The organism is Paenibacillus sp. 01T424 (assembly GCF_056398745.1).
Genome location: NZ_JBFTPZ010000011.1, coordinates 1 through 115,343, shown reverse-complemented (window position 1 = coordinate 115,343; position 115,343 = coordinate 1). Strand labels below are relative to the sequence as shown.

General features: G+C 44.8%; 95 protein-coding genes (1 of these 95 running past the window's edge). 19 read left to right on the top strand and 76 right to left on the bottom strand.

Annotation, left to right across the window (positions count from 1 at the left end; genetic code table 11):
• On the top strand, window positions 1–805 hold the 3' portion of the coding sequence (locus AC1DPK_RS11520) for a bifunctional 5,10-methylenetetrahydrofolate dehydrogenase/5,10-methenyltetrahydrofolate cyclohydrolase (RefSeq protein ID WP_477510398.1). The gene continues 41 nt to the left of window position 1, outside the view; only the last 805 of its 846 coding nucleotides appear in the window; its start codon lies beyond the left edge, outside the window; the stop codon is at window positions 803–805.
• Window positions 806–882: 77 nt separating this feature from the next.
• On the opposite strand, the gene AC1DPK_RS11515 is transcribed toward AC1DPK_RS11520, so the two are convergent.
• Together AC1DPK_RS11515 and AC1DPK_RS11510 are read right to left on the bottom strand one after the other, a co-directional pair.
• Window positions 883–1,839 carry a sugar-binding transcriptional regulator gene (locus tag AC1DPK_RS11515; protein WP_477510397.1) on the bottom strand — a complete coding sequence of 319 codons (957 nt, stop codon included), beginning with the start codon at window positions 1,837–1,839 and terminating at the stop codon, window positions 883–885.
• Between the two features lie 170 nt (window positions 1,840–2,009).
• On the bottom strand, window positions 2,010–9,254 hold the full coding sequence (locus AC1DPK_RS11510; protein WP_477510396.1) for a 5'-nucleotidase C-terminal domain-containing protein: 7,245 nt from the start codon (window positions 9,252–9,254) through the stop codon (window positions 2,010–2,012).
• A gap of 1,133 nt (window positions 9,255–10,387) precedes the next feature.
• On the opposite strand from AC1DPK_RS11510, the gene AC1DPK_RS11505 reads away from it, so the two are divergent.
• Window positions 10,388–11,323 carry a helix-turn-helix transcriptional regulator gene (locus AC1DPK_RS11505; protein ID WP_477510395.1) on the top strand — a complete coding sequence of 312 codons (936 nt, stop codon included), beginning with the start codon at window positions 10,388–10,390 and terminating at the stop codon, window positions 11,321–11,323.
• An 80-nt stretch (window positions 11,324–11,403) separates the two neighbouring features.
• On the top strand, window positions 11,404–11,907 hold the full coding sequence (locus tag AC1DPK_RS11500; RefSeq protein ID WP_477510394.1) for a DinB family protein: 504 nt from the start codon (window positions 11,404–11,406) through the stop codon (window positions 11,905–11,907).
• A 142-nt stretch (window positions 11,908–12,049) separates the two neighbouring features.
• On the opposite strand, the gene AC1DPK_RS11495 is transcribed toward AC1DPK_RS11500, so the two are convergent.
• Genes AC1DPK_RS11495 through AC1DPK_RS11480 form a run of 4 tightly spaced genes read right to left on the bottom strand, consistent with a single transcriptional unit; the run spans window position 12,050 to window position 16,995 of the window.
• Window positions 12,050–13,831, bottom strand: a complete 1,782-nt coding sequence (locus AC1DPK_RS11495; protein ID WP_477510393.1) for an ABC transporter ATP-binding protein — start codon at window positions 13,829–13,831, stop codon at window positions 12,050–12,052.
• 10 nt (window positions 13,832–13,841) lie between these two features.
• Window positions 13,842–15,584, bottom strand: coding sequence for an ABC transporter ATP-binding protein (locus AC1DPK_RS11490; protein WP_477510392.1), 1,743 nt, complete (start codon window positions 15,582–15,584; stop codon window positions 13,842–13,844).
• Window positions 15,585–15,601: 17 nt separating this feature from the next.
• Window positions 15,602–16,177 (bottom strand): hypothetical protein, encoded by a 576-nt coding sequence (locus AC1DPK_RS11485; RefSeq protein WP_477510391.1) that lies wholly within the window; start codon window positions 16,175–16,177, stop codon window positions 15,602–15,604.
• Entirely contained in the window at window positions 16,174–16,995 is an 822-nt protein-coding gene (locus tag AC1DPK_RS11480) for a hypothetical protein (protein ID WP_477510390.1), read from the bottom strand. Before AC1DPK_RS11480 ends, AC1DPK_RS11485 begins: the two co-directional genes overlap by 4 nt.
• Before the next feature lie 154 nt (window positions 16,996–17,149).
• On the opposite strand from AC1DPK_RS11480, the gene AC1DPK_RS11475 reads away from it, so the two are divergent.
• Both AC1DPK_RS11475 and AC1DPK_RS11470 read left to right on the top strand, forming a co-directional pair.
• Window positions 17,150–18,238, top strand: coding sequence for a glycosyltransferase (locus AC1DPK_RS11475; protein WP_477510389.1), 1,089 nt, complete (start codon window positions 17,150–17,152; stop codon window positions 18,236–18,238).
• Between the two features lie 86 nt (window positions 18,239–18,324).
• Window positions 18,325–19,272, top strand: coding sequence for a TRM11 family SAM-dependent methyltransferase (locus tag AC1DPK_RS11470; RefSeq protein WP_477510388.1), 948 nt, complete (start codon window positions 18,325–18,327; stop codon window positions 19,270–19,272).
• Between the two features lie 13 nt (window positions 19,273–19,285).
• Here AC1DPK_RS11470 and AC1DPK_RS11465 read toward each other — a convergent pair whose 3' ends face one another.
• From AC1DPK_RS11465 to AC1DPK_RS11390, 16 genes are all read right to left on the bottom strand, one after another.
• Complete coding sequence (locus AC1DPK_RS11465) at window positions 19,286–20,059, bottom strand: alpha/beta hydrolase (protein WP_477510421.1); 774 nt, start codon at window positions 20,057–20,059, stop codon at window positions 19,286–19,288.
• Window positions 20,060–20,238: 179 nt separating this feature from the next.
• Window positions 20,239–20,703, bottom strand: coding sequence for a divergent PAP2 family protein (locus tag AC1DPK_RS11460; RefSeq protein ID WP_477510387.1), 465 nt, complete (start codon window positions 20,701–20,703; stop codon window positions 20,239–20,241).
• A gap of 54 nt (window positions 20,704–20,757) precedes the next feature.
• On the bottom strand, window positions 20,758–21,609 hold the full coding sequence (locus tag AC1DPK_RS11455) for an MBL fold metallo-hydrolase (RefSeq protein WP_477510420.1): 852 nt from the start codon (window positions 21,607–21,609) through the stop codon (window positions 20,758–20,760).
• Entirely contained in the window at window positions 21,609–22,370 is a 762-nt protein-coding gene (locus AC1DPK_RS11450; protein WP_477510386.1) for an ABC transporter permease, read from the bottom strand. The genes AC1DPK_RS11455 and AC1DPK_RS11450 overlap by 1 nt, the downstream gene beginning before the upstream one ends.
• Window positions 22,358–23,110, bottom strand: coding sequence for an ABC transporter ATP-binding protein (locus tag AC1DPK_RS11445; RefSeq protein ID WP_477510385.1), 753 nt, complete (start codon window positions 23,108–23,110; stop codon window positions 22,358–22,360). The genes AC1DPK_RS11450 and AC1DPK_RS11445 overlap by 13 nt, the downstream gene beginning before the upstream one ends.
• Before the next feature lie 168 nt (window positions 23,111–23,278).
• Entirely contained in the window at window positions 23,279–24,259 is a 981-nt protein-coding gene (locus AC1DPK_RS11440) for a siderophore ABC transporter substrate-binding protein (RefSeq protein WP_477510384.1), read from the bottom strand.
• A 70-nt stretch (window positions 24,260–24,329) separates the two neighbouring features.
• Window positions 24,330–25,088: an iron ABC transporter ATP-binding protein gene (locus AC1DPK_RS11435; RefSeq protein ID WP_076267195.1), complete on the bottom strand. Its 759-nt coding sequence runs from the start codon at window positions 25,086–25,088 to the stop codon at window positions 24,330–24,332.
• Window positions 25,085–26,026, bottom strand: a complete 942-nt coding sequence (locus AC1DPK_RS11430) for an iron chelate uptake ABC transporter family permease subunit (protein WP_477510383.1) — start codon at window positions 26,024–26,026, stop codon at window positions 25,085–25,087. The genes AC1DPK_RS11435 and AC1DPK_RS11430 overlap by 4 nt, the downstream gene beginning before the upstream one ends.
• Window positions 26,016–26,969, bottom strand: coding sequence for an ABC transporter permease (locus tag AC1DPK_RS11425; RefSeq protein WP_076267197.1), 954 nt, complete (start codon window positions 26,967–26,969; stop codon window positions 26,016–26,018). The genes AC1DPK_RS11430 and AC1DPK_RS11425 overlap by 11 nt, the downstream gene beginning before the upstream one ends.
• A 441-nt stretch (window positions 26,970–27,410) precedes the next feature.
• Window positions 27,411–29,120 (bottom strand): ABC transporter ATP-binding protein, encoded by a 1,710-nt coding sequence (locus tag AC1DPK_RS11420; protein ID WP_477510382.1) that lies wholly within the window; start codon window positions 29,118–29,120, stop codon window positions 27,411–27,413.
• The gene (locus AC1DPK_RS11415; protein ID WP_477510381.1) at window positions 29,107–30,969 is read right to left on the bottom strand and encodes an ABC transporter ATP-binding protein; all 1,863 of its coding nucleotides are present in this window, start codon (window positions 30,967–30,969) and stop codon (window positions 29,107–29,109) included. Before AC1DPK_RS11415 ends, AC1DPK_RS11420 begins: the two co-directional genes overlap by 14 nt.
• A gap of 224 nt (window positions 30,970–31,193) precedes the next feature.
• Entirely contained in the window at window positions 31,194–32,207 is a 1,014-nt protein-coding gene (locus AC1DPK_RS11410) for a zinc-binding alcohol dehydrogenase family protein (RefSeq protein WP_477510380.1), read from the bottom strand.
• Between the two features lie 14 nt (window positions 32,208–32,221).
• Window positions 32,222–33,166, bottom strand: a complete 945-nt coding sequence (locus AC1DPK_RS11405; protein WP_477510379.1) for an aldo/keto reductase — start codon at window positions 33,164–33,166, stop codon at window positions 32,222–32,224.
• A gap of 65 nt (window positions 33,167–33,231) precedes the next feature.
• A complete protein-coding gene (locus AC1DPK_RS11400) occupies window positions 33,232–34,734 on the bottom strand; it encodes a UxaA family hydrolase (RefSeq protein WP_477510378.1) in 1,503 nt (500 codons plus the stop codon).
• Window positions 34,727–36,223 (bottom strand): tagaturonate reductase, encoded by a 1,497-nt coding sequence (locus AC1DPK_RS11395; protein ID WP_477510377.1) that lies wholly within the window; start codon window positions 36,221–36,223, stop codon window positions 34,727–34,729. Before AC1DPK_RS11395 ends, AC1DPK_RS11400 begins: the two co-directional genes overlap by 8 nt.
• Window positions 36,220–37,050 carry an amidohydrolase family protein gene (locus AC1DPK_RS11390; protein ID WP_441882743.1) on the bottom strand — a complete coding sequence of 277 codons (831 nt, stop codon included), beginning with the start codon at window positions 37,048–37,050 and terminating at the stop codon, window positions 36,220–36,222. The genes AC1DPK_RS11395 and AC1DPK_RS11390 overlap by 4 nt, the downstream gene beginning before the upstream one ends.
• A gap of 177 nt (window positions 37,051–37,227) precedes the next feature.
• On the opposite strand from AC1DPK_RS11390, the gene AC1DPK_RS11385 reads away from it, so the two are divergent.
• The 4 genes from AC1DPK_RS11385 to AC1DPK_RS11370 all read left to right on the top strand — a co-directional run bounded on the left by AC1DPK_RS11385 (window position 37,228) and on the right by AC1DPK_RS11370 (window position 39,074).
• Complete coding sequence (locus AC1DPK_RS11385; protein WP_477510376.1) at window positions 37,228–37,707, top strand: GNAT family N-acetyltransferase; 480 nt, start codon at window positions 37,228–37,230, stop codon at window positions 37,705–37,707.
• Between the two features lie 10 nt (window positions 37,708–37,717).
• The gene (locus AC1DPK_RS11380; protein ID WP_477510375.1) at window positions 37,718–38,578 is read left to right on the top strand and encodes a helix-turn-helix domain-containing protein; all 861 of its coding nucleotides are present in this window, start codon (window positions 37,718–37,720) and stop codon (window positions 38,576–38,578) included.
• A 98-nt stretch (window positions 38,579–38,676) separates the two neighbouring features.
• Complete coding sequence (locus tag AC1DPK_RS11375) at window positions 38,677–38,838, top strand: hypothetical protein (protein ID WP_339204908.1); 162 nt, start codon at window positions 38,677–38,679, stop codon at window positions 38,836–38,838.
• Between the two features lie 68 nt (window positions 38,839–38,906).
• Complete coding sequence (locus AC1DPK_RS11370) at window positions 38,907–39,074, top strand: hypothetical protein (RefSeq protein ID WP_339204909.1); 168 nt, start codon at window positions 38,907–38,909, stop codon at window positions 39,072–39,074.
• Between the two features lie 75 nt (window positions 39,075–39,149).
• Here the strand turns inward: AC1DPK_RS11370 and AC1DPK_RS11365 are convergent, their stop codons facing one another.
• The 18 genes from AC1DPK_RS11365 to lpdA form a co-directional block, all read right to left on the bottom strand.
• Window positions 39,150–39,944: an ABC transporter permease gene (locus tag AC1DPK_RS11365; protein WP_475444118.1), complete on the bottom strand. Its 795-nt coding sequence runs from the start codon at window positions 39,942–39,944 to the stop codon at window positions 39,150–39,152.
• Window positions 39,941–40,900 (bottom strand): ABC transporter ATP-binding protein, encoded by a 960-nt coding sequence (locus AC1DPK_RS11360; protein WP_477510374.1) that lies wholly within the window; start codon window positions 40,898–40,900, stop codon window positions 39,941–39,943. The genes AC1DPK_RS11365 and AC1DPK_RS11360 overlap by 4 nt, the downstream gene beginning before the upstream one ends.
• 21 nt (window positions 40,901–40,921) lie before the next feature.
• A complete protein-coding gene (locus AC1DPK_RS11355; RefSeq protein WP_477510373.1) occupies window positions 40,922–41,986 on the bottom strand; it encodes an ArsR/SmtB family transcription factor in 1,065 nt (354 codons plus the stop codon).
• Between the two features lie 216 nt (window positions 41,987–42,202).
• Window positions 42,203–43,147, bottom strand: a complete 945-nt coding sequence (locus tag AC1DPK_RS11350; RefSeq protein WP_477510372.1) for an EamA family transporter — start codon at window positions 43,145–43,147, stop codon at window positions 42,203–42,205.
• A 216-nt stretch (window positions 43,148–43,363) separates the two neighbouring features.
• Complete coding sequence (locus AC1DPK_RS11345) at window positions 43,364–44,191, bottom strand: carbohydrate ABC transporter permease (protein ID WP_477510371.1); 828 nt, start codon at window positions 44,189–44,191, stop codon at window positions 43,364–43,366.
• A complete protein-coding gene (locus AC1DPK_RS11340; RefSeq protein WP_430063207.1) occupies window positions 44,188–45,072 on the bottom strand; it encodes a carbohydrate ABC transporter permease in 885 nt (294 codons plus the stop codon). Before AC1DPK_RS11340 ends, AC1DPK_RS11345 begins: the two co-directional genes overlap by 4 nt.
• Before the next feature lie 146 nt (window positions 45,073–45,218).
• Window positions 45,219–46,529, bottom strand: a complete 1,311-nt coding sequence (locus AC1DPK_RS11335) for an ABC transporter substrate-binding protein (protein WP_477510370.1) — start codon at window positions 46,527–46,529, stop codon at window positions 45,219–45,221.
• Window positions 46,530–46,675: 146 nt separating this feature from the next.
• The gene (locus tag AC1DPK_RS11330) at window positions 46,676–47,821 is read right to left on the bottom strand and encodes a response regulator transcription factor (protein ID WP_477510369.1); all 1,146 of its coding nucleotides are present in this window, start codon (window positions 47,819–47,821) and stop codon (window positions 46,676–46,678) included.
• A gap of 22 nt (window positions 47,822–47,843) precedes the next feature.
• Window positions 47,844–49,652 (bottom strand): sensor histidine kinase, encoded by a 1,809-nt coding sequence (locus tag AC1DPK_RS11325; RefSeq protein ID WP_477510368.1) that lies wholly within the window; start codon window positions 49,650–49,652, stop codon window positions 47,844–47,846.
• 305 nt (window positions 49,653–49,957) lie between these two features.
• Window positions 49,958–51,544, bottom strand: coding sequence for a glycoside hydrolase family 43 protein (locus tag AC1DPK_RS11320; protein WP_477510367.1), 1,587 nt, complete (start codon window positions 51,542–51,544; stop codon window positions 49,958–49,960).
• Window positions 51,545–51,571: 27 nt separating this feature from the next.
• Complete coding sequence (locus AC1DPK_RS11315) at window positions 51,572–53,563, bottom strand: YjhG/YagF family D-xylonate dehydratase (RefSeq protein WP_477510366.1); 1,992 nt, start codon at window positions 53,561–53,563, stop codon at window positions 51,572–51,574.
• A gap of 28 nt (window positions 53,564–53,591) precedes the next feature.
• Complete coding sequence (gucD, locus tag AC1DPK_RS11310; RefSeq protein WP_477510365.1) at window positions 53,592–55,055, bottom strand: alpha-ketoglutaric semialdehyde dehydrogenase GucD; 1,464 nt, start codon at window positions 55,053–55,055, stop codon at window positions 53,592–53,594.
• Window positions 55,056–55,086: 31 nt separating this feature from the next.
• Complete coding sequence (locus tag AC1DPK_RS11305; protein ID WP_477510364.1) at window positions 55,087–55,962, bottom strand: fumarylacetoacetate hydrolase family protein; 876 nt, start codon at window positions 55,960–55,962, stop codon at window positions 55,087–55,089.
• Window positions 55,963–56,082: 120 nt separating this feature from the next.
• A complete protein-coding gene (locus tag AC1DPK_RS11300; protein WP_477510363.1) occupies window positions 56,083–56,844 on the bottom strand; it encodes an IclR family transcriptional regulator in 762 nt (253 codons plus the stop codon).
• 148 nt (window positions 56,845–56,992) lie between these two features.
• Window positions 56,993–57,211, bottom strand: coding sequence for an inositol monophosphatase family protein (locus AC1DPK_RS11295; RefSeq protein WP_477510419.1), 219 nt, complete (start codon window positions 57,209–57,211; stop codon window positions 56,993–56,995).
• Window positions 57,212–57,472: 261 nt separating this feature from the next.
• Window positions 57,473–58,657 (bottom strand): ABC transporter permease, encoded by a 1,185-nt coding sequence (locus AC1DPK_RS11290; RefSeq protein WP_441880642.1) that lies wholly within the window; start codon window positions 58,655–58,657, stop codon window positions 57,473–57,475.
• On the bottom strand, window positions 58,641–59,273 hold the full coding sequence (locus tag AC1DPK_RS11285) for a biotin/lipoyl-containing protein (RefSeq protein WP_477510362.1): 633 nt from the start codon (window positions 59,271–59,273) through the stop codon (window positions 58,641–58,643). Before AC1DPK_RS11285 ends, AC1DPK_RS11290 begins: the two co-directional genes overlap by 17 nt.
• A 30-nt stretch (window positions 59,274–59,303) precedes the next feature.
• Window positions 59,304–60,704 carry a dihydrolipoyl dehydrogenase gene (gene lpdA / locus AC1DPK_RS11280; protein WP_477510361.1) on the bottom strand — a complete coding sequence of 467 codons (1,401 nt, stop codon included), beginning with the start codon at window positions 60,702–60,704 and terminating at the stop codon, window positions 59,304–59,306.
• Between the two features lie 196 nt (window positions 60,705–60,900).
• On the opposite strand from lpdA, the gene AC1DPK_RS11275 reads away from it, so the two are divergent.
• Window positions 60,901–61,467, top strand: a complete 567-nt coding sequence (locus tag AC1DPK_RS11275) for a TetR/AcrR family transcriptional regulator (RefSeq protein WP_477510418.1) — start codon at window positions 60,901–60,903, stop codon at window positions 61,465–61,467.
• A 142-nt stretch (window positions 61,468–61,609) separates the two neighbouring features.
• Here AC1DPK_RS11275 and AC1DPK_RS11270 read toward each other — a convergent pair whose 3' ends face one another.
• From AC1DPK_RS11270 to AC1DPK_RS11260, 3 genes are all read right to left on the bottom strand, one after another.
• Complete coding sequence (locus tag AC1DPK_RS11270) at window positions 61,610–61,951, bottom strand: hypothetical protein (RefSeq protein ID WP_441880648.1); 342 nt, start codon at window positions 61,949–61,951, stop codon at window positions 61,610–61,612.
• 21 nt (window positions 61,952–61,972) lie between these two features.
• Window positions 61,973–66,358 carry a helix-turn-helix transcriptional regulator gene (locus AC1DPK_RS11265; protein WP_477510360.1) on the bottom strand — a complete coding sequence of 1,462 codons (4,386 nt, stop codon included), beginning with the start codon at window positions 66,356–66,358 and terminating at the stop codon, window positions 61,973–61,975.
• Window positions 66,359–66,535: 177 nt separating this feature from the next.
• Complete coding sequence (locus AC1DPK_RS11260; protein WP_477510359.1) at window positions 66,536–70,285, bottom strand: alpha-L-arabinofuranosidase C-terminal domain-containing protein; 3,750 nt, start codon at window positions 70,283–70,285, stop codon at window positions 66,536–66,538.
• A gap of 362 nt (window positions 70,286–70,647) precedes the next feature.
• Between AC1DPK_RS11260 and AC1DPK_RS11255 the strand changes: the two genes are divergently transcribed.
• Window positions 70,648–71,832, top strand: coding sequence for an acyltransferase (locus AC1DPK_RS11255; RefSeq protein ID WP_477510358.1), 1,185 nt, complete (start codon window positions 70,648–70,650; stop codon window positions 71,830–71,832).
• A 53-nt stretch (window positions 71,833–71,885) separates the two neighbouring features.
• On the opposite strand, the gene AC1DPK_RS11250 is transcribed toward AC1DPK_RS11255, so the two are convergent.
• Window positions 71,886–72,521, bottom strand: coding sequence for a hypothetical protein (locus AC1DPK_RS11250; RefSeq protein WP_477510357.1), 636 nt, complete (start codon window positions 72,519–72,521; stop codon window positions 71,886–71,888).
• Window positions 72,521–72,988, bottom strand: a complete 468-nt coding sequence (locus tag AC1DPK_RS11245) for a hypothetical protein (protein WP_477510356.1) — start codon at window positions 72,986–72,988, stop codon at window positions 72,521–72,523. Before AC1DPK_RS11245 ends, AC1DPK_RS11250 begins: the two co-directional genes overlap by 1 nt.
• A gap of 242 nt (window positions 72,989–73,230) precedes the next feature.
• Here AC1DPK_RS11245 and AC1DPK_RS11240 point away from each other — a divergent pair, with 242 nt between their 5' ends.
• Window positions 73,231–74,103 carry a VOC family protein gene (locus tag AC1DPK_RS11240; RefSeq protein WP_477510355.1) on the top strand — a complete coding sequence of 291 codons (873 nt, stop codon included), beginning with the start codon at window positions 73,231–73,233 and terminating at the stop codon, window positions 74,101–74,103.
• A gap of 96 nt (window positions 74,104–74,199) precedes the next feature.
• Here AC1DPK_RS11240 and AC1DPK_RS11235 read toward each other — a convergent pair whose 3' ends face one another.
• From AC1DPK_RS11235 to AC1DPK_RS11215, 5 genes are all read right to left on the bottom strand, one after another.
• Complete coding sequence (locus tag AC1DPK_RS11235; protein ID WP_477510354.1) at window positions 74,200–74,607, bottom strand: GNAT family N-acetyltransferase; 408 nt, start codon at window positions 74,605–74,607, stop codon at window positions 74,200–74,202.
• A gap of 184 nt (window positions 74,608–74,791) precedes the next feature.
• Complete coding sequence (locus AC1DPK_RS11230; protein WP_477510353.1) at window positions 74,792–75,838, bottom strand: hypothetical protein; 1,047 nt, start codon at window positions 75,836–75,838, stop codon at window positions 74,792–74,794.
• Window positions 75,804–76,331 carry an RNA polymerase sigma factor gene (locus tag AC1DPK_RS11225; RefSeq protein WP_477510352.1) on the bottom strand — a complete coding sequence of 176 codons (528 nt, stop codon included), beginning with the start codon at window positions 76,329–76,331 and terminating at the stop codon, window positions 75,804–75,806. The genes AC1DPK_RS11230 and AC1DPK_RS11225 overlap by 35 nt, the downstream gene beginning before the upstream one ends.
• 126 nt (window positions 76,332–76,457) lie before the next feature.
• Window positions 76,458–76,790 carry a hypothetical protein gene (locus AC1DPK_RS11220; RefSeq protein WP_477510351.1) on the bottom strand — a complete coding sequence of 111 codons (333 nt, stop codon included), beginning with the start codon at window positions 76,788–76,790 and terminating at the stop codon, window positions 76,458–76,460.
• Between the two features lie 98 nt (window positions 76,791–76,888).
• Window positions 76,889–77,398: an N-acetyltransferase family protein gene (locus AC1DPK_RS11215; RefSeq protein WP_477510350.1), complete on the bottom strand. Its 510-nt coding sequence runs from the start codon at window positions 77,396–77,398 to the stop codon at window positions 76,889–76,891.
• A 114-nt stretch (window positions 77,399–77,512) separates the two neighbouring features.
• Here AC1DPK_RS11215 and AC1DPK_RS11210 point away from each other — a divergent pair, with 114 nt between their 5' ends.
• From AC1DPK_RS11210 to AC1DPK_RS11200, 3 genes are all read left to right on the top strand, one after another.
• A complete protein-coding gene (locus AC1DPK_RS11210) occupies window positions 77,513–78,394 on the top strand; it encodes a LysR family transcriptional regulator (RefSeq protein ID WP_477510349.1) in 882 nt (293 codons plus the stop codon).
• A 319-nt stretch (window positions 78,395–78,713) separates the two neighbouring features.
• Window positions 78,714–79,643: an ABC transporter ATP-binding protein gene (locus AC1DPK_RS11205; protein ID WP_441911393.1), complete on the top strand. Its 930-nt coding sequence runs from the start codon at window positions 78,714–78,716 to the stop codon at window positions 79,641–79,643.
• 5 nt (window positions 79,644–79,648) lie between these two features.
• Window positions 79,649–80,770: an ABC transporter permease gene (locus AC1DPK_RS11200; protein WP_477510348.1), complete on the top strand. Its 1,122-nt coding sequence runs from the start codon at window positions 79,649–79,651 to the stop codon at window positions 80,768–80,770.
• An 84-nt stretch (window positions 80,771–80,854) separates the two neighbouring features.
• Here the strand turns inward: AC1DPK_RS11200 and AC1DPK_RS11195 are convergent, their stop codons facing one another.
• From AC1DPK_RS11195 to AC1DPK_RS11165, 7 genes are all read right to left on the bottom strand, one after another.
• Window positions 80,855–81,931: a cation diffusion facilitator family transporter gene (locus AC1DPK_RS11195; protein WP_477510347.1), complete on the bottom strand. Its 1,077-nt coding sequence runs from the start codon at window positions 81,929–81,931 to the stop codon at window positions 80,855–80,857.
• Between the two features lie 231 nt (window positions 81,932–82,162).
• Window positions 82,163–83,845 carry a glycerol-3-phosphate dehydrogenase/oxidase gene (locus AC1DPK_RS11190; protein ID WP_477510417.1) on the bottom strand — a complete coding sequence of 561 codons (1,683 nt, stop codon included), beginning with the start codon at window positions 83,843–83,845 and terminating at the stop codon, window positions 82,163–82,165.
• Window positions 83,846–84,031: 186 nt separating this feature from the next.
• The gene (glpK, locus tag AC1DPK_RS11185) at window positions 84,032–85,522 is read right to left on the bottom strand and encodes a glycerol kinase GlpK (RefSeq protein ID WP_477510346.1); all 1,491 of its coding nucleotides are present in this window, start codon (window positions 85,520–85,522) and stop codon (window positions 84,032–84,034) included.
• A 31-nt stretch (window positions 85,523–85,553) separates the two neighbouring features.
• Window positions 85,554–86,108, bottom strand: coding sequence for a glycerol-3-phosphate responsive antiterminator (locus AC1DPK_RS11180; protein WP_430063306.1), 555 nt, complete (start codon window positions 86,106–86,108; stop codon window positions 85,554–85,556).
• 59 nt (window positions 86,109–86,167) lie between these two features.
• Window positions 86,168–87,187 carry a LacI family DNA-binding transcriptional regulator gene (locus tag AC1DPK_RS11175; protein ID WP_477510345.1) on the bottom strand — a complete coding sequence of 340 codons (1,020 nt, stop codon included), beginning with the start codon at window positions 87,185–87,187 and terminating at the stop codon, window positions 86,168–86,170.
• Window positions 87,188–87,327: 140 nt separating this feature from the next.
• Window positions 87,328–87,696 carry an ArsR/SmtB family transcription factor gene (locus AC1DPK_RS11170; RefSeq protein ID WP_372238973.1) on the bottom strand — a complete coding sequence of 123 codons (369 nt, stop codon included), beginning with the start codon at window positions 87,694–87,696 and terminating at the stop codon, window positions 87,328–87,330.
• Window positions 87,697–87,788: 92 nt separating this feature from the next.
• Entirely contained in the window at window positions 87,789–90,455 is a 2,667-nt protein-coding gene (locus AC1DPK_RS11165; RefSeq protein ID WP_477510344.1) for a family 78 glycoside hydrolase catalytic domain, read from the bottom strand.
• A gap of 220 nt (window positions 90,456–90,675) precedes the next feature.
• On the opposite strand from AC1DPK_RS11165, the gene AC1DPK_RS11160 reads away from it, so the two are divergent.
• From AC1DPK_RS11160 to AC1DPK_RS11150, 3 genes are read left to right on the top strand one after another with little or no spacing between them, the layout of a single operon-like run.
• On the top strand, window positions 90,676–91,542 hold the full coding sequence (locus AC1DPK_RS11160) for a helix-turn-helix domain-containing protein (RefSeq protein WP_477510343.1): 867 nt from the start codon (window positions 90,676–90,678) through the stop codon (window positions 91,540–91,542).
• A 49-nt stretch (window positions 91,543–91,591) separates the two neighbouring features.
• On the top strand, window positions 91,592–91,753 hold the full coding sequence (locus AC1DPK_RS11155) for a hypothetical protein (protein ID WP_477510342.1): 162 nt from the start codon (window positions 91,592–91,594) through the stop codon (window positions 91,751–91,753).
• A gap of 47 nt (window positions 91,754–91,800) precedes the next feature.
• Window positions 91,801–92,445 carry a metal-dependent hydrolase gene (locus AC1DPK_RS11150; protein WP_076267236.1) on the top strand — a complete coding sequence of 215 codons (645 nt, stop codon included), beginning with the start codon at window positions 91,801–91,803 and terminating at the stop codon, window positions 92,443–92,445.
• Window positions 92,446–92,546: 101 nt separating this feature from the next.
• Here AC1DPK_RS11150 and AC1DPK_RS11145 read toward each other — a convergent pair whose 3' ends face one another.
• From AC1DPK_RS11145 to AC1DPK_RS11090, 12 genes are all read right to left on the bottom strand, one after another.
• Window positions 92,547–93,530, bottom strand: a complete 984-nt coding sequence (locus tag AC1DPK_RS11145) for an alpha/beta hydrolase (RefSeq protein ID WP_477510416.1) — start codon at window positions 93,528–93,530, stop codon at window positions 92,547–92,549.
• A 234-nt stretch (window positions 93,531–93,764) separates the two neighbouring features.
• Entirely contained in the window at window positions 93,765–95,132 is a 1,368-nt protein-coding gene (locus AC1DPK_RS11140) for a sensor histidine kinase (RefSeq protein WP_477510341.1), read from the bottom strand.
• Entirely contained in the window at window positions 95,129–95,803 is a 675-nt protein-coding gene (locus AC1DPK_RS11135) for a response regulator transcription factor (protein ID WP_339204952.1), read from the bottom strand. Before AC1DPK_RS11135 ends, AC1DPK_RS11140 begins: the two co-directional genes overlap by 4 nt.
• Window positions 95,804–95,934: 131 nt before the next feature.
• Window positions 95,935–97,410 carry a protein adenylyltransferase SelO gene (locus AC1DPK_RS11130; RefSeq protein WP_477510340.1) on the bottom strand — a complete coding sequence of 492 codons (1,476 nt, stop codon included), beginning with the start codon at window positions 97,408–97,410 and terminating at the stop codon, window positions 95,935–95,937.
• 272 nt (window positions 97,411–97,682) lie between these two features.
• Window positions 97,683–99,890 carry an S-layer homology domain-containing protein gene (locus AC1DPK_RS11125; protein WP_477510339.1) on the bottom strand — a complete coding sequence of 736 codons (2,208 nt, stop codon included), beginning with the start codon at window positions 99,888–99,890 and terminating at the stop codon, window positions 97,683–97,685.
• 184 nt (window positions 99,891–100,074) lie between these two features.
• Complete coding sequence (locus AC1DPK_RS11120) at window positions 100,075–100,557, bottom strand: tetratricopeptide repeat protein (protein WP_477510338.1); 483 nt, start codon at window positions 100,555–100,557, stop codon at window positions 100,075–100,077.
• A gap of 163 nt (window positions 100,558–100,720) precedes the next feature.
• Window positions 100,721–103,009, bottom strand: a complete 2,289-nt coding sequence (gene metE, locus AC1DPK_RS11115; protein ID WP_441880698.1) for a 5-methyltetrahydropteroyltriglutamate--homocysteine S-methyltransferase — start codon at window positions 103,007–103,009, stop codon at window positions 100,721–100,723.
• Between the two features lie 110 nt (window positions 103,010–103,119).
• Window positions 103,120–104,022 (bottom strand): LysR family transcriptional regulator, encoded by a 903-nt coding sequence (locus AC1DPK_RS11110; protein ID WP_076267414.1) that lies wholly within the window; start codon window positions 104,020–104,022, stop codon window positions 103,120–103,122.
• A 170-nt stretch (window positions 104,023–104,192) separates the two neighbouring features.
• Window positions 104,193–105,053 (bottom strand): helix-turn-helix domain-containing protein, encoded by an 861-nt coding sequence (locus tag AC1DPK_RS11105; protein ID WP_441880699.1) that lies wholly within the window; start codon window positions 105,051–105,053, stop codon window positions 104,193–104,195.
• Between the two features lie 95 nt (window positions 105,054–105,148).
• Window positions 105,149–106,150, bottom strand: a complete 1,002-nt coding sequence (locus AC1DPK_RS11100) for a phosphotransferase (RefSeq protein ID WP_477510337.1) — start codon at window positions 106,148–106,150, stop codon at window positions 105,149–105,151.
• A 33-nt stretch (window positions 106,151–106,183) separates the two neighbouring features.
• Window positions 106,184–106,909, bottom strand: a complete 726-nt coding sequence (locus AC1DPK_RS11095; protein WP_477510336.1) for a class I SAM-dependent methyltransferase — start codon at window positions 106,907–106,909, stop codon at window positions 106,184–106,186.
• Window positions 106,910–107,404: 495 nt separating this feature from the next.
• A complete protein-coding gene (locus tag AC1DPK_RS11090; protein WP_477510335.1) occupies window positions 107,405–107,875 on the bottom strand; it encodes an SRPBCC family protein in 471 nt (156 codons plus the stop codon).
• Window positions 107,876–108,168: 293 nt separating this feature from the next.
• Here AC1DPK_RS11090 and AC1DPK_RS11085 point away from each other — a divergent pair, with 293 nt between their 5' ends.
• Window positions 108,169–108,573 carry a VOC family protein gene (locus tag AC1DPK_RS11085; protein ID WP_477510334.1) on the top strand — a complete coding sequence of 135 codons (405 nt, stop codon included), beginning with the start codon at window positions 108,169–108,171 and terminating at the stop codon, window positions 108,571–108,573.
• A 94-nt stretch (window positions 108,574–108,667) separates the two neighbouring features.
• Here the strand turns inward: AC1DPK_RS11085 and AC1DPK_RS11080 are convergent, their stop codons facing one another.
• From AC1DPK_RS11080 to AC1DPK_RS11050, 7 genes are all read right to left on the bottom strand, one after another.
• Entirely contained in the window at window positions 108,668–108,991 is a 324-nt protein-coding gene (locus tag AC1DPK_RS11080; protein WP_477510333.1) for a hypothetical protein, read from the bottom strand.
• A 114-nt stretch (window positions 108,992–109,105) separates the two neighbouring features.
• On the bottom strand, window positions 109,106–109,984 hold the full coding sequence (locus AC1DPK_RS11075) for a cation diffusion facilitator family transporter (RefSeq protein ID WP_477510332.1): 879 nt from the start codon (window positions 109,982–109,984) through the stop codon (window positions 109,106–109,108).
• 236 nt (window positions 109,985–110,220) lie between these two features.
• On the bottom strand, window positions 110,221–111,714 hold the full coding sequence (gene abc-f, locus AC1DPK_RS11070) for a ribosomal protection-like ABC-F family protein (protein WP_477510331.1): 1,494 nt from the start codon (window positions 111,712–111,714) through the stop codon (window positions 110,221–110,223).
• Window positions 111,715–112,037: 323 nt separating this feature from the next.
• Complete coding sequence (locus tag AC1DPK_RS11065) at window positions 112,038–112,397, bottom strand: MmcQ/YjbR family DNA-binding protein (protein ID WP_076267250.1); 360 nt, start codon at window positions 112,395–112,397, stop codon at window positions 112,038–112,040.
• Window positions 112,398–112,454: 57 nt separating this feature from the next.
• A complete protein-coding gene (locus AC1DPK_RS11060) occupies window positions 112,455–113,579 on the bottom strand; it encodes an NAD(P)/FAD-dependent oxidoreductase (RefSeq protein WP_477510415.1) in 1,125 nt (374 codons plus the stop codon).
• A 121-nt stretch (window positions 113,580–113,700) separates the two neighbouring features.
• A complete protein-coding gene (locus AC1DPK_RS11055; RefSeq protein WP_477510330.1) occupies window positions 113,701–114,327 on the bottom strand; it encodes a hypothetical protein in 627 nt (208 codons plus the stop codon).
• Between the two features lie 288 nt (window positions 114,328–114,615).
• Complete coding sequence (locus AC1DPK_RS11050; protein ID WP_477510329.1) at window positions 114,616–115,059, bottom strand: family 4 glycosyl hydrolase; 444 nt, start codon at window positions 115,057–115,059, stop codon at window positions 114,616–114,618.
• Between the last annotated feature and the right edge of the window lie 284 nt (window positions 115,060–115,343).

The following is a 115,343-nucleotide window of genomic DNA, read 5'->3' as shown; positions in this document are numbered from 1 at the left end:
TGCGATTAAAGAGCAGCTGAAAGAAAGAGTTGAGATTCTTAGCAAGCGGGGAATCATTCCATGCTTAGCGACGATACTGGTGGGCGATGACCCTGCGTCTGAAACCTACGTTCGAATGAAGGGCAATGCATGCAAGCGGCTTGGCATTGATTCCAAACGTATTCATTTGAACAAAAACATTTCAACGGATGATTTAATTGACGTTATTTTGCAGCTTAATGAAGACCCGCTTATTCACGGCATCCTCTTGCAGCACCCTGTACCGCATCAAATTGATGAGCGTGCTGCCTTTGAAGCGATTAGTATCCATAAGGATGTTGATGGTGTAACCGCGTTAGGTTTTGCTCAAAATGCATTTGGTTATGCCMAGTATCCGTCATGTACCCCTGCTGCTATTATGGCTATTCTTGATTACTATGAAATCAAGGTCGAAGGCAAACATGCCGTCGTCGTTGGACGAAGCCCGATTCTAGGCAAACCCGTTTCTCAGATGCTGCTGAACCGCAATGCAACCGTAACAACCTGTCATTCCAAAACAGAAAATTTAGCGGAGCTATTGCGTCTTGCCGATATCGTCGTTGCTGCAGTCGGCAAACCAAGCTTTATTCAAGGCGAATGGATTCGCGATGGCGCTGTAGTACTTGATGCAGGGTACAACAAAGGGAATATTGGGGACGTTGACTACGAGGCATGCCTAGCAAAAGCAAGTGCGATCACCCCTGTGCCTGCAGGCGTAGGTCCTGTTACGATCGCCACGCTTCTGAAGCATACGGTTGACTCCGCTGAGCGATTTGCACTTCAATAAGAGATATAGGAAGAAAAACGAGGGGATCTTATTTGCCGCTTTGCAGCTAAGATCCCCTCGTTTGTTCTATGGGATGTCTACACATCCCGTTCTAATAAATACCTCGCTGTAAACTGATCGGTAATGAGTACATTCGTGTAGCCGCCGCGCAGCGCGCCATAAATGCCATCTACCTTCTTCGCTCCGCCTGCCACAAGTATCGACTGGTCCTTGCGTTTCAGTTCATCGAGACTGATTCCAATCGTGCGCTGGTTCATGAGTGTTGAACAAATATTGCCTGTAATATCGATATAGCGTGAGCATATATCGCCAGCTGCTTTCTCGCGAATAATTTCCAGATCTGAATCTGTGAAATAATTGGCTCTAATTAATACAGAATCATCCGTAGGTGCTCCTACGGTTACAACGGCAATATTAGAAAGCTTCCCTAGCTCCAAAATATTGCGGATATGGCGATCCGATTCAATCGTCCGCTTCACAACCTCATGGTCAACAAGCGCCGGCAGCGGAATAAAGTAAGGTATCGTATGGAAAGCCTTGCCGAATAAATGAACAATTTCATAAGCGTATGTATTGGTTTCCGAATGGCTAACCCCGCCGTTGAGCTGCACGACCTTTACGTCGCGAACCGGCTTATCCTTAAGCTGAGAAGCCATTTGAAAGAGCGTCGTTCCCCACGTTGTCGCAATGATATCGCCATCTTTTACCGTATCGTATAAATAGTTCGCTGCCGCTTCGCCAATATACTTTTTTACGATGCTGTCCTCATACTGAGGCACAGAAACGATAACCGCTTTTTTCAGCCCAAACTTCGCTTCCAATCGATTCGCCAGAACAAAATTGTTTTCGTTCGGGTGTACGATTTTTATTTGAACATACCCCTCATCCTTCGCCTGCTGTAAAAATCTTGATATCGTAGGGCGCGATACCCCCAGCTTCTGAGCGATTTCTTCCTGATTATAATCCAGTTCATAATACAGCCTTGCTACATCAATCATTTTGCTAAGCTTATCATCCAGTCGATCATCAGCCATCCAAGTTTCACTCTTTCTATTTATGTCTAGAAATGCAAACGGTATCTACTCCCTCTAATTTAACATAGGTTTCAAATGAAGTGTCGCCTTCTTTGTATGAAAACAACAAATCTTACTAAAAAAAACGTCCCCCCCACTCATAACAAGTGGAATGGGACGCTTTTGCTTAATTAAATTCCGTTTCTTCCTTCATACTCTAGTGCGGACAAAATCAGTGTAACCACATCTGCTCTTGTTGCATTTTTCTTAGGTGCAAATTTATTGCCGCCCATGCCTGCTACTAGTCCTTCGGCTTGTGCCGCAGCGATATAAGGACGAGCCCATACAGGAATGTCACTCAAATCAGCAAACGTCGGCTTCGCCTTCGGATCAACTTTAATGCCTAGTGCGCGAACAAGAATTACGGTCATTTCCGTTCTTGTTAATTCACTTGATGGTCGAAGCGTATTATCCTCGTAGCCCGCAATGACCTTATCCTCGATAAGCTGTGCAAAGAAGGAGCGTGCCCATGCAGGAACTTGACCCGCATCTGCAAAGTCCAGCTTGCTTGTCGACGATTCAAGCTTCAGCGCTCTGCCAACCATTGTAATAAATTGTGCTCTTGTTGCTGTGTCTCCAGGGTGGAACGTACCGTCTCCATACCCATTAACAAACCCAATTTCCACTGCCTTCGATATAGCATCTGCAGCCCAGTGGCCGCGTACATCACTAAATGTGATGGTTGGCGTCGGTGTTGGTGTCGTCACCGGCGGTGTCGTCGGTGTTGGCGTTGGTGTCGGCGTCGGTGTTGTCACCGGCGGTGTTGTTGGTGTTGGAGTAGGTGTTGGAACTACAACATTCACATCAACAATACGTCCTTCTGTCGTTGCATTAATCGTACCTAATTGATTGATATACTCCAAGAATACCTCGTAGTCAACAATATTCATTTCGTGCTGGCGTCCAGCATCTTTGGCTTGCTTCATCGAACGATAGAAATCGCCGCCATTAGCCATAAATGAGTTTGTTGCTACAAAATAATAAGCATTCAAATCAATTGCACTGTAGCTGCCGTCTGCGTTTTTGATTTCAACCTTCGTAATGCGTTCGCCAGCCTGCTTAAGAATTCCGTCTGCATCCAAAATTTCTGGTTTCTTACTAGAATCGTAGTAGAAGCGCATTCCTGATACTTGCGGGAAGCGGCCTTGTCCTGTTTCGATTCCACTCACACCGTTCTCAAGCGCAGCAATAATTTCTTGGCCCGTCATACGAAGCGCTGTAAGGTTGTTTCCGAAAGGCATCACCGTTAGCAACTCACCCATCATGATGTCTCCATCTACTTTACCTTCAGCTGTCTTCTTAATCGAAGCGCGAATGCCGCCGCCATTCTGAATACCTACATAACCTTTTACATCTAATTCCTTTAATGCCTCATTGCTGTTTACAAAGCTTTTTACTTTGGAGACCATTCCGTCTGTCATTAGGTTTCCGAGATTGGTTTCCTTTGCTCGTGCAGAAGCACGTTCACCATCTAGGAACACATTTGTTTTGCCGATCACTTGTTTCTGAATACTCTCAACACCCGCACTGTATGGCTTCAGCATTTCAACAGCTTCCGGGTCTGCTGCATAACCGCTAACTGTAAGCAGCTTGCCATTCCATGCGGTCAATACCCCTTTGTTATTGAACTCGAGGTCCAAACGGCCCAAATAATTGCCATACTCTTCTGCCTGTACAACGAGAGTTGGTTCTCCCGCAGCATGATATACAAGCGGTGCGTCAACCTTCGTGTGGCTATGTCCACCGACGATAACGTCAATGCCTGTAACCTTCTCAGCCAATACCTTATCAAATTCATTTCCTAGATGCGTCAATGCCACAATCTTATTGATGCCTTCTTTTTGGAGCATTTTGACCGTTTCTTCAGCTTTCTTAATATAATCCTCGAACACAATATTATCTCCTGGCGAAGCAAGGAATTTTGTGTCCTCCGTTGTTAAGCCGAATACGCCGATCTTTTGCCCGCCTTCATCCAATATGATCGCGTCATAAATTTTACCTTTCGCAGCTGGTTTACCGATTGCCTGCTCAGACACAAGTCCGTTCATTGCAGGTTCCTTGCTGAAGTCGATATTTGAGCTTACAAACGGGAACTCCGCTTTTTTGATAAAATCAGCAAGTACGGATGGACCTTTATCGAATTCGTGGTTTCCGAATACCATCGCGTCATAACCGATCTTATTCATAAACTCCAAGTCCGCTTGACCAAGATATTTGTTGAAGAACAGCGTTCCTGAGAACACATCACCTGCATCAAGCAAAATAGAGTCTTTTACTTCTGCACGAATTTCTTTAATCGCYGTAAAACGTTTTGCAATCGAATCAAGGTGAGCATGCGTGTCGTTCACATGCATAATCGTTAGCTTGAATGGATCGTTCTCACCTGGAAGAGGCTCGCCTTTTAGATCAACAATCCGCCCTTCAACAGCTGAAGTTGCCGCCGTAATAGTTCCAAGCTTCTGAATGTAGCTCGTAAATACTTCATAGTCCGGCAAATACAATAAGTTTACGCGTCCTTCTTTATAGGCCTTCTCAAGTGAAGCATAGAAATCTCCGCCTTTGGCCGTAAAAGCATTTGTTGCAACTTCATATTTTGCTTTCAAATCAATCGGAACGTAGCTATCTCCGTTTTTCACTTGAATGCGCACTACACGCTCGTTCACTGGTTTAGTCGAGTCATAGTCAAAACGCATTCCAGCGATATGCGGGAAGCGACCGTCCTTAGTCGTTGTAATCGTAGACACACCGTTTTCCATTGCATCCTTGATTTCTTGTCCCGTTAATGTGATCGTAACCAAATCGTTATTGAATGGAAGAACAGTTAATACTTCCCCCTGAGTGATCGGCCCTTCGCTAATCGTTTCACGTATGCCACCGCCATTTTGCAGCGCAATGACCGCATTTGTTCCTGCCGCTTTCGCTGCTGCCAGCATACCGTCAGCGATTAAATTTCCAAGGTTTGTTTCTTTTGAGCGCACATCAGCACGAAGGCCATTCAAAATAACATCCGTATTCCCTACTACCGTTTTTGACATCTCAAGAACGCCAGGCTTGTATTTCGATTCTAAAATTTGTTTAGCGTCGGCATCCTCAGCAATGTTAAACTCCTTACCCGTCATCGCATCGATGGATATCAGTTGATCATGCCATTTGGTTAGAATACCTTCATCGTTAAAGCTCACTTCAAGCTTGCCAAGGAACTGGCCTTTTTCACCTGTTTGAACGATAAGCTTTGGTGCGCTCGGATCCGAATTGTCGACAACTGCTGCATCTAATTTCGTATGACTGTGTCCTCCGACAATGATATCGATACCTTGCACCGCTTTAGCAAGCTCCACATCTGCCTCATAACCAATGTGAGATAAAACAATGATTTTGTTAATGCCTTTTCCTTGAAGCATAGCAACTGTCTCTTTGGCTTTCTCTACTGCATTTTCGAAAGTTACATCGCCCGGTGAAGCGATATTAGCCGTATCTTCTGTGGTAAGACCAATGATTCCGACTTTCGCACCATTTATATCTTTAATAAGTGCCGGATATATGGTTGCACCAACGGTTCCATTGCCTATTTCGTTTTTGAACAATTCGTTCAAAACAACATCTTTCGAAAAATTCACATTAGACGAAACGAAAGGAAACGATGCATTTTTAATAAAATCAGCAAGTACATTCGAATTTTTGTCAAATTCATGATTACCGAAGGTCATAACATCATATTGAACTAAATTCATAAATGCAAGGTCCGCTTGTCCCAAGTATTTGTTGAAATACAGCGAGCCTGAGAACACATCTCCAGCATCGACCAGAATCGGATTCTTCGAGCTTGCTTTTGCTTCCTTAATCGCCGTTACACGGCGTAGGATGTTGTTCGGTACGCTCGTCGTATCTAAATCCAAATTCGCATGCGTATCATTTGTATGCAATACCGTCATTGCAAATTCTGATTTTTTCTTAGCTGACAGATCCAGCTGCGCAAGAAGCGGATCATGATCGCTCACTCTGCCCTGTTCTGTAGAGAAATCAGCATTGACATGTACTACGTCGATTTCTGCTTTTGTCCCATTTGCTTTATCAACGAGAATGTGATCAAGCGTTTGAGAGTTACCGTCATAGATATACGAGTAACGTTCTGAAACCGGCAGCGTATCTACAAGGTTTGTCAATTCATTGCCTTTAATTTTGTTCAATGTGCCAGAGAATTGGAAATCGTTAAAGTCGCCTAGCACGACTACACTTGCTTCAGGGTCTTTCGTTGTCAAATCCTTCACGAAGCTGTTAACAGCTTCCGCTTGCTTCGCGCGCTGCACTTCGCTGCTGCGAACAACCGGCTGAACATCACCCCAAGGCTTGCCGTCTCCACCTTTTGAATTCAGATGGTTCGCAATCGCAACAACTCGTTTTCCTTGGAACATAAATTCTGCTACAAGCGGTTTACGAGATGAAGCAAATGTTGAAGCGTCATCAGAGCCAATACGGCCAGGATTTTGCGTTAAGCCGCCAATTCCGTTTACTTTAATTGTTGATTTGTAATCGCCTTTCGTTCCTTGAGCAAGTGTTACACGGTCGGCTTGATATAAGAAGCCTACACGGATATTACCGCCAGGAGCGCCGCCATCTTTATTTCTCTCAGGAGCGATGTCTGTATAAGAATACGTAGGTCCGCCTTTTGCTTTAATCGCATCAATCAGCGTTTTGAAGCTTTGGGCAGCATCCGTATTTTCCGTATCCTTTTCGCCATCGTTGTCTTGTACTTCCATTAAACCGATAATGTCTGGCTGCTTCATATTCGTTACAATAATTGAAGCAATTTTTGCAGCTTTAGCTGTTTGATCTGCGCTGAAGTTTTCCACATTAAATGTAGCAATCGTCAGCTTGTCCGGGTTCGGTACAATACTCGTTACCTTCTGGACGTTTGTACTGCGTACGATAGTTGGCAAAGCTTGTGTAGGCAACAGTTTATACAGATCACCAGCGTATTGAATTACGCCAACGATATTGCCGTTAAAAGCATCGCCAGTTTTAATTTCTGCACCAGCTGGCTTTGATCCGCCTACATACAGCTTCTGCGGGTTCAAGCTGCTATCAATAGCAGACAAACCATTTCCTTGCAATACAATTCCGCCTACAGCGGTTTTCACTGGATTGTTAGCACCATTATCAAACGTAATTGGAGTTACCGCATTCGCGTAAGGTCCAGTAATCGTTGGATTTTTCACTTCAACGAGCATGCTCTCCAAACTCTCGAAGAAATCAATTGCATCGTTCTCTGGGTTGAACTTGCTAAAGCTGTCGGTATCGATCAGGTTAGGAATGATTCGACCGCCTGTTCCTACCAATGTAGCTTTAGGAAGCTGGTTATCGCTCGATACTTTAGTAATTGTTGCTGCATTAATTTGCGTTACAGTCAAAGATGGACTGTTTCCAAATTCCTCTACAGTACCTGTGACTGATACCTCATCCTTAACAGCTAGACCATGTGCAGGCTTGTACACCTGAATAGCCTCGGACGTATTCGGATTCTCATCCTGATCCTCATCAGGTGCCTGCATGTAGAAGGAATTCGCGCTGACCGAAGTAATAATACCAGTAACATTCGAAACCTTTACATTGGTATAGATCGATTTATGCGTCTCACCTTGAATTGTATGAATGGCAATACCATTGGTATTTTCTAATACTTTATACGAAAATGTCGATACATCGCTTGTCACTCCACCAGCTGTCACAACCGCTTTAATGACCATATCCGCATTTACGACAATAGCTTTCGTATAAAGCGTTCCTGTAGTAGCTGTCGGAACAGTTCCGTCTGTCGTGTAACGAATCACACCGCCCGGAACTAGTGAGCTTAGCGATACAGCTCCTCCTGCGTTAATGCCGCCTGACGGAATGCTCGCTTGAACAGCCAACCGTTTCTCAACAATGTCGAGTGTATTACGCGGCAATAATTCCAATCCTACACTGGAATGGAACGTCATAACGCCAGTAACCTGCTCGAAGGTCTTACCTGCCACGAACGAAGCATCGGAAGAATAAATAATAACTTTGCCGCCATTCACAGCATCCGTAGCTGTAACAACGCCGCTGGCAACACTTTCAACTTTAATATTTTTGACTTGAACCAAACGTGCTTCGAATTTGTTGCGATTTTCAGTCGTTTTGCCAAAGCTCGAAGAATCAACAACGATCTGATCTGGAACAGGAGCAGAACCCGTTACTTTTGCATTTTCAGCAGATGCCTCCAATTGAAGCAACCCCGAAAATTCAGTCAGCTTGCCGAAAGCCTCAATGACGTCCCCCGGCTGTGCCGAGACGCTGCTTGGAACTCTAACAATAATGCCTCCGTTTTGATCCTGTACAAAAAGATTTACAAAAGCGCCTGAATCCGCTCGGTGTGTTACAACACCACTAAGCGTTACGCTTGTACCAAGTGCAGCCGCACGTGCTTGTGCGATAGTCACTAGTGTAGAAATCGTATAAGAATATTCACGCAAAGCACTATTTGGAAAACCTTCTTTTTTGGCATAAGTATGAACCGTTGTAGGCGCATTAATTTTGATTTCTGTTACATTCGGCTGATACAACGTAAAGTCCTCTGGAGCAACTTGCGTTTCTCCTGCACCGTATACACTATAGTAAACACTAGCGCCAACTGTTGGCGTCGAGAGCTTAATGATTGTACCCGGAAGTACAGCTCCTTCGTTTACGTCTGGCGTTACTGCTTCAACATCAACAGCGACAACGCCGTACGTGGAGTTGCGCGGGTCGGGTGTCAGAATGTCAAAGTCCGCGGAGTTATTATCTGTATCCTTCCCGCGGCTGTCACTTGCTGCTCCTGTATCTGCTTTACGAATGGCAGCTTTTGAGCTGGATAAAGCTGCTGTTGGCTGCTTTTCAGATTCGTTCGCTGCTCCGTAACCAATAAAGTCAATCTTATCTGATGTTTTGTTTAACAGTTCTACCTTCCCATCAGAGACGCTCATTGCCAATGTCCCTACAACATCAGGTGTTGGAAGGCTTGCTCCCACGGCAGCGTTACTCGCTTGTTGAATGAGAAAGTAGCCTTTTGATTTAATAGTCCCTGTTAAATTTGTTGTATTTCCAACTGTGAAGGCACCTTCTTTACTTGCGTATCGAACGCTCCAACCTGTCAAAACAACGTCTTTATTCGTAGGATTATACAATTCGATAAAATCATTTCTCAGTGTTGCTCCGCTGTTTCCCCCACCGCCATACACTTGTGAAATAACGATATTATCTCCTGCAGGCGACGCCTGAACCGGCGCACCTAAGCTGCCGAGCGTGCCTCCAACCAAAAGAAGAGCCGCTAACAGCATGCAAGCTTTTCTTTGTATTCGTATGACCAATTTGTGCATCCTACATTTTCCCCTCTCCACAACCAGTAATGAATAAAATAGTTTACCCAACAATTAGATTAGCTACAAAGTGTAATCACAACATCAAAATGAAATTAAGTTCTCGTAAACATGCACATTTGTTCATAGATGGCAATAAAAAATCCCCTTACTCCAAAAACATGCATAACATCCGTGAACAGACTATTTGCATTGATGAAGGAAGGGGAATTTAACTTCGGGCCCAAAGTTTATGAACCATCTACTCTTAAATGTGATGTAAACTAACACAAGACTTTATGGAGAGTATACAACGGAACATTTTTCCTGTCAATTGGTAGAAGGATTTGTTTTAAATAGACTAAAATTGTGTTTGAAGTACCATATACATAACTTAACATGTAACTTTAATGGGTCGTTTTGTCTATTTAATAAATGCCGAAGTGGTTCTTTCCGTATATTCAAGCTTAATGTTACAATATTTTCAAATCCATAATCGTGCCTAGAGATGTGTTGACCTTCTAAATTTTCTACGAAACTCCCATTAATATGTCGAAAGATACGGTATTCATAGGACTGAGAAGCAAAAAACAGGACTTATCAAACAAGCGGGAAATGCAAGGATGAGCTATAGATCACTGCAACAGAAATCTAACGAACACCAGACACCTTATTTGCTTTAAAATGTAACCTTTCTAGTTCTAACGAACCTAGAGGGCCTTATTAGACCTCAATTGATGTAAATGAGCTCTATTTTACACATATAACGTTATCTGAGTTCGTTAGAATTTATTTAGGACCTGATTATTGCAAATAGCAGCATGTAGGTTCGTTAGAATTCAGTCACTGCTCGTTGCTTCTAGGCTAGGCAGAATTCAGTATCTGCTCGTTACTTCTTAGTTCATTAGCATTCAGTATCTGCTCGTTACTTCTGGGTTCATTAGAACTAAGACTATGCTCGTTGCTTCTAAGTTCAACAGCATTCAGTAGCTGCTCGTTGTTTCTGGGTTCATTAGCATTCAGTTTATGCTCGATGCTTCTGGGTTCGTTAGAATTCAGTCTCTGCTCGTTGCTTCTATTTTCGTCAAAGCCAGCCGCCCCAAACCCGACAAGCACTACTCTCTACAATAAATCCACATCCACAGGTGATTACTTTGAAAATAGAACGATTGCTCGCTGTTATCATTTATTTATTGAATCACGGCAGAACAAGCGCTTCGGTTTTGTCCCAAAAGTTTGAAGTCTCAAACCGAACGATTCAGAGGGATATGGAAGCCATTAATATGGCAGGCATCCCCATCCTTTCATTCCCGGGGCTGCTCGGAGGTTTTGAAATTATGGAGGGCTACCGCTTAAGCCATCAGGTTCTCACTAAAGATGAGCTCGTTTCCGTAATGACAGGACTAAAAGGGCTGCAAAGCCATTCGGATGATCTTGATGTTGCCCGCACGCTGGAGAAGATGCGAGCCCTATTGAAAAAAAGCGATATTCATTATACGGATAAAGCACTGGAACAATGGATTATTGATTTATCCTCATGGGGCTGCAATGAGGAGGAGAAGAAAAAAACAACTCTCCTTCGACAGGCCATTCAGAAGAAAATGGTCGTAACCTTTGATTACACCAACTCCCAAGGCTGCTCAGCTAAAGCTGTCGTGGAGCCGGCTTCCGTCGTTCATAAAGGGTTCCATTGGTATTTGTACGGCTATTGCAGAGACAAAAATATAACAAAGCTTTATCGACTATCGAGAATGCGAAAACTAGCTGCCATATCCGAAATCTTTGACCGAGAAATCGCCGTTTATGACGCTGCAGCCATTGAAGCCGAATGGAAAATGAATACGAAGACGGTGCATTTGGTGATGCGTTTTCAACCTAGCGTTAAAGTGAGAGTCGAAGATTCTTTTCAAGAAGGAATCATTCGCTGTGAGAATGACGGTACAATGGTTGTTGAAATCGTCTATCCTGAGGATGAATGGGTATATGGCATGATTTTGAGCTACGGGGACGCCGTGGAAATAATGGAGCCGAAATATGTGAGGGATATTATCCGAGATAGAGCGAAAAAAATATGGCGGCTTTACAGCTAAAAAAAAGAACGAAACGATGACAGGCAGTTGTCGTGGTTTATGTACTACAATTCAGTTATATCTGATTGTAGGAGGATTATATGATTAAACAAAATGAACTTATTCAGCAGTTTGGCAGCTTAGCGCCGTGGTATTCATCCTTATCCCATATCACACCTGAACCAGCATGGCTTAATCCGATCAAGGAGGGCAAATGGTCCTCCGCAGAAATCATTGCCCATTTAGACAAATGGGATCAATATTTCATTACAAGCGTACTGCCCGAAGCTGAAAAACACAGCAAAGTTGAATTCCCGAACCACGATGAATATAATGCTGCCTCCTCGGCTTACGCATTATCCGGCATATTGCCTTCTGAAATTTTGAATCAAGCGATTGAGACAAGACAAAAACTTGTGCAAAAATTAACCGAAATGACTGAGCAGCAATTTTTTCATCCTATTATTGTACACGGAAATACACATTGTCCACAAACGAAAGCTCCCTATTCGATCGGATATTTAATTTTTGATTTTATCCAGCATGATGAGCATCATCGCAAACAAGTAGAAGAGTTTCTACTTCAGCCGCAGTCTAAGAAGTGATACAAGAGATCGCATAAATGAAGCCTATTTCAACTAAATCAGCACACGATTTAAATTATATATAGCAGCGGCAGCCTCGGAATAATTCCATTCCTTGGCTGCCGCTATTCTCATTCCTATTCAAAGCATTAAAAGTAAACTTCTACCGTCCTTGTGTTTCCATCGCTACAGTGGCCGGCTCAGTCGATACTTTCTCGCCTTTCTGCAGCTGATACATTTTATAATATCTGCCTCGCAGCGCCATTAGAGTATCATGATTGCCGCGCTCAACGATTTCACCGCGATGCAAGACGAGAATCTGATTCGCTTCTCGAATGGTGGACAAGCGATGCGCGATAATTAGTGTTGTCCTGCCTTCACTGACCACCTTCAAGGCTTGCTGAATCAGCCCCTCCGTCTCACTGTCGATGCTGGCTGTCGCCTCATCCAATATAAGAATAGAAGGATCGAAGGCTAAAGCTCTAGCGAAGGAGATAAGCTGCCGCTGTCCCGAAGACAACGTGCTGCCGCGCTCAACTACAGGTTCATCATAGCCGCCAGGCAGCTGCTCTACAAAAGTTGCTGCCCCAACATCCTTCAGCACGCTTTTCACGCGATCTATTGTGATGTCCTTGTTGTACAGGCTGACGTTGAATTTAATGTCGCCTGCGAACAAGTACGGATCTTGCAGCACAATGCCCATATGCTTGCGCAGCTCCTGCTTCGAATACGTCGCTATATTACGTCCATCAATCGTAATGTTCCCTTTGTCCGGCTCATAAAAGCCAAGCAGCAGATTCATGATCGAGCTTTTGCCCGAACCGGTATGACCGACTAATGCAACCGTCTCTCCTCTGCGCGCTTCGAATGAAATTTGCTTCAGAACGTTTTCGCCCTCTTTATATGCAAACGTAACGTTATCGAATTTCACGACACCATCCGGACGTTTCACCTGAGCTACCTCTTCGACCTCCATGCCTTCCATGTCCAATATCGCAAATACCTTCTCCGCAGAAACAAATGCACGCTGTGCATTCGTCAATTGATCGAAAATACCGATAATCGGCTGAAAAATACGACCCAAATAATCGATAAAAGCATAAAATACGCCGTAAAGAATTGCTGTTTCCAGTGAAGCTCGCCCAAAGTACCAAATAACCATCGCTGTTACCAAGCTTCCAATGGTGCCCACAATGTTTCTTGAAGACAAAGAGAAAACTCTAAACTGTTTGATCTGGTTAATGTAACGATCCTCGTTCAGCACCTCAAACTCTTCGAGCGTCACCTTCTCACGGCGAAAAGCTTGAATAATCGGCATAACGACAATCGATTCGTTGATCATCGCATTCATGTCGCTGAGACGTGCGCGCATAATCGTAATGTATTTCTTTGAGTATTTTAAATGAATGACCATAATGATCGCGAAAAGCGGCGGCAAGAGCAAGCAAAACATCGCGAGCCGCACATCCAAAATAAACAATGCAGTAAAAATACCGAGCAGCTGTACGAAGCTGACAACAAAGGTCGCCATGAAGCTCATGAATAAATCCCTTATCGCCTCTGTGTCGTTCGCAATTCTCGATACAATTTGCCCGATCGGCGTATTGTCGAAGTAGCGCAGCGGAATTCGCTGAATATGACTCATTAAATCCATACGCATATTTTTGATAATGCGAAGCGCCGTCGTCTGCAAAATATAGGATTGCGAGAAATTGCTAATACTTGCAACAAGCAGCAGCCCCATATAAACGCCCAGCAGCCCGAGAACTGGCATAATATCATTCCCGCCGACTGATAAATGCTTATCGATTATCGTTTTTATAATAAAAGGTCCGCCGAGCTCAGCACCTACCGCGCAGCACAGAATAAGCAAGGCGCCGATAATTCTAAACTTATAGACGAGAGCATATGCGAATAGTCTTCTCGCCGTTGATTGTTTTGGCATTCTAAGCCTCCTATTCTTCCAAGCTAGCTTCCATTTGCTGCCGTTCCCACTGTTCCTTGTACCAGCCGCCAAACAGCATCAGCTCTTCATGAGATCCTTCTTCGATGATTCGGCCCTCATTCAGCACAAGTATCCAGTCCGCGTGGCTAACCGCTGATAAGCGATGAGTCGTAATAAATGTCGTCTTTCCTTCACGCTCCAAACGAATATGGTGAAGAATTCGACTTTCCGTCCGTGCATCAACTGCTGAAAGGGAATCATCCAGCAGCAATATTTCGGAATCAACGAGCAATGCCCGCGCAATCRCCAGCCGCTGTTTTTGTCCACCTGAGAGCATAACACCATTTTCCCCAACGACCGTTTCAAGTCCTTCTGGCATTTGTGTAATATCCTCTGTAAAAGAAGCCATTTGAACCGCTCGAGCGATTTCATCCTGTGTTGCGTTCGGCTTGCCTAACGCAATATTTTCTCTGATCGTCTTGGAGAGAAGCAAATGCTCCTGAGGCACATAGGCAATCCAGCGTCTCATCTGGTCTATCTCAATTTGCTCAACTGGAACTCCCGCTATCATTAAACGATCCGCTTCAAGCGGATATTGACGCAGCAGCTGCTTAAGCAGTGTACTCTTCCCGCTCCCGGTCTTCCCTACGATTCCAAGTGTCTGGCCTCGTTCAAGCTGAAAGGATACATTGTTCAAGCTAGGCTGGCTAGCCGTAGGATAAGTAAAGGTGAGCTGCTTCATCTCAATGCGCGTAGGCACCTTAATGGCAACAGGCTTATCCGAATCTTGAAGATCCGGCTTTTGCGTTAACGCCGAGTCCAATCGATCAGCAGAAGCACTGCCGCGCTGCAGCACATTAATAAACTCGCCAAACGAAATCATTGGCCAAATGAGCATGCCCAAATAGATATTAAATGAAATGAGCTGACCAAGTGAAATCTCATCTTGGAACACGAGATATGATCCATAACCTATTCCAATGGAATAACTGACACCTACAATTAACGAGATAATCGGCTGAAACATTGCATTTAGAATCGAAACCCGTTTATTTTTGTTCATAACCTCTGAGGTCACATGATCAAATGCAACAAGATCATTGTTTTCCTGCACGTACGAGCGAATAACGCGTATGCCCGAAATCGATTCCAGCGCATGTTCATTCATTTTCCCAAAGGAAGCCTGCGCGTCCAGAAAGCGAGTTCTTACTTTTTTGCCCAGCTTGCTAATCACGACTGCCAGCAACGGAAGCGGAATAAGTGCTGCGATCATTAATTTATAGCTGACTAATGAAATCATCATAATGATGACTACCGATGCCCCTACCAGCGTGTTGACGAGTGTCATTACACCGTATCCCGCTGTCTGGCCAATTGCGAGTACATCATTTGTCGCGAGCGCCATTAGCTGTCCCGTGCTGTTGCGCTGAAAGAAAGCAGGCGTCATCCTTGTTAAATTTGCGAGCAGCTTCCCTCTCAGCACCTTCTCGATAAGCGCCGAATTGCCAAACAGCGTCGTAATCCATATATAGACCATGACGTAAAGAAATAACGCAAGCAGAACTAGAGTCAACACCGTCTGCGTTAAACCAGCTGAGGTCAGCTGGCCATCGCGGATGTTGTCAACCGTTCGTCCAATTAGATTAGGCGGTATTGTGGAGAGCAAGCTAACGACCGCCATAATGCCTATGGCAAGCGCATAGCTGCCCCATCTATCCTTAAAAAACCATCGCAACCGTTTTACAAAAGACATGAGATCCCCCTTTTCCGCTAATTCAACGACCTTTTCTCTCTAACATTTGAGACTCGAAATGGCAATCGAAGAAATAGCAGCTCCATAATGAATAACAATATTCCAAAAGCGATTAAAAGCATGACCCAGCTTTCTTCTACATTCAACAAGAACGGATATATTATAACCATTAAAATGTTGAACACCAAATAAGTATTTCTGCGGCTAATCGCAGTATCCAACAGCTGAACAGCTCCATCCTGTTTCAGCATTTCAATAAGTCCATTAAAAATCCAATACGCCATCAAAATATGAAGAATAAACAGCAGTTGCGAATAAAAATGGACGGCCAGCGGTATAGACGAAAATTCCGTAATCGTTACATTTGATTGGAAAAACAGAACTGGAATAGTAAGAATGATCAGAACAATAGAAATGTACTTCGCTTTTTTATAAGCCGGGTGTGTGGAGCCCAGATGCTGCAGGGCTGACAAAACCATCAAGTAACCTATAATGTCAGGCAGCAAATCAAAGTATCCAAGCCTTATATCTATCATTGCAATAACAAGGCCCCAGCCAAGTCTCCTTAGTTCGCGTCTGAAAGGGGTGCTCAATGCATTTCACCTCCCGAACGGACTAAACGCTTCAGCTGCCGCTCACTAAAATTAAGGTTATGATTAATCGGAATATCCTCAATCATCTCCTGTCCGTCTTCCAGCTTGAAGTGAAGAATGATTTTGGACTTAAACATCGTGAAGGCTTCGGGCTCATTATCCGGAATAGACCATTGATATGTAAATGCTAATGAATCATCTTGCGACAGCTTCATTGGGAATTCAACCGACGCAAGCGGCTTCCCTAATAGATCAAGCTTGAACCATGGCTTCACTTTATCGCTGAACGTATATTCAACCTTCTCTAAAACAGCTGCTTTGCTTACATAAACCTTATAGCTTCCAGAGCCATTTGAGGACGAGCTTCCCGAAGCAAAGTCCAGTATGCTTTCTCGTTTATTCCACACGACATTAATCTCACCAATCGGAACTTTTCTAGACTGCCCTTTCTCGTAATACACCGTAATCTCTCTTATTGTGAACGGTATTTTCCTATCCTCATTGATAACATCTGGCATCAATTGTCCAGAGGCTCGCATCTCAGATTGATGAGTATGCGTGTTGCTTTTATAAATTTGAAATCGGAATTCCGGCAGTTCTTCTATTTGAATGCTGCTTACTTTATTAGATGCTTGTTTATTTTCAAAAAATGTAAAATCAAGTATTTCGCCAGTGCTCCCATTTATGGTGCTGTCATGCTTTAGAAACAGCGCCTCCTTCAGCTGCATGCTCTGAAAATACCAAAGGTTTCCTAGCCAGCTTCCCGCAATGAGAAACACGACGATATACCATCTCATTTTAATTTTCAGTCCTGTCACCCCTCTCCTCATCTGTACATATTACCACTTATTTGTGCTAGAGATAATAATTGGTTTTAAAATAAGTGATTGTTCTTTATAACGAATGTGATATGATTATTTTGAACATCGCTTTATGAAATTTAAACGATCGAACACGTCAGAGGTGTAGCCTATGAATTACGCGATAAGTGCGATTGTACCTATATTTAATGCCGAAAATTGGCTGCGTCCCTGTTTGAAAAGCATTCTTAATCAGCCTTTTCGAAATATTGAGGTGCTGCTCGTCAATGACGGTTCCACTGATCTCAGTGGCGCAATATGCGAAGAATTCGCTATAACAGACTATAGAGTTAAAGTGATTCACAAGCCAAACGGCGGTGCGAGCAGCGCCAAAAATGCCGGTTTACAAGCGGCAAGCGGCAAATACGTCGCCTTTCTTGATGCTGACGATGAAATCGATCCGCTTTTTTTCGTAAAGCTATACGCCATGGCAGAAGAGCATGCTTGCGAAGTGTTGATTGGAGGTTACGCGACAATTCCAACCAAACAGAACGTATCGCCCTGCTTTCGGCTGCATACCGTTATGAACGGCAAAGATTTAATACTAAGCGCTACAGCTGTTCATTCGAATAATGACCTGTGTTTTACATGGCGCAGTCTATTTCTTCGCGCATCGCTTGAAAAAAACGGGATTCTGTACAACGAGGGATTAACGGTTGGAGAAGATACCATTTTCCATTTGGAAGCCTTGCTAACCTCTGATCGTGTCTGCGCGATTCCAGACCCTTTGTATTTTCACAACACGGTTAACAATCTGAACAGTCTGATACGTTCTCCCTATAAGCATTATCTTGAAGAAAGCCTTGTTCTGCAGTACCAGCTGCGAAAGAGCTTATCCGAGAAATTCGGTTTATTAGCGCATGCCCATTATAGAAAGGATATGGCGTCCTACCACATCCAAACGATCCTTTCGATGCTGATCAACAATTTCAAACACAATCCTGTCGCCCCTGCAAAAAAAGATTTGGCAAGAATCGTAAACCTTAAAATGATGACAGACAGTACGAAGGAGCTTGGCTGGCTTCACAATTACAGCAACATCAAGTCATTTCTTTATTATTTAACGCTTAAATTCAAGCTTACGGCATGGCTATATCACTTTGAATTCCGCTTGCCGCGCCAATCGCCATTGCTGTTTCTCAAGCTTTTTGGAAGGAAAAAAACCATTCATAACCGACTGATTCGCTACACCAAGCGTTAATCGCACATCGCCATTCCTTTGTCCGCCCCTCCTTTTCATGTATACTAGAGGCTTCAATTCAATTATACAAAGGATGCGACAATAACTTGGAAATTAGAAAAAATCTATTCGTATATACCTATGGCTATCGCATTGAAGAGGCTGATTTATGCCGCTTGGAGATGCGTTCTTTATTTGGAAAACAATCAGAAACTGATCTTTTGTTTAGCGAAATAGACGTACATCCCGACCGAAGTCCTTTTATGAGAGAGCGTCTTGAAGTTTTATATCAAGGCGAACGGCTTGAGGATATTTTGGAGCAGGTGAAGCAAATTCAATTAGGAGAGGCTACATTTAAGGTGATTTTCCTAAAAATGAATGACCTGACGGCGGAAAACAAAATCGATTTTGAAGGACAACGCGCAATTGAACGTGAACTTGGCGTTTATATCGAAGGCGAGGCTGATGTACGCAAACCTGATTGCGTTTTTGGCATTTTAACTTGGGGTGGTCGCTGGTACTTTGGCAATTATATAAAAAGCAAAGCTGTCTGGCTTGCACACATGCAAAAACCTCGCAGCTATTCCATTGCACTCAGCACGCGAATTGCGCGCGCCATAGCCAATATCGCTATCCCGAATCCAGTCGGGATTAAAGCGATCGACCCTTGCTGCGGCATTGGGACGGTACTGGTAGAGGCGCTGTCTATGGGCATGAACATCGTCGGCCGAGATATCAACCATTTTATCATTCGCGGGACACGTGAAAACCTGGCTCATTTCGAATATGAAACGGATGCCATTTGCGGTGATATTGCTGATATCTCTGACCATTATGATGTAGCCATTGTAGATATGCCTTACAATCATTTCTCTAATACGACACCCGAGGCACAATTCTCCTTGCTGCAGCATACTCGCCGAATCGCAAACAAAGCTGTCATTGTGACTGCTGATCCAATGGACGAGCTTATTGCAAACGCAGGCCTTACCATCTTAGATCGCTGCACCACTCGAAAAGGCAGCTTCGTCAGACAAATAATCGTCTGTGAATAGTAGATTACAGCTATTATTTGTACCCATTAAATGCTAGCCACGATGCGCAAGCAGCCGTCCATTCTTTTGTATGCTCCTCATCCTCGGCTAAGCCAAGCCCATGACGTCCTTTCGTATACACGTGAAGATCAAAAGGGACCTGGTGCTTGCTCAGCGCGGATGCGAACAAAAGGCTGTTCTCGACAGGAACGGCGCCATCATCTGCTGTATGCCATAAAAAAGTTGGCGGTGTATCCGAGGTTACCTGCGTTTCATTGCTGAGCTGTTCGATTTGATCCAGCTTCGCTTCTTTGCCAAGCAAATTTTCTCTTGAGCCCTCATGGGTGAAAGGATCTTTGAGTGTGATGACAGGATAACATAAGACGAGTAAATCCGGACGGCAGGACTGCCGTTCAACAACATCCTCTGCATTTTCATTCCCTTGGTCATAGCTTGTCCCCGCGTTTGAAACTAAATGCCCGCCTGCTGAAAATCCAAGAATGCCTACTTTATTCGGATTAATTCGATACATTTCTGCTTTGAAACGGACGGTACGTATCGCCCGTTGAACATCCAGCAGTGCGCAAGGATATTGATAAGGCGCCACCCGATATCGCAAAACGAACGCAGAAATGCCTAAACTATTCAGCCATTGTGCAATCGGTTTTCCCTCATGGTGCGCTCTCCCGCCATAACCACCGCCTGGACATACGATAATTGCTGGTCTATTCTCGCCATCTACAAGATAAGGCGTTATAGCTGGACAATCCTCATCTGCATTTCCCAGTGCATACGGTGCTCCGTGCATCCACAATAATTGCTCTGCCACCTTATTTCCCCCTTATGCTGCATAAGAATTGAAATCTTTTACCATTATATAACTAACAGTTCGGCCAGTCATCTGCAAAAGTATGTATTCAAATAAAAGCAGGCTTAAGCCAAAAAAGCGCCTAAGCCTGTCTATTCATTTTACAATTGCTACTTGCCTTATTTCTTGTTAATCTTCAAAGCTCCAACGAAACCGATAAGTGCTCCAAGCAGTGAGCCGGCAAAAACTTCAATAGGCTGATGACCGAGACTTTCCTTAAGCCGTTCACGCCTGCGCTGATGATACAATCCTGGATGCTCGCCAGCCAGCTTCTCCACATCCTCGTCCAAATCATTTACCTGCACAGCAATTTCACCTGTATGCCTGCGAATATTCATCGCATCGTACATCACAATAATGCCAAGCATCGCAGATATAGCAAATTCCGGCGTCTTTACGCCATATTTGGTCGCCGTGTATGCAGCTAGCGCGGAAACGCCACTTGAATGTGAACTCGGCATTCCACCTGAACCAATAATTTTCCGCACATCCCATTTGCCGCTTCTCGCAAAATGTACAGGCAGCTTAAGCAATTGGGCTGTCCCAACAGCCGTCAACGCTGTCACAAGTCCTCTGTTTGACATATCCGCCAACCTCCAGTCCTTATTCCCATCTCATTTTGCCCTGCTGAGCGTAAATTATTTCATATAAATAAATCGCTCACCGGGGGCGAACATATGGAACTTCTGGGCTGGATAATGACGCTGGATATAATCGACGAAATAAGCCGGGTTCTCATCATTGTGTAGAAATAAGCCATAATGCATTGGAATCAATAAATCAGCATGAATTTGTACCGCAATCTCAACAGCCTCACGATAATTGCAATTGCCAACGATCCCCTGTTCATTGCGAACAAAATCTCTTCCATTGATCGGCAATAATGCAATATCGATTTGTCTGCTTTGCAGCCAAGTGACAAGCTCTGGGAAACCAACGGTATCGCCAGAGTGATAAAGATGAATGCCATTAAAATTCGCAACATAACCTAGAAACTTATGTTCACCTGCTTCATCCTGTTCGAACTGTTCATGCTTGGCAGCGAATGCATCGAGCCTTATGCCGTCTGCAAGCTCAATCGATTGTCCATGAGAGATCCCAATCAGCTGCTCATCACGGAAACCCCATTCCTTCAATAGCGGAAGATGAGCTCTCGGCACGATAAATCGTGTTTTTGATGATTGCTGAATAACTTGCAGCGTCTGCTTGTCCATATGATCCTCATGGTGGTGGGAGCATACGACATAATCGACATCGAGGCAATCCGAAGGCGACAGCGGCGATTCGAAGGCTCGTGACCACGGCGGTCCTGCCATCTCATACACCCAGTTCGTCAAATACGGATCAAATAAAATCGTTTTTTTGTTCCATTTGACGAGAAAGCCCTCTTGTCCAAGCGCCCATAACGCCAAAGCTTGATCTGGAAGTTCAGTTCCAGCTATTTGCTTTACTAAATTTTTCCCACTGTTATATACGTTCACGACGGTCATCACCCTTTTTGCTCCATATTTTGAATCCGAAGGTCTTTCGTAAACCATAGCTTATAGCTTAATAAACTTAAAATAATGCTTGTAACCGCAGCTGAGCTTGCGAACGCAAACACAATTAATATTTGGTACCGAACCGCTTCGATCGGATTCGCACCAGCGATAATCATCCCTGTCATCATACCAGGAAGCTGAACTAGACCTACTGTCTTCATTCCGTCTATCGTCGGAATCATGCTCGATTTAACCGATCGCTTCATTACGTCTTGAATCGCTTGCCTTGCTGTCGCTCCAAGTGAGAGCAGCGTCTCCATCTCGCCTTTCGAGGATTCGACCTCTCTTCTCATTTGATTGAGCAGTAAACCCGAAACGACCATCGCATTGCCGATCGTCATGCCGCTAATCGGAATAATGTATTGCGGTGTCGCTTCTATAATTCGAAAGCCGAGCAGCAGTCCCATCATAAGCAGCTCTGTCGATGTGATCGCAATCGCGATTTTCCAAATGATGCCCTTCAGTCCAGCTCCCCTTTTACCAGCATGATAAGACGCTACACTAATCATAATTACAAGGATCATTGTAATAAACAGTGGATTGCTCGTATTAAAAATAAATTGCAGCACATAGCCGACAAGCAGCAGCTGTACCGCAGAACGAATGGTGCCAATCGCGATGTCTCGCTCAAGCCCAAGCTTCTGCCATACGGAGATAAGCATCGTAATCATCACAAACAACAAGGTAAAGCTAAGTGCTACGATTGACATGGCTGCTCCTTTTGTATCGGCGCTTTTATATAATTTTGTGCGAGCTCAGATGTTGGATGTTCAAAAAAAGCAGCCGTGTCGCTGTTCTCCAGCAGCGTTCCTTCCCCCATGAACCATATCGAGCTGCTCATCTGCTGAGCCTGCTCCAAATCATGTGTAACCCAAAGCATCGTTGCCCCTTCTTGATGATGCCACTCTCGCAGCACTTCCTCCACCATTTCCTTGCTGCCTCGGTCAAGCGACGCGGTAATCTCATCAAGAAGAAGCACGGTAGGATGAAGAAGCAAGGAACGGAGCAGCGATATTCGCTGTTTCTCTCCTCCTGACAGTTGTTCAGCGCTTTTGCCCAAATCAAGATGATCCAGCCCTAGCCTTGGCAGCATATGGCGTACGAGCTTCTCATCATACGGCATGCGATGCAGCATACTCACGGTTCTCAAATTTTGCTCAATGCTCCCATTCAGCATAACGGACTGCTGAGCTACGTAACATACCTTCATTCTCCAAACCCTTGGATCTAATTCTCGCTGTGAAACATTATGTAAACGGATATCACCCTCATCGGCGTTATCCAGACCTGCAAGCAAACGAAGCAGCGTGCTTTTGCCTTGTCCAGATACACCTAATATAGAAATAATAGCCGGATCAGCAATCGTTGCAGTAACATTTGCGAACAGCTGAACATTACCATCACCACTGCGGTTTTTCCTAATACTCTGAAGTTCCAAAACACTAGCCACAAACGTTCCTCCCTTCGGCTTCCCTTACATTATAGCTGTAATGCTTGGCTCAAAAAAGTAAATTTAATAAGCCACAGACTCGCTCGTATGCAAAAAAAGGCTGATGACTACTGCCGCAGTTGCGGAAGCAGGCCACCAGCCTTCATAGTCCATCTATGCTTGCTGCTATTATTTTATCGCTTCGTCAATTTCTTTAACCATTTCCGCTACAGAGATAAGTCCGCCGCCGGAAAGGTACCAGAAATCTGGATTAAGATATACGATATTTCCTTCTTTGTACGCTTTAGTGTTTTTCACCAAAGCATTCTCAACGGAGGAATGTGCATCCCCTGATCCCTCTGTCACTGCATTGCGGTCAACTACGAATAAGTAATCAGCATCCTTCTCTGCTACATATTCGAACGTTACAGGGTCGCCGTGCGTTGAAACTTTAATGTTCTCATCTACAGCCGGTATGCCAAACACATCATGAATGATACCGAAACGCGATGCTTTACCATATGCGCTGATTGCACCTTCGTTTGCCAAAATAATAAGACCATTTTTTCCAGAAGCTGTTGCTTTTTCATTCAAAGCTTTAATGGAATCATTAATTGCTGCCAGCTCTGTATCTGCTTCAGCTTCTTTAGAGAAGATTTGAGCCAGTGTTTTCACGTTAGTCGTAAAGGATTCCATGAAGTTTTTGTTGTCCACACCCATAAAAATCGTAGGAGCGATCTTCGTAAGCTCTTCGTAAGCATCCTGTTGACGACCTGAAATAATGATCAAGTCAGGTGCAGTTTCATTGATTTTCTCAAAGTCCGGCTCTTTCAAGCTGCCTGCGTTTACGTATTTTGCATCTTTGAATTTTTCAAGGTATGCAGGAACGCTAGCTTGCGGAAGTGAAGCAACCTCTACACCTAGCTTGTCTAGTGTATCAAGAGTACCATAGTCAAATACGACAACTTTGCTAGGATTAACGGGGACAACCGTTTCGCCAAGCTGATGTTTAACTGTAATTTCTGTAGGTGCATCTGTTGCAGGTGTTTCAGATGCTGGTGTGTTCGTAGCGCTGTTAGCGCCTTTATTTCCGTTGTTATTCGCGCCGCATGCTGCAAGCACCAAGCTTAGAATGACTAAAATAGCCAATACAGGTATAAATTTTTTCAAAACATTCACCCCTAAATCAATTTTTTATATTGAAAAACTTGAAAACCGGAAGTAAGTAAATCTTGCATGACTACTTAAAATAGACGCCGATACGATTCCCGTTTATGAGCTCAATCGGTATGTCCATGTCATAGATGTCATGAAGCACGGCATTGTCGATGATCGTCTCGGTTGAACCTTCCTTGACGACCTTTCCATCCTTCAACGCCACGATATAATCGGAGTAGCAAGAAGCGAAATTGATATCGTGAATAACGAGCACGACCGTTTTGCCAAGCTCTTCAACGAGCCGCCGCAGTACCTTCATAATTTGGACGGAGTGCTTCATATCCAAGTTGTTGAGCGGTTCATCCAGCAATATGTATTCGGTGTTCTGAGCGATAACCATCGCAATAAATGCACGCTGGTTTTGTCCACCGCTCAGTTCATCAAGGTACTTGGCTTGCAGATCAACAAGATCCATATAAGCAATGGCTTCATCTACTTGCTGCCAATCTTCCTTTGTTAGCTTGCCTTGTGAATAAGGGAACCTGCCGAAGCTGACGAGCTCTCGTACCGTTAAACGAAGATTAATATGATTCGACTGTTTTAAGATCGATATTTTTTTGGCAAGATCAGCACTTTTCCAGCTACTTACTTCCTTCCCCTCAATTAACACTTGACCGCTGTCCTTCGCTAACAATCGGCTAATCATAGAGAGAAGCGTACTCTTGCCTGCACCGTTCGGACCGATAAACGAAGTGACCTTTCCCTTCGAAATCCGAATCGATACATCCTCGATCACCGGCTTGCCGCCATATGATTTGGAAACATTTTTAACCTCTATCATGCTTTTTTCTCCCTTAGCAGCAAATATAAAAAGTACGCTCCGCCGATGAAGTTAATAATGACGCTAATCGTCGTTTCAAACGTGAACACATGCTCTACGAGCAGTTGACCGCCAACGAGTGAAATGATGCTGATGAGTATCGCCCCTGGAATGAGATAGCTATGCCGATAGGTCTTCATGAACTGATAGGCTACGTTGACAACGAGCAGTCCAAGGAAGGTAATCGGGCCAACTAAAGCCGTGGACACAGCGATCAGAATGGCGACGATGACTAGCACTCTTTTGACAACATAATCATAAGGAATGCCAAGATTGACTGCATGCTCCTTGCCCAGCGATAACACGTCAAAATATTTACTTAGCCGCATGCCATACATAGCTACAAGAGCGACGATGATGATTGAAATGATAAGCAGATCCGTGTTGACGTTATTGAAGCTCGCGAACATTTTCCCCTGCACAATTAGAAATTCATTCGGATCAATAAGAACCTGCATGAACGTCGACATGCTACCGAACAATGTGCCCATCACTAGCCCTATTAATAGAAGGAAATAAAGATTTCTGCCTTCCCTTTTGAATAGAAACTTATAGAGCAGCAGGGCGAATGCTATCATTGCCGCTATCGTAATAAAAAAATTAAGATGCTTGTTTGTGCTTGGCAGACTCATCGATCCAAAGGTAAAAACGACGAAGGTTTGAATCAGCATATAAAGGGAATCCAGCCCGATAATGCTCGGCGTCAAAATACGGTTGTTCGTAATGGTCTGAAAAATCATAGTGGAGTAAGCAATAGCGCCCCCGGTTACGACAATCGCCAGTACCTTCTTCAATCTTCTTGGCAGTGCATAATCCCAATGGGTTCCAAGATCGATGAACAAAAATACGGCAATTAATGCGACGCCAAGCACCGCAAGCAAACTTAGTTTAAGCTTCATATGCCTTTCTCCTCATCAACAAGTAAAGAAAAATAATGCTTCCGACAACGCCGATCGTGAGTCCGATTGGAATTTCATACGGAAAAATAATTAGGCGGCCAAGCACATCGCACACCAGTACGAATATGGCTCCAAGCACCGCCGTGTGCGACAGGTTTTTCTTCAAATTGTCGCCCATATAAAGCGTCACGATATTCGGAATAATAAGGCCAAGGAAAGGCAGCGTACCGACGGTCAAAATGACGATAACCGATACAAGAGCTACAATTACAAGCCCGATGTTAACAACAAGCTTATGATTCATTCCCAAATTGGTTGAAAACTCTTCGCCAAGACCTGCAATGGTAAACTTGTTCGCGTAGAGATAAGCTACTACGAGCAGCGGCAGGCTCACATACAGCAGCTCGTAACGTCCGCTCATTACAAGCGAGAAGCTGCCTTGCAGCCAAGATGAGATGTTTTGAATAAGATCATTTTTATAGGCAAAAAATGTAGTAACAGAGCTGATGATGTTACCGAACATCAATCCTACCAGTGGAATGAAAATCGTATCTTTAAATTTCAGACGATCGAGAATTTTCATGAACAGATAGGTTCCTGCGAGTGCAAAAGCAAACGCGATCAACATTTTCTCAAGCGTACTCGCCGATGGGAACACCATTAAGGCAACGAGGATACCGAGTCTAGCGGAATCATCCGTTCCGCCGGTCGTAGGCGATACGAATTTGTTGCGGCTTAGCTGCTGCATTATTAAGCCAGTAACGCTCATGCCGACGCCGGCAATAATAATACTGATAAGCCTAGGAAAACGGCTGATCGTGAGAACCTGAAGCTGCTCATCCGTCAGACTGAAAAGGTCTAGCGGCGAGATGTCTTTTACTCCGATAAATAAAGAAGTAATCGATAATACAATAAGCACGACAAAAAGATACCATAGCTTCATACTCAATCCTCGAATCATCACGAATATTATCAGAGATAATCATTCTCATTAATTATCAAAAAAATACATTGCCTCCGCTTATCATCATTCAATGATAACCATTATCAGCAACATTCACTATGTTACACGATTTTCAGATGATCGGAATGGACTTTCCTGTTTTCAAGGATGGACATTTCTATACAGCTGGGAGGTGTGACGGGTTGGTGAACATAGATATGCTCCGTTCGGGGAAGCTAATTAGCGGTTTGTAGCTCTATTTTCACCAAATCCACCAATCCAGCGCAGATAGAGCTAAAAACTAGTCTTATCCATGCTGCTCGGCTCGAATAAGCACCCCTAAAGCGTGTCCTCATAAAAATAGAGCTGGAATCTAAATCTAGATTCCAGCTCTACCTCCATACAAACAGCCTAACTTACTTGCTGCTTCATATATTGCATCTAATGCTGCGCCATGAGCAGCTGTTGATACACCTTGCCTGTGGCGAGCAGCTCTTCATGGGTGCCGGTCTCAGCTAACGATCCTTGATCCATAACGAAGATCACGTCTGCATTCTCGATAGTGGACAACCTATGCGCGATCATGATTGTCGTCAGCCCCTTCCGTCTTGCATCTAGGCCAGCCAGCAGCTGACGCTCTGTCTCCAGATCGAGCGCTGAGGTCGCTTCGTCCAGCACCAAAACTTCCGGATCACTGACAATTGCCCGTGCAATTGCAATACGTTGACGCTGTCCGCCGGATAGCTTGATGCCCCTCTCTCCAATATTCGTATCATAACTATCAGGCAGCCCCAGAATAAAATCATGAATCTGAGCGATACGGCAAGCTTCCTCCACATCCGCTTCGGTTACCTCGTCTCTGCCTAACATCAGGTTTTCACGAATGGTATCAGAGAACATATACGGGTCTTGGAATACAACAGACACCTTACTCGCCCACTGCTCGCGGTTGAAGATTTGGGCGTCCATATCGTTCAGCTTAAAAGTCCCCTTCGGCGCATCAAAGAAACGAACCAATAGCTGAGCAATGGTTGATTTGCCTCCCCCGCTCGTCCCTACAAAAGCAATTTTGCTTCCGATCGGCAGATCAGCCGAAAATCTGCGAATGACCTCCGGCAGCTCTGGCGAATAGCGAAAGCTCGAATCTTTAAAGGACAACTGCTCAATCGGTCCCGCTATACTCTTTTGACCCTTATCTTGCTGCTCCATCTCCAAAATACGCTGAACCCTGTCCACGTTAGCAAGCTGCGACGACATGCCCATAATAAATTGAAATAGATTATAGAAGGAATCCGACATTTGCGTAGAAAATTGAAACAAGATAACGAACGTTCCGATCGACATTTGTTCATGAATAAGCTGCATACCGCAGTAGCCAAGCACAAGAATGCCAATGCCCCATTTCATCGGATCGCTGTAGCGAATTTGCCGATTCACGAGTTTTCCTTCAGCCATTACCTGCTCAAAGTATTCCGCAAACATATTATCGTAAAGCTTCATTTCCCACTTCAATCGGTGATAAGCAACCACTTCTCGTGTAGAGGCTACTCCCTCTTCAATTTGTATGAGCAGCGCCGTACGTTTCTCCGCCACTTTTTTGGCTTGCTCCTTCAGCTTGGGGGTGAAGTAAAAGCCAATAAGAATGTAAATGGTACAAAGCCCCACAATCATAAGCAGCAAAATAGGGCTGGAAATGCCAATGATCGTCATCAATATGCAAAGGTTTAACGTCTCCTGTATACCGCGCGGAATCTGCCAACCCATCACGCTAGCTGAAACGAACAGATCCTGCGTGAACGAATATACGTATTTGCCGGTTCGCTCATTTTGGAACCGTTCGACTGGAACACCTTCAAGCCGCTTCAGCATTCGGGAGAGCAAAGAGCGGCTGACTGCAAATTCATTGCGAACGAGACTTCGGCTCGTCATCGTAAACATTAGCGAGTAGATGAGACCTGCAAGCGCGAATATGGAGATGACAATCGGCATCAGCTCATACTTGCCTTCCGTAAACACGTCATCAATTAATATTTTTTGAACATATACAATCGTATAATTGGATACGGACTCCAGTGCGAGATAGAGCAGCACAATGAGATAAGTGCCTTTCAGCATAACGGAGTTCGACCAAAAGATTTTAAGATACTTCATGTGCCACCCTCTCTTCCGCTGCTTCGGATTGCCCGATTTCCAGTTCATAAAGCAGCCCTTTGCGTGCAATCAGCTCTTCATAGCTTCCTGCCTCCGCGACGCGGCCCTCGTGAATGACAACGATTTTGTCAAAATGCTTCACCGTGGACAGCCTGTGTGCAATCGCAATCGTCGTACGGTTAACCAGTACTTCATCAAGCGCACGCTGCACTTCATATTCACTTACATTATCTAGAGACGAGGTCGCCTCATCGAGCAAAATAATAGCTGGCTGCTTCACAAACATCCGCGCAATCGATACTCGCTGCTTCTGTCCGCCTGACAGCTTCATCCCTCGCTCGCCAACGAGCGTATCGTAGCCTTCGGGCAGCTGCATAATGAATTCATGCGCATAAGCAGCTTTGGCGGCTGCAACCACTTCTTCATCGCTTGCTTCTGGTTTGCCGAATCGAATATTCTCTTTGACAGAAGACCCGAACAGATAGGTTTCTTGGAATACATAACCGATCGACTCTCTCAAACGCTCTAACGTCATTTGCTGAATTGGTACACCATCCAGCTTAATCATGCCGGCAGTCGGATCGTAAAAACGCCCAATCATTTTAAACATCGTAGTCTTGCCGTTGCCGCTTGCCCCTACAAAGGCGACCTTCTCTCCTGGCTTGATGGTGAGCGAGAAGCCGTTAATAACAGGAGGCTGCTCCGGATACTGAAAGTAAACATCCTCGAACGTAAGTCCGCCGCGTACCTCATCAAGAGCGATCGGATCGGCCGGATCATCAATCTCAATTTCTTTGTGCATGAATCTATATAGCGGAATCGTTTGGTGGATGATGAGCTTCTGTTCCGTAAGCTGAGTGACGAGCAGCGTGAGGCGGAACATCGTCGTCATGTATAAGAGGGTGAAGGCGATAAAACCGCCTAACGTAATCCAATTATTTTGGAGAGAGTAGTAGCCCGTAATAAATAGTGCAATGGCGCCCAAATAAAATGTAAACCGCCGAAAGCTGCCTCGCCCGAAGCTATACGTAGCAGCGAGCAAGTAAACATGCGACCACTCTTTATGTTTCCCGAGCGTCCGTCCATGGTACCAGGGCTGCGAGCCAAACGCTCGAAATTCGCGCAAGCCGGATATGCTTTCGTAAACCGATTGATTATAGGCAATTCGTGATTGACCGGATTCTCTCCCGTAAAGGGAAGCTTTCCGTTCAAAATAAGGTCCAAACAAATAATAAAGCCCGAATGTTGGCAGCATGATGAGGCATAACCAGCCGCTAATGCTGAGCAGCAAACAAATAGCTACCGCTATAAAAAGCAAGTTTTCGATGACGCTCGGAAGGACATTGCGGTATATTTTCTGAACCGAAGCTACCTCGGAGTTGAACATCGACAACGTCTCGCCCGCAGGGTGCCGCTCGTAATGAGCAAAGCCGAGCTTGCGCAAATGCTTGAAAATCGATGTTTGCATATCGCGGGATGCTAATTCACCAATTGTCCGCTGAAGTAAATTACGATAATTTTTGGCGATAAGCATGAGCAAATTGATAGCTACAAGTGCTCCCAAAATCATCATAAAAAGCGAGGTATCCTTGTTGACTACAACATGATCGATAACATATTGGATCATCTTTGGCGTTAATGTTTCCCCGAGCACCGCCATCGTACCGCAGGCCGCAAGTGCTGCAATTTGCTTCTTATAAGGCGTCAAAAACTTTAGCGCCCAAATGTAGGAGCTTTTTGATTCATTCAGCTCAGCCTTCTGTTTTCCTTTGTCCGCCTGCTTGCGAGCCTGTTCGCTCATCTGCTGCGATGGCCTATCGGCTTCGGCAGCTTTTTCTGTTTTTAGCATCGTTGTTCCCTCCTCGTTTCTGTTTGTTAAACCCCTTTAAAGAACCTATTTTTTGGCAGTTGGCTACCTATCATAATTCTGGGTACACATTTTGTCAACGCAAAAAATGATTATAATTATTCATTACCAAGCAGCATCACCTCTGCACATAAACACGTAAAAAGCCCGGCTCAAGGCACCAGCGCCTGTTGACCGGACTTTCTATAATAGTTGCGATATCTTGGCTATAATTCCACAATCGCTTTAATAACCTTTGATTCTGGCTTCAGCCAGCTATCGAAGTGGTTGATCATTTCAGCAAACGGCACACGATGCGTAATGAAACTAGCCACATCAATGCTGCCGCTTCGCACAGCTTCTTGAACTGCTGAGAAGTCCTCTATGGTCGCATTTCGGCTTCCCATTAACGTCATCTCCCGCTTGTGAAACTCAGGATCGTTGAAGGAAAGCTCTGCTTTGACGAGGCCAACGTAGACAAGCTTGCCTCCGTGTGCGACAAAACTAAATGCATCGCTCATCGATCTTGCGCTGCCGGTAGCATCGAATACAACAGTTGGAAAATCACCATTTGTTAATTCTGAAATTTTCGCCGCAGCGTCTTCCCTAGCATTAACCGTCTCATCCACCTTCGCCCATTGCTTGCAAAAGGCTAAACGTTCCTCCTGAATATCCATAGCGATCACCCGCGCACCGCGATGCTTGGCAAAAGCCATAACACCAAGACCAATTGGCCCTGAACCAATAACGAGCACCGTTTCGCCAGCTCGAAGCTCCGCGCGGCGAACGGCATGCGCGCCAATGCTCAGCGGCTCCAGCACGGCTGATTGATCAAGCGTCAGGTCGTTCGTCACAAGCAAATGTGTGGTCGGTATGACAACTAGCTCGCGCATACCGCCGTCAACATGAACTCCGAGCACCTTCATATCGGTGCAGCAATTTGTTTTGCCATGCCGGCATGCGATGCAATGACCGCAGTGCAAATAGGGGATAATGCTAACCTGATCGCCCGTTTTGATCTTGTCTTGCTGATCATCCACCTGCTCAACGATGCCAGCCAGCTCATGACCCAGCACGCGTGGATAAGAGAAGAAAGGTTGATTTCCTTTATATGCATGCAGGTCGGTTCCGCAAATTCCTATTCTCCGAATACGAACGACTGCTGTCCCCGGCTGCAGGACAGGCTCCTCTTGCTCAACCAGCCTTAGCTGATCGATTTGTTCACATACGATTGCTCTCATCCTGCAGCTCTCCCTTATACGTCGATTCTCGTATTATATTCTTCTCTTCCACTTTTCCAGCTAATGTTATGAATCGGCTCCAATATAGCAAGAACCTCTCGCAGCAGCTGTTCATTAATCGGCTCGTCCGTCCATTCTATGTTTTTACGGATATTAGCCGGATTAGCTGTACTCACCAGTGTTGTTGGGATTCGTTCATTCGCTGTAGCGAATTGTACAGCCAGCTTGGCGATATCCTCACCCTTAGCAGCACAATACTCGGCGGCTTTCGCGCATAAAGCACGTATCTGTTCACCAGCAGGATGCCAGCTCGCAACTGCGCGATTGCCAAGCAAGCCCATCGAAAGCGGCGATGCACTAACAAGCCCAACCTGCTTTTGCTCCAGAAGCGGCAATAGCTCCAGCAAAGAGGCATCATTTAAAGAATAATGGCAATAAGAAAGTACAGCATCGAGCTCGGTATACGCCAGCGATTTCTCAAATACAGCAAGCGGAAGCCCAGATACACCCGAGTATCGGATTTTCCCCTGTTGTTTCAGCTTATCGAGTGCTAAAAACGCACCCTCTACAACTTGCTCGAAGGGAACAAATTCAATATCATGCAAAAACAATATATCGATATAATCCGTCTGCAGCCTAGCTAGGCTTTCATCCACACTGCGGATGATACGCTGTTCCGAGAAATCGAACTCATCCTCGCCATACCTACCAGCCTTCGTCGTCAGAATAAACCGCTCTCTCGCAATCTCAGTTATCGCCTTGCCAAGCACCGTCTCCGCTTTCGTTAAGCCATAATATGGCGAAACGTCGATCAGATTAATGCCCATATCCACCGCAGTATGCACGGTACGAATGCTTTCTGCTTCGTCCGTCTCTCGAAATACAGAACCTAGCGAGGATGCGCCAAAGCTGAGAGCTGACACCTCGAGTCCCGTCTTGCCAAGTTTACGATATTTCATTTATATCCACTCCGATTTTTGAGGATCAATCTGTTATTGCCATCGATCACCGTTCGCCACCGCTTTTACAAAATAACGCCGTCTTTAAAAATCGCGATTTCTTTAAACCCGTTTCGCTCATTATGTGTTTGCAGCTCGCCTGAAGCCAAGCTGATTAATTGCTCCCACAGCTCATCGGTCAGCGTCTCCATGCTTTTGCTCTCAAGCAGCTCACCTGCGTTAAAGTCGATCCAGTTTTTCTTGCGGGCAGCAAGCTCACTATTCGTCGCAATCTTCACGGTTGGAACCGGCCCGCCAAACGGCGTTCCCCGACCAGTCGTGAACAGCACGATATGCGCTCCTCCGGCTGATAACGCCGTAACCGATACAAGATCATTGCCAGGCGCTTCTAATAAATTGAGACCGCTGCTCGTAACGCGCTCCCCATAAGGCACAACATCCCTTACAATAGCGTGTCCGCCCTTTTGAGTGCAGCCGAGTGATTTTTCCTCTAACGTACTGATGCCCCCTGCCTTATTGCCGGGCGATGGATTCTCATAAATTTCTTGATCATGCTTTATAAAATATTGCTTGAAATCGTTTATTAGATGAACAATTTTGTGAAAAACCTGCTCATTTGCTGCGCGACTCATCAATATCGTCTCCGCGCCAAACATCTCAGGCACCTCGGTCAATATAGCTGTACCGCCCGCTTCGATCAAACGATCCGATACCGCGCCTACGAGCGGATTCGCCGTTATGCCGGACAAGCCATCCGAGCCGCCGCATTTCAGGCCAAGCTTCAGCTTTGATACCGAAACTGGCTCGCGCTTGAATCGTTCTGCATAACTTACGAGCTCTTCTACCAGCCCCAGCGCGTTCTCGATCTCATCCTCCGCCTCTTGCGACTTGAGAAACTTTACTCGTTCTGCGCTATGTTCGCCAATTGCCTGCTTGAACGCATCAATCTGATTGTTCTCACAGCCTAAGCCGATAACGAGTACGCCAGCTGCGTTCGGATGGTTTACGAGTGAGGCAAGCAGCTTCTGTGTGTGCACAAGATCATCGCCAAGCTGCGAGCAGCCGAACGGATGTGCAAAATGGTACACCCCATCCACACGACCTTCATAAAGCGCATGTGCTTTTCTTGCTACAATCTCACAGGTTTTATTAATGCAGCCGACCGTGTTAATAATCCAAATTTCATTCCGTATACCGACATCGCCATTCTCGCGAATAAAGCCTTGAAAGGTACGATCAGCATCACGCGATACTGCTTTCACTTCTGCTGGCGACGTAGTCTGCTCATACGAATAATCGAGAAATCCTTTTAAGCCCGTGCCCATGTTATGGGTATGAATCCAGCTGCCAGGCTCAATATCTTCCTTCGCAACTCCAATCGAGTAACCAAACTTGAGCACATGCTCCCCTTTCCGAGCAGCTCGCGTCAGCACCTTATGACCCTTCGGCACCTCATCCTGCAGCTCAAGAACTAACCCCGATTCAAGCGTCAGCTTATCCCCTTTTGCAAATGACTGCAGCGCAATAACGACATGATCATCCTCATGCAATCGAATCCAGCTATTCATTCGCTACTCGCTCCATTTCCTCTATGCTCGCGCTTATCGCAGCTGCCAGTTCTGGCCATAGTGACGCCAAATCACATCCCCACACGTTTTCCAAGTGCAGCAGTCTAGATACGGTCTGTTCCAGCGGCCATTTCTGCTCTTTCGCTTCCGCCCAGATAGACGCAATGATGGCAAGCAAGCTGGCATCATCCCGCACCACGTACGACAATCCGCTTAACGTTTTCCCTTCGTAACCCGTCTCACCAAGCATTACTTTGTAATACCGAAGCAAACCAGCAAAACCTTGTATAAGCCCCGTTGGCAGCATATTACCATCTTCGGCATAATGAAGCAGGGATGGAAGCAGACGCACTTTAAATTTACTTAAGCTGTTCATCGCAATATCCGCAAGCCGATGACGAATGAACGGATTAAGAAAACGTTCATAAACATCCTGTGCATAGGCGTGCAGCTCCTCTTCAGAAATGGCAAGTGAAGGGATGATTTCCGTCTCTACCGTTGCTCTCACCAGAGGACCTAGCACTGTATCCTCCATCGCTTCCCGCACCTGCTCTATATCATGCAGCAAGCCAAGCGGCGTCATTAACGTGTGTGCACCATTCAAAATTCGCACCTTTCTTAGCTGGAAAGGCTTCAAATCCTCGACATAATGTACGTTCAGTCCAGCCTTGCGCAGCGGAAGCAGCTCATCCAGCTCCGGTCCTGTCTCAATCGCCCATAAATGATACGGCTCTGCTGTGCTCAGCATGGAATCAGAGTAGCCCCATTCACCAAACCAAGCTTCAGCCTGTGCTGCATCTGGATAACCCGTAACAATGCGATCGACTAATGAGTTCAGAAAACGGTTATGCTGAGTAACCCAATGTTTGAATTCTTCGGAATATCCCCAATCATCGCTATAGCGCAAAATACAGCTGCGAAGCTCATCGCCATTACGTTCCAGCAGCTCGCAAGGCAAGCATACTAAGCCGCGCTTCGGATCGCCTTTAAAATAATTAAACCTGCGGTACAGCAGCTGTGTCAGCTTGCCGGGAAACGACTGAATCGGTTGTCCCTCGATCAGCTCCTCCGGTCGATAAACAAGTCCCGCTTCCGTCGTGTTGGATACGACAACCTGCAAGTCTGGGCTTTCGGCTAATGTGAGATATTCATCCCAGCTGGAATACGGATCAAATACTTTGCTAAACACAGAAACTATCTCTGTACGCTCCACGCTGGCACCATTCTCCAAACCGCGAACAACAAGCGTATATAGACCGTCCTGTTCTGCCAGCGCATCAATCTTTGGTTTGCCTCCGGGACGCGGCTGCGTCACCGCAATGCTTCCCTCGTATAAGCCTTGATTCTTGCAAGCTTGAATCATCCAGTCAAAAAAGCCGCGCAAAAAATTGCCTTCGCCAATTTGCAGTACCGTAATCTTAGCTTGCTTCATTACCCTATATTGCTGTGTCTGTTCTTCATTTAATTGCTGCTCGTTTAAAGTATTCATATTCGATAAAACTCCTTTGCGTTTCGTCCAAACAACCGCTCTCGCTCTAATTCCGTCCATGTCTGCGGCAGCGCCTGTTCCAGCACGGACACAACCTCGTCGTAGCTTGCCGCAAGCAAGCTGACCGGCCAATCGCTGCCAAACATGACCCGCTTGTAACCAAATGCTTCGAGCGCATGCTCGATATAGGGCAAGAAATCAGCTGGTTGCCAGTTATCATGATCCGCCTCTGTGACCATTCCCGAGAGCTTGCAAAATAGATTAGGATGAGCGGCAATTTGGCTAATCTGGCTTTTCCAAGGCTCAAGCTCCCCAGCTTTTATTCTAGGCTTCGCGATATGGTCAATGACCGCATGAAGGCCTGGCACTTTATCCAGCAGTTCAACTAGAGGAGTAAGCTGATGCGACACAACTAACAAATCTATCGGTATTCCTTTGTCTGCAAAATATGTGAACGCTTCCAAATAGCTTGGTGCCAAAATCGCATTCGCATCGGGCATCTCCTGAATCATGACACGGAAGCCTACACATTTCGGATGCTGCGCAAAACGCTCGTAATGATTGCGATAATCCGGATCGGCAAGATCCAGCCATGCGACAACGCCTAATATCGTATCGGATGACTCGCTTAATGTCAGCAAATAATCCGTTTCCGCAAGCGTTGCTGCCGCCTGCACAACAATCGTACCGTCCAGCTTATGTTTATTTAGATGAGGCTCCAAATGCTGAGGCAAAAAATCGCGGTAAAGCACCGGAATGTCTGGTGTGATCCAGCCGTAATCCCCTCGTTCAATCTTCCAATAATGTTGATGCGAATCTATTCTCATCTCATCAGCCTCTTTTCTAACAAAGTAGCTTCCTCTTCATTATAAAAAACAATATTGATAGCTGAAATAATCAATTCATGCATATTTGTACTCTTTTTTGATATTTGTTACAATCAGACTGATGCTAGGAGGACTAGCGCTTTTTGAAACTTAAAATAGAATGGAAAAGGTGATCGGATGATCCGTCCGTTTAAATTAGAAGATGTAGATTACATCATTAACTCCCACTACAATCTTTACAATAAGGAGTTCCACTACGATCTCTCTTTCCGAGCGTTTATTGCTGATCGTGTACATGGTTTTATCGAGAGGTCAGATCCTAATGAGAACATTTGGATTTTGGAAAGTGAAGGAAAGCAACGTGGTTCGATTAGTATTCATAAAGTAAATGAGGATACCGCTCAGCTCGGTTTGTTTCTCATTGAGCCTGACGTAAGAGGAGCTGGTTATGGGCAGCAGCTGGTACAAACGGCGATTGATTTCTGTAAGGGGTTAGCTTTCAAAACCATCATCCTCTGGACCAACAGTGAGCTCGTAACAGCAAGACGAATCTATGCTAAAAAAGGATTTGTTTTAAAGGAAAGTCATACTGAAATGTTGTCTAATAAACAACTTATCGAAGAGAAGTGGGCGTTATCAATTCATACAGGAGAGTGAGGAGAAAGCTATGAATCCCTATCGTAAAAGGTTCGATGCCCACACACCGTTTCCGTTTGAATGCGTATATCGTGACACCAAGAGCGCGCAAAACGAATTGCCTGATCATATACACGATTGGTATGAACTCGTTTATATTTATAGCGGCAAAGGTACGTTCTTTATCGATCAGACGTTTTATGATGCTGTTCCCGGCGACATCTTCCTCATTCCCGGAAACACGATCCATCGCTCCTTTCCAGATGCGAATGACCCGAAAACATCAACTGCGCTTTTCTTTAATGCTTCACTCGTGCACAGCCCGCCACTTGGCGATCCTTTCTCCTATTTGCGCTGCTTCGAGCAAGCTAAGCGCCATAAGGCGTACAAGCTGTCGAAGGCATCTGCTGAAGAGAGACAACAAATAGTCGATTTAATCGATCGGATACATTTGGAGGAAATGGACAAGCTGCCAGGCAATCGTCTAGCTATCCTTCTTCATCTCCAGCAAATATTGCTGTTCCTCGGGCGCATCCTCGCTCCCTCTGAAGAAGGCCAAACGGTATCCTCATCCGCTCCAAGCTGGATGACCGCTGTATTAACCTATATCGATGAGCATCCGAGCAACCCTCTTGGATTGTCGCAGCTTGCCAAACGCGCATCGGTTACGCCCGCTCATTTTTCGCGTGTTTTCAAAAAACTAACCAGCATGAACGTTACGGAATATGTCACGACCAAACGAATTATTCGCGCTAAAGAGCTATTAATGGAGAGCGATGCCAATATTGCCGAAATAGCCGAGCAATGCGGCTTTGAAAGCCTTCCGCATTTTCACCGTATGTTCAAGAAACTAACAGGCATGACACCCTCTCATTATAAGAGGAATGAATAATTGATAGATTTGACGGTTAATATTAGCGGATACAGGCCGCCTGTTTCTCTCATATGTTATCTAGTAAAGAGAAACTTGCTAGTAAGGGAGGCTCATAGATGGTTCGTTCAAGTGTGAAAACCATTAAGTACCGCGTAGGCAAAAACAAATATTTGATCATTAATATTTATCAATCATCCGAAGCAAGTGCACAGCAGGGCAATGTGCTGGCAAGCAATGCAGCTACTGTGCAAATTTTCAAAAAATCAAAGCGCAGCTAGTTCCCTCTCATTTCTCATCCCTCCACTAAGCAGCATTATTTTACACACGCCTCAAAGGAGGTGATAACATGTCCTTTAAACATTCTAAGCAGGGCAACACGGTAAAGAAAAACAACGGTAAAACCTTTGTTAATGTCAAGCAAAACGCACATGCATCCATTAATCAAGGCGGAAATGCATTTGCAATCAATGCAACAGACATCGGAGTCGTCCGTATTCGTCCCGGCCAACAGTAATAAAGCAGAATCAAAGTAAAAAGGCTGCCTCCGCAAGGTTTTCACAACCTGTGCAGGGCAGCCTTTTTTTACATATTAAACTCGCCAGCTGACCAATCGATTAACGATGACCAGTGTCATAGCTGTGTAGAGAAGCATCATGAGGCAATCCAGCATGACCCCTTGTGTCCAGCCATGAAGCAAAACAACGCGCATGGCGTCCGCTGCATAAGTTGTAGGGAAAATATACGAGACGACCTGCAGCGCTTTAGGCAGCTGATTGAGCTCTACCATGACTGGAGATAGGAAGGTTACAACCATCATAAGCAGCTGAGCAAGCATACTGGTCAACTGCTGATTCGGCGACCAGAAGCCTATGCATACGCCGAGCCCTACCACACTCGTCAGCGACAGCAGCATAACGACTGGCAAACCCCATGATAGATGAAGGTCTACGCCATAAACAAAATAACCAATGACACCCAGCAATACGAAGGATGGAATCGTGCTCATAAGCCCGCGCAGCAAATTAGCGGCTACGAAGTTTATTTTCCGGATTGGAAGCGATGCATAAAATGTAAAATGTCCCTGATGCTTTTGCATCGATATTTCTTGCCCCATACTATTTAAGCCCATAATAATGACGCTAAATATCATATTGCCCGCAATAATTTGAACCATCATCTCCGGGGCTGGGTCAGCGATAAAGAAACGCATAAATAAAATCGTCGTGAGCGGAAACATCGTTGCCAGCAGCACAACGATTACCCAGCTGTCACGTATAAGCGCGAATTGAATGCGGAATAAAATTTCCAGCTCCGTCCATAATCGCTTCGGTCCAGATAGTTGTATGGACTGCATGTGCCGCAAGCCAAGTGGTGTTCCATTCATGATGCGGATACCTCCTTCATTGCCAATTCATCAATATGGAAATAAACATCCTCTAAGCTTGGAGGCACTACGGCATATTCCACAATCGGCAGCTCTGTATGGTCGATAATATACTCTAGCACTCTGCCTGCAACATTCTTCTCAACTAGCAGCAGCAAACGATTCTCGCCGCTCTCCTGCACGATCCCGTAATGATGAAGGGCAGCAGCAGCTTCTTCACGACGCCCATTCTCTGTCGTAAGCTCAAACTTCAAGCGCTGATCAACCTTCTGCTTTAACGTTGATACATGATCAATCGCCAGCAGCCTGCCATGATTGATAACAGCCGCTCTGTCTACAACCTGCTCAGCCTCCAGCACATTATGCGTGACCAAAATAATCGTCGCGCCTTCGCGATTGCGTTCTTGGATTAAATTCCAAACGAGCCGCCTTTTTTTCGGATCAAGCTCATTGGTAGGTTCATCAAAGATAAGCACAGGTGAACGGCCAATTAGCGCTGTGCCAATACCGATCAATCGTTTCTGTCCCCCGGACAGCTGCTTCAGCAGCTTGTTTCTTACATCCGCCATATCAAATTGCTCCAATAATTCCTTCGCCTGCTTTTCTGCCTCTGATGCTGGCATCCCTCTTAGCCTGCCCGTAAAAGAAAGAGCCTCATGCACTTTCAGCGCTGACAGCACATGCGGCTCCTGCGCGTAATAAGCCACCATGCCGGATACGTGACGCGTATTCTTCATCACATCCTCGCCGCAAAACAAAACCTGTCCTTTGGTAGGTTTCAATTGACCGACCATTTGTTTAATGAGCGTTGACTTGCCCGCCCCATTCGGGCCGAGCACGCCGAGTATCTCTCCTTCACGAACCGTAAGCGAGATATCATCATTGGCTGTGACCATCGTTTTGCCTTTCTTATATACCTGACTTACTCCCTTTAGCTCGTATACATACTCACCCAATCTCATTCACTCCCTTATGTATTACGGCAGCAGCTTGCGCCTTGTTTGCTCCCAGTAATAAGCGATTTTTTCTTTGTCGAGCTCATAATAGATGCGATTATCTACCCGAATCAGCTGAATGAGATTAAGATCAAACAACATATTCGTATGATAGCTTATAGCAGCAGGCGTTAAGCCCATTTCCTGAGCAAGCTCATTGCCATAGTAATTTTTATGGCGAAGCAGCTCAATCAATTCCAGCCTTCGCCTATCGGCAATAACCTTCAAGAAACGCTCAATCGTCTCTTGATCCTCGTTACGCCATGCAAAAGCGTCATTGTTGATTCCAACCACCACCAAATTGGAATGTCCTTCACGGTCATCACGATGAATGCCAACACGCACCTGCGAAAAATAACTAACATGTACGGCTGTCTCTTTATCGACCAGATCAACATCCATCTTCGTAATATCGCGGATCGCGCGCTCTGGCTGTTCATCAAATAAGGCACGATATTTCACAGCTCCAGCTTCGCCAAGCTCCTTCAAGCGATCTCGCATAGGCATATAGGCATAACGATGAAACTGCTCCATTATAAACAGAGTCCGCTGTTTGTATTCCTCAGAAAATCGAATATGTTCCAGCAGTGCCGCATGCTCCGCTTGATCAGGCAGCTCACATCCCGCAACGAGCTCGTAAAGCAACCCCGCATCCTTCGAGATGGCTCCCCAGTCTCTCCCCTTCGTCCATTCCATGTTCTCGTCATTATATTTCGCAGCTGCCAGGTGGAAGACGAGCTCGCTTGCAGGCTTGTCACGGTAAAACGCCAGAAAATCCTCAGAACTATTCAGCTTGTCTCGTTCCTCTACAAACAGCATAACCATGACATAGTCAAGCCGCTCTTTAAACATGTTGTCACCAAATAGGGCAGCTATCTCTGCTTTCACATAATTGCTCATGCTCGCATTCGCGGTCTCCGCCATACGAATCATTTCATCATCCAGTGTAAAATGAATCTCGCGCGCGAAAGCCTTCATATGCTCGAATTGCGCAACAAATTTCATCGTGACTAAAAATTCAATAGGCTCATGATAAGAAAAATGCAATCTTTTGGCTGCTATTTCCCAGTCTAAAATAATTAACGCCTCCATAATTCGTTAAGTATTTGTTTAATGTTATTTGAATAATATACAAAAGTCATTTAACAATCGTTAAACATTAATTTAATTGAACCAACCTAAATTGTCAATATCATCCACAAAAAAAGCTCTGCACAGGCTTAACTTCTTAGCCCATGCAAAGCTTCTTCTATCCAATATTTTTTACGATCCGAATAATCGCATCAGCAAGATACCGGCGAAGGCAAGTGAAATGCCGGTGATCTCTATCTTCGTGAACTTCTCTTTCACAACGAATCGTGTATAGAGCAGCACAATCAGAACGTTTAGAGCTGTGACAGCAGATACTAGCCCCGCTTTGCCAAGATCAAATGCGGTTACAATAAGCATCATGCCGACAGCGTTAGTTGTGCCGACGGCCAAACCAATAAGAAACGTTTTTTTGCCGCTCCAAGCCGGTGGCTTATCGGTTAAACTAGCACTGGTCGAATGCTGTGACACACGCACTTCCCCCCGGGCAGTGACCGCACCCTGCAGCGACAACGCTCTTCTAGCTCTTTCCGCTTGCAAATCTCGCAGCCACCATATGCCAAAACACGATGCGCCCGTCACAAACATAAAAAACATGGTAGGAAACAAATCTGCTTCCATAATTGTTGACCATTTCCCTGACAAATCATTTGCTGCAAACAGCAGCATAGCCAGCAGCCCCCACTGTGCTCCTTGCAAATTGCGCAGCGAGATGTCATTCGATAGCCGAACGAGAAGCACTCCGCCAACAATCACGACAAATGCAATAAATTGCATCGCATGGAGTTTTTCTCCCCAAAGTCCAAACGCAACGATCACAACAACGACTGAAGGCAATGCCGTTAGTATCGCTACAAGTGAAGCCTTGCCGACGGCAAACCCCTTGAACATGCTGGCATTCGCACCGAATGAAAACAAGCCCATTTGAATGCCTATCAACGCCGCGAGCGTCCAGCTAGATGAGAACACTAACGCGCAAATTCCATTTACGAGCGCTCCCATAGTAAACGCGCCGCATAGCAACAAGTTACGGTTAAGCGGCTTCTGACTCGTCCAATGGTACAGAATGCCTCGCAAGCCAAAACATAAGGCTGCAAACACTGAATAAGTAAGCCACATGAGTGCAATAGAACCCCTTTCTTAAATCAAACCTATATGAAAGATAAACAAAAAGGAAGCGGTTGTCTACACCGCTTCCCTTTTTAAACAAACGTTGCAAGTCCCATCTTGTTCTCCCTCGATAAAACATTCCCTTTGGAATTAAACTTACAATTAGTAAAAAACGCCCGATTATAGAATCAGGCGCTTCTAACAAATCTATTGATTTATTACATGTCAGCCTTTGACAGCGCCAGCAGCGATACCCTTGACGATATGCTTTTGCATAATAATAAAGAAGATGAATATCGGTACCAATGTGATGACCGTAAGTGTCATGAACATCGGCCAATCAACGGTAAATTCGCCTTTGGCTTTATAGATTTGCAGAACGAGTGTCGATTTGGAGGATGAGTTCAAAAACAGCATAGGTGCCAAAAAGTCGTTCCATATCCACATCGTCTGAAAAATGATACTCGTTATCGTAATGGGCTTTAGCAGCGGAAAGATGATCCGCCAGAAGATGCCCCATACACTGCAGCCATCGATGACGGCCGCTTCGGGCAGCTCCTTGGGTATCGACTTCATATAGCCCGTCATTAGGAAAAAGACGAAAACAGAGCCGCTCGTGTAGAGAATGATCAAACCGGATATTTTGTCGATCAGGTGCAAATCACTCATCAGCTGGAACAAGGGAATGAGAGTCGCTTGGAAAGGAATCATAAATCCGGCAAGCAAATAGAGCATAGCAAACCGTGTTAATCGATTCGCATTAAACACAACCGGGTATGCCGCCATCGCACCAATCAAAACGATCAATAAGACAGAACAGACGGTGATTATAAAACTGTTCCAAAAGCTTTGCAAGATCGATGTTTCCTCGAAAACCTGGACATAGTTTTTAAAGATCCATTTCGAAGGAAGAGCCATCGGGCTTCTTGCTGCATCTTGCATCGTTTTGAACGTGTTGACAATGATCAAATAAAACGGGAAGAACGCTATTAATCCGGCAGGGAGCATGATGATGTCTAGAATCCATAACCGTTTTTCAAAGGTTTTTTTCATTGTATGCCCTGCTCCCTTCGTTGCATTACTGTAACTTGGAAGATAGCAATCGCTAACACAATTAGGAAAAAGACGATCGACATTGCCGATGCTAGGCCGTATTGGGTTTCAGATATTCCCCTTAATACGATGACCTGGGTTATCGAATAAGTTTCATAGCCAGGCCCGCCCTTTGTCAATGCAAATGGAATTTCAAATACTTTTAGACCGCCGGTAAGCAGCAGCATGACGCTGACCGTCATCGCAGGTGCGAGTAGCGGAAAAGTTATAAACCGAATTTGTTGCAAACGGTTCGCCCCATCTATTGAGGCAGCTTCATAATAATCTTTCGGAATGGATTGCAGAAATGCCAAATACAACACTGCGTGCCATCCTGTTATCGCCCATGTTGCCACAACGATTGTTGACAGTTTCGCTAGCAACGGGGCGGATAGCCATGGCTGAGGACCGATGTTAAACAGCTCACTAAGGACGGTGTTCAGTACCCCTGACCCAATCGGTGCAAGGATAAATCCCCAAATATAGGCAAGCAGCAAGCCGCTTGGAATCGACGGGAAGAAAAAGATGGCGCGATGAATGTTTCTCGTTAAAAATTTTTGATCCAATATCATAGCGAGCGGGATAGCTAACAACGTAACAAGCAAAGCCTTGCCAAAAGTAAAAAATAACGTATAGGAAATGGCGGATGTAATCGCATCATCACTAAATATCCGCACATAGTTTTTCAAGCCAATAAAATCATATGCCTCCGTATATCCGTCAAAATTAGTAAAGCTCAAGAAAAACGATTTGATCAGCGGATAGATCGTAAACAATGAGTATATCGCTAGAATCGGAAGCAAAAACAATAGAAACTGTAGTTGACGAACATATTTGACCATAATTTGCCTCCTTTGAGACTTTGATTGATGATGTCGGCAGTCGATAAAACTGCATTGGAAGCATTCAAGTAATAGAGGATCAAGGTGTAAATAGTTGAAGAGAGGGTAGTAGGTTTCAACATACCCTCTACTTTAACTAATTCCGATTATTTATTTTCCATTTCTTTCAGTTTCTTATCTAGTGAAGCCGTTGCTTGCTCCGGTGTTATTTTGTTTACGGCTATATCTTGGATCGATACAAGGAATTGGTTGCGCAACGCTTCTTGATGTCTGTCCCACGATACCATTGGCAAATAAATCTTTCCTGCCATCAGCCCGTCGTTATATGCTGGTGCATACGCCGGGTGAACTTTGCTTTCATAACCGTGAGCTGTAATGATACCGCCAGTGCCTTCCTCGAATTGCTTCAACCCTTCTTGCGTTGTCATATATTCGAGGAACAGCAAAGCTTCTTCCTTGTTTTTCGTTTTACTGTTGACAGCGAAACCTACACCAGGAGCACCGTTGTAATATTTGTTGCCGGGTTCTTTTCCTGGAATCGGCATAATTTCGAACTCAATATCGGGATTCGTTTTCTCAATTGTGGCAATGTTCCAAGGGCCGCCAGGGAACATAGCTACGTTACCAAGGGAGAACTCGTTCATCACTTGGTCACCGGTTAGTCCAATCATGTCTGGCGTCAAAATTTTATTATCAATAAGCCCTTCCTTCCACATCGTTAGCACTTCAGTCCATCCTTCAGCAAATGTTGCCTCGCCCTTAAACAGCTTCTCGTCGAACGTTGGGTCTTTCGTTAGTACATTGCTGCCGAACATGGCGGAATGAATAATCGTAATATCATGCATTCTGTCATAGAGTGGAATGATGCCCGCTTCTTTAAGCTTCAAGCAGTCCTGGATGAACTCATCCCATGTTTCTGGCAATTGAGTGATGCCAGCTTTTTGAAACAATTGTTTGTTATAAAACAAGCCGCCTGCCCATCCGCTTTGAGTGAAGGCATATGTTCTTCCATCTTTACTTAGCATCGGTTTGTTACTGTCCAACATAACGGACATGAATGGTTCGTCAGTCAAATCGAGTGCATAACCGCCATCAATAATCTCATTACGGTTTTCTGCGGCGATGATGAAAATATCAGGTGCCGTATTAGACAACAGCATCGTCTGAAGCTTAGCAATGTAATCCTTTACCGGTGGAGCAAATTGAAAATCGAATGAAATATGTGGATATTTTTCTTTGAAGCCGTCTATAACAGGCTTCATTTCTTTTTCATTGTTCCATGCAAGAATGCTTAGCTTGACTGATTTAGGTGCATCATTACCCTTTTCAGCATTGTTGGTCGTACCTTCATTACCGGTATTGCCTTTATTACCTGTATTGCTGTTTTTACCGCATGCAGCGAGCACGACTGACAAACAAAGGAGAGTGATAAGAAGCAGTAGAGACATTTTCTTCATGTTTGATTAACCCCCATGTAATCATTTTTTTGTAATAAGCACTTGTTGTAAGCACTTACATTTAGAGTGTAATATGAACTCGCTTGAATCTGAATTCATATTGTTGCATCATTTGTTGTCAAATGTTGCACTAGCAGCAAATCCGATTAATTGGGTCGAATAGACGATGCGCGGTACTCTTTAGGCGTTACGCCGAAATACTTTTTGAAAGCGCGGCTAAAGTGGCTCTCGTCCAAAAAACCGATATGCTCCGCGATGTGGTTGTTCCTCCAATTCGTTCCAACGAGTAGTTCTGCGGCTTTAATCATCCGCACCTGGATCACATAAGCCCAATAATTCACACCGAATTCCTGTTTGAACGCACGACTTAATTGATACTTGTCTATATCGAAGCGATCTGCCACTGATTGCAAAGATAAATCCTCTTGATATCGGGTTTCTACATACGGTTTAATCCGCCGCACAGCATCCTGAAGCTTGGATCCGGTTTCCGAAGCAGGCGCTCTTACCGCTAGCATGCTCTCGGAAATTAGCTGTGGCAGAAATGCGGCATCTTGGGTAATTGAGCTGATTCCGACAGACAATGTGTGAGACGGTGATGACTCTGCCACTTTTTCCATCACAGATTCACTTAATTCCCTCAATTGACCGCTAGACAGATCGTCCCCCCCGCCGACTAGCACTACTTGCTCCTTGCGGTTTTTACAACACATAACACAGTGGATTTTGATGACCGCTTGTTCTTGCAGCAAGCAAGAATAATCATCGTCCGATGGCAGACTGTTCTCGAATGTCAAAATTGCAAAACGTTCGATGGCGAGAAATTCTAGGCAGTCTCGGAAGTTTATCAACGAATTTGCTTCGATCTGTCCAGCGTATATCGTCCGATCGAGTTCACTGCGAATCGATTTCTGAGCATCCGATACGGACTGTTGAATCAGCTCACGCAAAGCATCCCGAAGCAATTCGGCATCGACCGGCTTTAACAGGTACTGGGAAACATGAAGTCGAAGCGCATCCCGTGCATATTCGAATTGATCATACGCACTTAAAATAATTGTTCGCGGTATTTTGTCCAAATGTTGAATCCGCTTCAGCGACTCGATTCCGTCGAGCAACGGCATATGAATATCCATGATCATCAGATCGGGACGGAAGGTTTCTACCATGTTGGCCGCTTCTTCTCCGTCATATGCATGTTGCACCTTCACAAACCCTAGCTCCTTCCAATCCATCACTTTATCTAAATATCTATGCAAAGATAATTGATCGTCCACAATAAGCAATTTCATGCTCGCTACCTCCCCGAAGATATCACGTTCTGGGCAACACGATATAAACCGTTGTAAATACCCCTTGCCTGCTTCTAATCTTCAGTCCGTAATCAGGTCCGAATTTCAATCGGATACGCTGATTGACGTTGAATAGGCCTATCCCATCCGGCTTAAAGTCTTGTTGCTTCAATTGCCTTGCCAATTGACGGCTTCTGCTCCTTGATATCCCTTTTCCATTATCTTGGATAACGATCATAATTCCTTTTTTGACTGTCATAACCCTAATCGTCATTTTTGCTGACTGCGGATTTTCGCCAAATCCATGAAAAACCACGTTTTCTACGAGAGGCTGCAGGATCAACTTGATCGTTCTGTTTTTTAGAATCGACTCGTCCGGAATAAGAAACTCGATGTCAATTCGATCGTCATATTTTTTGTTCACAATATAGAGATAATCCCTGACGTTCTGAATTTCTTGTTCCAGCTCCACCATCTCTTCCGATTGCTTCATGGAATACCTTAGCAGACTGCTCAATGACAACACCAAATGGTTGGAATCCTCCGTGCTTCCACATACAATTTCGGTTTGCAGCAGTTGCAGCGTATTGAATAGAAAGTGTGGATTGATCTGGGACTGCAGCGTTTTAAGCTCTACCTCTTTTAGTGCAATATCTGATTGATAATTTTGTTTGACCAACGTTTCGATCCGGATGACCAGTTCCCTAAATTTGTCGCCTATCAAATCCAATTCGCGATACCTGTATTTATTCTTAATGATATAAATACTGTCTTCGCCAATCTTGTCCAATGTTGAGAGCAGTTGCCCAAATGGGCGGGATATCCGAGCGGTGTTCAAGATGGATATGAGGAGGTTGAGCAGCAAACAAAGATAAATAAAACCGATCAAGTTTGACTTCAGTGAGTCTGATTGTCCTCTGATGACAGACATCGGAATCGTCGAGATCATTCTCCAACCCTGAACGGCAGTAGGGTGGAATATAACAAGTGTCTCATTTCCGCCAAGCTCGGTAACGAAACTTCCTGAGTCGCTGGCATAAATAAGCTCGATACCTGAGAAGTCAAGTTTTGTCCCGATTGCCGTACTATCCTTATGGGCGATGATAGTCTGCTGATTATCGATCATAAAGATGCTTTCATTGTTTTGATAGGAGCTAAATTCAAACATCCCGTTGATTTTGGCTAAATCCAGATTAGCAATGACAGCCCCGATCGTTCTAAGGGTATAATCTTTAACCGGAAGAGCGATCGATAACGTCGGCATGTTATATTTTGAAATATTATTTTCTAAGTAATAGTCCTGCGTATGGAGTCCAAGCGTAATGAATCCTTTGTTTGGAGTATCCGAGATCGCCTGCCTAAACCAAGTTTGTTCGGTGAAAGGATAATCCCACCGAAGTGATTTTCTGCCATCTAGGTTGTTTACATAGCCATTTTTGCCCAAGATCAAAACATCACTTACCATTGATTGCAAGGAAGATACGCCAAATGCTAGGTCCGCGATATTCCTCTCATGCTGGATGCGTCCTGCGATATCCATTTCCCTGCCTGGATTCATCAAGCTTCCAACCGAATAATGGCCTGTTAGAAGAACGAGCGGGCGAGTCGCTTCTTCAAGATTGAAGCTAAGCCCGCGTGCTGCCTGCTCCATTATTTTGTAGCTGGATTGAGTGACTTCTTTGGTAAGACTTTTAGTTGAGTCCTGAACGGATAATAGTCCCAGCAACAATAAAAGTAGAATGTTTACAATTAAATATGAGAACATGATCGTTCGAATGATGGTTTTTCCAGGTAAGGAACTAATCAAGAATCTGACAGCATTGTTCATCATTCTGTCCCTCTTTCAAGCCAATTGTTTTGTTAGTGATTTCATTTCATAACCCCGAAGCCATACAGGATTGATCATTTTTAAGCCCAGAAAAAGGAGTACCTCCCCAAATCTTCAAGTGTTAAGCACACCACTAACACCGAAAGAAATGGGAAGGTCCTCAGATATATAGTATTCAACAAAAAAATCTATTTTTCCCAGCTGGATTTGTTGGTATTACCACCCGAGTCCACCTGCAGCTCTATTTACACAAAACCCACAACAAAGCTATGGGTCGTATAAGACGTAATATCTGCTGTAATCTTTATTTAATGATCCGTCTGCACATCATCATACTCATCATATCGAAAATAATCGAAATCAGCGTGCTTGCGTTCCCCGCTTAAGTCTTGGACGCAAACACCGATAAAATTGCCTGTAAAACGAATATAATCAGCATATTCATCAGATAAATGGCTAACATCAAGCTGTGGGCCAATCACAATCCATTCCCCTGTCTGGCCCGCATACATGAACCTGGCCATTTCACGCTGAATACTCACCTTCAATCGGTATGTTCCATCCGCAATTGGAATATCTTGATCCAGTATTTCGTTATAGATTCCATTTTCTGATTGTACAATCCCAATACATGTACCTAATTTCTCGTGATGAGTCAGGCGTAAATAGACATAATCACGGGTATCGTAGAACAGAATCAATCCCGCCATTTGCTGATAATGCTCTGGACGGTATTCAATGGATGTTTCCGCTTCACAATACATCGATTGCTGTCTACGCGCGACAAGACTTTGGCGATGCGTTGAACTCATGGACTCCTGGCCACGAAGCCGCAAAAATCCTGGCCTTTCCGTTAAGGATAGCCAATCGGGACTTGCAGGGATGCGAAGGGTGTTCCATTGCAGCCCAAGCTGTGCTCTATCAAAGTGGTCGAGGCTCGGTTCAGCAGGGAATGGATGTGTTGGCAATTGAGGTGCTTGCACCACATATTGCGGCGAATTGGCTCCTCCGTCAACAGCGATCCAATCATCATCCGTCCAATGACAGCGCTGAATGGCCGTTTCTCTGCCGAGCATACATCGCTTATCAATCACAGGACGACCGACGAGGTGAACCATATACCACTCGCCGTTCTGCGTTTCCACTAGTGAAGCATGCCCCGCCTTTTGTAATTTCAATTCCGGCTTTCCCGCAGATGTCAAGATTGGATTCGCGGGATCAACTTCATAAGGACCATCGATATGCCGAGAACGCGCCATCGTGACAGCGTGTTCATATTGCGTTCCACCTTCAGCTGTCAGCAAGTAATAGTATCCATTTCGTTTATATAAATGAGGCCCTTCGGTTAATCTCAGCTGTGTGCCTAGAAAAATATTTTTCTTAGGACCAATAAGTTTCTTCTTTTCCTTCGAGTATTCCTGAAGAATAGTGCCAGCGAAAGAGTTTGTCCCTCTCCTATGATCCCAGATCATATTCACCAACCATTGGCGACCATCCTCATCATGAAATAAGGAAGGATCGAAACCGCTGCTGTTCAAATAAATGGGCTCAGACCAAGGCCCCATTATATCGTCCGCCGTCACCATATAATTATGAGTATCCTTGAAGGCTCCCGTGCGACTTTTTACATCTGTATAAATAAGATAGAAAACGCCTTCATGATAGCTTAAGCATGGTGCCCACGCGCCACCGGAATTGATGTTGCCTTCCATATTCAATTGTGAAGAACGTGTCAATATCGAAGTGAGCGGACGCCAATTCACCAAATCCTTGGAATGGTGAACACGTACTCCCGGGAACCATTCAAATGTCGAAGTTGCAATATAATAGTCTTCTCCTACACGCAAGATAGATGGATCAGGATGAAATCCTCGCAGTATGGGATTGTTAATCATGTTCCCCAACTCTCCTTTAAATCTTGTTTAACTGTTCATTATTTCCTGGCCTTCTGCCGTGTTCATACCCGCTTCCAGCAGTTTGACGATTCTGTCTACGTCATAGACGCATCCCCGCCATGTGCCGCCGCTCGCTGCTTGCAGTGCAGCCCATAACCGAGTGTCGTCAGGAAGATCAGGGTCTTTCGCGAGATCGGGATGAGGTTTTCTAGAAGCCAATACATTCGTTCCCACTTCCGAATCCTCCGGCACCTCACCGCTGCCTACCATTTCGACATGTCCCTCTAATTGACGGAGGTCGATACGGATGTCAATCCAATCGCCATTGCGAAGCTGGCCAACGGGTCCGCCAGCAAGGGCCTCGGGTCCAATATGACCTATACAAGCGCCAGTTGAGACGCCCGAGAAGCGTGCGTCTGTAAGCAGTGATACTTCTTTGCCGAAGGGCAGATGCTTAAGCGCTGAAGTCAGCTGATAAGTCTCTTCCATCCCCGTACCCGATGGGCCGCGCCCAATGAGTACCATAATATCCCCGGCAACGATGCCTTTGTTTTTTATCGCATGGATTGCCGCACGTTCCGTCGTGAACACTTTCGCCCTGCCGACGTGGCGATAGACCCCATCACTGTCAACCATTGAAGGATCAATTGCAGTCGATTTAATAACAGAGCCCTCGGGACAAATGTTTCCTGTCGGGAAAGTCACAGTCGAGGTCAGCCCTGCTTGTTTGGCGCGTTCCGGGTTGAAGATAACGCGGTCTGGATCAATCCCCTCGTTCTCCAGCAAATGCCGGCGCATGCGGTGGCGGCGTTCTGACGATTCCCACCAATCCAGCGTCTCCCCAATCGTATTGCCTGTTACCGTAAGCGACTTCTCATCCAAAACGCCAAGTTTGCGCATATGCAGCATAACCTCAGGTACACCGCCAGCAAGGAAAGCTCTCACTGTCGGGTGATGTTCTGGTCCATTAGGAAGAACGCTGACTAATCGTGGGACGCTGCGGTTGACTTCTGCCCAATCAGCGACAGTTGGCAGGGAGAGCCCCGCCGCATGTGCGATTGCAGGAATATGGAGCAGCAAATTCGTTGATCCGCCGAAGGCTGCATGAACGGCCATCGCATTTCGAATGGCATGATCCGTTACAATTTGGCCTGTCGTCAGTCCGCTCTCCGCCATTTTGAGAGCAGCTCTCGCAGATTGCCTTGCCATTTCCTCCCACACCGGCTGTCCTGACGGTGCCAGTGCAGCATGAGGAACGGTCATACCAAGAGCCTCCGCTATCACCTGTGCCGTTCCCGCTGTTCCTAAGAACTGACAGCCTCCACCAGGTGTCGCGCACGCGCGGCAACCGAGATCAGCCGCTTCCTCAAGCGAGAGTTCACCATTCGTATATCTCGCGCCAATCGTTTGAATCTTGCCTGCATCCTCGCCTTGGGTCGGTGGAAGCGTAACGCCGCCTGGAACAATTACGCCAGGAAGTTTACCCATCCCTGCCAGAGCCAACATCATGGATGGTAATCCTTTGTCACAAGTGCCTACCCCCAATACGGCCGAGCGTTGCGGCAAGGAACGGATAAGACGTCTTAATACCATGGCCGCATCATTGCGAAACGGCAGTGAATCGAACATCCCCGTCGTCCCTTGTGAACGGCCATCACAAGGATCGCTCACGAAACCCGCGAAGGGCACGCCACCAAGACCTGTGATTTCCTCCGCTGCGGCTTTCATCATGATTCCAACTTCCCAATGCCCCGTATGATAACCAAGAGCGATCGGGCGGCCGTCCTCCTCTCGAATGCCGCCTTGAGTGCCAAGAATGAGTATTTGCTTTCCCAAAAGCTTCTTCGGGTCCCATCCCATGCCAACATTCTGTGTTAATCCGAATAAATCACCGCTTGGTGAATTACGAAGCATATCCGGGGTAAGCGGCAAGGAGCCGCTTGGTCCTGGAGCATGTGTATAGATGTCAAAATAAGAATCGATATCCTTGCCCATTATCGTTTCGAAGCCTTCATTCATTTCACACCATCCATCCCTTGTGTTGTCGTTATGGCTTAATGAATACGGTTTTGATTGAAGTATAAAATTCAATAGCGGCTTGGCCTTGCTCCCTTGAATGCGAACTGGACTGTTTCATACCCCCGAACGGTGCTTGAAGCTCAACACCGGCTGTCTCTGCATTAATACGGACGAGACCTGCTTCCATATCTTGAACGAACTGCAAAGCGTTTCCGATATTACGGGTATAAATTGATGCGCTAAGGCCATAGTCCGTATCGTTGGCAATCTCTATCGCTTCTTGAATATCATTCGCTTCGATTAGTGTAAGCACAGGCCCGAATATTTCTTCTTGAGCAATCGACATTTTTGAAGTCACTTTATCAAAAATCGCTGGCGTGACATAGAAGCCATCTGATAATGCGCCCTCAGTTGGTCTTGTGCCGCCATACAGCAATACTGCCCCTTCTTCTACACCCTTACTAATGTAAGATAGAACGGTTTCCATTTGTTTTTCATTCGCACATGGGCCTAACCATGTCTGTCCATCCATTCCATCTCCAACCTTCAATTCAGTCACCTTCTCGAGCAGCTTCAACTTGAACTCCTCATAAACATCCTTCACTACGATAACTCGGCTTGTCGCAGTGCACTTCTGGCCAGTAGAACGAAGCCCCCCGCTAATTGTCGCTTCAACCGCAAAATCAATGTCTGCATCTGCCGCAATTAGGATCGGATTTTTTCCGCCCATCTCCAGCTGATACTTAGCCCCGCGTGCCAACGCTGCTTGCCCTACCGCTTGCCCTACCGCATTGGAGCCCGTGAAGGTGATTCCGTTAATATCAGCATGTTCCGCAATACCTTGACCAATGACGCTGCCACTGCCTACGATCATATTCAGAACACCAGCTGGTAAGCCTGCATCATGGAAGCATTGCATAACTTTCGCTGCTGTAACCGCTGTTTCCGTTGCTGGCTTCCATACGACCGAGTTCCCATATATTAATGCAGGTGCGATTTTCCAAATAGGAATAGCAACTGGGAAATTCCAAGGGGAGATCACCCCTACCGTTCCGAGCGGTGACCTTGYAGTATACAAGAAAGCATCTGGATCGGAAGACGGTATAACATCACCTATTTTACGCATGCCTTCTCCTGCATAATAACGCAGAATGGCCACTCCACGTGCCGTCTCGCCCTTCGCCTCGGGTAATGTCTTCCCCATTTCCCTCGTCATCGCTTCACCGATTTCATTCACTCTACTTTCCATGATATCAGCTGCTTTGAACAGTAAATTCCCCCGCTGTGATCCCGTTAGCTTACGCCAAGCAAGCTTGGCCGCCTTTGCAGCTGCAACAGCATCCTCTAAATCCCGTTTAGTCGAATCCGGGATCATACCTACGACTTCGTTTTTATTTGCTGGACTAATACTTTTCTGCGTTCTGCCGCTCTCAGAGCTTCTCCACTCGCCATTAATGTAGTTGTTATATATAGCGTAATTTATATTTACCATTTTAATCTTCCTCTCTTATTTAAATTGCTATTTAGGTCAAAACAGCAGTATTTACTAGTGTTCCAAGGCTAGTGATTTCAATTTCAATGACATCTTCAGGTGCAAGTGTGAACTGATTCGGAGGAACGATACATGTACCCGTGAGGAGAATCGTACCATCGTACACAATATTATCCCTGAGCAAAAAGGAAACGAGTTCCTCCAGCTTGCGTTTAAGCTGTCCCGTGCTTGCTGATTCATCGACTACTTTTTTTCCATCTCTATAAATCCGCAAAGTGATCTGCAACTGGTAGGGATCTTGAATCGTTTCGGCTAATCTTATGACCGGTCCAATTGAGCATGATTGTTTCCAAACCTTGGCTTGCGGAAGATATAACGGATTCTCTCCTTCAATATCGCGGCAGCTCATATCGTTGCCAATAATGTATCCAACAATATGGCCTCGCTTATTTAAAACCAAACCAAGCTCCGGTTCCGGAACCTGCCAATTCGAGTCGCTTCTCAAGCAAACATTATCAAAATGGCCAACCGTCCGAGCTGCTGTGGATTTCATGAACAACTCTGGCCTTTCTGCATCATACACCTTGTCATAGTAGGTGGATGCATTCAGCTTGCCGCCAGTCGCCTCATAATTTCTAGCTTCCTTGCTGCGCGCATAGGTTACACCGGCTGCCCATACTTCAGGGGCAGCTACTGGCATAAGTAATTCAAGACTAGCAAACTCCCTATCCAGCGGCCGATTTGAACGGATCACATCATTCACGTCTTCAAGTGGTGTTTTTCCTGCCTTCTCGATTCGTTCAATGAATGATATAAAGTCCGAATCCGCCAATTTGAATACCTTATCCTCGTCAGTTACTGCTGCCAAACATTGCTCTACGCCATCACGATATCGAATAATTCTCATTTTAACCTCTCCTTGTTTTATAATATAAAACGACGTTCTTAAAATATAATATAGATCGACTTGCTTTCATCGCATGTCGATCTAGCATTAACTCAATAGTTATTGCTCAGGAAGCTCATCTTAGAACTGATAACCTAGTTGCCGAGAAATTTCACTCGTTTCCTGCCGAATCAGGTCAATTAAATGTGCCAGTTCTTGATCATCAACGTGTGCTACCATGGTGGATATGCTCATCGCCGCTATCACTTGTCCGTTATGATTGTATATCGGAGCAGCGGCACACCGGACCCCCGGCTCATTCTCCTCATTATCAATAGCATAACCTTGCTTCCTGACTTGCTCCAACTCTTTCAAAAAAGCTTCGGGGTTGTCGATCGTCTTATCCGTAAGCTTAACAAACGTATGTCCTTCCGCAATCTGCACCTGTTCTTTGATAGACCGGAAAGCCGCCAATACCTTACCCACGGCGCTGCTATGCAATGGTATTCTGCGACCGATACGTGAATAACGAATTGCAGCCTTATGCCCCTCTACTTTATCAATGTATATCCCTTCTTTTCCATCATCCATAATGACCAAATGTGTCGTTTGACCAGTGGCGGCAGACAAAGCCCTAAGATGCGGTCTAGCGATTTCCCGAATATCAAAATGATTGAGAAGCAATTGCCCCTTCTCTACAAACCTCATCCCGAGGCGGTATTTCCCAGTCTGCTCATCCTGTGTAATGTAATCATGAATTTGAAGCGTTTTCAACAATGAATGAACTGTACTTTTGTGCAAATCCATTTCTGAGCTTATTTCAGACAGTTTGTACTCCATATGATGCTCATCGAATAGGTCGATAATTTTCAGTGCTCTATCCAATGCTTGAATGATGGGCATATTCCTTCACTCGCTCCCCTCCTAGAAGCGGTTTTATATTATAAAACCGTGTTCTAAAATATTGTTGGGTAAATAATAGCAAACTCTAATTGCAATGTCCACCCTCTGTTATCATACAGCGGACCATCTTTTGAAAGCTAAAAACGCGTCACAGCTCAACGAATCTATTTTTGTTTCGATAACAAAAACAAAAATGACGCTCAGGAAAATATTTCTTGGCGTCATCTTTATGTTCTTTGAATTTAAACTCATTTCCATCACGGTCTGATATCTTCCCACCCGCTTCTTGAATAATAATCAAGCCAGCGGCGACACCCCAAGGATAAAGCCCATCATGCCAAAATCCAGTCAATCTACCCGATGCCACTAAACATAAATCTAGGCTAGCAGAGCCAATAACACGCACATCTCTAGCTTTATTAAAGCAGCTCCACTATGACGATAACGATAAACCTGTTTTTTACTCCCTTGATTATTTGAAAAACAGTGTCTTTAAGCTATTTATTAAACGCGAATAAACAAACCTTCGAACAGTCGAGAATCTGAACTCTCGTATTCCCCCTGTGTTCCCTTGACTGAAATAGGGTATCTATCTTAGTCAAGGGCGTTATTCGAACGGGTAAGGAACTTAACTATTTAACGAACCGCTGCTCGGCAGAATGTCCGCACTCACGACTCGTTCCCGGCTGGAATATGTTTTCCCTGCTTCCCGCAGTACCAGTAATCCAAGGAATAAGGACACGCCGCCTATAATGATCAGCAGTGCTCCGAGCTCCTGACTGTAGGCTGTTAGCGCTCCATCCCGAAACGCCATCCCGCGTATGAGGCGGTTAAGCCAGTTCATCGGCAATACCCATGCAAAAATTTGAAATGGCTCTGGAAAAGCAAGCGGGGTCAGTTGAATTCCAGTTGCAAGAAATGAAGGATACAATACGAAGCTGGTTCGCAAATTGACTTTAGACAAATCTTTGGCAGAATAGCCGATCAACAGCCCCATAAGTGACAATGCAAAGGCATAAACAAGCAATGGGATAATAAAAAGATAAGGCTCCGCTTCAAACCGCATTCCCCCCACCTGCTTCAGTAATCCATAACATAAGAGCAGCGAGAGGGCGGTCATGACCGCGTAAGGTACACTGCGAATCCAAAGCTGCAAGGGCGACTTTCCGTTTGCAAAGAGCTTCCCTTCCTGACGCAAACGAGGCGCAATAGAGCCCGCTGCGCTTGTTGTAATCATGAGAACCACAATGTTTACAAAACCAAGCACCATAAAGCCGACATAACTTGTGGTTGGATTAAACAGCATCCGCTGCTGAAGAGACAACGGAGAAACAACGCCTCTAGCGGTTTCGGCGTCCATCCCTTTTTGAACCAGATGGGACATAGAAAGGGTCATAGTTTCCGTTACGATGACTTCCTGAATCGCTGTCCGAATGCCGGTTAACCCTGAGGGCATCGTGTTATCCATTAAAATGCCGATATTCGTTGATATCCCTTGCTGCTGAAGCTGCTCCAACTGCTTAGGTAGCATGATGACCGCTACAGCCTGCTCATTTGCAAGCAATATTTCCGGGCTCAGGCGGCTCGCGTACACATTTGTAACGTTCATGTAGGGGGAAGCATTTATTTTCGAGATCAGCTGCCGCGAATACGAGCTGTGATCCTCATCAATGACTACAACGGGCGATTCGCTAATTTGGTTATGCGAGAACATTAAACCAAAAAATAGGGCCGCAACTAGTGGGCCAATAAAGATTAAACGCAAATACTTACTGCCCGATACGTACTTCCACTCGTCAATCAGCGATTTCATCAAGTCTCACCTCCGCCGTCATCCCCGGAAGCAAATCAGCATTTGAATCCATAGCAATTCGGACAAGAAACATACTTAAATCTGCTTGCCCCTTTTCACGTGACATGCGCAAGTTTGCAAATTGTGGGGCCGCTGAAATCGAAGTCACAACACCAGTCACCTGTGCAGGATCATCCAAGTATGGAAAATGAATACCAATGCTTTGATCAACCTGAAGCTTTTGGATTTCACTTTCCTGTATGTAGAGATCTGTATAATAGCTATTTTTCTGCAAAACCGCCATCGGCGCGCCTTGCTTTACTTGATCCCCCGGCTTAACCGCAATTCTGCTGATCAACCCGTCATCTAGTGCAAGCACATCTTCTTCTCCTTCCTCAGCTGATTTAACCTTGAACAACACATCACCGCGTTTTACCCAGTCACCCGAAACTACACCTACCTCTATAATCGAACCTGGATTCTTCTGATAAAATAGGGTCGTTTGCTCCGCCTCAAGCACACCTTGTTTCCTCATCTCAGCCTGACTGACTGCATCCTTTCCTTTAACAACAAGAAGTGAACCTCCAACGATCAGCGCAACCGCAATCCCAATATAAAAACCTGCTTTTATTTTCATTCCTCAATCTCTCCCATTCTCTATTTGCAGTTAAATCTGCTGCTCTTTTTTTATCTTCATCATTTTTAAGACCGCGTTTTCGGCAGCTTCCATAATTACTTCTCCCAATGTCGGATGGGGGTGAATGGTCAAAGCCAAATCCTCCACGGTTGCTCCCATCTCGATAGCAAGGCCAAGCTCTGATACGAGTGTTGAAGCCTCCACGCCAACGATTTGTGCACCGATCACGATTCCTGAGGATGGGTCCGCCAAAATTTTCACAAACCCTTCAGTCTCCCTCAATGCCAAAGCTCTTCCGTTGATCGCAAAAGAAGCTTTGCCAATAACAATCGGGATGGATTTAGCTTTTGCTTCCGTTTCATTTAAACCAACGCTGGCCAGCTCTGGGTGAGAAAAAACGACGAGCGGAATGGCTTTATAATTAACCTCATAGGCATAACCAGCAATGGCTTCTGCCGCAATTTTCGCTTCGTAAGAAGCCTTGTGGGCGAGTGCCGGACCAGCCGTAATATCTCCAATGGCAAAAATATTTGGAATAACCGTTCTGCACTGTTCGTCTGTCTCAATCAGTCCCCTGCCCGTCACGGGCAAGCCTATGTTCGCAAGCCCTAAATGACCATCTGTATTTGGTTTTCTGCCGATAGTGACTAACACATACTCCGCTGTAACCTCATGTTGCTCCATATTTTTTAAATACTGCAGTGTAATTGAATCAGCATGCTGAACCACTTTCTGTGCTGTCGCCCCAGTAATCATTTGAATTCCATCGGCTTTCAACTGCCGAACCACAGGGAGCGCGAGGTCTGCCTCGAAGCCCGGCAGTACTTGTTCTCCTCCTTCTAGAATCGATACCTTTGTTCCAAATTTGGCATACATTTGGCCTAGTTCGATTCCGATATAACCGCCGCCAATAACGACCAAACTGGTCGGAACTTCAGGGAGCGATAGCGCTTCTGTGGAAGATAAAATACGTCCTCCAACCGGAAATGCTTGCAGCTCAATTGGACGAGATCCCGTTGCCAATATGGCGTTTCTAAAAGAAATGGTTTGCTCCCGGCCGCTTTGCTGAATAATAGCTGTATGTTCATCAACCAAACTGGCCTCTCCCTCCAAAATGCTCACACCTGCAGTCTTTAATAAATAGCTAACTCCTCCTGCCTGCTTTTTCACAATTCCCTGCTTGAAATGCTGCGCAATTTCAAATGCTGCTGCCGAATCCGCATGATTGAACTGCCTAAGCAAATCATAGCGATGCGATTCTGCAATTAATGCTTTGGATGGAATACAGCCAACATGCGTGCAGACCCCGCCGAGCTGACTGCGTTCCACAATCGCCGTCTTCATTCCAAGCTGTGAAGAACGAAGCGCCGCCACATAACCTCCCGGACCTGATCCAATGACCAACGTTTCTACGGATTCAAGCTTACTCATTTTCTGATCCCTCCTGATGAAACCATTTAAAATATGATGACCGTAATATATTATAACCATCATATTTTAAAATCGTCAACAACCGTATTAAGCCCTTCCGCTAGCTAACCGTTGCTGTATTCACTCAATTGACACCCTATATTATGACGACTATAATATTTTGAAGATAGAATTATGAAGCTGTGGAGTGATTACAATACCGTATCCCAAAGGTCATAAGATGAAAGTGCGGAATAAGATCGTTGAAAGTGCGGCCCAAGCTTTTCGCACGAAGGGTATACTCGATGTAAGTGTTCCGTTCATTATGAAGGGGGCAGGACTTACGCATGGAGGGTTTTATTCACACTTTGACAACAAAGAACAGCTGGTCGCCGAAGCCTGCCGGTATGCTATCAGCGATACCATAGCCATTTTGCAGAATGCTGCTGATCAGGAGAAGCAGAATCCCAAAATCAATAGTGTTATCGATTATTATTTAAGTCCGTATCACCGCGACAAAACAGAGATGGGCTGCATTCTTCCTGCTCTTTCTGGCGAAATTCCCCGTTCTTCCGAAGAGGTCCGGCAGGTATTTACCCACGAACTGGAGCGGATGATTACTTTCATCTCGAATCTAGCGGGAATTGACACAACCAAGGGCAGCGCACTGATCAGTACAATGGTCGGCACTCTTGTTCTTGCACGGTCTGTTCACGATCCAGAACTGAGCGGCACTCTTCTTTCGGCAGGCAAGCAGTATGCCAAAGAGCTGGTTAGGGCCTAATATTGTCCGTGGTATGTCTAATAAATAAAAAAAAGGCGTCACAGAAATAAATCTCTGTAACGCCATTTTTTCAATATTCACATGATTTCTTAAGCAAATCATGTTATCTTTGGGACATTCTCTTCTGTGTGATTGGTGGAGCCTAGTAATTAGAATAATGTTCTTTCTCTGATCTAACCCATTCAATCAAACCATTCCTTGCGGGATAGGTTTCTTCATAATCAGATTTATCCTTCAGAAGCTGGAGTCCCTTTAACGTTAATTTTGCTGGTTTTAGCGAATAGGCGTCGCCCACTCTCAATACTCTTTCTAGGTACCCTTGTTTCTCAAGAAAACGGATCATATTATCGAATTCATAGTCTAATAGGCCATAGTCCTTCCCATTAGGCATAAAATCTTTTCTATGAATTTCCCTAAGGATACTGTATCCGCCTCTCATTCTCACCTCTCCAATCTTATGAGTAATTATTGTATTCTCCCACATATAAATGCCTATCCCATACAACTAAGTAACCAGCTCTAATTCTTTTGCACGCGCAATGGCCTGACTGCGCCGTTTCACGCCTAGTTTTCCGTATAGATGGAATACATAACTTTTCACGGTGCTTTCCTTTAATCCAAAACGATAGGCGATTTCCTTATTCGACAATCCATCGGTTAAAGCATACAAAATCTCTGCTTCACGGTTTGTCAGCAGTTCAACTAACGGCTGCGGCTGTGCAGCATTGGCAGCGATATCTAGAGGACTGTACTCCGAATCGCTACTAGACGCAGACGCACTGCTTTGAATTAGGAATTCCTCTGACGATTTCAAATAAACCATCCGTGCAATCATAAGATCCAGCACTTCGAGCCTCTCCTTCGTAAATACATCGGAGATCAGATTATTCTCCAAATAAAGGACAGATTGCGATGATGTTCCTGGAAAGGAAACCGGCATACAAAGAACAGACTGAGACTTACTGCGAGTGATATAGGGATCAGCTGCGTATGAGCTGCGTGAAGCATTTGCAAGCACAACCGAATCACCTGTCTTAACCACATAACGGACAATAGCCTCCGCGTACGAAACCTCTCCATCACTCTCATTCCTAGTGCCAGCCTGATCTGCAATGGTGAAAACCTCTTCATGGCTCTCCAGCACATATCCCTTTTCCGCACCGGAATACCGAAGTGCCGACTCCAGGAATTGACTCATTACATTAGAGTCATCTGCCTTTCTTGACCAATCTGTAATTTGCCGTATAAACGCCTTTTCATCAACGAACATTGGTGTGGTTTCACGGATAGTGCTTACTTGTCCAATTTCCTCAGTGGCAGCCACGCTTTCTGTTTGTAGTTCCGCCATAGCTAATTTCAGCTTGGAATTTGACTCCATCAGTCTTTTTGCTTTAGCAGTTGCCCCCCATCTTGAATAAGCAGCGCAGGCATCTGCAATCAGAACATCCGCTCCGGTAATACTCCCAGCTTCCCTATAGAAGATTGAAGCACGCTCACAAGAAATAGCCTCCATTAGCCCATTTCCTTCTCTTCGAGCTTCTCGGGTCGCTCCCTCAAATCCTTTGGCTGCATTCACTCGGTCACCATCAATACGGTGGAGCTCAGCTGTTATGAGCAAATATGCTGAAGATTCATTCCCGTAATATCCCGTCCATTGCCTCATGCTGCGCAATTGCTTGTTAAGCTTTGCGCGAATGCCCTTTTGCGCATCCACCGCTGCCTCCGCATACATGGCAGCAAGCGTCAGGGAATGGTAAATATGCTGTTTGCGCACTTGCATCCGGGTTTGACGATACGTGTTGAATTTGCCCTTCTCTACCCATTCCAGGGCATCTTGATAGCGTCCGAACAAATAAGCAATTTCTATCTGACTGGTACAAGTATAATAAACCTCATTATTCAGCTTCTCCTCGAATCGATCCTTCAGCACCGGCACTACGACTTCATCGTATTCACTCGCTCCATCCTGCATTTGTGCCACATACCACCTCGCAATGCGAAAGATATTAACTGTGACTTCATCCAAGAGCTGCTGTGAAATTTCTTCATAATTCGAAATCCGTGCAGTAAGTGTATGCAAATCACCGGTATGAGTGGTCGTAGAGGTTAGCATAGCGATACTTACATAGGACAGATTAATCGATTCCATCCCATAGTAAATCGATTGCTCAAAATGCTTGACGCTTGCTTCAGGATTCTGCTGCAGCCCAACAAGCCCCTTAATATAGTGCAGTCTGCTTCGCAAATCCGAGCTTTCAAAGGAGGCTGATAGCTTAAATGCCAAATCTATATATTGGGGTCCCGTATGATAGAAAGAAATTTTAAAAATAATCATGCCATAGCCAGCAAGCATAAACGCGAACGCTTCGTTGCTTCCATGCTTTAGAGCATAGCGAATGAACCTCGAGAAAAGTACAGCAGACAGTTCAAGGCTTAATGTAAATACAGAAGATGATATCGCCATGACCAAGTCCGACAAGGCTTTATACTCAGGATTACGATTAATCGGTAAATTCATAATCTCATGCCGCATACTAAATAATGCACTTTGCGTCATGATCAATTCCTTTACGATGACAGCTTTAGAGGGCTTACTGGAAAAAATCCAGCCAAATTCCGCCAGCGCCTGCTTTCCAATATGGACAGCAAGCTCGTCATTCTTCAAGTACGAATACATGGCTATGCGTTTCAGGTAAATCTGAGAGCGCTCCACCAAGTCCGTAGTACAGGACATCAATTGTTCGAGCAGAGCTTCTGCCTTGTCTATGCGACGGCACATAAATTCACATTCAGGCAGCTCCAGCATCAGACGATAGGCTAGTGAGCTCGTACTCCTCCAATCATCCCCCGCATGCTGCAAGCCTTTTTCAAAAAAGTTCAGAGCAGCCGCAAATGCTGTTGCTGCCTTCGATTTCAAACCTGCCTGATAGTTATATTCAGCTAGCTCCATCTTTTCTGCTTCATTTACCAGCTTATCGCTGCCCATATTCAAGTGATACACCATATCATAAATGGAGTGTTCACGCTCTTCTAATGAATGGTCGCGTAACACACGGCCGATGGTCAGATGCAAGCTCGCTTTTTCCGCTTCGGCAATAGTCATATAAGCTGCCTGCTGCACACGGTCATGCATAAATGTATAATAACCTTCATCCGCTGCTGCATCATCCATTTCAATTTCTCTACTTAATAAACCCTCTTCCTCTACTAAATGTAAAAGCTGAAGTGTATGAAGCGGAGAGCGGCCGCTTACTAAAGCGATCGTAGTGGAATGAAAACGATGACCAATCGCTGCACCTATGGCAAGCAGCTCAACCATATCCGCTGAAAGCATACGAATACGGGTCCCGATTAAATAAAGAATGTCAGGATGTTCCGGTATCTGTGTAACTGCCGCAGCATCCCAATTCCAAATCCCAGCTTCCTCATCATAATAAAACTTATTCTCACGATACAGGCTGTCTAGAAGACGATGTACGAATAGTGGATTACCGCCTGTTCGATGAAATAGCACCTCTGCAAGTATTCGTACACGAGCCGAATTTTCGTTAAGAACATGCGAAAGAACTTGCCTTACATCCAAATAGGTCAGCGATTCGAGGGCGATATGCTGTACGGGTATGGATGAGCTTGCATGCTGCAAGTTAAGTGTGTTCTCCATCCATACGGCTGCTTCACCTTGATTTGCTCCGTTGTCCGAGCAGCCAGAAGCCGTTTCTACTCTTAACGTTCCTATTACTAGTAAGTTTAATCGATTGGGAGCATGGGCAAGCGAACGAAGGACATCCAACGTAGCTGGGTCTGCCCATTGTAGATCGTCTAGAAAAATAAGGAGAGGATGTTCCTTTTCAGCAAATATATTCATAAAAAGAGGAATCAAGCGATGAAACCGAATAGCCGCTTCGGCAGGAGGCAGCGGCTCCACAGACGGAAGTTCGCCAAAAAGCTTAGCTGCTTCTGGCAGCAGCTGTACGATAACAGCTGCTCCTTGACCTAATGCCTCTTCCAACTGTAACTTCAGCTTTGCCATTCGTTCAGGGGACTGGCTGTATATTTGCCGAATCAAGCTCCGCAGAGCCTGCAAGAGCGGCGAGAGAGGAACGTCACGATTCATCAGATCACATTTTCCTCCAATGAACAGACTGCCTTCTTTTCTAGCCAGCACCTGAAACTCTCGAATAAGCGCGGTTTTTCCACTGCCTGCACTTCCGCTAACGAATACGAACGAAGACACGCCGGCTTGCGCCTGTTGCAAAGCCTCGCGGAGCGCCTTTCCCTCCATTTCACGGCCAAAAAGAGTTTTTGGCAGCTGAAACCGACTAGCCTCATCGACACGAGCGATTTCGAAAGGGATGATCTCTCCTTTTTTCTCCATAGAAGAAGCACAGCTTTTCAAATCAAACAGCAATCCAAAAGCACTCTGATAGCGGTCTTCTGGCCTCTTCGACAACAGCTTCATAATTATATTTTCGAGAGAATCCTCCAGCTCCAAACGTACCTCACGCAAAGGCATTGGCACAATCGCAAGATGGGCATGCAGCCATTCTTCCCTATTCTGAGCTTGAAAGGGCAGACGACCTGCGAGCATGTGATAAAATATCATGCCGATTGCATACAAATCGCTTCGTTCGTCAGCTTTACGATTGATTCTGCCTGTTTGTTCAGGAGATAGGTAGGCGTAATCTGTTATTCTTTCGTCTGTGAGCACAACACTATTTATTTCCGATTGAATGAGTATCCCTGCTGGATTCAAATGACCGATCAGTAGGTTTTGCTTATGAGCCTTATGTACGGATTCAGTCAGCGCGATCGCTATATGTAAAAAGGAAGATGTATCCATTTTATTTCCGTTCAGCAAATCCTTTAACTTAACATTATTTGCAAGCAACATGTTATCCAGTCCTCCATCTAATCCGTGCAATGCTACTTTTCCAAAACGTTAAAGGCTATTCCACAGTTTATCACTGTTCAGTCAAGTAATGAATAAGAATTACATATAGGTCTGGTTGCCAATAAAAGAGCCTCAGAGACTAGTCTCTGAGGCTCAATGATAAAGTGTTTTTCTCGATTACATTAGGCTCACTATAATAACATTCACGGAATTGGCGGCTAAATTTATTATGGCAGCGTTATTCTCGATTTGTATTTCAGCTTCCATTGGGGTTATTTTCTCATCGTTCTTTTTGTTCACATTCGGAACATGAATAAGTGAAGCATCACCCGTTAATATGACCCATTTACCCGTAGTAGCTGCATTTATCCCTTTAAAATCAAGCTTCACTGCTTTCTCCACACCGTCTGCATTAACCAGCTTCACATACATATGCTTGTCATCTTTGGTAACGGAATGATAGATATCCCTGTTATAGGCTTCCAGTTTATAATCCAGAACCTTGCTTGCTGCTACGCCATCCGTATAAGAACAGATCAAATGCTGGCCATCAGCTCCTCCATAATTCACTGTAATCATATATTCAGTATGGTCGGCGAGCTCTTCATAGCAGCTAGCTCTCAAGTTACCTGCGGCTGTGCTCGAGGAGTAATCCTCTAACGTATAGCCCTCAATTCCTTGCTTATACACCTTTACGCCAGTGGCGCTGCCATTATAGCCGATCGCATATTCTATGACATCCTTATTGTCGGTTGAAATATCGGTCAAGCCTGCGCCCACATAAAAACCGTCTGTACCGGATATTCGTTCTGCTGCAACCTCAACTTTGTAATTGGTCCATGCTTCATTAAGGATATACAATCCATTCAAGCCGCTGCTCTGCGCTTTTAATACCAAGCCTTTGGCCGAATCAAGCGTATAACCTGCTGAGCCCGGAATGACTTGCCAAGCCGCATTTAATGCCTTCGTAAAATCCTGTTCAAAAAGTACGCTGCCATCCACATTGGACGTTACTTTCACACGCTTCACAACAATATCAGCATTTCCAGCAGCCACTTCAATGCCACCGCGAGGGATGAGCRCAGACCGCTCACCGTTCCGATAAGTCGTAAACGACGTATCTGCTACTTTAGTACCGATGTATTTTCCGAATAGCTGCTGCACGTAATAGTTCGGTGTATACCATACCGTTTCATCATCAAACCAAATACAATCCGGGGTCCATCGATATGTACCATCTGTCAGAACCTTATTAAACAACGGTGCAGTTGCTGCTAATCGAACGACATCCGAGTTATTCTCAAAGCTGGTCATAATCGCTGCTTCTGCAATTGCCCCAGCCAATGTGTTTTTATCCGTTGAAGCATATTCGCCGACAAATACTTTGGAGGTCTCGGCTTCATTCAGGCTGCCATCATCATTGTAAGCTCTGTGATAGTAATTATATCGGTCCGCATTAGCTAACAAATACTCATTCGAACGATAGTAGTGCTCATCCGCAATCGTATCCATGTAATTCTTTTGCTTCTCATACCACGTAACGGTTTCCTCAATGCGCGACAGCCCGTCCGTAAAGCTTATCGTCTCCGAGCCTGCCAAGCTGCCACTTAAAAACTTCCAGCCCTGCTGATAAGCATCATCATCCGCTTGCGCGCCCACGGTTGAAATAATATGCAGCTCATATCCAGCGTAATGCTGCTCCATATAATCATCAATAGCTGCTTTAAAATATTCAAAGTTCGCAAAAAATTCTGTACCCCAGTTTTCATTGCCCACGCCTAAGTAACGCAAATCAAACGCCGCTTCGTGGCCCATTTTTTTACGCAAAGCAGCCCATTCGTTATTCTCAAAATCTGTACTAATCGCAAAATCAATTAAGTCTGTAAAGTTTTTGACGTAGTAGTCCCTAAGCTTGCCGCCAGCGGGATTCGCGTAATCCGAACGAGCCTGGCAAAGCACGCCGCAGGCCATCACTGGGAGCGGAGCGGCATTCAGATCTTCAGCCAACTGGAAATATTCCATATAGCCAAGGCCCATCGTCATCATATAGCCCCATACGTTAAAGTTTTCTTTCCGCAGCTCCACATCCCCTACAGATTCCTTCCAATCGTATACGTTTTCCCAAATGTGAGAGCCCTCTGAAATACATCCGCCTGGAAAACGAAGAAAAGTAGGATGCAAATCAACTAGTGCGTTTACTAAGTCTTTTCGCAGTCTATAGTTTGAATTTCCTTTAAAGTTTGCATGAGCCGTCGAGGATCGCTGTTCCTCGCCCGCGCCCCAAACATCCTCCGGCAACAGTGAGACCATATCGATCGAGATTTCGCCGTTAAAGGTTAAAGCCAATTGACCAAGCACCGTTGTTAAGCCCGTCAATACAAGAGGGCTGTCCACACCGTACTTTTTCCATATGCCTCCGCCTTCTATTTGAACAACCACTGTGTCGCTGATAGAGACACCCTCTTTATCCAGCAGCTGCAAGGTGATCGTGCCTGCCGCTTCAGCTCTTGCCCAGATCGTAAAGTTGTATTTGGCAGCTTGTCTAATCGCCATTGCACAGTTTTGATTGGAATCCGCAAAACCTCGATTGGTTATCGTCGCTCCGCTCGCTACCGTTACATAATGAGCATTCACATCTTTGTCTGTTATTCCGAAAAAGTCATTTAAACCGCCCGTATTTTTCACCGTCATTTGCTTTGTATCGCCCGACCATGCATGCAGAGGCGTGTAGTTTCTTCCTGTTGAAGCACCATGCTCGCCGCACACATGAGAGTAGCTGTCGAACGCAAATGACTCGAAGGAGCGGTTCTGTACGAGCTCCGCGTATATACCGCCATCAGCTGCATTGTTAATATCCTCATAAAATAAGCCGTATAAAACGGGACTGACATCCAATATCTCTTTGCTTCCATCAATAGTCAACGTATACGGTGGTACACCTTGAGGAAGTACAGATACGGTGAAGCTTTTTACAGCGGAGCTTGCTCTTTTACTTACGATGGCTGTCATCGTTACGCCCTTTGCCGACTGCATTTCCTTGTTGACGATTCCCTCATTAGAAATCGTGCCGATATCACTCGATGCCCATGATACGCTCACTTTGCCGCCCATTAGAGAAGAAGGCAGCGCAATATCTTTTGTAATAATGAAGGTTGGGAACGTTAAGTACTTGTCTTTGGCAAGTTCAACAATCTCTTCATCCGTCAACGATTCGCACATCACTTCAATTACTTCATCTTGTGTTAGTCCCGCTTTGTATACACGGAAATCCGAAAGCGAACCGCAAAAATCCACATCTGCATCGTACTGGGACATTCCAATATAGTTGTTGCAGTAATTCTCTTGGTCAGCGAAAGAAGCAAACCATGCACGCAATTTAGCATAGGTACCGCTTGATGTCTGACTGATCGTTCCATCTGCAGCCACCTCGCCATTCACATATACAATCGGTCCTGCACTGCTGGATGTACCGGACTTCGTGCCTGCTACAGACATAGAAATATGCATCCATTCTCCCGCCGCAAAAGTCTTTCCAGGATCTGCGATCAAGTCTTCCCCTGCAAAACAAGCTGCACGCAAATTGCGTGTTAAGAACATATAAGGGCCTGTCTGCCCCTTGCCGAAATCAAAAATTCTTTCCCATACGCTTGAGCCTTTTCCCGCATATACCCAAGTTGAAATGGTAATACCGGTCAAATCACTAACATCCTTCAGGAGATCCACAGGCAGCTTCACATAGGATGTGCCGTTGCGTCCCCCTGAAAGCATGACTGCAGTCTTGCCTCCTACGGTTTGAATGGAAGCACCTGATGCCGACCCGTCATTTCTATTCCCTGAGCTGTCCTTGCCGATATGTTCAGCAAGATCAAACTTGTATTGCGCGATTAAACTATCATTAATAAATTCATTACCGTCATTACGTTTCATGTAAGATCACCCGTCATCTTTATTTTAGAATCAAAAATAACCTAACTATCATATGAATTCATACGAGAAAAGACAGTAAATACACAAATCTATTTCATTTCACAAGAGTATAATAACATAAACGTTATTTAATTAATATAATTACTAATTAATATTTTAATGATTATATCTGTTAAACCTGATGGCTGTAAACCAAAGCACAAAAAGCCTCTTTCAGCGTTAGGAAGAGGCTCTTTCTTCTGTAATCCGATGCAAAAATAAAAGTATTGGCTGAAACTGGGACTAACCTTATAATAACGAATAGAGGTTTCCTCATAGCCTCTTAACACAAGCTAGTATCTTATAAAAATAAGGGGATTTTAATGGCACAATTAGCAAAAAGACCATATTTACCTGCGCTAGACATTTTTAGAGCATTCGGTATTTTAGCGGTCATCATGATTCACGCAACATCAGCGGTCGTAGCTAACTACGATCACAAGGCTACGCTATATCCTCTTTATGTCTTTCTAAACACATTTACCAAATTCGCAGTGCCTGTCTTCATCTTTCTAAGCGGCTTCGTCCTTTTTTACAACTACTACAATAAACCCTTCACAGCAACAGCAATTGGGCAGTTTTACAAAAAACGAATATCTAAAGTATTGATTCCTTTTATATTATTTTCGTTCCTCTATTTCGCCTTTACGAGACTGGCAGCTTACGGATTTAGTGACCTGCAGACCTTTATTGGTTACTTTACAACGACTAAATTTCTCAAAATGCTTATCTTTGGAAAAAGCTATGTCCATCTTTATTTTGTCGTTATTATTATTCAATTTTATGCAATATCACCACTAATGCTGTACGCCGTTAATCGGTTTCGAAAATCCAGCCGGCATATCGTCTGGATCGGTTTGCTGGTGCAATGGTTATTTATTTTTATCATCGTCCGGGAATATCATGTGGTTAGCCCCGGCAGCTATGCGTTTACGTATATGCTTTATTTTACGGCAGGTGCATTTATCGGTATTTATTATGAGAAATTCGCTGAATGGATTAATCTCACAAGAAAAAATGCTACGCCGGCAAAAATTGCAGCATCGCTTGTGCTGTGGGCACTATTCTTATCGTCAAATATGACTATGGTCTACTTTTATTACGAGAAACGGTTAACTGGGCTATCTGTTATAAACACAAGTCTATTAGAACTGATAGATGAGGTGCGTTGCGTTACGGCTGCTATTGTGCTGCTTCAAGTTTCCTTCTGGATTTATACATCATGGAACAAGATGGTCGTCAAAGCTCTTATACATATCGGTGCCACATCCTTTGGCATATATTTGGTACATCCCTTAATTCTGTATCTATACCGCCAGACGAATGCCAGCGGCTCTCCGATTCTGTTCCATGTTTGGGTGGCCGGCGGCTTCCTGCTCGCACTCGTTATTCCTTGGGCTATCATGGCACTCAGCGCACCATTCAAATGGCACTGGCTGCTGTTTGGTCCGCTTCCAACTAAGAAGAAACAGCCTGCTTCTCCAATACAGCCAAGTATTCAAGGATAATAAAAAAAAGAGCCGTTCGATCGCTTCCAAAGAAAGCGCGGACGGCTCTTCTATTAAATTGCTTCCTTCATTTCCGTTTCTGATTTCGCATCCGCTTTAATCTCCCGCTGCTCATCATTTAGCTCATATAATAATTGCCCGTTTGCATCATAGGCATACACTTTATTCATCCTGGAAGCCGACTGCTCTTTAGTAGAGCTGCGAATAGAACGCCCAGCAAGATATACCCCGTCTTTCATAAGCGCATCCTGCTCATATCCATCCCACCATGCAATTTGCACCCTGCTTATATTCGGATCATTCAGTTGACCAACAGCATAATAATGTCGATACTTGCCAAAAGTAGACATACCTATTCGAAAGCTGAGTATGATTTGCGGGTCCAGCTTCATTCCAAATCCACCGCCGCGTGAGCTCCAGAAAAATCCAAGCGAACGTTTCACGAACAATTGATGTTGGAGCTCATGTTTATGATCAACGATTAGCAATAGCTCATAGCCTTGGCCTGTCTTTGATTTTAAGGAAATAGGAGCGTAAGGAGACTCCATCATATCCAGTGCATGCTGTGCTACTTTCTCCACACGAATAGAGCTTTGTGCGAAAAGCGCAGAATAGATGATGGAGCAAGCCAGAAGAATCAATAACCAACGGATCAAGTGTCCGAAAATTATTTTTGTAGTTGTCTGCATTAGTCTGCCTTCCCCCCCTCAAGTGGAATATAAAAGGAAAAGGACTCGCCATAAGCTTCATTAAATACAGTGACGCTTTTCAGATTAGGCGGCACGTTAGTAAACGTAAATTGACCATTTGATCGGTAAAGCCGCATGGATGCACCTGAAGATTGATACTGAAGCACCTCATTGGCATCTGTTTTTATTTGAATGGTATTAGGCAGTTGCGGCACCGAAAAAAAACGTTTTGAAGATAAATAAACAGTCAGCTTCCCTTCCCCATAAACAACGCCGTCAATACTTATCTCTTTGTTGAAATAGGTTTGCTTATCTGCATCCACCTTATAATAAAAACCTTTCTTCTTAGCCTCGCTCAGCTCAGCATTATGATCAAACAAATCAATTGAAGGAAGCGCAAAAAGCAGCGAAAACCCTCCAATAACAATAAGCAGCACCCATTCTACCCTTCGTAATATTTTTCTCATTTCAACCTCCTTTTGATTAAAATACTATAAGTTGATTACTTTTAATAAGCTGCTTTAATTTTTATACTTCATATGCTATTATAAACCTACTTCATACGATTTGAGCTTATAGCAGCCTTAATGCTTGTTGGTTACATTTTCCAATATTGTACATGATATAGACGTAAAGGACTATGCTTTAGGTGCAGTTTATTTAAAGCAATCAAGTATCACAACCATATATACTTCAAGGAGGATTAATCATGTCGACATTTTTGGATGAACAAATTTCACTGGGAGAAGTAAAGCTTAAGGTAAGCAATCTCGAGCGTTCAATCCTTTTTTATACGGAAGTTGTCGGGCTAAAGGTTTTGCAGCATGATGAAACACATCGTGTTGCAACGTTCACTGCTGATGGGAAACATACGCTGCTCGTTCTAGAGGAAGTGCCGAATGCCGTTGTGCCGCAAAAACGCTCTCATGCTGGTTTGTACCATTTTGCAATTCTGCTGCCGAATCGTCGCTCCTTATCGCTTGCGCTCCGCAACTTGATCACAAGCGGCATTCATATTGGGCAGGCCGACCACTTGGTAAGCGAGGCGCTTTATATTTCAGATCCGGATCATAACGGCATCGAAATTTACGCGGATCGTCCGCGTGAAGAGTGGAAGCGAGATGCCGAGGGCAATTATGTGATGGCAACAGACCCGCTTGATTGGGAAGATCTGCTTGCTCAGAGTGATGGTTTAGAATGGAGCGGTCTCCCGCAAGGAACCGTTATTGGACATATCCATCTTCACGTAGGCGACCTTAGGAAGTCGCGCGCGTTTTATGAAGGCAAGCTAGGCTTTGATGTTGTTGGCGATTATGCGCAAATGGCTGCTGTATTCGTCTCGGCTGGCGGATACCATCACCATATCGGCATGAACATTTGGGCAGGCGCAGGTGCTACCTTGCCGTCTGCCAATACGGTTGGCTTATCTTATTATACGATTGTTTTCCCAACTTCAACTTCTCGTGAAGCTTGGCTCGAGCATCTGCGCAGCGACGGTGTTGAAGCTGCAGAGCAAGGAAACGCGTTCGTTGTACATGACGCTTCCGGCATTGCTATTCACGCGACTGTAAAATCGGATTAATTGTTTATTCTAGTGAGCAGAGCTGATTCAAATAACAAAGGCAGACTAGGACATCAAATCATGTCTTAGACTGCCTTTGGTTTGTTCACCCCTAAACTATCTTTTCAATAGGCGATTCATGAATCGTTCAGTATCTTTTTTAAATCCATACTGTTCATACAATTCATGAGCATCATGCGTTCGCAGTATGCCGCCAATCCCATCGAATTCTTTGGTAATGAATTCAACTAACTTCTTTCCGAGCCCTCTGCCTCTGTATTCTTCGTCAATAAAAACATCACACAAATAATAAATCGTTGCCCAATCCGTTACAATTCGAGCGAATCCAACCTGCCTTTTATTATCGTAGATACCAAAACTAACTGAATTTTGAATGGATTTATGAATCGTTTCCGCTGGCCTTTGGTTTGCCCAATAACTCCTTGATAAAAATTTGCAAACGGTATCCATATCAATAAGTGACTTGTCATCACTAATTAGAAACTCTTTATATAGATGATTCAAGTTGATGCCCTCGTTTCACATTGTATTTTTATACATATAAATTAATATATATTCAGAATAATTTTATTTATATTTCTTGTCAATACAATGCAGGTTAACAGCTTCTTCTGTAACCAATCCATACCATCAACAAAGAAAAGAGGAACTGCATACCTGCAGTTCCTCAAATCGCACAAGAATCGAATTAGTCCATCGGAATGACCTTATCAAAAAATTCGACAGCTTTTATTTCTTTATCATTAATAATGGGGGTAAATGGCTTCACAATCGTTATGGTGTTAGTTATAAGATCCCCTGAGGGCATCCCCTTAAAAACAGCCGTTGTCTCCGATGTTCCATCTTTGTAATGTATGGTGATCGGATAATGATCCGCATACTCGTTTAACCCTATTTCCCGCGAGGAGCGGCTCGCTGCCTCAGAAATCTCTTTGGTATGCGCACTGTCTACTTTTATTGTAACGGAAATGGGCGAGATAGAAATGGATGATAGTGTTGCTTCGTAGTTATATAATGATATGCCCTGATCAATCTGATACGTTGTTGACATATCCTTATAGTCCAAATTGAATTTAATTTTCCATGAACCTGGATTTACTTTTTCAAATATATCGGGATAAACATCTGCCGCCTCTAAATGACTAAGCATCAAAGTAACAGGACTTCCTGCGATTGTTCTTTTCTTCGTTAAATAACTCATCATTAGACTGATTTTATTATCGCTTGGATTCTCATCGTCCAATAAAGTGTAACCGGTTGAGGAGCTATTGGTACTCATATGGTCAAAACTTAAATGTGTCACAAAACGATACCTTTTGGCATCTAGAACGGTACCTTCCGGCGCGGTGAAGTCCAAAAGAACATATATCAAATTGCTGTCTCCGATAATCTGTTTAACTTCAATTGTTCCATTCTCGTTTACCGCTTTTTTGTTGACCAATTGAGCGCCGTTTTCCAAATACAGCTCCTGTTCGTCATTCGCCGGGTTCAGAAAGTTTAAAAATTTCATATCGAGGCCCATATAGCTTGCTGCAAAAGCAGTTGTCGTTAGCAAACAAATCATAACCGCTGCTGCCAGCATCGCTGATCTTACATGTCTCCATGATGTTGGTATCCTTTTATCCACGGTTTCCGATTCAATTTTTACAATCATATCGTGCAATAGTTTGTCCTTATGTTCCTTATTAGGCTTTATGGTTTCAAATATGCCCTTGAACTGGTTTTCCGTCAACATATATCCCTCCCAAATCAGCCTTCAGGCGTGTTCGTCCTTTTGATAATTGTGTTTGCAGCGTGCTCTCTTTTCGATCTAGTAGTTTTGATATTTCTTTTACAGAATAATCCTCCACATAGTAGAGATATAACACCGTTCTGTATTTTTCAGGAAGCCGCAGCAATTTCTCGAGTATATCCCTCTGCTGCTCATTGTTTTCCCAGTATGTTTTTTCCGGCAAAACGTCTACATCAACCCGGCGAGATCTCCACCAGCTTTTTAATACGTCTTTACAGGTATTTTGGGCCGTCACAATAAGCCATGCTTTTTCATGCTCGCGGTCATTAAAGGTTTTGTTGTGCTTGAATAGCTTTAAAAATACAGACTGAACAGCGTCATCCGCATCCATCGTATTTTTCAATAGGATGAAACATAATCTGTACACCATATCGATATTCCGCTCATACATTTCAGAAAACTCACTATGGGTACGACTTAAAGATTGGTTGTCCATTTATTCACCTCCTATATAAAACACGAACGACCATTCAAAAATATCTTATAAGAACATTTTTTTATATGGCTGCATGAAATAAGAGCAGCCTGCCATGCGGCAAACTGCTCCTTGTTCTTTATTTTATTAGAATTCAATCCATATTGGCAGTATTAAAAAAATGATTGTAACTACCACGCTTATAGCAAGCAGGAGTTCACCAATTCTTTTGCTGACGACTGCTCCAAAATCATGAATATTTCTTTTCGAAACTAATATTGTCGCTAACCAAAACGGCATGGAAGCTAAAAAGGGATAGTTGAAACCATCTGTGCCGTTTGAATGTATAGCTAGACCCATTAGGTTAAAGAGATAATGAGTCAAAATAAAACCATTCCCAAAATTATAATTTATTAAAAACCCCGAAAGTAAAAAGAGCATAGAAAGTGATCCATATCCAAAAGGTTTTCTAACTGCCAAAATAGATCAACTCCTCCGCAGATACAATATCCATATTGTACCATATGAATTTATGTGATGATATCTATTCTGGAAGGCTGCCTGGTCTAACAGATCAATTAATTCAACATTTTGTAATAGAAAACCGTCGCATCTAATTTACCGTCTGCCGATCGTGCATAGCCAGGAATGCGTCCGGCTTCAATGTACTCTAATGAAGTATACAGGATATTCGAAGGATCATCCTCCCTCGTATCGAGAACTAACAATGTTCTGCCTTCGTGCCTTGCTCGTTCCTCTGCCTTTTGCATGAGTAAACGGCCAATTCCTCTAAGACGATAGTTTGGATGGGTCATTAATTTTGCAATTTCCCCTCTGTGTCTGCCATTTTGCTTCGTACATAGATGCAGCTGCACGCTCCCAACGATTCGATCATCGATTTTGGCAACGTATAAAATCACCTCTGGACTTAACACAGCCTCCCAGTACATTACAGCATCAGAAAGCTTCATTGGGGGTAAAAAGCCAATTGACGCACCATCTTCAACGACCTGTACCAACAGATCCGCCAGCCCGTTAACATGCTCTTCAATGGATTGTATTTGTTCAATCATCACATCACCAGCCATTCAAATCTCCTCCAAACCATAAGTATAGTTTAATAGTAATGATCGAAGTATAATTTGTATAACGAATTTATTTGATTATAATGATTCATATTTCAAATTAGTTGAGGTGCAGCTATGGATATTCCACAGTTAGAGGCTTTCTTATCCGTGTGCAAAATTCGCAATTTCACAAGGGCTGCAGAGTATTTGCATATCTCGCAATCTGCTGTTACTGCAAGAATAAAAGCGCTGGAACAGTCCGTCGGAAAACCGCTGTTTCTACGTGATAATCGGAATGTAAGCTTAACGCAGGCAGGCATCCATTTCCTCCCTTATGCCGAGAGGATGCTGCTGCTGTTTGAAGAAAGCAAGGTAACGTTATCCGAAGGATTAGAAAACTATATCGTCATGAGCGGACCTGGTTCTGTTTGGCATTACTATTATTTGCAGCACATTGTTTCGTTTAGGCAAGCACACCCGAAGGTGGCTATTAAATTTCTGAGCTACATCGATTCCAGCTACATGATTCGTGATCTTTTACTCGATGGCGTTGTACAAGTAGCTATTCGATACGACCCTCTTGATCGCCCTAATGTTACTAAACATTTCCTATTTGAGGACGAAATTATTCTTGTTTCTTCTCAAAATAGTTCTAACTTGTTTACGAAAACAGACTTCTTCTCGGGACAATATTGTCACATCGAGTGGGGATATCCGTTTCCAGATTGGTTTCGCTCAATCGTTGGGGAAGGTTATCTGCCTACTTTTGAAACCGACCACTCCACCATAATGCTCACATTGCTTTTGCAAGGAGCAGGATTTGGCTTCCTTCCCCGATCTATTGCACTGCCTTTTCTAGATGATCACCGTTTATATGAACTGCGCTGCGAATTGCCTTTTCCAGTTACGAGGGCCTATGCTCTCTATTTAACAGACAATCGCGACCATCCAAGTGTAAAACTAGCCTTGCAATTGCTCGATGTTCCTCTAGCTTCGGCAGGAGATTCAACACGCTGATCGTTTTCAAAACCTCCAAACCATTCCAGCCTCCGCCTTAAGACCGAGTCCGAAGCATGCTTAAGACGGTACTCTCATAAAATGGATACGGTTAAAATTATTGTAGCAGATCAATCAAATCGGAAACCTTACATTACAAAAACAAAGCGTATGCTTTCGAAGTGAGTTTTGCTTCACAAAAACAAAGCGTATGCTTTCGAAGTCAGTTTTTGCTCCACAAAAACAAAGCGTACTTTCGAAGTGAGTTTTGCTTCACAAAAACAAAGCGTATGCTTTCGAAGTCAGTTTTTGCTTCACAAAAACTAAAGGAGGTTACATAATGCCCGTATTAGAAGTGCGTAATTTACAAAAGAGCTTTGGATCAGTCAGCGCTGTAGCCGGCATTAGCTTCACCGTCGAGGCGGGAGAAGTGTTCACCATCATCGGTCCAAACGGCGCAGGAAAAACGACTACGCTTGAAATGATTGAGGGGCTGCAAAATCCTGATTCCGGCCAAATCGAATTTGGTCCTCTAAATTGGACGAAAAACAGTGAACAAATCAAGGTGTCCATCGGTGTTCAGCCTCAATCCAGCGCTTTGTTCGATTTATTGACGGTAGAAGAAAATTTAGATTTGTTCGCTACCTTTTATCCAAAATCCCGGCCAGCAGCGGAAGTGCTCGAAATGATTAATCTCACTGATCAGCGCAGCAAGCAGGTTAGGAAGCTCTCCGGCGGGCAGAAACAACGGCTTGCCATCGGACTCGCCATGATCAATGACCCTACGATCATTTTTTTAGATGAGCCTACAACAGGACTAGATCCGCAGGCAAGACGGAATATATGGGACATTATTCTTAAGCTGAAGGAGCTAGGCAAAACAACCATCCTTACTACCCATTACATGGAAGAGGCCGAAAAGCTGAGTGACCGTGTATGCATTGTTGATCAAGGGAAAATCGTCACCTTAGACACTCCCGCTGCTTTAATTGATCGGCTCACGAAGGAACGAGAGGTCAGACTTACCTTTATTGATGGCGCTGAGGCAGCTCTTGAGACTGAGAAAGTCGCTACACTCCACCATGCTGTCGTCCGAACGAATCGCGAAGGCGCTTCGCTCCAGCTATGGACGACCCAGCCTGAAGAAACATTGTATGAGCTGTTTGGATTTACAAAGGATCGCGGCTTCCGCGTCGAGCAAATCTCTATTCGTGAAATGAGCCTGGAAGATGTATTCATTGCCTTCACCGGCAAGGAATGGAGGGATTAAGTTAAATGAACAACACCAAACAATTTTCCAAAATGTTTAGCGCCCAGGTCAAAATGATGTTTCGCGAAAAACAAGTATGGTTTTGGAATATCTTTTTTCCGATAATTTTAATGGTATTATTTATGGTTATTTTTGGCGGAGGCTCACCCGATAGCTTTAAAGCTACAATTGCCGTTGTTGATTCACAGCCGAATGCCAATTCGAGCATGCTGCTTGAGCAGCTGCGCCAAATCCCGGTATTCGAGTTTAAAGAAGAGCAGCCAATCACGAAGGAAGCCGGCAATACGCTCATTGAGAAACAAGATATCGATGCGCTCATTATTTTGCCTGAATCCGATAGCTCCACCACAATGCAGCTCGTTGTAAACAAAGCCAATGAGCAAGGCGCTACCACCCAGGCTATTGCCGGCATTTTGGATCAATTTATTCAACAGACGAATTGGACCGTTGCCAAAGCTACGCCAACATTCAGCTTAACTAGACAATCCATTTCGCAAGGCTCCGAGGATTTGAATTATGCGGACTTCCTGCTGACAGGCATGATCGGTCTAACACTCGCGCAGGGTGGTCTGTTCGGCATGGTCAGTCTAGTTGAGATGCGCAGAAAGGGACTGATGAAACGGCTTCGCATGACGCCAGCCAAAATGGGCCTTTACGGGCTGGCAGGCGTAATTGTAAAGCTGTTGCTCGGCGTTTTTCAAATCATTATTTTAACATTGATTGGCGTATTCGGTTTTGGCGCAAATCTTCATATTAATGTATTAAGCTTAGTTATTGCTTTCTTTGCAGGCGCACTCGTATTTAATGCGATGGGTTATTTATTCTCTTCCTTCAGTAAATCTATAGAAGCTTATATGGGGATATCCAACATTACCAGCATGCTCATGATGTTTCTTAGCGGTGTATTTATCCCACTCGAAATCATGCCAAACTGGCTGCAGCCTATTGCACAAATTTTGCCGCTTACTTACTTCGTGGAGGGCATGCGGGATGGTCTCATATACAATTCCGGGATCGTTTCAACCTCATTCTGGATCGGTATTGGCATTATGGTCACATGGGGCGTTGTGTCCTTCTTAATCGGCTCCCAAGTGTATAAATCGAAATCAGCTGTGGAAGCAGCCTAGTCGTAATCATAAGCTAAAAAATAGGGCTGTCACAAAAGTAGATCATCCTACTGAAGTGACAGCCCTATTTTACGATAATCGGATCTATACCTTGCAAGCAGAGTGCTTCAATTGCGATTTCTCGATTTGAATCGTCGAATGTTCAATTTGGAATCTGTCGGCCAGATGTTGAATCGCTTCCTGAAGAATGACTTGGCAATCCTTATCATCCTCAACAATAAGATGGCAGCTTAAGGAGTCTATTCCCGATGTTATTGTCCAAATATGAAGATCGTGAACGTCTTTGACACCTTGAATGTCTAGCAGTGCTTCTTTAACCTGCTCAGCATTCACATGAGCTGGGGTTCCTTCCATCAGAATATGAACGGTTGATTTAATCACTCCCCATGCGCTTCGCAAAATAAGAAGAGCAACGACTACACTAATAATCGGGTCAGCGATATACCAGGAAAATGAATACATCAAAATACCGGCAATGATCGCGCCTACCGAACCAATGGCATCTCCGATGACATGAAGATATGCACTGCGAACATTTAGATTGTCCTTCACATCCGCCTTCCGCATAAGAAACCATGCACTTGCTATATTAGCAAGCAAACCGATACCAGCTATAATCATCATCGACCCGCTCGCGACGGTCGGCGGTTCACCGAACCGCTTGATTGCCTCCGCAATGATAAACGCGGCGATAACGAACAGTGTAATGCCATTAAACAAGGCTGCCAATATTTCAAAACGATGAAATCCATAAGTGCGGTTAGAAGAAGCTGGACGCACGGCAATCCACATTGCTGCCAAGCTTAACGCCAGTGCCGCCGTATCGCTCAGCATATGCCCTGAATCAGACAATAGCGCCAACGAGTTCGTCACAAGTCCCCCTACAAACTCCAAAACCATAATACCTGCTGTAATAATAAGTGCGATCAACAGCCCCGCTTTATTGTTCGGAGCATGAGAATGTCCATGATGACCATGACCATGCGAGTGACCATGGTGGTGACCGTGATGGCTGTGATTCCCATGCGAATGCTTAGGTGCGTTCTGTTCATGGCTATGGTTATGGTCGCATGCTCCATCTCCATGATCATGTTGATGGTTTTCCGCAATGGCTGCTGTTTTTAAATTTTTCCCTAGTTTCCCATCCTGTGATCCGTTCATAATTCTCTCCCCCAATCCATTCCAACAGACTTTATTAGTCTGTATCTAAACCAACTATTTCATGAATGCAATCGAATTTCCATAACATATGAATACATGCTCATATGTTATTAAATTTATTATATGTAATTTATGCTAATGTTGCAACAACTTTTACGAACAAAAAAAGAGGCGCATCTCTGCACCTCCATTTCTATCGAATTCCGTTGATCTAACGAATATCGAAGCAGCTTAGCCTTTCAGCGGCTCTACTGCTTCAACCAGCTTTTCTTCCAGCTCCAATGTATAAGCAGTCCGCTGCTCGTCATTCCACTGAAGACGATTCGCCATCGCGGCTATGACCTGTGTTTTCCACTGCTGAACATATCCGATTCGGAAAAACAAATCACCCGTACGGCGAATAAAGAAATCGGTTGGCTTCACTGTCATTTCCGCCTCTATGGCGTAACGAAGCTGAACCGCTAGTATGAGCGGCAATTCAAAGGTTTCCGCCCAAGAGCCTGTGCTTTGCGCCAGTGAGAACAGCTGATCCACGTTTGAGCCATAACGCTGTGCCAGAAAAGCAGACTCTTCCTTGCTGAAGCCATAATGTGCTCCCTCTGCTGATTTCTTCTGAACAAAAGGCTCAAAACCTTTTGACCCGCCTAATTCCCCGCCTGACATCGTAATCGTCTTGGTTTCGCTTTTGGCAAAAGCTTTGCTGCCGCCCTCCTGCCCGAGCAGTTCTACTACTTTATCTACAACGGTTTCAGCCATCTTGCGATAACCCGTCAGCTTGCCGCCCGCAATCGAAATCAGCCCGGAATCCGATACAAAAATCTCATCACGACGCGATATTTCCGAAGGCGATTTCCCTTCTTGCTGTATAAGCGGGCGAAGGCCTGCCCAGCTTGATTCCACATCTGCTTCTACAAGCTTCAGGTCTGGGAACATAAAGTTAACAGCTTGCAGCAAATAAGTGCGATCCTCCAGCGTCATCACTGGATTGACGGTATTGCCCTTATAGTTGGTATCCGTCGTACCGAAATACGTTTTTCCCGCGCGTGGAATCGCGAATACCATGCGGCCATCCGGCGTATCGAAGTAGACGGCTTGACGCAATGGGAAACGACTCTGGTCGAAGACCACATGAACGCCTTTTGTCAGACGGAGCGTTTTCCCCTTCTTCGATCCATCAATTTCGCGAATATCATCGACCCAAGGGCCCGTAGCATTAATGACTTTAGTTGCCTTCAACTCGTATTCAGCGCCATTAATCATATCTTTAACCAACGTGCCTGTTATTTTACCGTCTTTGCCATAACGAAGCGTCTCAACCTTGGCATAGTTCACCGACAATGCGCCGGTTTCTACTGCCTTCTTCATCACTTCTATCGTTAGCCGTGCATCATCGGTACGGTATTCCACATAATATCCGCTACCCTTTAAGCCATCCCGCTTCAAAAGAGGTTCCTTAAACAGCGTATCCTCTACGTTCAGCATCATCCGGCGCTCTTTTCGTTTGACGCCAGCTAGAAAATCGTAAACGCGCAAACCAATCGATGTCGAGAACTTACCGAAGGTGCCGCCCTTATAAAGCGGAAGCAGCATCCATTCCGGTGTCGTAACATGCGGCCCGTTCTCATATACGATTGCCYGCTCCTTGCCAACCTCGGCTACGACACCAATCTCTAGCTGCTTCAAGTAACGCAAACCGCCATGGACCAGCTTCGTCGAACGGCTAGAGGTCCCAGCTGCAAAATCCTGCATCTCCACTAAAGCCACTTTCATACCGCGCGCAGCAGCATCAAGCGCAATACCCGCGCCAGTAATTCCTCCGCCTATGACGAGTACATCCAGCTGTGATTGCTGCATCTGCTTCAGTACTTGCTCACGATTTTGGGCGGCAAATATTTCTTTATTATGAATGGTCATCATTATTTCCTCCCGATTGTCTATTTATTATTGTTCTGCCATTTACAGTTCATTACTCATGAATGAATCTAAATAAACAAAAAAACCACTCAAACCGCTCCCCAATCCCTAAAAAGGGTGTGGAAGCGGTTCTCGTGGTTTCTCCTGATCTCCAACCGTTATTAACTTGCCATCAGTATAGCATAATTATTGCGCGAAAGCCATGGCCGCTCGGACTGCACGATGCCATCCGCTGTATAAATCGGCACGTGTCTCCTCTTCCATTGCAGGCTTAAATATTTTATCTACCTGTCTCAGCTTAGCCAGCTCCTCGCGGTTTTGCCAGAAGCCTACCGCAAGTCCAGCTAAATATGCAGCTCCAAGTGCTGTAGATTCATTTACTACTGGACGCTCCACGGGAACGCCAAGCAGATCACTTTGGAATTGCATAAGCATGTTGTTGGCAACGGCTCCGCCGTCTACACAAAGCGACTCCAGCGGCAAACCTGATTCCTCCTCCATAACGGAGAGAACATCTTTGGTCTGGTAAGCCAGCGACTCTAATACAGCACGGACAAAATGTGCCTTGGATGTCCCCCGCGTGAGTCCAAATACGGCTCCTCTAACATCGCTATTCCAGTACGGCGTACCGAGTCCAACAAATGCCGGCACGACATAAACGCCGTCCGAGGACTCCACCTGCTCCGCCAGTGCTTCCGTCTCGGAAGCCGATTCAATAAGCTCTAGACCATCTCTAAGCCACTGAATCGCAGCACCTGCCACAAATACGCTGCCTTCAAGCGCATATTCCAGCTTGCCATCAACCTCCCACGCAATCGTGGTGAGCAGCCCCTTCTCGGAGACGATTGCTTTGGTGCCTGTATTCATTAACATGAAGCAGCCCGTACCATATGTGTTTTTTGTATTTCCTTCTGCATAAGCATTTTGACCAAACAAAGCTGCTTGCTGATCACCAGCTGCACCTGCAACTGGAATTTTGMGTCCGATTATTTCATCAACCACATGTCCGTAAACTTCAGAGGAAGATCGAACCTCCGGCAGCATCGTTTTAGGAATGTTCAAAATATGCAGAAGCTCATCGTCCCAGCTCCGCTCATGGATGTTGAACATAAGCGTTCTAGAAGCATTCGAAACATCCGTTACATGCACCTGTCCACCGGTTAAATTCCAGATCAGCCACGTATCGATCGTGCCAAAGAGCAGCTCGCCTTTCTCAGCACGCTCGCGTGCGCCCTCCACATGCTCAAGCAGCCAGCTCACCTTCGTGCCTGAGAAATAAGCATCAATAAGCAGGCCCGTTTTCTCGTGAAACTGTTGCTCATAGCCGCTTTTCTTAAGACCATCACTAATTTCCGCCGTTTGGCGGGATTGCCATACGATCGCGTTATGAATCGGTTGACCCGTCGTTTTGTCCCAGACAACGGTTGTTTCCCGTTGATTCGTTATTCCGATTCCAGCAATTTGCTCAGCGGTAATGCCTGTTTTGGCCAGCAGCTCTGCCATTACCTTTTTCGTCGACTGCCATATAAACCTAGCATCTGCTTCTACCCATCCTGAATGCGGGTAAGACAGCGGAAGCTCTTCTCTTGCTATATCTACAATGGTTCCACTCTTATCGACGAGCAGCGCGCGCGTGCTGGTTGTGCCCTGATCGAGCGATAACATATACGTTTCCACTTGAACCCCTCCTTCACTTGTCAGCTTACGCTTATTTTCCTAGCTTCCACAGCTCTTTCCGTGATGTCGTTATCGCCGAAGCTCCCGCTTCAAGCGCCTGGCTGACATGCGCCTCCGTACGAATTAGTCCTCCCGCTATAATGGGAATGCCGCTCCGCTGCTTCACTTCACTTATAATATCCGGTATAACACCCGGCAGTACCTCAATGAAATCAGGACGATTTTTGTCCAGCACCGTATAACTTCTCTCCAAAGCATCCGAATCAATAAGAAATAATCGCTGAATGGCAATCAGTCCATTCTGCTTCGTACGACCAATAACGCTGGAACGCGTCGAGATAATGCCTGCAGGCCTAATAGACTGGCATAGAAACTCTGCCGCGTATTCATCGTTTTTCAAGCCATCGATCAAATCGGCATGCAGCAGTACCTTTTTGTTATGCTGACTCGCCAAGTCAACGATATGCTTTAATTGCCCCAAATGCCCACCAAGGAGCACCATGTATGAAAAAGGCGAAGCAAGCACCGCTTCCACATCCTTCAGCTTATGCACTGCCGGCAATACGTTTTGCCCGTTTAGCAACATCGACATCTTGCCACCCCCGCTCGAATGCTTGAATTTACTCGTCTTAGCGGCTGTTTTATTCAGCGCTTCACTCGTTTAATGCTGCTCTCACGTTCCTGCAGTTTGGTCGGCAATACGATCTTTTTCGCAATATCCCGCTTTGAAGCCAGACGATCAGCAAGCAGCTCAACAGCCGTCTCGCCCATATACTCCATATGCACCTTAACCGTCGTAAGCGGCGGCTGCAAAAAGGCTGAAATAGCGATATCATTGTAACCGACAATTGAAATATCTTCTGGCACACGAAGCTCCGCTTCATGGAGTGCTCGGAGGGCGCCGACGGCCATAGAATCATTTTCGATAAAAAAAGCGGTTGGCATTTTATTCGCTTTTATCGCTTGCTGCATCAGCTTATATCCGTCTTCGGAATACAAATGCTCTCCCGTATAAACAAGTTCTGCATCGTACAGTCCTTTATCAGTCATTCGTTCTATAAATACATGCTCACGCTCATCACGCACACGCTTATTATTTACTAAGTTATGCCCGCCAATATAACCGATTTCTGTGTGGCCAAGGCGAGTTAGATAATCAATCACTTCTGAAACCGACTTTCCGATATCAATAACAACAGAATCAAATCGATTGTCATCTGGGGAAGAATCAACGAACACAATAGGCTCCAGCCCCTCTGGAAAACGGTTCAGATCCTCTTTCTCGAAGCGCCCGATTGCGATGATGCCATCAAACGACTCGCCTCGCCAATCTTTCTCGTCAGAGTGGACTTGCATAAACAATTTTACCAAATCCATATTTCTATGGAAGCACTCTCGCTCGATTCCTAGCCGAATGGCCATGTAATAAGGATCAAGCATTTCCTCTTGATCAGAATACCAGTTCACAAGACCAACCCGGTAACGCTCTTTAAGCCCAGCACCGTTACGTTGGCGCAGCGTCTTGTAATTCAATTGCTGCGCGATTTCAAATATACGTTTGCGTGTCTCATCTGCAACCGATATGGCTGGATCATAATTAAGCACCCGCGACACGGTCGCAATTGAAACCTTTGCTTTTTGTGCAATCTCTTTAATTGTAGCCATATTACCTTTCCTTCCTGCTAACCCGTGACGATAAGTAAAATTATACTTTAATTTTACTAAAAATCAATAAAATCCATTTGAATAAAACAAAAGCTGCTCCCCATGGTTGCTAACCGTGAAGAGCAGCTTTGTTTGATGTATTATTCATGCTTCAAATGCTGAAGCGTCAGCATAAAGACTTGTTCTACATGATCGTCATCGAGCGAATAAAAGACGGTTTTCCCGACTTTCCTGCGCTTGACGATACGCATGTTACGCAGCAGCCGCAGCTGATGAGAAACCGCCGATTGCCCCATGGAGAGCACCTCAGTCAAATCATGAACGCAAAGTTCAGACTGCACTAGCGCATGGATAATCTTCACTCGCGTGGGATCGCCAAGCGCCTTGAACAAATCAGCCAACTGAGCAGCTGTTGTTTCATTAATCATTTTGCTTCTAACATTCTCTATGTTTACCTCAGAGCCTGCGCACGAATCATCACATGCTGCGACAACTTGATTATCCATCATCATCCCACCAACCCTATTCATCCTAAAGCATATTATAACATGTTTTGGTTGAGGGGGTGAATTTGAAATACCTGCTTGCAGCCTGCACTGATCTACCAAGCAAAGCGATAGCTGCCAGACCCTGCTTGTATCGTAACGCCTGCCTCGGTCTCAGCTGCTGATGTTATTCCCGCACTCTCGGCAAGCAACCCGCCACTCTCCGTTACCTTCGTTCCCGATTCCGCACCTGGCAAACGAATTTCCGCAGTGGTATTCGAAGGAATTGTCACATCAAGCGTGAAGTGCCCCTCTTCCGATTTGGACCATTTCGAGCTAACTGAGCCATATACCGTCTCAATCTTCCCTTCCGCCCACGTTAGCCCTTCGCCCGGAAGCGGTGCGATGACGATTCGTTTATAGCCAGGAGCAGCTTCCACCGTTTGAATGCCCGCTACCGTCCGGTACATCCAATCGCCAATCGCTCCGTAAGCATAATGGTTAAATGAGTTCATATCCTTGCTCCAGAAGCTTCCGTCTTCCTTGATACCGTCCCAATGCTCCCAAATCGTCGTAGCGCCTTTGGTCACAGGGTAGAGCCAGGATGGATAGGTTTGCTGAAGAAGCAGCCTATATGCCACATCGTTTTTACCAAAAGCACTAAGCACATGGTTCAAGTAAGGAGTACCGACAAAACCTGTCGTCAGATGGTCTTTGCTTTGCTCAATCAGCTCAGTCAGCTTGGCAATAGCGCGTTTCTCTGCTGCTTCATCCAAGAGTCCAAACATCAAGGCTAACACTTGAGCCGTTTGCGTCGGAACAGCCAACCGTCCAGCACCTGTTACAAACTCTTCTCTAAGCGCTGCTACAATATTGTCGTACAATTCCGAGTATCTCTTCGAATCAGCATCCTTGTTGAGCACAGCTGCCGTCTTCTGAACGATGGATACCGAATAGGCATAAAAGGCTGTCGCGATAAAATCCCGATCCGTTGCCCCTACATAATCGCCCGACTTGGCATCAAGTCCAAGCCAATCTCCGAAGTGAAAACCTGTATTCCATAAAAACTCATTTTCGCCTTGGCGCTGAATATACGTTACCCACGCCTGCATGCTGTCATATTGCTCTTCTAATATCCGTTTGTCTCCGTAACAAATATATAACGTCCAAGGGCAAATCACTGCTGCATCTCCCCATGCTGCCGAGGACATGTCATTCTCGCCCAGCACCTGAGGAACCACGAACGGAACGCCTCCGTCTTCTGCTTGATCCGCCTCTACATCCCGCAGCCACTTCGTGAAAAAAGGAGCGACGTTTGATAAATAGGATGCCGTTTGAATGAACATTTGCGCATCGCCGGTCCAGCCGAGACGCTCATCCCGCTGTGGGCAGTCGGTCGGTACGTCAAGGAAATTCCCCTTGAGGCCCCATTTGATATTATGCTGAAGCTGATTGACGAGCGGTTCAGAGCACTGAAACTCACCGGTTTCCTCCATATCCGAATGCAGCACAACACCTGTAAAATCATCAAGCTTAATGCTTTCCGTTTCAGGGAAGCCAATCAGCTGCACATATCGAAAGCCCTGAAACGTAAAGCGCGGCTCATATGTTTCGGTCTCTCCGCCCTTCAGCACATATCGAATCATTTGTTTTGCCGCACGCAGGTTTTCGGTGTAGAAATTGCCTTCCTGATCAAGCACCTCTGCATGCAGCAGTGCTACTTCGGAGCCCGCTTCTCCCTTTACGGCAAACTGCACCCAGCCAACCATGTTTTGGCCAAAATCAAGCACGGTTTCCCCTTTGGGTGTCGTAATCAGAGCAATTGGCTTTAACCTCTCCTGCTTGCGAACAGGCTCATTCACCTGCGGCCTAAGCATATGCTTCTCATGCTGAATCACTTCAGCCGTCTGCCACTCACTCGCATTGTCATCATAAGCGGCTGTACTCCAGCCCTCTTGTTCTAGGCGTGCATCATACGTTTCGCCATGATAAATTTCCGAGAACTGAATTGGACTGACGGCGGCCTTCCACTTCGTATCGGATACAATGACCTCTTCACGTCCATCCTCGTAAACGATGTGCATTTGCAGCAGCAGCGCCAAACGATCGCCGTACACGCAGCGCTGATTGCCCCACGCCAAGTTCCCTTTGTACCAGCCGTTTCCAAGGGAAGCGCCAATTGCATTCCCGCCTAATTTCAGCAGATCAGTCACATCATAAGTTTGCGTTTGCAGTGTATGATTGTAACTCGTCCAGCCCGGCGCAAAATAACTATCGCCAACTCGCTGCCCGTTCAGCTCTAGCTCATATATGCCGAGCGCAGTCGCATAAACCCGCGCTTCCTTCACTTTGCCTGTGAGCTCAAAGCTTCTCCTCATTAGCGGGCTAGGCTCCGCCTCAATTGGCAGCATCGCAAGCGGTGCAGCGATCCAGTCGCCAAGCCACTCGTCTGGACTAAGCAGCCCCATTTCCCAGAAGGCAACAGCAGACCAAGCGGTTGCATCTCCATCTTGATTCCAAGCCCGAACACGATAATAATAGCGTTTACAGGATTCACCGACAAAAGAGTCCAGCTCAACATGCGTTGACTGCTCGCTGTTTACGCATCCTGACTGCCATAGGATCGATGCAAAGTCTGGTTCTGCCGCAATCTCAATCTCGTAAGCCGTTTGAACAACTGCCCTCTCATCAGAATGTAATTTCCATCCTAAACGAGGTTTTGTCACTCCGATTCCAATTGGATTTTGCTGATATTCACAATATACTGCGCTAATTTCAAACATCCTATAATCCTCCTTAAGATCATTTACAACTATTAATTGATTGCCCGAGCTTATAATAGAGTTGGCGCCCTTTTTTTTGAGTGTTCGCCTTCCTTGCCACAACGCTTTACACTATAATTATAAAAAAGCATGCTTGAAAAATGTTGGGTAAAACGGACAATATCATGCGGCAAACAGGACATTTTCACAAAATGTAGAACTTGCGCAGGGAGAGCTCACGATGAACCATCCCGTAGAAACATACCGTGGTGAGTACTTTTTTCAGAACAACCAGCTGCTTTATGTTAATCGTGCAAGCGAAAGCATCATGAGCCCCTATCATGATCACGATTTTCTCGAATGCGTATATATTGCAGAAGGAGCCGGCTATCACCATATCGGAGATCAGGTGCATAAGGTGCGGAAAGGTCAGGTATTTTTCATCCCTATCGGTATTTCTCATGTGTTCAGGCCGATCTCCTCCGACCAAGCCCGCAACCCATTAAGCGTATTCAACTGCGTCTTTTCTCCATTGCTGCTGCATAAGCTYAGTGCATTCGCTTCCGATTATCGCAGCGTGCAGTTTATTAATGATATGGAAAGCGGCAATTTTCCCTATTATTCTTGTATGGATACAAATAGTCAGTTTGAGAAGCTCTTTCTATCCTTGCATAGAGAATTTGAACTGACTCAGAGCGGCTCGTCCGATTACTTGCATACGCTGCTGCTCCAACTGCTCATTACTCTGCAGCGCTCTGTTGCTAGCGATCCGGAAGTTACGGCTCGTGCGCCGCAGCAGCTGGAATTTATAAAGCTGTTAAATGATCTTGATCAGCGTTTCCAGCAGGAGCTGACCCTAGCCAAGCTGGCCGAAACAAGCGGCTGGAGCGAGCGTCATCTGCAGCGGCTCTTTCAGCAGTATACGAAACAAAGCTTTCATCGTTATTTGCAAAATTTGCGTATCCAAAAAAGCCAAGAGCTGCTTCGCGGCTCTCAGCTAAAAATCAGTACCATTGCCGAAATGGTTGGCTATCGCGATATTCATTCTTTTAACGCATTGTTCAAAAGGTGCACCGGCATGACGCCTAGCGTCTATCGTAGAGGCTAGAGAATAACCTCAGCTGGCATGCCTAAGCAGAAGGAGGTTCAATATCATCATGTTTACTCTAAAAGAAAAGCTCTATTTGCTTCAGCTGCTGAAGCAGCAAAATCGGAAACGTTTATTTGGCTTTGRCAAAAAAGACCCGGCGCATGACCGGCTGGTAGAGAAGCTGGAGCAAATGGTTCGAAACGAGCAAGTTAACAAAGAACAACTATAATAGACTGCCATATTTCATGCCACGCATAGTCAGTCACAGGAGGAATTATGACAGGAAAGACCCATCTTGCCATCGGAGCAGCTGTTGGTGCAGCCGCTTCTGTTTATTATCCCTTTACGATCGAGCACGCCGCTTTGTACATTGCCGTAGCCGGATTTTCAGCGCTAAGCGCTGATCTTGACGGACCAAGCATGCTCAGCACCAAGCTCAGCAAGCTATCGAAGCTCATTCGTGAGCTTACGCTTTGGTCCGGGTGCCTCCTAGCCGGAATCGTTGCCTACTATTTTTTCACAGATCAATCTCCATCACCGGTGTACATAGGCGTCGCAGCCGCTATCTTCCTGCTGGGTCTTGTTGCTAAACAAGGCGTGATCCGAAATGTACTTGCCAGCGCAGTTGGCTGTGCGGTGATGTACGCAGGCTACTACTACCAAATGAACTGGCTTATCGGCTTCGGATTGTTTTCAGCTTGGGTGCCTTGGCTGAAGCACCGCGGTATGACGCATACGATATGGGCCGTTCCGATTTGGGGATATATCGGCCTTGGACTGGAAAACCAGCTCCAAATCGAAGGGATCGCGATCGTGGCTATGCTCGGTTATTTATCTCATCTCGTAGCGGATACACTCACGCCAAGCGGCGTAAAGTGGCTATATCCGCTTACGAAAAAATCTTTTAAAATCCGTTTATAATCTAAAAAAGCGGCAGCCTGGACGAGTTACCAACGTCCGAGACTGCCGCTTTTTATTTAGCCCAATATCTTATTGATCAACATCTGCTTCTAAATAATCATCTACTTGTCTTGTTTTACTTGCTCCATAAATGCCCGGAAGTTCTCTGCGATTTCTTTTGATTTAGTATGGTGCAAATAATGACCACCTTCAAAGGTCATCACTTTGCCATGAACAGAATCTTTTATTTGCTCTTCATGCAGCGGTATCCAACCTTTTACGCCTGTATTATTCGCTTGTATAAAGAAAATAAGGGGAAGCTCTTTTGGGAATGATAAGCTTCGAGCTGCAACAAAATTGGGATAAAGATTTTCCAATTCATTCAAGCTGGTGTTATTAAACATGTTTTTGTTTGACAGCATCTTCATTTGTTTTTTTGTTTCATCATCATATGGCATCCCAGCAAATGGATCCTCGCCAAAACTCGTCATCAATCTGCCGAAACCTGATTGTTTGAGCAGTTTGAAGGCTCCTAATGGCAATTTTTTATCCATACCGCCTTGCGCTGGAACACTCGTATCGATCCCGACAAATGCACTCACTTCGTTTGGATATTTGTTTACATAATCAAGTCCGTAAATGCCTGTAATGGAGTGACCCATTAGAATAAAACGGTCAATATTAAGGCTTTGCAGCGCTTCATGAACTTCACTTACAATATTATCTGTGGTTCGTTCTTTGTCGGTTCTATCACTTAATCCATAACCAAAAGGCTCAACCACGACAACTTTGTAAAATGGCGACAGCTCTTCAATTAGCGGCTTAAAATCAAGCGCTGGTGTCGCAGTTCCTTGGCCAGGCAGAAGCACGATTGTTTCTTCGCCTTGTCCCTGAATCAGAACATTCATATTTTTCCCGTCTACCTTTACAGACTGACCATAGGGTTTTATTTTACCTTCTTCTGATTTGCTGCTGATCTTATTAACGACAAATACTGTAGCTACAAAAAGAACGATTGCTATAACTATTACTGCTAATACTTTAAGTAAAATGAACAATATTTTTTTCATTTTACTGGCTGGTTTTTTACCTGTTTCCAAATCCATTTTCTTTACCTCTCGTATGCTCACTCTCATCTTCTCCTGTCATTAACTCTATGTTGGGCTTTCTTAATGGGCCGCTAAAGAAAGCTTATACGACGAAGATGTACTCCGCGTGACGACAATATGAACTGAATATGAACAACAAAAAAATGCTGCAGCAACACATGCAAAGAGTTTGCACATGCTGCCGCAGCATAGAGTAAACGAGCGATGTCGACTAATACATTACGAATCGAATTACTCTGTCGGAGTAATGATTGGCAGAGTGACAATGAAGGTCGTTCCTCGGCCAGGCTCACTTTCCACTCGAATGTCACCTTGATGAAGCGATACGATCTGTTTAACGATGGCAAGGCCCATTCCGCTGCCTTCATATTTACGGCTGTGGGAGCGATCCGCCTTAAAAAATCGCTCGAAGATACGCTTCTGATCCTCTGGCGCAATACCTATGCCGCTGTCGGATATTCGGACGGTCACGTTTTTGATATCTTGTTTGATACTCACTTTAATGATGCCGCCATCCTGCGAAAATTTGATGCTATTGCCGATTATATTAGTCCAAACCTGATTCAACAGATCATGATCAGCTAAAAAAATAACAGTAGGCAAATGGAGCTCGAAATCGATATTGCGAGTCGACCACTGCGGCTGTATCGCGACGATAATTCGTCTTATTTGTTCATCAAGTCTAAATGCGGTCAGCCGCATCTGTTGTGACTGTGATTCAAGCAAACTCAGCTTTAGCAGGCTATCACTCATCTTGGACATCCGTTCGGCTTCAGCAATAATAATATCTAGGTAGCGATTTCGATCGTTATCCGCAACATTTGCTTGCTTGAGCGCTATAGCATAGCCGGATATCGAAGTGAGCGGAGACTGAACTTCGTGCGAGACATTCGTTACGAATTCTCTGCRCATCTGCTCCAACTGCTGCAGGTCATGCATCATTTCTTCGAAGCTTCGAGCCAGCGTTCCCAGCTCGCCCGTTTGTTTAATATTCAGCTTGACGTTGAAATCGCCAGATGCTATCCGTCTAGTCGCTTTTGTCAGCTTTTTGATTGGTCTTATTAGAAATATGGAGGCAATTAGAATAAATAAGCTGCCTGTAATCAACGCATAAGCGACAAAAGATAATCCCCATTTGAATACAAAAGAAGCAGATGGAGGGGAGAGTGCTTCCACAAACATCGCTTTCGTTCCCATGTCTGTTTTGAGCGGCAATCCTATGAAAGTAACAGTAACCCCCTTCATACGAACCCGAACCATTTCTCCAGCCAGTACCTTCATTACTTGTTCCTTGGCTATTACAGCAGGCTTATGCCCGTGCAGCGCTCCGAAAGACTGGAATCGATCCGTCGTTTCATAAATTCGAATATGATAGGAATTGAGCTGCTTCATTCCACTTACGAACTTGTCCGCATCACGTGAGGGGATGGCCTCATAAATTCGCGCGATGTCTTGTCCAAAATTACGCATCAAAATTTGCGAGTTTTCACTCAATTTTTCTTCAAATGCCCAAGTTGCCACAAAAAAAGCAATGATCGTGCCCCCAATCGTGGAGACTAGAAAAATGAGGACGACTCGTGTATATAAAGATTTGATCATTCGTGCACCTCAAGCCGGTAGCCAAGCCCGCGCACCGTCTCGATATGAAAATCGGTAGTCGTCGCGAAGCGTTCGCGCAATCGTTTAACATGTACGTCTATCGTTCGATCGTCGCCTGCATAATCGATCCCCCAAATTTGATCGATCAGCTGCTCACGCGTGTAGATTTGTCCAGGTGTGCCAGCGAGCTTATAAAGGAGTTCAAACTCCTTGAGCGGCAGCGCAAGTGATTCCGTTCCTCTCATTACTTTATAGGTCTGCCGGTCAAGAATGATGCTGCCTAGCCGAATCGTCTGTGTTGAGCCAATCCGGTACCTTTTCAGAAGAGCTCCAACACGAGCCGTCAGCTCCAATGGATCAAATGGTTTCGTCAAATAATCATCCGTCCCGAGCTGGAAGCCTTTCACCTTCTCCCATGTCTCGCCTCTTGCAGTCAGCATAAGTAACGGAAGATCAGGATTGCTTCTTCGGAGCTCCTTGCACAACGTCCAACCATCCATAATCGGCATCATAATATCGAGTACGACAAGATCAATATGCATCGAGGCATAGACGGCCAGTGCTTCCTTGCCGTCTCCCGCTTCAGCCGTTTCGAATCCGTCGTTGCGTAGAAATAAACAAACGAGTTCGCGAATGTTCGCATCATCATCAGCAACCAGTATAGTAGGCATTCGTTCCCTCTTTCCCTGTTATGCGTCCATATAATAGTAATCATTATACTATAAATCGTGTTGAATGATAAAAACAGCACAGAACAGACAAAAGCAGCTGACCATTGAGGTGAGCTGCCGCTTTTTTTATATCAGGTACCGCAAAAAGTTTGGTATGGACGAGTTGATACCCCAGGGAACGTGTAATGATCAGACCGTTCGCGGGCGTGATCGTATGGGCTCGAAAGAACACTCAGAAGCTGCTCCATCACACGGTTGTCGCCTTGCTTCACTGCGGCTTCAAGCGCTTCTTCAACTCGAAGGTTGCGCGGGATTACCGCAGGGTTGCTTGCGCCCATCAACTGATGAGATGCAGCTTTGGATTCCGGCTGCCTGCCAAGCCTCGCTTGCCACAGCTCATACCATGGTGCAAACTCCTCGGTGCCAAAGAGTGCTGTATCTTCTGGTTTATCTAATGTGAACGAGCGGAAGGTATTCGTGTAGTCTGCACCATGCTCCTGCATCATACGAAGCAAATCTGTAATTAGAGCCTCATCTTCAAGCTCTTCATTAAAAATTCCAAGCTTCGCTCTCATTCCACTAAGCCAGCTCTGGTGATACAACTCTGCAAATCCAGATAACGCATCCTCTGCCAGTTTTATAGCTTGTTCTTCATTATCATGCAGCAGCGGCAAAAGCGCCTCAGCAAATCTAGCGAGATTCCACGCCGCGATACGCGGTTGGTTGCCATAGGCATAACGGCCATGAACGTCAATGGAGCTGAATACCGTTTCGGGATCATAGGCATCCATAAAGGCGCAAGGGCCATAATCAATGGTCTCTCCGCTAATCGACATATTGTCTGTATTCATCACACCGTGGATAAAACCAACGAGCTGCCATTTGGCGATTAGCGCTGCCTGACGCTTAATTACTTCTTGAAGCAGGCGAAGATAGCGATCTTGAGCTTCGCCAACCTCTGGGTAATGCCTTTGCAAGGTGTAATCAGCAAGTTGTCTGAGTTCTTCAGCCGTACCCCACTGGGCAACGTATTGAAAGGTGCCCACGCGCAGATGGCTGGAAGCCACGCGGGTCAGAATTGCACCCGGCAGCTCCGTTTCGCGGTATACAGGCTCGCCAGTTGTGACAACGGCGAGGCTGCGAGTGGTAGCAATACCAAGCGCGTGCATAGCCTCACTTATAATATATTCGCGCAGCATCGGTCCAAGTGAAGCCCGGCCGTCGCCTCCGCGGGAGTATGGCGTTCTGCCAGAACCTTTAAACTGAATATCAAACCTCTCACCTGTAGGCGTAATTTGTTCACCCAGCAATAGCGCACGCCCATCCCCTAATCTGTTAAAATGTCCAAATTGATGCCCAGCATAAGCTTGAGCAAGCGGCAAAGCGCCTTCGGGAATTTCATTTCCCGACAGCATAGCAGTACCGTCCTGGCTTAGAAGTGATTGAACATTTAAGCCTAGTGATTTTGCGAGCGATTCATTCATAATATTCAACTGCGGAGAGTGCACAGGCGGCGGGCTCATTTTTGTGAAAAATGTTTCCGACAGCCGTGCATAACTGTTGTCAAAGTTCCAACCTGTTTTATCTAATGCTGTTTCCTCAGTCATCGTATCTCCTATATTCTTGTGTCGTTTATCTTCGTTATTGCATGGTCATCTAATGAAAAAAAGTCATAAATACCATTTATCACCTAGATGGTTCCCATTTCTTTGCAAGGCAATTCGGTTTATATAGATTGATTATAACACCATTTCCTCCTTCGCTTCTCCTCTTTGAACCTGAGCAAGCGTTTGTGGGTGGTATGACTGGTCCAAAACTGTGAATTGCAGACTTCGAATAGGAAAATGAATGCATAGCCATTGAGCAGAGTGCTGCATGATCAATCTAAGTACTTCTCGGGATATAGCAGCTTCTGCAGCCTCAAAAGGATCGCCGCCGCTTGCTCTCGGACCAGCGTCTGCCGCGGATTGAACTTGCCATCGCTGCCGACCATCACCTTATACTCGTTGACGGCTTGGATAGCGTGGAGACTCGTCGCGGATAGACCCTTAATGTCTCCGAACGCCATTCGACCCTCACTGCCGAAGGTTGCTAATCGACCAGCATTTGCGGACATCATCGCTGCCTCTTCGCGGGTAATCGTACGCTCTGGCTCGAACCGACCGGATGTACGGTCAGTAATGCCGAGCTTTGCAGCTCTTGCGATTTCGTCGCTGTACCATTTGCCCACTGGAACATCATTAAAGGGAGAGCTGCCAGCAGGCAGATCCGTAGCGCCGTGTACCAAGCGGAGCAGCATGGCTGCGAATTCAGCGCGAGACAACGTCTTTTTCGGAGCCAGTACATTATCCTTCACGCTTACGCCCTGGATGTAACCTTCATAAAGCGCATGTGCCATATTTTCTCTTGCCCAGCCGGCTACTTGATTAGCATCCTTAAAGTCAGCCAACGGAGGAGCAGAGACCGATAAATAGTAAAGATTTTTGGCCACAGCAGGCGCAGCATCCTTCCGATACCCAGTTAGCGTAACGACATGCACACCGGAGGGCATTCCCGCAAAAGCCACTTTCCCTTTCGCATCGGTCACCATCGTCTTCCCACCGACTGTCACCGTTATATTCGGCGCAGGCAGTTGACCCGATTTACGATTTGCTTTCTTAACGAACAGCTCGAAAAGTGAATTTGCTGAAGGCCGTCCTTCTGCTAGTTTGCCGTTCACATTTGAGCCATTAACAACGACTAAGTCGATAACCTCAGTTGTGTCCGAACCATAATAAAGCAGCAATCGACTTCTATCACTAAGAACATTCCCGCTGCCAGCATTTTCTGGGAACATCCAACTTCCATCTCTACTGTACTCAGCGAACTTCCATCCATTCTTTCCGCCGTATTGGAGGACGTCGATACCCTTAATCGAGGTGATTGCCTTCTCCCCGGAAGAAGCTGTCTTCATTTCGTAGGCAATTCCTTCTTGCTTAAGGAAAGCAAGAGCTGTATCTATTGCCTTACCGCCACTAGGAACGCGTCCTTGTGCGATCGTACCTGTAGGCCCCTCGATCTGAATAATCGAACTGCCCGAAGCCAAATTCAAGTCATCGATCAGCCGTTCTTTGCCATTCACATACAGCTTATAAGCGGTCAACGCCAAATAAGCGTGGAGCGTCGCCGTCATATCCAAAACGCCATCGCTGCGCTCCGAGAATCCACCTTCATCCAATCGACGAGACATCAGAAAATCAAGCGGCTGGGCGCCTCCCTGCTGCGCGAACGCAGCAGCGTCCATTCGTTGCGATGACAGTGCAATGATAACCTGTGCTGTCGCCGCTGTGCTGAAGTCGAAGCCGCCGTCGATTGATTGCTGCATGCGCAGCCACTCCAGCGCTTTCTGCTCTGACTCCGTCAGCTCCCGATCTTGCGTTCTCGAAATGAGTGACAATCCTGTCAAAGCTACAGCCGTTGCCATAGCACTACCTTTCCCATTAACGGACTCGGACCAGCTTCCATCTTTCAACTGCTGATTTGTGATGATATGAGAAAACGCGTCAGGATACCAGAAAGGGTTTGAATTAGGAGAGTAGGGACTGGAACTCTTCGCCACGACATAAGCGGGTACGAGTTCATATATTCCCTTCTTCTCAAGGTCAGGATTGTTCAAAACGGCTGAGAAAAAATCAAGACCAGCGATATTATTAATGTTTCTGCCGCCAGCAGCAGCATAAGCGATCACCGTTCTTGTCATATCTGTATACGTATCAAATCTTCCGCCATTATTTAATATGACATCTGCTTTCTCCTCCAGAAAGCCTTTTGGAACTGCTCTGCCGTTCTTTGCAAATCCGATCGCCGCCCAATCCGAAAACGGTTTCTGATCATATAGCAATTGCTCCGCTTCCTTTAATGCATCCTGCATGTCTGTTGTGAAGGCCAGCGAACGATCGACCTTGCTGCTCGCGTTCACGCTGCCGCCAGATGCCAGCTTCTCCGCCGTATTAGCTGACGCGACGCCAACAAGCAGCTGCGACATCAGACATCCAGCCAGAAAGACGCGCCCCATTCTCATTATTAAGTTCAATCCATTTTGTTTCATTCGTATTGCTCCCCCTCCTGCAAATCAACGCAAATCGCTTTAATGGTAAAATTTACACTAATTGTTAGACGGTACAAAACCTTATTTGTTTCGGCTGATTCGAATAAATAAAAACGGCGATAGACAATGGCGTCATTATGACGTCCTAGTCTGTCGCCGTATAGTTGGAAAATAGCAGACTGGATCAATCCCATACCTGATCCAATTTGTCTGAATAAAAAAGGGCAGCTCTCTTGTACGACTGAATTCCGTCATCAGCGCTCGTTTCGGCTAATTGCTTCAATAAAATTTCCATTGCCTTGTCGTAAGCCTTCAAGTTGTATTGAACCATCGCATAAAACACCTGAAACTCTCTACGTTCTGGAAACTCTTTTATTGCTGCTTCAAATATACGTTTTGATTCATCATACATGCCTAAAGTACGATATGTACTTCCTAGGCCTAACAATGCCCCTTCTCTTTCTTTACCTACTAATCCTAGTTCCAATGATTTTTCATAAAAAGGGACGGCTTTCCTTTCGAGTCCCATAGCATCATGAACCCAAGCTAGTTGATACCATATTGAAGCGTTCTGCGGCTCTTCTTTGACTAAATCTATCAGCAATGTCTTGGCTTCTTCCAGTTTCCCTGCTTCTCTTAAACTTATGGCGGTATGAAGCTTATCCATGATATTCATTCCTTTTAAAATCAATTCGTTTCGTTTATCGTATCATATTTGAGAAATCAGTCTAATTCTAGTTTATTTATAAACAAAATCGGATCTGATCCTATCAAAAAGAGCAGGCTGCCGTGGCAGCCTGCTCTTCTGTGATTTTTATTATTAACCTAGCTTACACCTGCAAAGAATGTTTCGCACGGGCGATCTGTGTCGCTTCAACCATATTGCGCAAGGAATCAACGGTTTCTTCGAGTCCACGTGTTTTAAGTCCGCAGTCTGGGTTAATCCAGAATAACTTCGGATCAAGCACACGCAAAGCGCGTTCGATCATACTCGTCATTTCCTCCACTCGCGGAATACGCGGGCTGTGGATGTCGTATACGCCTAAACCTATACCCAGCTTGTAAGTATTCAGCTCAAAGCTATGAATCAATTCACCATGACTGCGTGAAGTCTCGATGGAGATAACATCTGCATCCATCGCTTCAATGGAATCAATCATGTCATGGAACTCGCAATAACACATATGCGTGTGAATTTGCGTCGTATCCTGAACCGTGCATGTAGTCACACGGAAAGCTTTGACAGCCCAAGCTAAATAGTTGGCTTGGTCTTCTTCCTTAAGCGGCAGACCTTCGCGAACCGCAGGCTCATCAACCTGAATCATCCCAATGCCCGCTTGCTCAAGCGCTTCTACCTCTTGTCTAAGCGCATAGGCAAGCTGGTAAGCGATTTGCTCACGCGTAATGTCATCACGGACGAACGACCAGTTCATGATCGTGATCGGTCCCGTAAGCATTCCTTTAACTGGACGTTCAGTCTTCGACTGAGCATACTTCGTTTCCTCGACAGTCATTGCTTCTTCAAACGCTACATCTCCAAAAATAATTGGCGGCTTCACGCAGCGGGAGCCATACGACTGTACCCAACCGAACTGAGTGAACGCAAAGCCCGCAAGCTTCTCACCGAAAAACTCAACCATATCTGTCCGTTCAAATTCGCCATGCACGAGTACATCCAGTCCGATTTCTTCCTGAAGCTTAATCCAGATATCGATTTGCTCACGGATGAAGCTAGCGTATTGTTCATTGTTCCAATCACCCTTGCGCCATTGTTGACGGGCTTTGCGCACCTCTGCGGATTGCGGGAAGCTGCCAATTGTCGTCGTTGGGAAAATCGGCAATTGCCATTTTTTCTGTTGGGCAATATGACGCTCAGAAAATGGCAGATTGCGTGTTGGATTCTGCACGCTAATAGCGGCTACGGCTTGCTGAATGCTGCTGCGATTGCGCTCGCCTGATTGCTTAAGCGCCTCTAGAGCAGCATCACATTTCTCAAGCTCAGCAGTAATGAAAGCATCTTCCGAAGTAACTGCTTTCGCAAGAAGAACAATCTCATCCAGCTTCTCATCCGCAAATGCTAGAGCACCCTTTAGTTCAGACAATAGCTTAGTCTCATTTTGCACTGTGACTGGAACATGAAGCAGGCTGCAAGATGACTGTACAATTAGCTGTTCAGCCGTTACGACTTCAGCCAACTCTTTCAACAATGCCAATTTATCGCGAAGTGACGCTTTCCAGATGCCGCGGCCATCAATGACTCCTGCACCTAGAACCTTGTCCTGAGGGAAGCCAAATTGTTTAATGGATGACAAGTTTACGGACAAACCGTGTACGAAGTCAAGCCCAATTCCTTTGACCGGCAACGCAACGATGTCAGTATAGTTTTCTACGGATTCGAAATACGTTTGCAGCATGATGTTTAGATTAGTTACCGATGCAGCAAGCGTGGTATAAATATTTTTTAGGCGACTGCGATCAGCATCGCTAAGTTTTGTTACCAGAATTGGTTCATCTATTTGTACCCACTGAACGCCTTCTTTTTCAAGCTCTTGCAGGATCTGCACATAAAGCGGCAGCAATCGATCCAGCCAAGCATCCGTCTCTGATTGACTATATCCTTTGGACAGCTTCAAGAAAGTTAATGGGCCGACAATAACGGGTTTTCCCTCGATACCGAGCTTTTCTTTAGCTTCCAAATATGCGATAAGCGGCTTATTCTCTGTAAGTACAGGTGCTGCTCCGTCCAGTTCAGGTACGATGTAGTGATAGTTGGTGTTAAACCACTTGGTCATTTCGCTTGCCGTTGCATCCTTCGTTCCGCGGGCAATGCCATAATAAACCGACAGTGGTACTGAACCGCCTTCGTAAGTGAAGCGCTTCGGAATGATCCCGAACATCGTTGCTGTATCAAGAATGTGATCGTAATAGCTGAAATCATTGACCGAGATAAGGTCGATGCCTTTCTCCTGCTGCTTGCGCAAATGATTCAAACGGATTTCTTGAAGCTTGCCATGGAACTCTGATTCTTCAAGCTTGCCTGCCCAGAACGCTTCTAGCGCCTTCTTCCATTCCCGATCCGCACCAATACGTGGATATCCCAAAACACTGCTTTTCACCATCTCGTAACACTCCTATACAAATTGTTACAAGAAAGATAACACGTATTCACTGTTATAGAGTAACTGGATTAAACTATATCTAGTCATAGCCTTAAGCTATACCCGCATTTTTATTTGCCAATCGCTTGTTTGAGCGCCTCAATATATGCTGATCCAAGCTTGGATAAGGAAGCATTTCGCTGCGAAATCCAACCTACATTGATCGTCTCCTCGCAATCGAGCGGTACTGGAATAATCTCATTGCCGTTTAAATCAGCGCTTAGAACACCAGTCGATATCGTATATCCGTTTAGTCCAATTAGGAGATTGAACAGCGTCGCCCGATCGTTTACACGGATACTTTTTTTATGAGTCATCGTACTTAAAATTTCTTCTGAAAAATGAAAAGAATTGTATTCGCCTTGGTCAAAGGACAAATAGGGATAATTTTGAAGCTGGTCAATGGTCACGATGGATTGATTGGCTAACGGGTTATTAATGCTGATGAAAATATGAGGCTTAGCTGTAAATAAGCTAATAAACTGTAAATTCGCCGTTTTGAGCAGCTTATTGATTACCTTCCCATTGAACTCGTTAAGATACAAGATTCCAATCTCGCTGCGCAGGCTTTTAACATCTTCAATAATTTCGTAGGTTTTAGTCTCACGTAATGTTAATTCATATTCTTCCTGACCATACTCGCGAACCAAACTGACAAATGCATTCACTGCAAAAGCATAATGCTGAGTAGAAACCGAAAAATGCTGCGGCGAAGGCTTGGCATTCAGGTAACGGCTTTCCAACAATTCCGCCTGCTCAACGACCTGCCTAGCATAACTTAAAAACTCAACACCTTCCTTAGAAAGTGAAATTCCTTTATTAGATCTCTCGAAAATCTCTAGCTGCATTTCCTCTTCCAGATCCTTAATGGCATTGGAAAGACTAGGCTGAGAAATAAACAACCGCTTGGCTGCCTCATTAATGGAGCCTCGATTGGCGACCTCAATTACGTATTTTAATTGTTGTAGAGTCAATGAAATACTCCCTTCTAACATCCTGCTTGTCTTTCTTATATTATACATATAAAACAAGCCAAACATTGCATCGCCTGCCGTTTAAGCATAAGAAAAAGGAACCCGAATTGCAGCGGATTCCCAAACGTTCTTTAAAGCTATCGCTGGAAGACTGACTTTACGTCCATCCTTCAGTTTTTCGCTATAGCACTGCTTTCAGTACAATCATTCAATATACCTCTACTGATGAAGGGTGCGATCGACACCAGTGCTTTTAAGCCTTCTTTCTCAAAAGCTTTTTTTGCACATTCGTCAATTGCCTCTGTACTTATAAATGGCGCCAGCGATACAATGGCATTTATGCCCTCTTTTTCAACGGCTATCCTCGCGCATTCATCAATGACTTCTTTACTAATAAACGGGGCGAGTGACACAATGGCAGTTATGCCTTCTTTTTTAACCGCCATCCTCGCACATTCATCAATCGCACACTGACTAATAAATGGGGCCATCGATACGAGTGAATGTATACCTGCTTTTTCAAAAGATTGCTTCGAGTACTCGTCAATCGCAGATTCACTCATAAAGGGAGCTAACGATACGAGTACATAAATGCCCTCTTTTTCAAACACCTGTTTTGCAAATCTGTCTATCGTCTCATCACTAACAAAAGGAGCAAGAGCCAAAAGATCGCCTATTTCAGCAACCTCCTCTGCATTCGCAACGAATTCATCCACTTGCTCTGTTTTGAGCAATGGTGCAATTTCGGAAATATCTTTAAGTGAAACTTCATTATGTTGTAAATAATCTTCTGTTGAATGATCCAGCATACTTCTAAGTAGTTCAGTACCTTTGCCTTCGTCTAAAATCTCATCGATACTGACATCAAAAATTTCTGCGATCTGGGGAAGCTTAGAAATATCAGGCATCGTCTCTCCCCGCTCCCAATTGCTCACCGCCTGATAACTGATATTAAGTCTGTCTGCTAATCCCATTTGGGTAATTCCGATCTTCTTCCTTAGCTTTGAAATATTTCTGCCTACCTTCATCATATCAAACACTGTCATCACCCCTTCATTCAAGATACTTTCAGTGTATATTTGACCCTTCTTTTTGTATATCAAGCGGTGCTTGAGCCCAGAATTCCTCAAACCAGATATAATTCAAGTAGTGCTTGCAAGGCCCCGCGATGCTGATTCAACCAGTTATTTCGTGTTTGAAATTGATGGAGTATATAGTTGAAGTTAGCTTCAATCGATTTCCCTGAGTAATGCTGACCTATATAAATATGGAGAACTGCAATATGATAAATCTGCGTCATGAGCTGCAAATGATTAGTTTCTTGTATAGTTGCCTTACGAAAAACGGCATAGCCCTTAATGTAGGCTTCAGTCATTTCCAAAGATCCATCCGACATTTGCAAAATATGATTAAGGCTAATGACAAATTCCATAAAACTAGCATCAATCGAAGTGAAATCAAAATCCAATACGCCACATATGTTGTTGTTTTGGGACAATAGGTTGAATATGAGCATATCATGATGAACGAGCTGCCTTGGCAAACTTTTTAGCTGGTGGATAGACATCTCAACGGACAAAATCATATTTTTATAGAAGTTCAGGTGGGATTCAGAAATGTAAAATGGCGGATTTTCAATAAAAGAAGTTATAGCATTACGATGGGAAAGTGGATGAAGATCATAAATATCTGAGAAAGCTTTTCCATGGTGGTCTAGCAGATCAGTTTCATATTCGCTCAGAGTTGAAGAGATTTCTCCAACGACCTGACCAAATTTCAAGGCTTGTTGTGTTTCTACTATTTCTGGTACACGGCCTTCAATAAATAATACGACCGCACCTAAAGTACCGTCTGCTAGTTGTATGTATTCATCCCCATTGAGCGTCCGAAGAAATACAGGCACTTGAAATGTAAGATTACGGCCACTTAAAAATGAAGTTATTTTCGATTCCATTTCCATGCTTTGTACATTTTTCGTATGGCGATCGTAGATGCGAACTACATATTTTCGATCATTAATTTTAACAATCTTCGTGAGGTTTGTTAGACCAAAAGGAACGGACTCGATTTCATAGCTCGGATGAATAAAATAATAGTGTATTAGCTCATCGATTACTGTCTGCATCATATCCCCCTAATCCTAATAAAGAATTCTATCCTTCTATTTCCGAGCTTTCACAATGAGAAAATGAGGATTAGTCGAAAGACGATCATACCAACGCTTATACCAATCCATAGCATCTGGTTTATCTTTAAAAGCTAAATCCGGCTGCGGCTCGATGATTTGATCAATGATAAATTGGGCAGATGTGACATTCAGAATCTCTTGAAGAGGCCTCCTATAAAATGTAACCTCCACTGGGCCAGATTCTTTCTTGTTCCAGGTTTCCATAAGCAGCTCGTGAGCGAAATAATCAGGTCTTTCAAAATGTTTAAAGTCCATAAATGGATGATGTACGGAGAAAATAACTTGTCCACCCGGTTTCAATATGCGATGGAATTCTTGAAAGGTTGGCGCCCAATCATCGATATAGTGCAGGGTTAATGAGCTTACTATAAGGTTGAATGTTTCGTTTTTAAATGGGAGGGGCTCAGTTAAATCACAAGCGAATACTTCTGCCTCATGACCAACTCGCCTTTTGCATGCTTCTACCATAGCAGGACTCAAATCAATAGCCGTTACTTGAGCACCGCGCTTTAAAAATTGCTCCGTGTACCAACCTGCAGCACAGCCAGCATCAAGGACTGTAAGTGAATTCATATCATTTGGCATAAGTTTCATCGTTGCTGGCCGCTCATAATAAGCGTTGTGCCCACTCTCAGTATCCACATGCTTTTCGTAGTCTTTTGCAAGTTTGTCGTACGCTGTGACAACCTTTTCCTTCATTTTGTTCACACCCTCCTATTTCTAGCTATAACAGCAGCTTGATAATACCATAATTTTTCAGTTATGAGGTAAAAGACAGCCATAATAATGGCTGTCTCCTTTTGGATCATATGATTATATTTTAAGAGCTGGAAAAAATGCTAGAGATATGCTCACAAATTTCATCCATAACCTATCAAAAACAAATTTGAAAAATGCCACGTAGAAATAGCTAGCGGGATAATGGATAACAGCTTAAGCCAATTTTTTTTAGCTGCAAATCCGACCACTAACATGATTACTCCTATGATTAACAATACAATTAGTGCTAAAAATGACATATTGATGCCTCCCAGCTCGTAATCCAGCAATCATCTGCTTCCTTACAAATCAATTCTAATAAAAACCTTTTCTTGAAACGAGTACCAACTTTTTGTAGTACCTGTTCATATATGATCTCTATCATCTTGCTTGATTGTTATGAGAAGCTTGCCAGTACAGAGCGTTTAAACGAGGTTAATCAAGGTCAGTGACTAGCTCTTCTGCCCTACTCTTTAATTGATTATTTCGATGCTCCAAAAAACTTTTCATGTACCTTCTTAATATCAATCTCTCTGTAATCCATCCAACTATTCCAAACGGAGCTTCAAAAACCAATATGTCTTTCATTAATGTCATTCCATCATGTTCCTCAAATATATGCTCATGTCTTAAACTTTTAAAAGCCCCCTTGCTCATTTCGTCTACAAAAAGATAGGGACTTTCATATTCCGTAATTTTCGAGGTTAGTTTTTGTCTGATTAGAAAATGAGTAGCCAGAAAGGTCACGGTTTCTCCCTTATTAATCATGCCTTCAATCGTTCCTGCTATAGCCCTCTCCTTCGTATGTTTCCAGACCGTTTGAGTATGTACTTCTATATTCCTCGCTAAGTCAAAACAATGATGTATTGGAGCATTTATAAGAACCTCGGTTTTAACAGTAACCAATCCAAACACCTCATTAAGCTACAATTACTCTTAAAGCCAGCATTGTACCCATTTTTAAAATAACTCTTTAGGCAGCCCATGATCAGAAATAATTAATAAACACCTTCCCGAGCTGCAACTTCATTTTATCATTACTGGAAATTCACTGCCTGTCAGCATAATAAAATAAAGTTTTAAAATTTTTTTTGGAATCTGTCGATTTTCAAACTTCTCATTCGTTGTCTAAATAGAGGCTGAGTTCATCGGTTATCTACAAAAATAATCCAAACTATGGGATGAGAGGATGTTATAAGATGGCAAAACACACAACTTATATGATGTCGGAGGACGCAAAAGCTCAAGCTGAGTTCTATACTCATGCACTTGGTGGAGAGATCCTGTCCGTTATGACGCATGGACAGCTTCCTGATGCAAAGGAAGAACTCAAGGATAAAGTTGTTAACTTGAGTCTGATGGCTGGAGGAATTCACTTTTTAATGTCCGATTCTGTATTTGAACCCATCATTCGCGGAAATGCCATACATCTGTGTCTCGAGTATGATGCAGAGGCTGAAGCCCGCGAAGCCTTCGATAAGCTAGCTGTAGGCGGCAACATTAAATGCCCGTTAGAACCCGCATTTTGGGGCACATTATTCGGACATATCGAAGACAAATACGGCGTAATGTGGATGATCACCACCACTGGACCAACTGCCTAAACAATAATTGCAAGAGCAAAGCCCGCCCGAAAATAATATCGGGCGGGCTTTTTTGGGGACTGCACAACTGCAACTCTTCCACCGTAGTTATCCGTTAGCTGAATATACTTGTGGGGATTTCGCCATCGGAAAAGTAACGGATTGCCTTACCTTTTTCTTCAGCATATTGAATCTCTTTTTTTGTACTGTTGCCTATATATCCATCCACATCAATTACGAATATTTCATCAGAAATATCTATTTTTCTTAAATGCAGATGCCCTAGTAACTCTGCTTGTTCTTCTGTAATTTTAAAACCATCACTTTGTTCAAAAAAAGCAACACTAATAACAATATTGCCTTGAAGTGTAAGAAACGCGTTTGCTTTTTCAAATTGATCTTTGAATTTTGTAGAACCGCATAAAGTTATTACTGCCATGTTCAATTCCTTTCTGATGATGTTCTTATTATGTGATATCAACTTGAAAAAATCTTTATTCTCCACTTTTTCATGTCAATGCACAGCTGTTACTCTTGAACTTACTCTGTGTACCTAACTACTCGCCAAAAAAGGCTCTATGTGAATGTGTACGTAGGAAATGCTGTGCAATTCAGCAATACGTTTCTCAATTTGTTCTGAAATGTCATGGCTTTCTCCTACATTTAGCTGATGGTCTACGGCAATCGTTACGTCTACCAGTTTGTTATTCCCGTGAATACGAGCTTTTATATCAATTATTTTCTCTACACCTGGGGTATCGGAGACGGTTTGTTTAATGGTTTGAAGTTCTTCATGATCAAAACCGTCAGTAAGCGCATGCGAACAATCACGAAAAATATCCCATGCTGTTTTACAAATAATGATGCCTACAATTAGAGCTGTGACTGGGTCAAGCCATGGCAAGCCAAATTGTGAACCGATGATGCCAACAAAAGCGCCCATGCTTACAAGAGCATCCGAACGATTATCTTGTGCGGCCGCCATCATTGCGTGACTGTTTATTTTTTTTGCTAAACGAATGTTGTAAAGGTAAACGAAATAAATGGCTATGGCACAAAATAGGGCAGTCCAAGCTGCAATAATATCAGGTGATTCAATTGTTGGAGCTCTGAACTTCATAACCGTCTGATACAATACTTGTATACCAACAGCGAACATTATAAAAGAAGCGATTAGGGCAGCTACCGTTTCAGCTCTGTAATGACCATACCGATGGTTTTTGTCCGGTGGTTTCCGAGATATTTTAAGCCCGATCAACACGGCTATAGAAGCAATAATATCGGTTGAGTTGTTCAGACCATCAGCTGATAAGGCTTCGGAGCCAGTGAGGAAACCTATAATTAACTTTATTGCGGACAAGAAAATATAAGCGCCAATGCTCAGCCATGCACCTTTTTCGCCTTGTTTGATATCATCATACGTATCTTGCACTTGTTTCACTCCCAGTCGGTTTTGCAGAACAAAACCTATGTTACTTGATAGAATGCGTGTGGGTCTAGAGAAACAGTTTTGTTTTTGGCATCAAAAATAAGCTCAGACAAACAGTGTTGCACAGCCCCAATTTTTAATATCGAATCATGCAACTGGCAAATAATAAAACTGGCCTTCGATTACACACAAAAAAACAGCAGCCTTATGGCTGCTGTTTCGTTTAAAAGATACGATTTTTAGTCAAAGTTTCCCGTCAGTTCAATCGTTTTTGTGGCGACACGGTCGTGAAATTCACGATCATGTTCCACGAACACTATGGTCGGTGCGTACTCATGCAGCAGCTCCTCAATCTGCATCCGGGAAATGACGTCAACAAAGTTCAGCGGTTCGTCCCAAATATGCAGATGAGCCTCTTCACATAGACTTCTCGCGATCAGAACCTTTTTCTTCTGTCCACCGCTAAACGCCGACATATCCTTCTCAAACTGGATACGGGCGAAATCAAGCTTTCGCAGCACGCTCTTAAATAAACTTTCGTCGATTCCGTGCTCTGCTGCATAATCAGAAAGTGACCCTCTCAGATGAGAAGTATTCTGGGATACATAGGAAACGCGCAGCTGAGGATCAATCCGAAACGTACCCGTATAGTGAAGCGCCTCGCCGTTTAGCAGGTGGAGCACACTAGACTTACCCGAACCGTTTGGACCCGAAATGGCGATCCGATCCCCTTGTTCGATCGTCAAATTAACGTTCTCGCAAACTGATTTTTCACCGTAATAAATCGAGACGTGATCCAGCACAGCCAGTTCGGATTTGGAATACGCGAGTTGAGAGATCACAAGGCTTTCTGACTGTTCAATATTTCGAAGCAGTTTCGATTTCTCTTCAACAGCGGCATTTTGCCGCTGCTCAATGGATTTCGCGCGTTTCATCATTTTAGCAGCTTTGTGCCCGACATATCCTTTATCCAGCTTGGAACCAGAGTTTCGTGTGCCGTTTTTCGATTTTTCAATCTCGTGGGACCAGCCGCTCGTGCGTTTGACAGAGCTTGATAAACGCTCGATATCTTTGTACAGCTTCTCGTTTTGTGCCAATTCGAACGTGTCCTGGCGAGTTTTGTTCGTCCACCAGCTGGAGAAGTTGCCTTTTTGAATTTCTATATTTGTTTTGTTGATCGATAAAATATGATCGACACAGCGGTCGAGAAATGAGCGGTCATGTGACACAAGAATAAAACCGCGCTTCGTGTTTAAATAATCACCGACGAGTTTACGTGCATGCAAGTCGAGATGATTGGTTGGTTCGTCGATGAGCAGAAAGCGATTGTCCTGGATGAACAGCACGGCAAGCAGTACCTTCGTTTGCTCGCCTTGGGACAGCGTTTCGAATGGCCGGTACAACACATCTTCCGAAACCTTTAGCAGATTCAGTTCACGCATCAGCTTCCAGCGCTCATAGTCTGGCACGATTTCTTCGATGACGTCGACAGTCAAATATTCCGGATGCTCGACGGGAAACGGAAAATAATCAAAGGCAACGGGTGCGGAGATCGTACCGCTGTATTCGTATTTCCCCTGCAGCAGGTTAAAGAACGTCGTTTTTCCCCGACCGTTTCGCCCTGTAAACCCGAGCTTCCAGTCTGTATCGATTTGAAAATGAACATTTTCGAATATGAGGTCATAGCTGCCTGGATAGGCAAAAGTGAGATTAGATACTTGAATCGCGGGCATGGCGATCATCCTTTCGTATGAAAATAAAAAAGAGACGCAAGAAAGGTGCTTTCTTGCGTCTCTAATCCATACGAGGAAATACAGCCCCATTTTATGGGACTGGATGACTATCCGGATAGGGAGCGCAAACGAAATGCAGACCTTTCTTGCAGAGACGAAATAAACCAACCACAGCGGATCGCTGAGTTCGTTCTTTTCGTGATCTCACAGCAAGAAAGTTCTACATTGTATTCGTTCAACTCCCATCATCAAAATTAGGTACAGTTTATCACAATCTTAATTTAACTACAACCAGCGAAGTCCCATCATACGCTCTGAGCCATTTAGTTCTTTTCGATAATAGATTCTCGAAGGCTCTTAGAAAGACTTTTGACAACCAGCTCGTAAGAATGATCAATCATTTCAAAAACATCCGACTCTGGCAAAGAACCGTCGATCGTAATTGTATTCCAATGTTTTTTATTCATATGGTATCCTGGTCGAACAGCCTCATGCTGTTCCCTTAAGTTTTCCGCAATTATCGGATCACATTTCAGGTTTAAGCGAAGATGCTCCCCTTTGTCCTCAAAAATAAACGCGAATATTTTACCTGCAACTTTGATGACCAATGGTTCGAATCCGAAGGGATAATCTTTAGACGCCCCGTTCTTCGTTAAACAGTATTCGATGATATTATTCTTCAAAACAGCAGCTCTCCTTCTACGATGTTAAAATGACTCATTATGAATTTATCCTACAGCTCAGCTAATGGCTTTACAAATTTCATAATCGGTTAAATCGATATCCACTTCCATTCCTAGTGCTAGCTTAGCCAACTGATCTCCGATATAAGGTCCCATCGTCAAGCCGGAAGCCCCAAGACCGTTCACCGCAAGCAGTCCCTCCCAATCTGGAATGGCGCCTATAACCGGAAGAAAATCGGGAGTAAAAGGGCGAAAGCCTACTCTTACTTCCTGAAATGTACTATCTGCCAGATCAGGTGCGAATGGAAGACATTTGCTTAAAATTTCATGCATTCCACCGGATGTGATCCTCGTATCATAACCTTCAATATCATTTTCATGAGTTGCCCCTATGACGATTTTTTGCTGATCAAAGGCGAGCAAATATTGATCGGAAGGCGGCATAACAACCGGCCAGATGCCAGTATTCTGTTTGGCATCTGGAACCTGCAAGTGCATGATTTGTGCTTTCTGATAACTCACTTTAAAATCAATGCCCAACGGTTGCAGCAGCTGCCCAGCCCAGGCCCCTGCACAGACGATCACGATGTCAGCCGGATAATTAATTGCCTCAACCGTTACACCCGTTATTCGGTTGGATTGATATTCAAGCCCAGCATCCCCATAGATAAGCTCAGCCCCATTCCTCTGTGCAGATCGAAGCAAAGCATCACGCAGCGCACGGCCATCCACACGGGCGGCTCCACTAATATGAACGGAAGAATATCCTTCAACGAGCAGCGGGAAGAGCTCTCGGGTCCGATGTTCATCAAGCTGCGTAATCTCACCGATTTCTGGAGCTTCTTCTAAACGCTTGTATGCTCTCGCTTCCATTTTCTCGATTTTCTCCGAATCCATATGTATACTGAGGGCACCTACCTTGGCATATCCGGTTTCGGTTTCCCCTTCACTTTCCAGCTCTTCAATTAAAACAGGGTAATAACTCGCTCCAGCCTTAGCAAGGCGATACCACGCCTTATTGCGCCGCTGCGACAGCCAAGGACAAATAATGCCAGCTGCTGCATCCGTAGCCTGTCCTTCATCTTTCCTATCGATAATGAGGACATCTGCACCCTGCTTAGCCAAATGGTATGCAGTTGATGCTCCAGCAATTCCTGCGCCAATGACAATGATCTTCATGATGATTTCACTTCTTTCTATAATCGCTCTTCTCATTATAACGAGATCCCTCTCAAATAGAAAAAGCCGCGTATGACGTGGCACTTTAAGTTTCACATGAAGTGCAATGGTCTATTATCTAATTTTAATCATCTGACATATCCGTTAACGATATAGGTATTTCAACATAATCAGGTCCTACAATCTTTACACCATCTTTTTCATCTGAGCCCACCGCAACCGAAATACTGAATTGATCTGACTCTTGTATTGCCTTTTTATCAGAAACTAAGTCAATCACAACCGTTCCTGTACCGCCTCCCGTTGATTTATAGGCGTCTCGTCCTCTTCCAACTTCAATTATCGCTCTCCATTTATTTTCTGTATCCGCGGTAGTCAATGTCGTTATATAGTCCGTAGGTATGGATTTTGTTTCTTTTTCAGGATAACTGCTTGTAATGTTTGAAATATACCATTTATCAGGAATATTGAAAGCAACACCACCCCAGTCTTTAGGGTCGATTGAAATCGAAGCAACAATCTGAATATGTTCCGGAATTCCTTTGTCTCCCTTGATAAATAATGTTCCTTTTGCTGATGTATTCAAATCTGTAGAATCAGAACTCACGCTAAAACTTCTGGTTTGAACTATCTTTTCGTTAACTGCTGTTTTGTGAATAAATTTCTCTTGTCTTGATGACAGCAGTAAAATTAAAATGGTCACACTAATTATTAATACAGCAAGCAAAATGTATCTCGCTTTTATAGTCATATCTGCCCTCCTTAGCAGTCCACATAACTTTACCTTTTACGAAGCAAATCAGCTTCTAAATACTTTGTAAGGTAAATCGTTACTCCCAAATGATATTGTATAAATATCTTAACATATATTGGTTTTTCATCCTTATTGAATTAATCTTTCAGTTAGACACACACTTACCACTAAAATAAAAACAAACATAAGAAAAGACCGCCATCGGCGGTCTTGGACTTACAGCGACAGCACGAACAAAAAAAGCAATTCCCTCTCAAAAAGGAATTGCTTTACCTGTTGTTTTTGCTACAGGTCCCAGCCAGGCAGCATCGTCTTCGTGTTCTGAAGCATTTTCTCAAACAATGCTGCGCCAGCTTGATTAGGCAGACTGACAAGCGGATCGTTCATGAAAGCCTGAAACGCCAAGGCTTTGTCTTTGTTTAAGGCAGCCTGAAGTGTCATTTCCTGATTCATTACATGCGGCAGCACCAGCTGCTCCACCTCAGGAATGAGCCTACCAGCAAGAATCGGGCTTACGTGGTTATAACCGAATACAGCGTTCGTCTCCACGACGGTTCCCGCCGGCAAACCTTCGATCTGTCCGCGATTCGGCATATTTACGTTCGTAATCAGCCCGCCCATTCCGAGTAATGCTTTTATCATCTCGATGCCTTCCTCTCCGGTAGGCTTCACCTCGAATGCTTCCTCTCCAGTTGCTAGCCGCTGGCCCTTGGCATAAAGTTCTGCCACGCTCCCCCAAATCAAGCAATAGAAATGAAGAGGGCAGGGATTGTTCCTGCCCTCTTTATGATAGATGATGCCCTATGCTTATCGGGATCAGCCTGTCGCAGGGCTGTTTAGTAAAAAAAGRGCCGCCCGCCGGCCGGAGGCCACTGAAAAAGTCCGTTAGATATAAAGGCACAGACCCTCAATATTTTGAGGGCGCTGTGCCTTTTTTCTTGTATACTTTCAGTATCACGTCGGAAGGGTGAATATCATGTTCCAGCCTCAACTCTCATTTGCACTTAGTCCGT

Bases quoted from the DNA above. Each gene is read 5' to 3' on its own strand.
- AC1DPK_RS11515 (WP_477510397.1), bottom strand. From the start codon at position 1,839: ATGGCTGATGATCGACTGGATGATAAGCTTAGCAAAATGATTGATGTA.
- AC1DPK_RS11500 (WP_477510394.1), top strand. From the start codon at position 11,404: ATGATTAAACAAAATGAACTTATTCAGCAGTTTGGCAGCTTAGCGCCG.
- AC1DPK_RS11495 (WP_477510393.1), bottom strand. From the start codon at position 13,831: ATGCCAAAACAATCAACGGCGAGAAGACTATTCGCATATGCTCTCGTC.
- AC1DPK_RS11475 (WP_477510389.1), top strand. From the start codon at position 17,150: ATGAATTACGCGATAAGTGCGATTGTACCTATATTTAATGCCGAAAAT.
- AC1DPK_RS11465 (WP_477510421.1), bottom strand. From the start codon at position 20,059: ATGCACGGAGCACCGTATGCACTGGGAAATGCAGATGAGGATTGTCCA.
- AC1DPK_RS11460 (WP_477510387.1), bottom strand. From the start codon at position 20,703: ATGTCAAACAGAGGACTTGTGACAGCGTTGACGGCTGTTGGGACAGCC.
- AC1DPK_RS11455 (WP_477510420.1), bottom strand. From the start codon at position 21,609: ATGACCGTCGTGAACGTATATAACAGTGGGAAAAATTTAGTAAAGCAA.
- AC1DPK_RS11450 (WP_477510386.1), bottom strand. From the start codon at position 22,370: ATGTCAATCGTAGCACTTAGCTTTACCTTGTTGTTTGTGATGATTACG.
- AC1DPK_RS11435 (WP_076267195.1), bottom strand. From the start codon at position 25,088: ATGATAGAGGTTAAAAATGTTTCCAAATCATATGGCGGCAAGCCGGTG.
- AC1DPK_RS11430 (WP_477510383.1), bottom strand. From the start codon at position 26,026: ATGAAGCTTAAACTAAGTTTGCTTGCGGTGCTTGGCGTCGCATTAATT.
- AC1DPK_RS11425 (WP_076267197.1), bottom strand. From the start codon at position 26,969: ATGAAGCTATGGTATCTTTTTGTCGTGCTTATTGTATTATCGATTACT.
- AC1DPK_RS11420 (WP_477510382.1), bottom strand. From the start codon at position 29,120: ATGAAGTATCTTAAAATCTTTTGGTCGAACTCCGTTATGCTGAAAGGC.
- AC1DPK_RS11415 (WP_477510381.1), bottom strand. From the start codon at position 30,969: ATGCTAAAAACAGAAAAAGCTGCCGAAGCCGATAGGCCATCGCAGCAG.
- AC1DPK_RS11410 (WP_477510380.1), bottom strand. From the start codon at position 32,207: ATGAGAGCAATCGTATGTGAACAAATCGATCAGCTAAGGCTGGTTGAG.
- AC1DPK_RS11405 (WP_477510379.1), bottom strand. From the start codon at position 33,166: ATGAAATATCGTAAACTTGGCAAGACGGGACTCGAGGTGTCAGCTCTC.
- AC1DPK_RS11400 (WP_477510378.1), bottom strand. From the start codon at position 34,734: ATGAATAGCTGGATTCGATTGCATGAGGATGATCATGTCGTTATTGCG.
- AC1DPK_RS11395 (WP_477510377.1), bottom strand. From the start codon at position 36,223: ATGAATACTTTAAACGAGCAGCAATTAAATGAAGAACAGACACAGCAA.
- AC1DPK_RS11390 (WP_441882743.1), bottom strand. From the start codon at position 37,050: ATGAGAATAGATTCGCATCAACATTATTGGAAGATTGAACGAGGGGAT.
- AC1DPK_RS11385 (WP_477510376.1), top strand. From the start codon at position 37,228: ATGATCCGTCCGTTTAAATTAGAAGATGTAGATTACATCATTAACTCC.
- AC1DPK_RS11380 (WP_477510375.1), top strand. From the start codon at position 37,718: ATGAATCCCTATCGTAAAAGGTTCGATGCCCACACACCGTTTCCGTTT.
- AC1DPK_RS11375 (WP_339204908.1), top strand. From the start codon at position 38,677: ATGGTTCGTTCAAGTGTGAAAACCATTAAGTACCGCGTAGGCAAAAAC.
- AC1DPK_RS11370 (WP_339204909.1), top strand. From the start codon at position 38,907: ATGTCCTTTAAACATTCTAAGCAGGGCAACACGGTAAAGAAAAACAAC.
- AC1DPK_RS11365 (WP_475444118.1), bottom strand. From the start codon at position 39,944: ATGAATGGAACACCACTTGGCTTGCGGCACATGCAGTCCATACAACTA.
- AC1DPK_RS11350 (WP_477510372.1), bottom strand. From the start codon at position 43,147: ATGTGGCTTACTTATTCAGTGTTTGCAGCCTTATGTTTTGGCTTGCGA.
- AC1DPK_RS11345 (WP_477510371.1), bottom strand. From the start codon at position 44,191: ATGAAAAAAACCTTTGAAAAACGGTTATGGATTCTAGACATCATCATG.
- AC1DPK_RS11340 (WP_430063207.1), bottom strand. From the start codon at position 45,072: ATGGTCAAATATGTTCGTCAACTACAGTTTCTATTGTTTTTGCTTCCG.
- AC1DPK_RS11335 (WP_477510370.1), bottom strand. From the start codon at position 46,529: ATGAAGAAAATGTCTCTACTGCTTCTTATCACTCTCCTTTGTTTGTCA.
- AC1DPK_RS11330 (WP_477510369.1), bottom strand. From the start codon at position 47,821: ATGAAATTGCTTATTGTGGACGATCAATTATCTTTGCATAGATATTTA.
- AC1DPK_RS11325 (WP_477510368.1), bottom strand. From the start codon at position 49,652: ATGATGAACAATGCTGTCAGATTCTTGATTAGTTCCTTACCTGGAAAA.
- AC1DPK_RS11320 (WP_477510367.1), bottom strand. From the start codon at position 51,544: ATGATTAACAATCCCATACTGCGAGGATTTCATCCTGATCCATCTATC.
- AC1DPK_RS11315 (WP_477510366.1), bottom strand. From the start codon at position 53,563: ATGAATGAAGGCTTCGAAACGATAATGGGCAAGGATATCGATTCTTAT.
- AC1DPK_RS11305 (WP_477510364.1), bottom strand. From the start codon at position 55,962: ATGAGAATTATTCGATATCGTGATGGCGTAGAGCAATGTTTGGCAGCA.
- AC1DPK_RS11300 (WP_477510363.1), bottom strand. From the start codon at position 56,844: ATGCCCATCATTCAAGCATTGGATAGAGCACTGAAAATTATCGACCTA.
- AC1DPK_RS11290 (WP_441880642.1), bottom strand. From the start codon at position 58,657: ATGAAATCGCTGATTGACGAGTGGAAGTACGTATCGGGCAGTAAGTAT.
- AC1DPK_RS11285 (WP_477510362.1), bottom strand. From the start codon at position 59,273: ATGAAAATAAAAGCAGGTTTTTATATTGGGATTGCGGTTGCGCTGATC.
- lpdA (WP_477510361.1), bottom strand. From the start codon at position 60,704: ATGAGTAAGCTTGAATCCGTAGAAACGTTGGTCATTGGATCAGGTCCG.
- AC1DPK_RS11270 (WP_441880648.1), bottom strand. From the start codon at position 61,951: ATGTGGGAGAATACAATAATTACTCATAAGATTGGAGAGGTGAGAATG.
- AC1DPK_RS11265 (WP_477510360.1), bottom strand. From the start codon at position 66,358: ATGTTGCTTGCAAATAATGTTAAGTTAAAGGATTTGCTGAACGGAAAT.
- AC1DPK_RS11255 (WP_477510358.1), top strand. From the start codon at position 70,648: ATGGCACAATTAGCAAAAAGACCATATTTACCTGCGCTAGACATTTTT.
- AC1DPK_RS11250 (WP_477510357.1), bottom strand. From the start codon at position 72,521: ATGCAGACAACTACAAAAATAATTTTCGGACACTTGATCCGTTGGTTA.
- AC1DPK_RS11245 (WP_477510356.1), bottom strand. From the start codon at position 72,988: ATGAGAAAAATATTACGAAGGGTAGAATGGGTGCTGCTTATTGTTATT.
- AC1DPK_RS11240 (WP_477510355.1), top strand. From the start codon at position 73,231: ATGTCGACATTTTTGGATGAACAAATTTCACTGGGAGAAGTAAAGCTT.
- AC1DPK_RS11230 (WP_477510353.1), bottom strand. From the start codon at position 75,838: ATGTTGACGGAAAACCAGTTCAAGGGCATATTTGAAACCATAAAGCCT.
- AC1DPK_RS11225 (WP_477510352.1), bottom strand. From the start codon at position 76,331: ATGGACAACCAATCTTTAAGTCGTACCCATAGTGAGTTTTCTGAAATG.
- AC1DPK_RS11215 (WP_477510350.1), bottom strand. From the start codon at position 77,398: ATGGCTGGTGATGTGATGATTGAACAAATACAATCCATTGAAGAGCAT.
- AC1DPK_RS11210 (WP_477510349.1), top strand. From the start codon at position 77,513: ATGGATATTCCACAGTTAGAGGCTTTCTTATCCGTGTGCAAAATTCGC.
- AC1DPK_RS11205 (WP_441911393.1), top strand. From the start codon at position 78,714: ATGCCCGTATTAGAAGTGCGTAATTTACAAAAGAGCTTTGGATCAGTC.
- AC1DPK_RS11200 (WP_477510348.1), top strand. From the start codon at position 79,649: ATGAACAACACCAAACAATTTTCCAAAATGTTTAGCGCCCAGGTCAAA.
- AC1DPK_RS11195 (WP_477510347.1), bottom strand. From the start codon at position 81,931: ATGAACGGATCACAGGATGGGAAACTAGGGAAAAATTTAAAAACAGCA.
- AC1DPK_RS11180 (WP_430063306.1), bottom strand. From the start codon at position 86,108: ATGTTGCTAAACGGGCAAAACGTATTGCCGGCAGTGCATAAGCTGAAG.
- AC1DPK_RS11175 (WP_477510345.1), bottom strand. From the start codon at position 87,187: ATGGCTACAATTAAAGAGATTGCACAAAAAGCAAAGGTTTCAATTGCG.
- AC1DPK_RS11170 (WP_372238973.1), bottom strand. From the start codon at position 87,696: ATGATGGATAATCAAGTTGTCGCAGCATGTGATGATTCGTGCGCAGGC.
- AC1DPK_RS11165 (WP_477510344.1), bottom strand. From the start codon at position 90,455: ATGTTTGAAATTAGCGCAGTATATTGTGAATATCAGCAAAATCCAATT.
- AC1DPK_RS11150 (WP_076267236.1), top strand. From the start codon at position 91,801: ATGACAGGAAAGACCCATCTTGCCATCGGAGCAGCTGTTGGTGCAGCC.
- AC1DPK_RS11145 (WP_477510416.1), bottom strand. From the start codon at position 93,530: ATGGATTTGGAAACAGGTAAAAAACCAGCCAGTAAAATGAAAAAAATA.
- AC1DPK_RS11135 (WP_339204952.1), bottom strand. From the start codon at position 95,803: ATGCCTACTATACTGGTTGCTGATGATGATGCGAACATTCGCGAACTC.
- AC1DPK_RS11130 (WP_477510340.1), bottom strand. From the start codon at position 97,410: ATGACTGAGGAAACAGCATTAGATAAAACAGGTTGGAACTTTGACAAC.
- AC1DPK_RS11125 (WP_477510339.1), bottom strand. From the start codon at position 99,890: ATGAAACAAAATGGATTGAACTTAATAATGAGAATGGGGCGCGTCTTT.
- AC1DPK_RS11120 (WP_477510338.1), bottom strand. From the start codon at position 100,557: ATGGATAAGCTTCATACCGCCATAAGTTTAAGAGAAGCAGGGAAACTG.
- metE (WP_441880698.1), bottom strand. From the start codon at position 103,009: ATGGTGAAAAGCAGTGTTTTGGGATATCCACGTATTGGTGCGGATCGG.
- AC1DPK_RS11105 (WP_441880699.1), bottom strand. From the start codon at position 105,053: ATGATGAAGGTAGGCAGAAATATTTCAAAGCTAAGGAAGAAGATCGGA.
- AC1DPK_RS11100 (WP_477510337.1), bottom strand. From the start codon at position 106,150: ATGATGCAGACAGTAATCGATGAGCTAATACACTATTATTTTATTCAT.
- AC1DPK_RS11095 (WP_477510336.1), bottom strand. From the start codon at position 106,909: ATGAAGGAAAAGGTTGTCACAGCGTACGACAAACTTGCAAAAGACTAC.
- AC1DPK_RS11085 (WP_477510334.1), top strand. From the start codon at position 108,169: ATGGCAAAACACACAACTTATATGATGTCGGAGGACGCAAAAGCTCAA.
- AC1DPK_RS11080 (WP_477510333.1), bottom strand. From the start codon at position 108,991: ATGGCAGTAATAACTTTATGCGGTTCTACAAAATTCAAAGATCAATTT.
- abc-f (WP_477510331.1), bottom strand. From the start codon at position 111,714: ATGCCCGCGATTCAAGTATCTAATCTCACTTTTGCCTATCCAGGCAGC.
- AC1DPK_RS11055 (WP_477510330.1), bottom strand. From the start codon at position 114,327: ATGACTATAAAAGCGAGATACATTTTGCTTGCTGTATTAATAATTAGT.